Origin of the sequence: Streptomyces sp. CBMA29 (assembly GCF_014596445.1) — a bacterium.
GTDB lineage: Bacteria > Actinomycetota > Actinomycetes > Streptomycetales > Streptomycetaceae > Actinacidiphila.
In genome coordinates this window covers 1-100354 of the sequence record NZ_MECL01000007.1, presented here as the reverse complement: position 1 = coordinate 100354, position 100354 = coordinate 1, and the positions used below count along the sequence as shown (strand labels likewise).

At 71.2% G+C, this 100354-nt stretch carries 86 protein-coding genes and 1 pseudogene; 39 read left to right on the top strand and 48 right to left on the bottom strand.

What is annotated here, in order from left to right:
* Together BGM09_RS01815 and tuf are read right to left on the bottom strand one after the other, a co-directional pair.
* On the bottom strand, window positions 1–562 hold a 562-nt coding region (locus BGM09_RS01815; RefSeq protein WP_188279567.1), incomplete at its 3' end, for a spermidine synthase.
* A 326-nt stretch (window positions 563–888) separates the two neighbouring features.
* Window positions 889–2076 carry an elongation factor Tu gene (gene tuf / locus BGM09_RS01810; RefSeq protein ID WP_188279548.1) on the bottom strand — a complete coding sequence of 396 codons (1188 nt, stop codon included), beginning with the start codon at window positions 2074–2076 and terminating at the stop codon, window positions 889–891.
* Window positions 2077–2536: 460 nt separating this feature from the next.
* On the opposite strand from tuf, the gene BGM09_RS01805 reads away from it, so the two are divergent.
* Window positions 2537–3772 carry an MFS transporter gene (locus tag BGM09_RS01805; protein WP_188279547.1) on the top strand — a complete coding sequence of 412 codons (1236 nt, stop codon included), beginning with the start codon at window positions 2537–2539 and terminating at the stop codon, window positions 3770–3772.
* A gap of 186 nt (window positions 3773–3958) precedes the next feature.
* On the top strand, window positions 3959–4780 hold the full coding sequence (locus BGM09_RS01800; protein WP_188279546.1) for a TVP38/TMEM64 family protein: 822 nt from the start codon (window positions 3959–3961) through the stop codon (window positions 4778–4780).
* Here the strand turns inward: BGM09_RS01800 and BGM09_RS01795 are convergent.
* Together BGM09_RS01795 and BGM09_RS01790 are read right to left on the bottom strand one after the other, a co-directional pair.
* Entirely contained in the window at window positions 4737–5348 is a 612-nt protein-coding gene (locus BGM09_RS01795) for a flavin reductase family protein (protein WP_188279545.1), read from the bottom strand. The genes BGM09_RS01800 and BGM09_RS01795 overlap by 44 nt on opposite strands.
* A 290-nt stretch (window positions 5349–5638) precedes the next feature.
* Entirely contained in the window at window positions 5639–5938 is a 300-nt protein-coding gene (locus BGM09_RS01790; RefSeq protein WP_188279544.1) for a hypothetical protein, read from the bottom strand.
* 401 nt (window positions 5939–6339) lie between these two features.
* Between BGM09_RS01790 and BGM09_RS01785 the strand changes: the two genes are divergently transcribed.
* The gene (locus BGM09_RS01785) at window positions 6340–7080 is read left to right on the top strand and encodes a dienelactone hydrolase family protein (RefSeq protein ID WP_188279543.1); all 741 of its coding nucleotides are present in this window, start codon (window positions 6340–6342) and stop codon (window positions 7078–7080) included.
* A gap of 145 nt (window positions 7081–7225) precedes the next feature.
* Entirely contained in the window at window positions 7226–8125 is a 900-nt protein-coding gene (locus BGM09_RS01780; RefSeq protein ID WP_188279542.1) for a helix-turn-helix domain-containing GNAT family N-acetyltransferase, read from the top strand.
* A gap of 58 nt (window positions 8126–8183) precedes the next feature.
* Here BGM09_RS01780 and BGM09_RS01775 read toward each other — a convergent pair whose 3' ends face one another.
* Window positions 8184–8570 (bottom strand): DoxX family protein, encoded by a 387-nt coding sequence (locus tag BGM09_RS01775; RefSeq protein ID WP_188279541.1) that lies wholly within the window; start codon window positions 8568–8570, stop codon window positions 8184–8186.
* A gap of 519 nt (window positions 8571–9089) precedes the next feature.
* Here BGM09_RS01775 and BGM09_RS01770 point away from each other — a divergent pair.
* Window positions 9090–9512 (top strand): hypothetical protein, encoded by a 423-nt coding sequence (locus tag BGM09_RS01770; RefSeq protein WP_188279540.1) that lies wholly within the window; start codon window positions 9090–9092, stop codon window positions 9510–9512.
* A 160-nt stretch (window positions 9513–9672) separates the two neighbouring features.
* Here the strand turns inward: BGM09_RS01770 and BGM09_RS01765 are convergent, their stop codons facing one another.
* Window positions 9673–10530 carry a LysR family transcriptional regulator gene (locus tag BGM09_RS01765; RefSeq protein WP_188279539.1) on the bottom strand — a complete coding sequence of 286 codons (858 nt, stop codon included), beginning with the start codon at window positions 10528–10530 and terminating at the stop codon, window positions 9673–9675.
* A gap of 69 nt (window positions 10531–10599) precedes the next feature.
* Between BGM09_RS01765 and BGM09_RS01760 the strand changes: the two genes are divergently transcribed.
* Window positions 10600–10917: a hypothetical protein gene (locus BGM09_RS01760; RefSeq protein WP_188279538.1), complete on the top strand. Its 318-nt coding sequence runs from the start codon at window positions 10600–10602 to the stop codon at window positions 10915–10917.
* 28 nt (window positions 10918–10945) lie between these two features.
* Here BGM09_RS01760 and BGM09_RS01755 read toward each other — a convergent pair whose 3' ends face one another.
* The gene (locus BGM09_RS01755) at window positions 10946–11338 is read right to left on the bottom strand and encodes a hypothetical protein (protein WP_188279537.1); all 393 of its coding nucleotides are present in this window, start codon (window positions 11336–11338) and stop codon (window positions 10946–10948) included.
* 3 nt (window positions 11339–11341) lie between these two features.
* Window positions 11342–11689 carry a hypothetical protein gene (locus BGM09_RS01750; RefSeq protein ID WP_188279536.1) on the bottom strand — a complete coding sequence of 116 codons (348 nt, stop codon included), beginning with the start codon at window positions 11687–11689 and terminating at the stop codon, window positions 11342–11344.
* Window positions 11690–11734: 45 nt separating this feature from the next.
* Here BGM09_RS01750 and BGM09_RS01745 point away from each other — a divergent pair, with 45 nt between their 5' ends.
* The 3 genes from BGM09_RS01745 (at window position 11735) to BGM09_RS01735 (ending at window position 14066) form a co-directional block, all read left to right on the top strand.
* Entirely contained in the window at window positions 11735–12040 is a 306-nt protein-coding gene (locus tag BGM09_RS01745; RefSeq protein ID WP_188279535.1) for a hypothetical protein, read from the top strand.
* Window positions 12041–12605: 565 nt separating this feature from the next.
* On the top strand, window positions 12606–13469 hold the full coding sequence (locus tag BGM09_RS37340) for a DUF4231 domain-containing protein (RefSeq protein WP_223186160.1): 864 nt from the start codon (window positions 12606–12608) through the stop codon (window positions 13467–13469).
* Window positions 13470–13733: 264 nt separating this feature from the next.
* The gene (locus tag BGM09_RS01735) at window positions 13734–14066 is read left to right on the top strand and encodes a hypothetical protein (protein ID WP_188279534.1); all 333 of its coding nucleotides are present in this window, start codon (window positions 13734–13736) and stop codon (window positions 14064–14066) included.
* Window positions 14067–14990: 924 nt separating this feature from the next.
* Here BGM09_RS01735 and BGM09_RS01730 read toward each other — a convergent pair.
* The gene (locus BGM09_RS01730; protein ID WP_188279533.1) at window positions 14991–15785 is read right to left on the bottom strand and encodes an SDR family oxidoreductase; all 795 of its coding nucleotides are present in this window, start codon (window positions 15783–15785) and stop codon (window positions 14991–14993) included.
* Between the two features lie 622 nt (window positions 15786–16407).
* Here BGM09_RS01730 and BGM09_RS01725 point away from each other — a divergent pair.
* Window positions 16408–17022 carry a hypothetical protein gene (locus tag BGM09_RS01725; RefSeq protein ID WP_188279532.1) on the top strand — a complete coding sequence of 205 codons (615 nt, stop codon included), beginning with the start codon at window positions 16408–16410 and terminating at the stop codon, window positions 17020–17022.
* Window positions 17023–17095: 73 nt separating this feature from the next.
* Window positions 17096–17689: a hypothetical protein gene (locus BGM09_RS01720; RefSeq protein ID WP_188279531.1), complete on the top strand. Its 594-nt coding sequence runs from the start codon at window positions 17096–17098 to the stop codon at window positions 17687–17689.
* 388 nt (window positions 17690–18077) lie between these two features.
* On the opposite strand, the gene BGM09_RS01715 is transcribed toward BGM09_RS01720, so the two are convergent.
* The 3 genes and pseudogenes from BGM09_RS01715 to BGM09_RS37330 all read right to left on the bottom strand — a co-directional run.
* A complete protein-coding gene (locus BGM09_RS01715) occupies window positions 18078–19226 on the bottom strand; it encodes a hypothetical protein (RefSeq protein ID WP_188279530.1) in 1149 nt (382 codons plus the stop codon).
* Window positions 19227–19398: 172 nt separating this feature from the next.
* Window positions 19399–20781, bottom strand: coding sequence for a LamG domain-containing protein (locus tag BGM09_RS37335; RefSeq protein WP_317452486.1), 1383 nt, complete (start codon window positions 20779–20781; stop codon window positions 19399–19401).
* 160 nt (window positions 20782–20941) lie between these two features.
* Window positions 20942–21313 (bottom strand): annotated as a pseudogene (locus BGM09_RS37330) (LamG-like jellyroll fold domain-containing protein); the annotation flags it as partial.
* Between the two features lie 55 nt (window positions 21314–21368).
* Here BGM09_RS37330 and BGM09_RS37325 point away from each other — a divergent pair.
* On the top strand, window positions 21369–21695 hold the full coding sequence (locus BGM09_RS37325) for a hypothetical protein (RefSeq protein ID WP_223186159.1): 327 nt from the start codon (window positions 21369–21371) through the stop codon (window positions 21693–21695).
* Window positions 21696–22067: 372 nt separating this feature from the next.
* On the opposite strand, the gene BGM09_RS01705 is transcribed toward BGM09_RS37325, so the two are convergent.
* The gene (locus BGM09_RS01705; RefSeq protein ID WP_188279529.1) at window positions 22068–22736 is read right to left on the bottom strand and encodes a hypothetical protein; all 669 of its coding nucleotides are present in this window, start codon (window positions 22734–22736) and stop codon (window positions 22068–22070) included.
* A gap of 122 nt (window positions 22737–22858) precedes the next feature.
* Here BGM09_RS01705 and BGM09_RS01700 point away from each other — a divergent pair, with 122 nt between their 5' ends.
* Window positions 22859–23656, top strand: a complete 798-nt coding sequence (locus tag BGM09_RS01700; RefSeq protein ID WP_188279528.1) for a hypothetical protein — start codon at window positions 22859–22861, stop codon at window positions 23654–23656.
* A gap of 402 nt (window positions 23657–24058) precedes the next feature.
* On the opposite strand, the gene BGM09_RS01695 is transcribed toward BGM09_RS01700, so the two are convergent.
* The 8 genes from BGM09_RS01695 to BGM09_RS01660 all read right to left on the bottom strand — a co-directional run bounded on the left by BGM09_RS01695 (window position 24059) and on the right by BGM09_RS01660 (window position 30904).
* The gene (locus BGM09_RS01695; RefSeq protein WP_317452485.1) at window positions 24059–25102 is read right to left on the bottom strand and encodes a LacI family DNA-binding transcriptional regulator; all 1044 of its coding nucleotides are present in this window, start codon (window positions 25100–25102) and stop codon (window positions 24059–24061) included.
* Window positions 25099–25350 carry a hypothetical protein gene (locus BGM09_RS38720; protein ID WP_188279527.1) on the bottom strand — a complete coding sequence of 84 codons (252 nt, stop codon included), beginning with the start codon at window positions 25348–25350 and terminating at the stop codon, window positions 25099–25101. The genes BGM09_RS01695 and BGM09_RS38720 overlap by 4 nt, the downstream gene beginning before the upstream one ends.
* Window positions 25351–25648: 298 nt before the next feature.
* Window positions 25649–26626 (bottom strand): acetylxylan esterase, encoded by a 978-nt coding sequence (locus BGM09_RS01685; RefSeq protein ID WP_188279526.1) that lies wholly within the window; start codon window positions 26624–26626, stop codon window positions 25649–25651.
* Between the two features lie 224 nt (window positions 26627–26850).
* Window positions 26851–27123, bottom strand: coding sequence for a hypothetical protein (locus tag BGM09_RS01680; RefSeq protein WP_188279525.1), 273 nt, complete (start codon window positions 27121–27123; stop codon window positions 26851–26853).
* Window positions 27124–27299: 176 nt separating this feature from the next.
* On the bottom strand, window positions 27300–28298 hold the full coding sequence (gap, locus tag BGM09_RS01675) for a type I glyceraldehyde-3-phosphate dehydrogenase (RefSeq protein ID WP_188279524.1): 999 nt from the start codon (window positions 28296–28298) through the stop codon (window positions 27300–27302).
* A 217-nt stretch (window positions 28299–28515) separates the two neighbouring features.
* A complete protein-coding gene (locus BGM09_RS01670) occupies window positions 28516–29466 on the bottom strand; it encodes a GlxA family transcriptional regulator (protein WP_188279523.1) in 951 nt (316 codons plus the stop codon).
* A gap of 217 nt (window positions 29467–29683) precedes the next feature.
* Window positions 29684–30643 (bottom strand): NAD(P)H-dependent flavin oxidoreductase, encoded by a 960-nt coding sequence (locus BGM09_RS01665; RefSeq protein WP_188279522.1) that lies wholly within the window; start codon window positions 30641–30643, stop codon window positions 29684–29686.
* Window positions 30644–30688: 45 nt separating this feature from the next.
* Window positions 30689–30904, bottom strand: a complete 216-nt coding sequence (locus BGM09_RS01660; protein ID WP_188279521.1) for a hypothetical protein — start codon at window positions 30902–30904, stop codon at window positions 30689–30691.
* 233 nt (window positions 30905–31137) lie between these two features.
* Here BGM09_RS01660 and BGM09_RS01655 point away from each other — a divergent pair, with 233 nt between their 5' ends.
* The 3 genes from BGM09_RS01655 to BGM09_RS01645 all read left to right on the top strand — a co-directional run bounded on the left by BGM09_RS01655 (window position 31138) and on the right by BGM09_RS01645 (window position 33962).
* Window positions 31138–31773 (top strand): TetR family transcriptional regulator, encoded by a 636-nt coding sequence (locus BGM09_RS01655; RefSeq protein ID WP_188279520.1) that lies wholly within the window; start codon window positions 31138–31140, stop codon window positions 31771–31773.
* Window positions 31774–31893: 120 nt separating this feature from the next.
* Window positions 31894–33612 carry an FAD-dependent monooxygenase gene (locus BGM09_RS01650; RefSeq protein WP_223186158.1) on the top strand — a complete coding sequence of 573 codons (1719 nt, stop codon included), beginning with the start codon at window positions 31894–31896 and terminating at the stop codon, window positions 33610–33612.
* A 98-nt stretch (window positions 33613–33710) separates the two neighbouring features.
* Window positions 33711–33962 carry a DUF6191 domain-containing protein gene (locus tag BGM09_RS01645; RefSeq protein ID WP_188279519.1) on the top strand — a complete coding sequence of 84 codons (252 nt, stop codon included), beginning with the start codon at window positions 33711–33713 and terminating at the stop codon, window positions 33960–33962.
* 146 nt (window positions 33963–34108) lie between these two features.
* Here BGM09_RS01645 and BGM09_RS01640 read toward each other — a convergent pair whose 3' ends face one another.
* The 7 genes from BGM09_RS01640 to BGM09_RS01610 all read right to left on the bottom strand — a co-directional run bounded on the left by BGM09_RS01640 (window position 34109) and on the right by BGM09_RS01610 (window position 44405).
* A complete protein-coding gene (locus BGM09_RS01640) occupies window positions 34109–34786 on the bottom strand; it encodes a hypothetical protein (RefSeq protein ID WP_188279518.1) in 678 nt (225 codons plus the stop codon).
* Entirely contained in the window at window positions 34783–36498 is a 1716-nt protein-coding gene (locus BGM09_RS01635; protein WP_188279517.1) for a PHP domain-containing protein, read from the bottom strand. Before BGM09_RS01635 ends, BGM09_RS01640 begins: the two co-directional genes overlap by 4 nt.
* A gap of 152 nt (window positions 36499–36650) precedes the next feature.
* Window positions 36651–37634, bottom strand: a complete 984-nt coding sequence (locus BGM09_RS01630) for a tellurite resistance/C4-dicarboxylate transporter family protein (protein WP_223186157.1) — start codon at window positions 37632–37634, stop codon at window positions 36651–36653.
* Window positions 37624–38349 carry a respiratory nitrate reductase subunit gamma gene (gene narI / locus BGM09_RS01625; protein ID WP_188279516.1) on the bottom strand — a complete coding sequence of 242 codons (726 nt, stop codon included), beginning with the start codon at window positions 38347–38349 and terminating at the stop codon, window positions 37624–37626. Before narI ends, BGM09_RS01630 begins: the two co-directional genes overlap by 11 nt.
* Window positions 38346–38930, bottom strand: coding sequence for a nitrate reductase molybdenum cofactor assembly chaperone (narJ, locus tag BGM09_RS01620; RefSeq protein WP_223186165.1), 585 nt, complete (start codon window positions 38928–38930; stop codon window positions 38346–38348). The genes narI and narJ overlap by 4 nt, the downstream gene beginning before the upstream one ends.
* 119 nt (window positions 38931–39049) lie before the next feature.
* Window positions 39050–40672 carry a nitrate reductase subunit beta gene (narH, locus tag BGM09_RS01615; RefSeq protein ID WP_223186156.1) on the bottom strand — a complete coding sequence of 541 codons (1623 nt, stop codon included), beginning with the start codon at window positions 40670–40672 and terminating at the stop codon, window positions 39050–39052.
* 1 nt (window position 40673) lies between these two features.
* Window positions 40674–44405, bottom strand: coding sequence for a nitrate reductase subunit alpha (locus tag BGM09_RS01610; protein WP_411158240.1), 3732 nt, complete (start codon window positions 44403–44405; stop codon window positions 40674–40676).
* A 591-nt stretch (window positions 44406–44996) separates the two neighbouring features.
* On the opposite strand from BGM09_RS01610, the gene BGM09_RS01605 reads away from it, so the two are divergent.
* Window positions 44997–48206 carry a TIM-barrel domain-containing protein gene (locus tag BGM09_RS01605; protein WP_188279558.1) on the top strand — a complete coding sequence of 1070 codons (3210 nt, stop codon included), beginning with the start codon at window positions 44997–44999 and terminating at the stop codon, window positions 48204–48206.
* A 59-nt stretch (window positions 48207–48265) separates the two neighbouring features.
* Here the strand turns inward: BGM09_RS01605 and BGM09_RS01600 are convergent, their stop codons facing one another.
* A complete protein-coding gene (locus BGM09_RS01600) occupies window positions 48266–49261 on the bottom strand; it encodes a pyridoxal-phosphate dependent enzyme (RefSeq protein ID WP_188279515.1) in 996 nt (331 codons plus the stop codon).
* Window positions 49262–49562: 301 nt separating this feature from the next.
* Here BGM09_RS01600 and BGM09_RS01595 point away from each other — a divergent pair, with 301 nt between their 5' ends.
* The 3 genes from BGM09_RS01595 to BGM09_RS01585 all read left to right on the top strand — a co-directional run bounded on the left by BGM09_RS01595 (window position 49563) and on the right by BGM09_RS01585 (window position 55469).
* Window positions 49563–51446 carry a LamG-like jellyroll fold domain-containing protein gene (locus BGM09_RS01595; RefSeq protein WP_188279514.1) on the top strand — a complete coding sequence of 628 codons (1884 nt, stop codon included), beginning with the start codon at window positions 49563–49565 and terminating at the stop codon, window positions 51444–51446.
* A gap of 128 nt (window positions 51447–51574) precedes the next feature.
* Entirely contained in the window at window positions 51575–52099 is a 525-nt protein-coding gene (locus BGM09_RS01590) for an AAA family ATPase (RefSeq protein ID WP_188279513.1), read from the top strand.
* A 196-nt stretch (window positions 52100–52295) separates the two neighbouring features.
* Window positions 52296–55469 (top strand): discoidin domain-containing protein, encoded by a 3174-nt coding sequence (locus BGM09_RS01585; protein ID WP_411158239.1) that lies wholly within the window; start codon window positions 52296–52298, stop codon window positions 55467–55469.
* Between the two features lie 227 nt (window positions 55470–55696).
* On the opposite strand, the gene BGM09_RS01580 is transcribed toward BGM09_RS01585, so the two are convergent.
* Window positions 55697–56905, bottom strand: coding sequence for a M20 family metallopeptidase (locus tag BGM09_RS01580; protein ID WP_188279511.1), 1209 nt, complete (start codon window positions 56903–56905; stop codon window positions 55697–55699).
* Window positions 56906–57201: 296 nt separating this feature from the next.
* On the opposite strand from BGM09_RS01580, the gene BGM09_RS01575 reads away from it, so the two are divergent.
* Window positions 57202–58095 (top strand): MurR/RpiR family transcriptional regulator, encoded by an 894-nt coding sequence (locus BGM09_RS01575; protein ID WP_317452484.1) that lies wholly within the window; start codon window positions 57202–57204, stop codon window positions 58093–58095.
* A 116-nt stretch (window positions 58096–58211) separates the two neighbouring features.
* On the opposite strand, the gene BGM09_RS01570 is transcribed toward BGM09_RS01575, so the two are convergent.
* Entirely contained in the window at window positions 58212–58727 is a 516-nt protein-coding gene (locus BGM09_RS01570) for a hypothetical protein (protein ID WP_188279510.1), read from the bottom strand.
* Window positions 58728–59052: 325 nt separating this feature from the next.
* On the opposite strand from BGM09_RS01570, the gene BGM09_RS01565 reads away from it, so the two are divergent.
* A complete protein-coding gene (locus tag BGM09_RS01565; RefSeq protein WP_188279509.1) occupies window positions 59053–60675 on the top strand; it encodes a hypothetical protein in 1623 nt (540 codons plus the stop codon).
* A 155-nt stretch (window positions 60676–60830) separates the two neighbouring features.
* A complete protein-coding gene (locus BGM09_RS01560) occupies window positions 60831–62828 on the top strand; it encodes a hypothetical protein (RefSeq protein ID WP_188279508.1) in 1998 nt (665 codons plus the stop codon).
* An 87-nt stretch (window positions 62829–62915) separates the two neighbouring features.
* Here the strand turns inward: BGM09_RS01560 and BGM09_RS01555 are convergent, their stop codons facing one another.
* Window positions 62916–63389, bottom strand: a complete 474-nt coding sequence (locus BGM09_RS01555; protein ID WP_188279507.1) for a hypothetical protein — start codon at window positions 63387–63389, stop codon at window positions 62916–62918.
* Window positions 63386–63871 (bottom strand): ATP-binding protein, encoded by a 486-nt coding sequence (locus tag BGM09_RS01550; RefSeq protein WP_223186155.1) that lies wholly within the window; start codon window positions 63869–63871, stop codon window positions 63386–63388. Before BGM09_RS01550 ends, BGM09_RS01555 begins: the two co-directional genes overlap by 4 nt.
* Window positions 63872–64194: 323 nt before the next feature.
* Between BGM09_RS01550 and BGM09_RS01545 the strand changes: the two genes are divergently transcribed.
* From BGM09_RS01545 to rpsN, 5 genes are all read left to right on the top strand, one after another.
* Window positions 64195–65076 (top strand): helix-turn-helix domain-containing protein, encoded by an 882-nt coding sequence (locus BGM09_RS01545; RefSeq protein WP_188279505.1) that lies wholly within the window; start codon window positions 64195–64197, stop codon window positions 65074–65076.
* 1 nt (window position 65077) lies between these two features.
* Entirely contained in the window at window positions 65078–65317 is a 240-nt protein-coding gene (locus BGM09_RS01540; RefSeq protein WP_317452483.1) for a DUF397 domain-containing protein, read from the top strand.
* Between the two features lie 56 nt (window positions 65318–65373).
* The gene (locus BGM09_RS01535) at window positions 65374–66189 is read left to right on the top strand and encodes an SAM-dependent methyltransferase (RefSeq protein ID WP_188279504.1); all 816 of its coding nucleotides are present in this window, start codon (window positions 65374–65376) and stop codon (window positions 66187–66189) included.
* A 221-nt stretch (window positions 66190–66410) separates the two neighbouring features.
* Complete coding sequence (gene rpmB, locus BGM09_RS01530; RefSeq protein WP_188279503.1) at window positions 66411–66647, top strand: 50S ribosomal protein L28; 237 nt, start codon at window positions 66411–66413, stop codon at window positions 66645–66647.
* A complete protein-coding gene (rpsN, locus tag BGM09_RS01525; protein WP_188279502.1) occupies window positions 66647–66952 on the top strand; it encodes a 30S ribosomal protein S14 in 306 nt (101 codons plus the stop codon). The genes rpmB and rpsN overlap by 1 nt, the downstream gene beginning before the upstream one ends.
* 22 nt (window positions 66953–66974) lie before the next feature.
* Here the strand turns inward: rpsN and BGM09_RS01520 are convergent, their stop codons facing one another.
* Together BGM09_RS01520 and BGM09_RS01515 are read right to left on the bottom strand one after the other, a co-directional pair.
* The gene (locus BGM09_RS01520) at window positions 66975–67412 is read right to left on the bottom strand and encodes an NUDIX domain-containing protein (protein WP_188279501.1); all 438 of its coding nucleotides are present in this window, start codon (window positions 67410–67412) and stop codon (window positions 66975–66977) included.
* A gap of 78 nt (window positions 67413–67490) precedes the next feature.
* Window positions 67491–68837 (bottom strand): MFS transporter, encoded by a 1347-nt coding sequence (locus BGM09_RS01515; RefSeq protein WP_188279500.1) that lies wholly within the window; start codon window positions 68835–68837, stop codon window positions 67491–67493.
* Window positions 68838–68931: 94 nt separating this feature from the next.
* Between BGM09_RS01515 and BGM09_RS01510 the strand changes: the two genes are divergently transcribed.
* On the top strand, window positions 68932–69444 hold the full coding sequence (locus BGM09_RS01510; RefSeq protein WP_223186154.1) for a MarR family winged helix-turn-helix transcriptional regulator: 513 nt from the start codon (window positions 68932–68934) through the stop codon (window positions 69442–69444).
* A gap of 24 nt (window positions 69445–69468) precedes the next feature.
* Here the strand turns inward: BGM09_RS01510 and BGM09_RS01505 are convergent, their stop codons facing one another.
* The 4 genes from BGM09_RS01505 to BGM09_RS01490 form a co-directional block, all read right to left on the bottom strand.
* The gene (locus tag BGM09_RS01505) at window positions 69469–71040 is read right to left on the bottom strand and encodes an oleate hydratase (protein WP_188279499.1); all 1572 of its coding nucleotides are present in this window, start codon (window positions 71038–71040) and stop codon (window positions 69469–69471) included.
* Between the two features lie 78 nt (window positions 71041–71118).
* Window positions 71119–71799, bottom strand: a complete 681-nt coding sequence (locus tag BGM09_RS01500) for a class F sortase (protein ID WP_317452482.1) — start codon at window positions 71797–71799, stop codon at window positions 71119–71121.
* Window positions 71800–71960: 161 nt separating this feature from the next.
* Window positions 71961–72401 (bottom strand): hypothetical protein, encoded by a 441-nt coding sequence (locus BGM09_RS01495; RefSeq protein WP_188279498.1) that lies wholly within the window; start codon window positions 72399–72401, stop codon window positions 71961–71963.
* Window positions 72402–72673: 272 nt separating this feature from the next.
* Complete coding sequence (locus BGM09_RS01490; RefSeq protein ID WP_188279497.1) at window positions 72674–73735, bottom strand: Bug family tripartite tricarboxylate transporter substrate binding protein; 1062 nt, start codon at window positions 73733–73735, stop codon at window positions 72674–72676.
* A 385-nt stretch (window positions 73736–74120) separates the two neighbouring features.
* On the opposite strand from BGM09_RS01490, the gene BGM09_RS01485 reads away from it, so the two are divergent.
* The 7 genes from BGM09_RS01485 to BGM09_RS01455 all read left to right on the top strand — a co-directional run bounded on the left by BGM09_RS01485 (window position 74121) and on the right by BGM09_RS01455 (window position 82183).
* Window positions 74121–75230, top strand: a complete 1110-nt coding sequence (locus BGM09_RS01485) for an ABC transporter substrate-binding protein (protein WP_188279496.1) — start codon at window positions 74121–74123, stop codon at window positions 75228–75230.
* A gap of 57 nt (window positions 75231–75287) precedes the next feature.
* Window positions 75288–76394: an ABC transporter substrate-binding protein gene (locus BGM09_RS01480; RefSeq protein ID WP_188279495.1), complete on the top strand. Its 1107-nt coding sequence runs from the start codon at window positions 75288–75290 to the stop codon at window positions 76392–76394.
* 6 nt (window positions 76395–76400) lie between these two features.
* Entirely contained in the window at window positions 76401–78194 is a 1794-nt protein-coding gene (locus BGM09_RS01475; RefSeq protein WP_188279494.1) for an ABC transporter permease, read from the top strand.
* 17 nt (window positions 78195–78211) lie between these two features.
* On the top strand, window positions 78212–79348 hold the full coding sequence (locus BGM09_RS01470; protein ID WP_188279493.1) for an ABC transporter ATP-binding protein: 1137 nt from the start codon (window positions 78212–78214) through the stop codon (window positions 79346–79348).
* 66 nt (window positions 79349–79414) lie between these two features.
* Window positions 79415–80482 carry a cupin domain-containing protein gene (locus tag BGM09_RS01465; RefSeq protein WP_188279492.1) on the top strand — a complete coding sequence of 356 codons (1068 nt, stop codon included), beginning with the start codon at window positions 79415–79417 and terminating at the stop codon, window positions 80480–80482.
* A 16-nt stretch (window positions 80483–80498) separates the two neighbouring features.
* Window positions 80499–81419, top strand: a complete 921-nt coding sequence (locus BGM09_RS01460; RefSeq protein WP_317452481.1) for an AAA family ATPase — start codon at window positions 80499–80501, stop codon at window positions 81417–81419.
* On the top strand, window positions 81416–82183 hold the full coding sequence (locus BGM09_RS01455; RefSeq protein ID WP_317452480.1) for a class II aldolase/adducin family protein: 768 nt from the start codon (window positions 81416–81418) through the stop codon (window positions 82181–82183). Before BGM09_RS01460 ends, BGM09_RS01455 begins: the two co-directional genes overlap by 4 nt.
* A gap of 92 nt (window positions 82184–82275) precedes the next feature.
* Here the strand turns inward: BGM09_RS01455 and BGM09_RS01450 are convergent, their stop codons facing one another.
* From BGM09_RS01450 to BGM09_RS01435, 4 genes are read right to left on the bottom strand one after another with little or no spacing between them, the layout of a single operon-like run.
* Window positions 82276–84735: a beta-glucosidase family protein gene (locus BGM09_RS01450; protein ID WP_411158238.1), complete on the bottom strand. Its 2460-nt coding sequence runs from the start codon at window positions 84733–84735 to the stop codon at window positions 82276–82278.
* Window positions 84732–85565, bottom strand: coding sequence for a carbohydrate ABC transporter permease (locus BGM09_RS01445; RefSeq protein ID WP_188279491.1), 834 nt, complete (start codon window positions 85563–85565; stop codon window positions 84732–84734). The genes BGM09_RS01450 and BGM09_RS01445 overlap by 4 nt, the downstream gene beginning before the upstream one ends.
* Window positions 85565–86509: a carbohydrate ABC transporter permease gene (locus BGM09_RS01440; RefSeq protein WP_188279490.1), complete on the bottom strand. Its 945-nt coding sequence runs from the start codon at window positions 86507–86509 to the stop codon at window positions 85565–85567. The genes BGM09_RS01445 and BGM09_RS01440 overlap by 1 nt, the downstream gene beginning before the upstream one ends.
* A gap of 16 nt (window positions 86510–86525) precedes the next feature.
* Entirely contained in the window at window positions 86526–87845 is a 1320-nt protein-coding gene (locus tag BGM09_RS01435; RefSeq protein ID WP_188279489.1) for an ABC transporter substrate-binding protein, read from the bottom strand.
* A gap of 409 nt (window positions 87846–88254) precedes the next feature.
* Between BGM09_RS01435 and BGM09_RS01430 the strand changes: the two genes are divergently transcribed.
* Complete coding sequence (locus tag BGM09_RS01430; protein ID WP_223186153.1) at window positions 88255–90846, top strand: alpha-L-rhamnosidase C-terminal domain-containing protein; 2592 nt, start codon at window positions 88255–88257, stop codon at window positions 90844–90846.
* Window positions 90847–90908: 62 nt separating this feature from the next.
* On the opposite strand, the gene BGM09_RS01425 is transcribed toward BGM09_RS01430, so the two are convergent.
* From BGM09_RS01425 to BGM09_RS01410, 4 genes are read right to left on the bottom strand one after another with little or no spacing between them, the layout of a single operon-like run.
* A complete protein-coding gene (locus tag BGM09_RS01425) occupies window positions 90909–92159 on the bottom strand; it encodes a type III PLP-dependent enzyme (protein ID WP_188279488.1) in 1251 nt (416 codons plus the stop codon).
* Window positions 92156–93952 (bottom strand): IucA/IucC family protein, encoded by a 1797-nt coding sequence (locus BGM09_RS01420; protein WP_188279487.1) that lies wholly within the window; start codon window positions 93950–93952, stop codon window positions 92156–92158. The genes BGM09_RS01425 and BGM09_RS01420 overlap by 4 nt, the downstream gene beginning before the upstream one ends.
* Entirely contained in the window at window positions 93952–95832 is a 1881-nt protein-coding gene (locus BGM09_RS01415; RefSeq protein ID WP_188279549.1) for an IucA/IucC family siderophore biosynthesis protein, read from the bottom strand. The genes BGM09_RS01420 and BGM09_RS01415 overlap by 1 nt, the downstream gene beginning before the upstream one ends.
* Before the next feature lie 2 nt (window positions 95833–95834).
* Entirely contained in the window at window positions 95835–97037 is a 1203-nt protein-coding gene (locus BGM09_RS01410) for an acetyl-CoA carboxylase biotin carboxylase subunit family protein (protein ID WP_188279486.1), read from the bottom strand.
* A gap of 473 nt (window positions 97038–97510) precedes the next feature.
* Here BGM09_RS01410 and BGM09_RS01405 point away from each other — a divergent pair, with 473 nt between their 5' ends.
* Both BGM09_RS01405 and BGM09_RS01400 read left to right on the top strand, forming a co-directional pair.
* On the top strand, window positions 97511–97711 hold the full coding sequence (locus tag BGM09_RS01405) for a hypothetical protein (protein WP_188279485.1): 201 nt from the start codon (window positions 97511–97513) through the stop codon (window positions 97709–97711).
* Window positions 97712–97908: 197 nt separating this feature from the next.
* Entirely contained in the window at window positions 97909–98820 is a 912-nt protein-coding gene (locus BGM09_RS01400; protein WP_188279484.1) for a hypothetical protein, read from the top strand.
* 84 nt (window positions 98821–98904) lie between these two features.
* Here BGM09_RS01400 and BGM09_RS01395 read toward each other — a convergent pair whose 3' ends face one another.
* Window positions 98905–100260: an alpha-glucosidase/alpha-galactosidase gene (locus tag BGM09_RS01395; RefSeq protein WP_188279483.1), complete on the bottom strand. Its 1356-nt coding sequence runs from the start codon at window positions 100258–100260 to the stop codon at window positions 98905–98907.
* Window positions 100261–100354: the final 94 nt, after the last annotated feature.

Genomic DNA, 100354 nt, shown 5'->3' with positions numbered 1-100354 from the left:
AGATCTCGGCGGGGGCGGGGAACACGGCGCGGACCGTGGCCAGTTGGGACCGCAGGAAGGCGAAGGGGGCCGCGTCGGCGACGTTCGCGACGTAGCAGCCGTCGGGGCGCAGGACGCGGCGCGCGGCGCGTACGAACTCCACCGACGTCAGGTGCGCGGGCACGCGCGCGCCGCCGAAGACGTCCGCCACGACCGCGTCCGCGCTCGCCTCGACCGCCGTGGCCAGCCACGCGCGCGCGTCCGCCGTGTGCACCGTCACCGACGCGGGGTCGGCCAGCGGCAGATGCTCGGCGACCAGCGCGGCCAGTCTCCGGTCGGCCTCGACGACCTCCTGCCGCGATCCGGGCCTGGCCCGCGCCAGCCACCGCGGCACCGTCATCCCGCCGCCCCCGAGGTGCACGGCCGCCACCGGCTCCCCCGGCGCGCTCCCGGCCTCCAGCGCGTACGCGATCCGCCGCACGTACTCGAACTCCAGGCACTCCGGATCGTCCAGGTCCACATACGACTGCGGTGCCCCGTCCACCGTCAGCAGCCAGCCCCGGGGCCGGTCCACGTCCGGCATCAGCCGGGCTTCCCCGAAGTCCACGGGGCGGATCACGGGTACCGCTTCGGGGGCGGGGGCCTCTTCTGGGGCGGTTGCCGGGTCGTCCGGGGTGCGGCTCACGGGGTCATTGTCCCAGGCGGGCGGTTTCCGTACGGGGGTGCGGGTTTCCGCCGCGGGCCGGGGGCCGCTGTCGTGGGACCGGGCCCCCGGCCGCGCGGGGGGGGTTGCCCACGACCCGGCCCCGCCGTCCCCTGATTGTTCGGGGTGCGACGGGGCCGGGCCTTGTTGTGGCCGGGCCTTGTCCGGCCGGGGCGCCGGGCGGGCGGAGTCGCCGGGTGGGCGGCTCAGCCCACTGCGGTAACGGTGCCCGCGCCGACCGTGCGCCCGCCTTCGCGGATCGCGAAGCCGAGACCCGGCTCCAGCGGGAGCGGGCGGCCCAGCTCGACGGTGATGTCGGCGGTGTCGCCGGGCAGCGCCATGCCGCCCGGCCCGCCGAAGTCGACGTCGCCGACCACGTCCGCGGTGCGGATGTAGAACTGCGGCCGGTAGCCGGTGGAGACCGGCGTGTGCCGGCCGCCCTCGGCCGCGGGCACCATGAAGACCGTCGCCGTGAACCGCGAGTGGGTGGCCACGCTGTCCGGCGCCGCGACGATGTCGCCGCGCCGCACCTGGGCGCGCTGCACACCGCGCAGCAGCAGCGCCACGTTGTCACCCGCCTGCGCGGACTCCATCGGCTTCCCGAAGGTCTCCAGACCGGTCACCACACTCACCAGCGGCCCGTCGCCGTGCCCCTCGCCGTACACCTCGACGCGGTCGCCCGGCCGTACGGTCCCCCGCTCGACCGCGCCCGTCACGACGGTGCCGCGCCCGGTGATGGTGAGCACGTTCTCCACCGACAGCAGGAACGGCGCCTCGGTGTAGCGCACCGGGACCGGCACGTGCGTGTCGACCGCGTCGAGCAGCGCCTCGATCGCGCCGGTCCACCGCGGGTCGCCGTCGAGCGCGCGCAGCCCGGAGACGCGTACGACGGGCAGCGTGTCGCCCGCGTACCCGTGGGCGGTGAGCAGCTCGCGCACCTCGAGCTCGACCAGGTCGGCCAGCTCCGGGTCCCCCGCGTCCGCCTTGTTCAGCGCGACGACGATGTGCCGGACACCGACCTGCTTGGCGAGCAGGACGTGCTCCGCGGTCTGCGGCATCACGCCGTCGAGCGCGGAGACGACCAGGATCGCGCCGTCGAGCTGCGCGGCGCCGGTGATCATGTTCTTCACGTAGTCGGCGTGCCCCGGCATGTCCACGTGCGCGTAGTGCCGGGTGTCGGTCTCGTACTCGACGTGCGCGATGGTGATGGTGATCCCGCGGGCCGCCTCCTCCGGGGCCCGGTCGATACGGTCGAACGGCACGAAGGTGCCGGTCCCGCGGTCGGCCAGGACCTTGGTGATGGCGGCGGTGAGGGTGGTCTTGCCGTGGTCGACATGACCCATGGTGCCGATGTTGAGGTGCGGCTTGGTGCGCACGTAATTCTGCTTGGACATGACGGACGTCGTCTCTTCTCTTCCTCTGACGGAGCTGTGCGACGCGGCCGGACCCCGTGAGCCGGACCGACCCTCCCCCTGCGGGGTCCGCCGGATGACTGTCCGGGGAGGGTCAGCGTCGTGCGCCGTCGAAGAAGGTGTCCCGTGCGCTCCGGGCAGCCTTCGTCGGCGCGACCGCTGCTGCGGTGGCGTCTGCGAGGAAGGTGAGCCGGAACATGCGGTGATCATCCCTGCCGGATCGGTGGTACGTCCAAAGGTTTTCCGTCGCCTTGCGAGAAGGGCGTGACGTGATGGTCGACACGACTTCACCCGGTGGTGACGTATGCGAAGCAACCGCGTGCGAGAATTTGTTCCGCAAAGGAACTTAGGAGGCGCCGGGCGCCGGGCGCTGTGCGACCCCGGACCCCGAACCCCGAACCCCGAACCCCGAACCCCGAACATCTGAGAAGGATGCTGCTCCATGCCCCTGGCCATACTCGCTCTGGCGGTGAGCGCCTTCGGCATCGGCACGACCGAGTTCGTGATGATGGGCCTGCTGCCCAACGTCGCTGACGACCTGGGCACATCGGTGCCCACCGCTGGCTATCTCGTCTCCGCCTACGCCCTCGGCGTCGTGCTCGGCGCGCCCCTGCTCACCGCGCTCGGCTCCCGCGTCCCGCGCAAGCGGATGCTCCTGCTCCTGATGGCGCTCTTCACGCTCGGCAACGCGGCCTCCGCCGTCGCCCCCGGCTACAGCACGCTGCTCGTGGGCCGCTTCCTGGCGGGCCTGCCGCACGGCGCCTTCTTCGGCGTCGGCGCCGTCGTCGCGGCGCGGATGGTGAGCGAGGACCGCAGGGCGCGGGCGGTGGCCGCGATGTTCCTCGGCCTGACGATCGCCAACATCGTCGGGGTACCGGCCGCGACCGCGCTCGGCCAGAGTCTCGGCTGGCGCGCGACCTTCCTCGTGGTGTCCGTGATCGGCCTGATCGCGCTGGGCTCGCTCGCGCTGCTGATCCCGCATCTGCCCACCGACGAACACGTGGGCGTGGCCCAGGAGTTCCGGGCCCTGCGTGAGCCGCAGGTGCTGCTCGGCCTGCTCACCGCCGTGTTCGGCTTCGCCGGGATCTTCGCCGTCTACAGCTATCTCGCGTCGATGATGACCGAGGTCACCGGCTTCGCCGACTCCTCCGTCACCTGGTTGCTCGCCCTCTTCGGCGTCGGCATGACGCTGGGCACGCTCGCCGCGGGCCCCCTGACCGACCGGGCCCTGCGGCCGACCCTGTACGTCTCGCTCGGCGCCCTGGCCGTCGTCCTCGTCGGCTTCCACTACGCGGCCGAGTCCAAGGTCGCCGCCCCGATCGCGGTGGTCGTGCTCGGCGCCGTCGGCTTCCTCACCACCACGCCGATCCAGATGCTGGTCATGAACAAGGCCCGCCAGGCCCCGACTCTGGCCTCCGCCTCCAACCACTCCGCCTTCAACCTCGCCAACGCCGGCGGCGCCTGGCTCGGCGGCGTCGCCATCTCCGTCGGCTGGGGCTGGACCTCCCCCGCCCTGGTCGGCGCGGTCCTCGCCGCCGCCGGACTCGGCATCGCCGTCACCGCCGGCGTCCTCGACCGCCGCTCGCCCCACGCCGCCTCCTCCGTCGTCACCGGCAGCGGCCCGCACCTCCAGAATGCCGAGGGCGACGGGGAGTTGACGGTGGCGGACACGGTGTGACGCGGGGTGGCCGCGCGGGGTGACGGTCTTCCGTAGGGCTCCGCCCTCGGCCCGTACGGGGTGCACCATGTCCCGTCCCCGTCCCCGTCCCCGGCCCCGGCCGTAGGGCGCCCCGCCCCGCCCCGCCAGCGCCGTGCGGCGTTCCGACAGGCGCCATCCGCCGCCCAACTCGATTACGCTGCCTGAATGCTCGACCGCTTCCCGCGTGTCCCGGTCTCCGCTCCGTACGGGGCGGCCGTCCGGTTCTCACGCGTGCTGCTCTCGCCGTGGGCGCGGTTCGCGCTGCTGATCCTGCTGTTGGCGGGCGCGGGGGCCGCCGTACTGGCGTGGCAGCCGCAGCATCTGCTGACACACGGCCTGCCGCGTACGTCGGGCACGACGGCGGTCGTCCTCTTCGCGCTCGCGTACGGAGTGTGCACTGTCGCGTTTGTCCCGCGACCGCTGCTCAACGCCGCCGCCGGGGCGCTCTACGGCATCCACGCCGGGCTGCCCGCCGCCATAGCCGGGACCGTGCTGGGCGCGGGTCTCGCGTTTCTGCTCGGGCGGCTGCTCGGCCGTGACGCCGTACGGCCCTTCCTGCGCGGGCGGATCGTGCTCTCGCTCGACCGGCAGCTCAGCAAGCACGGCTTCCGCAGCACGCTGGCGCTGCGGCTCTTCCCCGGGGTGCCCTTCGCCGCCGCCAACTACGCGGCGGCCGTCTCCCGTATCCGGCTGCTGCCCTTCCTCACCGCCACGGCGGCGGGCAGCGCGGCGAACACCGCCGCCTATGTGGTCGCGGGCAGTCGCGCCGCCTCCCCGACCTCGCCGGTCTTCCTGCTGGCCCTCGGATTCCTGGGCGTCACGGGTGTGGCGGCGGCCATGGTGGCCCGCCGCACCCGCTCGGCGCGTGCGGCCGACCCCGACTTCGCCGAGCCCGGCGAGGCTTCCGTCGCTTCCGTCGCCTCCGAGACGGTCACGGAAGCGGTCACATCCCCAGGCCGGACCAGTCCGCCAGCGGAATCCGCTTGATCTCCAGGACCTCGCCGAGCGTCCCCCACTCGTCCTTGCCCAACCGCGACAGCGGGCGCAGTTTCCGTACGTCCGGGTGCCCGTCGTCCAGCACGGCCTCCGACACGGCCGCGTGCACGACCCGCCCGAACACCACCGTCGAGTCCCCCAGCCGGACCGTGCTGTGCAGCTCGCACTCCAGCGCCACCGGCGAGGCCGCCACCCGGGGCGGCTTCACCCTCAGGCTCGGCTCCCGCGCGATCCCCACCGCGTCGAACTCACTCGTCCCGCGCGGGAAGTCCGTCGCCGTCGCGTTGATCTGCTCGAAAAGGTGCTCCGGCGCCAGGCTCACCACGAACTGCCCGGTCTCCTCGATGTTCCGCACCGAGTCCTTCCGCCCCACCGACGTGAACTGCACCACCGGCGGACTCACGCACGCCACCGTGAAGAAGCTGTGCGGTGCCAAATTGTCCGTCCCCGCCGCCGACGTCGTCGACACCCAGGCGATCGGCCGGGGTACGACGACCGAGGTCAGGAGCTTGTAGAAAACGTTCCGTTCAACCTGGCCGGGATCAATATCGATGCGCATGGTCTTCAGTATCCACGCGCGGCCCACCGATCCTCACGGCGGATCGCGGCGCCACCAAACCCCAACTTCTCCGGAAAGTACCCGGAGCTGAGCCCATTGAGCAGCACGCCTTCCCCTTGGGACACCTTCACGATCCCCCCGCAGGCGCGGGCCAGGGCGGTCACCCTCAACCTCTTCGACCAACTCTCCGCCTAACCACCGCATCGGCCCGGCGCATAAGCCCCACTCGGCCGAAGCCACCACAGCGATCGTGGCTCAGACCGGCGCCGACGCCACGAAGCCGCTACTGGTCAGACGGGATCGGTGAACGAGATCGGCTTGCCGGTGGCGTGGGCGTATGCGATCTCCCTGCGCGTGGACTCGCCGACATACCCGCCGGGGTTGACGACCAGCACGCGGTCAGCCAGGTCGATCTTGCGCAGGTGGAGGGCGTCCAACGCGGTCTTCTGCTCGCTGGTGATCAACTCGTCTGCCTCGCCCGGCGCGACGACGATGACACCCGCGAAGGTCAGGTCACGGTTCGCCGCCCGCATCTCGTCCACGAACCGGGTGGAGCCGCAGACGCAGACGATCTCAGGCCGGTCGGCCACGGCTCAGTCCTTCGGGTCGAACGGGAAACCGTCAGTGCGCGCGTGGACATCACAGACGGGCATGTGAGCCGACACTTTACGCGGCGAGTCGGTCAAAGCGCGGGCCCTGGACCGTACACATAGGTGACTCGAGGTCATCGCCTCACGCGTCGGAGGTGGACCGCGCCGTGTATGCCAGGTGTCTTTCAGCGCCGGCGGGACACGCACCTCCTGAAGCGTCGCGAAGAAAACCCGTTGGCGGACCATTCCCGGCCCTTGCTACTCTCTCGGAGGCCGTGCGAGAGAACGAGGAGGTGGTACCCGTGAGCGCAGTATCGACATGGGTGCTCCCCTCTGGGGCCACGGTCGGGCGATAGGTCGTCCGGGAGCGCCGTCAACGAGCACTCCCGAAAGGCACGACCATGCGATTCACTTCTGAGCAACGCCTCGACGAAGGCGTCCGCGAACGCGAATTCACCCTCGGCGAGATCCCCGGCATTCTGTGGACACCTGATGCGGCGTCCGCGACCGCACCGGCCCCGCTGATCCTGCTCGGCCACCCTCCCCTCGGGCTGCGCAAGATGTACCCCCGGCTGCTGGGCCGGGTCATGAGCTGCGCGGCGGAGGGTTTCGCCACCGCCACCATCGAACTCCCCGGAAGCGGCGACCGGCCTCGCCTGCCCGCCCTCGATGAGGCCCGCGCCGGCCTGCGCCGGGCGATGGAGACCGGCGAGCCGGTCGGCGACGAGATCGTCCACGCCCTCGTCCTCCCCCTGGTCGAGGCGGCCGTCCCGGAATGGCGGACCGCCCTGGACGCCCTTCTCGCACTTCCCGAGATCGACGGCCCGGTCGGGTACTCGGGAGGGGTGATCTCCATCGGCGTCCGGCTGGCGGTGGTCGAGCCGCGCGTCTCGGCCGCCGTTCTGTTCGCCGGGAGCCTCGTACCCCGCGCCATCTTCGAGGAGGCCGAGCAGGTCACCATTCCCCTGCACGTCCTCCTTCAGTGGGACGACGAAGGCAATGACCGGCAGGCGTCCCTGGACCTGTTCGACACCTTCGGCTCCAAGGAGAAGTCCCTGCACGCGCACCTCGGCGGACACGCCGGAGTCCCGCAGTCCGCGGGGGACGCCGCGGCCCAGTTCTTCACCCGCCACCTGAAGTAGGACCGGACCGGAGGAGCGCCATCACCGGCTTGGTGGCGCTCCTCCGCACTCCTACGAGCCTCCGCACGGGTCCTACGAGCGACCGGGGAGCGACGTGGGCCGGCCGACTCTGGCTCGAAGCGCATTATCTGACTAGAGTCAGAGAATGGACGCAGCGCAGATCGACCAGGTGCGGCGGTTCAACCGCACCGTCACCGAGCACGTGGGCGTGCTCCACGACCGCTACCTGGGCCGCGACCGGCCGGTCGGCGAGGCCCGGATCCTGTGGGAGGTCGGCGAACAGGGCCAGGACGTACGGCGGTTGCGTGAACGGCTCGGCCTCGACTCGGGTTACGTCAGCCGTCTGCTGCGCTCCCTGGAGACCGACGGGCTGGTGACGGTGGAGCCGCTGCCCCGCGACAGACGGGTGCGCACCGTCCGGCTCACCGACGCCGGCCGCGCCGAGCGCGCCGTGCTCGACGGCCGCAGCGACGAACTGGCGGGCTCCCTGCTGGAGCCGCTCAACGCCGTCCAGCGCTCCCGGCTGGTCGCCGCCATGGCCGAGGTCGACCGGCTGCTGACCGCCGCGACGGTCACGCTGGACGCCGTCGACCCGGACCACCCCGACGCCGAAGACTGCATGCGGTCCTACTTCGCGGAGTTGCGCGAACGCTTCGACACCGGTTTCGACCCCGCGCGGAGTCTGCTGCCCGACGCCGGTGAACTCCGGTCGCCGCACGGCCTTTTCCTGGTCGCCCGGTTGCACGGCGAGCCGGTCGGCTGCGCCGGTCTGAAGCTGCCGCCGGGCGCCCCGGCCGAGATCAAGCGCATGTGGGTCGCGCCCCGGGCCCGCAGGCTCGGCCTCGGCCGCCGCTTCCTGGCCGAACTGGAGCTGCGGGCCGCCCGGAACGGCCGCGACCTGCTGCGCCTCGACACCAACAAGGCGCTGAACGCCGCGATCAGCCTGTACCACTCCTGCGGTTTCGAGGAGGTCGCGGCCTTCAACGACGAGCCGTACGCCCACCACTGGTTCGAGAAGCGGATCATCACACCGCCGCCAGGATGAGCCCTCACCGCCGCCCGGATGAGCCCCCACCGCCGCGAGGACCGCGACCGCCGCGGCCTCAGCCGGTGAAGGGATGGGGGCCGAGGCGGCCCCAGGCGATGAACAGGGCCAGGCAGAGGTAGAAGAGGTTGAGGAGGACGAAGGGGGCTTCGGCCGGGCGGCGGGCGTGGGTGGTCATCGCGCCGACCATGAGGAGGCACCAGCAGATCGCGGTGACGGGGACGAAGAAGGGGGCGATGTCGAGAGCGGCGGGAAGGATGAGGCCGACAGCGGCGAGGAGTTCGAGGACGCCGAGGCTTTTGACGAAGGTGACACCGGCGTCGCCGGTCCAGCCGCCGCCGTGAGCGGCGGCCAGTTTGTCCTTGGGAATGAAGGCCTTGGAAACACCGCCGGTCAGTGCCACCGCGGCCAGCAGCCCGGTGACGATCCACAGCGCGAGGTTCATCGTCCGCTCCTTGATCGGGAATTGCCTGTGTCCCGTAGGACGAGACAGCCGTCGCGGCCTGTGACACGTCAGCGAAAACGGCACGGGACGACACGCCGGACCAGGCGCGGGACGCGGGCAGGACGCGGGCGGGACGGGGCGCGGCCAAATACGTCGAATTTGCGCATGCTTGAACCTTGCGCGGGCTGCTTTCACCCCTTTTAGTCTCCCCACGGAACCCGTGGGACCGAGAAGTCAACTCCCGCCACTGGCGTCCCCACACGTAACAAAGCGACCAATTGAACCCATGTGATGCAGGTCGGTCCAACCTGCTTACGGGGTGGGGCGACGTACCGCTATTCTCAGCCCCCGAGTGTTCGTAGAACGACGTCAGCAGGGAGACAAGTCACCATGTCGCACGATGTACCGCCGCCGGGCCCACCGACTCAGCCGCCGAGCGCGAGCGGCCCGTCCGGGGGTTCTTTCGACCCGGCTTCGGTCAACCGACTCGACTGGGCAATTCTCGGTATCGGGTTCATTGTGTTGATCTTCTCGTTCTTCAACTACTACTCCTGGGATTTCGGGAGCGGTTACGGCATCAACCTCGGCAGCGTGAGTTGGAGTGCCTGGCACTTCAGCCACGGGCTGTTCATAGCCTGGTTCGCGATGGTCATCACGGTGCTCAGCGCCGCGGCCCTCGCGGTCAGCCTCTTCGTGCCCACCGTCACGCTGCCCGCGCCCGACCGCATGCTGACCTTCGTCGGCTTCGCGGTGGGCTTCGTCCTGTACCTGATCGCGATCTTCGCGCACTCCGACTTCGGCCCGGCCGGTGGCCACGGCTTCAGCTTCTGGGTGAGCCTGATCCTCGCCGGTGTCGGCGCGGTCATCGCTCTCATGCGGGCCCAGCAGACGAACACCGTGCTGCCCGGCAAGCTCAACAGCCTCCCGCGCGTCGGCCGGTAGTCAGGCCGTACGCAGCACCACACGCACCACACGCAGCACCGGCCGGACCGCCGCCCCACCTCAGTACGGTGGAGGCGGCGGTCGGGCCCGCGGCGGTCCCGCGGCGGTGGGTGAACGGCGCGCCGCTCACCCACCGCCGCACACGCGGTACGCGGTACCGCTACGCCCTGCCCGCCGCTGCCACCGCCGCCCGTACGAACGAGGCGACAAGCGCCCGGTCGTCGCGCCGCGACCACGCCACGACCAGCCGACTCGTGGGCGCGTCGATCACCGGCACGCACACCAGGCCCGGATGCGCCGGCTCGGCCAGCGACCGCGGCAGCACCGCGACCATCCGCCCCAGCACGATCAGCTGGACCATCTGCGGCACGTCCGCGACCTCCGGCCCGCTCCCGTCGTCGGGCACGCCCGCCCAGCCCACGCCCTGCCAGCGCGGCAGCGTCTCGCCGTCCAGATCCGCGAGCCGCAGCTCCGTACGCCCGGCCAGCCGGTGGTCACGCGGCAGGATCGCCACCCGCCCCTCCACGAAAAGCGTCTGGGACGCGAGCCCGGTGAGGTCGTCGAACGGCGCGTACAGCAGCGCCACATCGGCCCTGCCGTCCCGCAGGTGGTCGGCCCGGTCGGTGGCGCCGCCGAACAGCACGTCCACCCGGCGCGCGTCCGGGCGTTCCGCGTACGCGGCGAGGATCCCGGACAGCAGATTGGCGTCGCCGCCCGGCTTGATCACCAGCCGCAGCTGGGCCCGCGCGTCACCGGCCCGGCGCGCGCTCTCGGCCGCCGCGCCGACCGCGTTGAGCGCGTGACGGCCGTGGTGCAGCAGCGCCTCCCCCGCCGGGGTGAGCGCCACATGGCGGCTCGTACGGGTCAGGAGCAGGACACCGAGGCGCGCCTCGACCCGCCGGATCGCCTTCGACAGCGCGGGCTGCGCGATGGACAGCCGCTCGGCGGCGCGGCCGAAGTGCAGTTCCTCGGCGACCGCGACGAAGTACTCCAGCTCGCGCGTCTCCAGGTCACTCATGCCCTCAGGTTATCGCCGATGATCCAGAAGGTCTTGGACTTGGCGGCCGGGCGACGGTTCCATGGACTCATGATCAGCCATACGATGATTGTCTCGTTCGACCCGTCGATTCCGGACGCGGACCTGGATCAATACCTCAAGGACATCGAAAGCCTGATGGTGGGCTCCGGGCACGTCCGCACTTTCTCCGCCCAGCGCCACATCCGTGTCCCGGCGGACGACCACAGCCCGGTGTTCACCGCCACCGCGATCGTCCACATCGGCGTCGCCGATCTCGACGCGCTCAACGCGGCCTTCGCCATCCCCGGCACCGAAGAGCTCATCAGCCGCTGGCAGGCCCGCTACCCGTACCAGGTCGTCTGGGCCAACCACGAGCCGCTGGCCTGACCGACCCGGCGGGCGGGCGACCGCGTGCTCAGTGCGCAGGCTTCCACCGCACCCACGCCACGACGAAGCCGACGGCGGGCAAGGGCAGGGCCAGGGCCGCGAAGAGCGCGGCCGGCACGAGGACGATCGCCGCCTTGCCCGCCGGGCTCTCGTCACTGACGCCGACGATCCGGACCGCGCAGGAAGCCGCCGCCCCGGCCACCGCGAGCGCGGCCACGGCGACGGCTTCCCGCCGGACGCCGAGGCGTCCGAGCAGGACGCCCAGCGGGATGCCCAGGACGCCGACGGCGGCAAAGGCGGCCAGCAGGGTGATCACCGTGGGGTCGACGGGCGAGGCCGCCCTCGACGCCCACGGAGTCGCCACCGCGGCGGCGATCCATGGGGCCGAGGACAGCCAGGCCCTGCGCGTCGTGCGTGTCATCCGTTAGTTGTTCTCCATGGCGTTCCGCAGATTGCGGGCCTGCTGCTGCCACTGCTGCTTGGCAGCGCCCATCTTGACCCCGGCCCACGCGAACCAGTTCGAGCCCGTCGTATAAGCCTTCTGCGTCAGGTATACGCCGTCCTTCCGGGACGAGATCGAGAACTTGATCTGCGAACCGGGGTCGTCGAAGTATCCCTTGTTGGTCACCGTGAAGGTGAACGAGGTCTTGTCCTTGAAGGACACCTTCACCTTGCCGGGTCCGCCCGCGATCCTGCCGAGGCCGTGCGCGATCGAGTCGCCCGGGTGCAGCGTGCACATCGCGCCCTGGGTGAAGGCGTCGCAGCCGGTCACCTTGATGGCGCAGCGATCCGGAGGCTCGCCCGCGAGCTGGCCGCGTTGGACGACCTCGAGCAGCGCCTCACCCGAGCGCCTGGATCACGGATCACCAGCGCGGTGGTGCGTACCGAGCGGATCTGGGCCGGGACCGAGGATCCCAACACACCCGCTCCCTTCCCGGCGGCATGGCCAGCCGCGCTGAGGGCGTGCCTGGCGGAGGACGTCCGGTTCCAGGCTGATCCCGACGTCGGCTCCGTACCGGATGAGGACTGGGAACGGCGGCGTCACGAGAGCGGGATTCTGCACCGTATGTTCGGCCTGCTGGTCCATGCCGCCAGTTCCGGGAACATCGACTTGGCGGACTAGCCGCGCCTCGCACAGTCCATCCGGCATCTGAACGCCAGTCACCAGGAGGCCATGGCTAGGCGGCGGTGAACGTGGGCGTGGGGCTGCGGGGAGACAGGGAAAGCCACACGGATCCGGATGCGGCCAGCTGCATCTGGGCGGTCCCGCTAATCGATGGCCCTGGGGTCCTCTGACCAGCCGATACTTCGGTCACACGATCACTCGGTTGCACGTCTCGGTCCGCCCGACGTTGATGTTCGCGGCCTGACCGGTCAGCGTGCGTACGGCACGCTGACGCTCTCGCCGACCGTAGGCGCCGCGATTGTGTGGCGCCTACTGCCCTGGCGGCGACGAAGTGTGGGTGCGGATGTCCCACCGACCGCTCCAAATCCGCGTCTGGACCATCCAGCAGCGGTTCGCCTTCGTCGACCAACTGCCCGGCGCAATACTTCCAGACCGAAGCCGTCAGCCGTCTTCGTCGTACGCCGGGGACGATCTTTCATTGATACGACTGAGCGACCTGTGCGACGGATAACTTAGGGTTATCGGATCTGTACGCACTCGGAGTTGACTATGGGGGCGAGTGTTGGCATCTGAGATCGCCAGGTTACGAACGGAAGTTGGGGAGCTGGAGCGAAAGGTCGCCTGGAAGCGGAGACGTGCGCGCTTTCTGGTCGCTTCCCTGCTCGTCACCCTCGTGAGCACCCCTTCGCTCATCGCGTGGAACGTTGCGTTCGCCGATACCCATGCAGCCCTTGTCGCTGGCAGAGGCTTCCTCGGAACCGCTCTGGCCGTTGGCGGCCTCACGGTCGCAGTGATCTGTGTGGATCACCTCGTCCAGGCGGACCCGCTCGATTTCCGCATTCACCACCAAGCACCGGACCGTTACAAGTACAGCCTCGCGCAACTACGGGACCGTCTCGCCATCGAGCGTGAAGAGCTGCGTATGAAGAGCCTGCGGGTACATCCGCCATTGGCGGATCGTCGCGGCCTGTACCGCGAGGACACAGCCGAGGTCATTGCCCAGCTCGGACGGGAGAGCCGCCACTACCGTCGTGTCCATAACAGCCTGCAGTCCCTGATCATCATCGGGTCGACCGCGATGACCACGCTCGCCGCCACCGGTCAACAGGACTGGGACTGGCAGACCCTGTCAGTCGTGGTTCTTGGATTCAGCGTCACCCTCGCATCCGCGTTCACCGGTTACTACAAGTACCGGGAGCGGAGCTACTTCCTACGGCAGACGGCTGACGCCATCGAGGAGGAACTGAATGCCGTGACGCTTGGCATCGGTGAGTACAGCCAGTACGGCGAGTCGCAAGAGGACGAGGCTCTCGCCAAATTCACCCAGCGTGTCGAGGCACTTCGCAACGAGCAGCGGCGTCGTGAGCAGCAGCTGGATCAGCCTGCCGACCAAGCCGCCCCTGCCGAGTCCCCACCGGCTGCATGACTGGCAGTCGTTACAGACCCGGGCCGGTGTTCGCATCGAACACCATAGTTTGGACAGAGACAGCGCTGGCGCGCTCCGCGGCGCGGCGGTGTCCGCGGCCACGGCTGCCATCGGGCCGGGTATGGAGTGACCGCAGAGCAGCGCGAGAGTCCTGGCAGGTGGCAGGCGCGGCTCACGCCGGATGGGCGGCTTGTGCCAGCGGCACGCTGTCGGCGGATCTGGTTGGATGTCGACCCACCTATCTCTACGCCGGAGAGAAGAAGAATGACCATCAGGATCGAGTTGCTCTGGGATGAGAAGACCACCGTGGGCGAGGTGGCGCAGTTCATCGCTCAGGCGAAGGCGGCGGGCGCGGGCCCGGCCGCAGTCATCAAGGACATCACGCATGATCAAGATCCTCAACTCATTCTCGGCTGGCGAGTCGAAGCGCCCGGCGATAGCACCCGCGTCGCTCCCGAGGTAGCCCTGCCGTACCACCTGATGTGGAATGTGCACGGCATGCTGAAGACGATCGCCACTGGTGACGGCGACGTCCGCGGTCTGCAGGAGGCGGTAGCCGAACTTGAGGGCAAGCTGTGGGAAGAGCTCATGAGCTAGAGCAGTCGAGCACGCGTAGCGGCAGCCCGAACAACTTCGACGCCACCTCACGGAACTCCGGATCCGCGCGTTGAACCGGCCGGCTGCAGATGATTCCGTCGATTCTGCGGCCGTGCCTTCCGACAGGTCTCCCTGACTCGCACCGACAGGTCACGCGCACCGCCGACGCCCGGCCCGACGGGCAGCACGGTCGCTCCGTAGGCAGCGCCGCCCACGAACTGCGGAAGACGTCACCAGTCACCCAACGAGCTGGTCAGGGGAGCGATACGCACTCGGGCGGGGGGCGTAGTTCCACTTCGAGGGCAGAGGCAGAGGCTGTGTCCATCCGGCCGCTGCTCCACGATTTCCAGGTCACTGCCCCCGCCGACCGACTGAGCAACTGACGTGAGGTGCTGCCTCTGTACTTGTTCGTGCCTGGTCCGCCACCGCAAGCGCATCGACAACCCGATCAGCAGACACACTCTGCCCGTGACGAGCGAGGCAACGGTCACCAGGACAGTCGTCGCGTCCAAGGCGGTCCCCCTCTATCTGCGTGAAAGCCAGGCCACCGTGACCCGCTACCTCTTGAGAGGCACGGGATGCCGTAACCGTGTAATCGGATCGACAGATTCTTTGAGGAGCCGCTCGCACCGCACACCGTCCAGGACCGGTTGCTGTCCAAGCCCGGGCAATGACCCGGCCCTCCCGCTTCTGACAGCACGGCCTACACAGGGCCCTGGTCCAGCGCGCTCGGGACGGACGTACGGCTGACATGTCGGCGCCCCGTCCCCGCAACTCGGCTGAGGCGATGGCTGTGTCGCTTTCCATGGATGTCATTTCGACGCGAGTTCGGGAGTCGCCTGCCGCGCAATTCCATGATCAACGTCAGTGAGAACTGATGTCGCTCAGTGGTTCGAGACCGATACCGGCTCGACCGGCTCTCCTTCAGAGAGCGGTGCGGAAGCCGCCGTTGCTGAAGAGGTGCTGGCCGTTGATCCACTGGCCTTGCGGGGAGCAGAGGAAAGCAACGAGATTGGCGGGCTCCTCGGGGCCCGCGATCCGTCCTGCGGGCGTTTGCTTGCTGCCGGAAGCACGGATCTCGTCCGTCATCCACCCGGTGTCGATGGGGCCGGGGTTGATGACATTGGCGCGGATGCCAAGCTGGGCGAACTCGTGGGCGGCGGCGAGGGTGATGCGGTCCAGGGCGCCTTTGCTGGCGCCGTAGGGAAGGTTGCCGACGACGTGGTCGCTGGTGAAGGCGATGATGCGCCCGGGGTCGGCATCGTCGGCCGTTCCTTGAAAGCGCCGCCCGAACTCGCGGATGAGCAGCCACGCGGCCCGGGCGTTGACCGCGAAGTGCCGGTCGAAGCTGTCCACGGTCGTGGTCCGGAGGTTCAGGTCACGCTGTTCGCAGTGGCACATCACCAGAGCCCTGACGGGCCCAAGGTCCCTCTCAGCGGAGTCGAAGACGGCTGCTGGGACGGCCGGGGCTGCGAGGTCTGCTTCCACGGCGGTGTGCCGGGCACCCAGGCTGCCCAACTGGCGACCGAGCGCCGTAGGCGCATCGGGCTCGGGCTCCCAGGGCTTCTCTTCGTCGTAGGGGCGCCAGTAGGTGAACGCGACGTCCCAGCCGGTCTCGGCGAGGCGGCGGGCCACGGCGGAGCCGATGTTCACGGTGCGCCCGCCCGCACCGGTGACGAGGGCGACGGAGCGAGGACTGGAGGGCGAGGTTTCCGGCATGAGACGGGATCATGACCCACCCTCGACTATCACCTCAACTGGATATCAGCCCCCCTGCCCAGACTTCCCCATGGGCCCCTGCGGTGGAAGCACACTCCACCGTCCCACCGCAAGAACCTGAGTGACGTCAAAACGAACCGACATCGCACACTCGGTCAGGAGGTGACTCCCACAGTCACCTCGAAACGACTCCCGCACTGAGATACAAAGCCAAGGCGACGGGGCGCTGAGGCGGGGCGGGGCTGTGGTCAGCCGCGGTGGGGTCCTCAGCGCCTGCTCGGTGCTCAGCGGCCGACGGGAGGCGTCGGCGAGCCGGTCGGCCCACCGACGCCTCCAGCCCATCGTCTGCTCCATAACGTCGGCGTGTGGTCTGCCCCGGGCCACGGCCTGCAGTTATGCCAGTCGGCGCAGACGTCACCTGAAGCGAAATATAAAATTCCGCTCGGACTGAAATATTCCTATTTCATTCGGAGTGCAATATTCCCCGATAATTTGAGTCATATGCAGTAAAGAATCAGCCAAGATGGCAATCTTGGTTTTCCTGGGCCGACGGCTCGACAAGAATCGTCTCTCCAAGTCGGGCGAATATTATTGTTCGACGCCATAGACCGAAGGAAGTCGCATGACTTTACGCTTTCGGATTTCGAAGCTCCTCAATGCGCTCACGATCGCATTCGCGGTGGTTCTCGCATGGAGTGGGCCGGCATCGGCCCATGCCTCGCCCGATGACTTTTCGTGGATCTCCTCCGTCAAGCTTGGAACCCACATCGACGGGAACCAGCAGGTGACGCTCACCCGTGTGCCGGGAGACTCGCCCTCTCTGCCCAAGCCGCCCCAGGGGACGCACTACCCGGAGTACGTCCTGGTCGGTCACGTCAAGGACCTCCCCGGTGTCTCTCAGGCGGCCGTCAAATCGTCGGTGTCGCCCAACAGCGCCAGCAAATGCAATCCAACAGGCAGCGCCTTCGCCACCTGCATCGAAGTCACCGGCTCCGGTCTCACAGTCAGCAACTGGACCACGGACGCCTATTTCTGTTCCTGCGCCGCCGGGACTGTGGGAGCCAGCTACATCGTCAATACGACCGTGCTGGAGGTCCTTTACCAGCCGTGGTACGGCGCTGGCCGTTACCAATCAAGGTTCGACGACTTGCCGCGTTCATGGAAGGACGGCACCAAACTGTGCAACTACTGGGGCGGCTCCGAGGGCGGAACACCCTGCATTACCGTCCATAGCTGAACTGGCGTGCGCGGTCTAGCCTGGTGGATTCGGCCCGCTTCCCCGGTACGGGGGAGCGGGCTACGGTTATCTCATGGTCTTCGCGAAGTGGGTACGACGCCGCCAGTTACAACAGGCAACGACCGGCAAGCCGTACTCGGATGAACCGGCCGTAGTCTATGGACTCGGGCCTGGCTTTAGCGGTCGACGCCACCTCAACCAGCGCGTACGAAGCCGCCGTGCGGGCGTTGTCCTCTGGAGGCATCTGACGCCTCCTTACGCGATCAGCCATACCGATGAGAGCGGCCGTCGGCTTGTCGTCGCCAGCCAGCCCCGCCAGTACATGACGGACCTTGCGATGTTCCGGCAACAGTCCCTGGAAAACACCGTGCGCCACCTCCTGATCGATACGCACGGAACATTTCCCGCCGGAGGCCTGACCACAGGCGGGGAGGATTTCGAGAGTGCCGTGGCGGCAGCGCTCACACAGACGCGTCCCGACGTCTGGACCACGCATGAGGTGACCGCCAGCTGGGGTCGGTACGAACTGGACGTCCATGACGTGACGCCTGAGGTATGGGTGGGCATCGCCCGGCTCGAGGACACCTGGTGCGTGCTCCGTAGCCACGGTCTCCCCGTGGAAGAGGCGACCTTGACTCCGGTACGGCTGACCGGAGCACAACGGTAGACCGGCGCCGGTTGCGCCGAGCGACAGCAGGCCTGGCCCCGCCTTCACCGCCTGGACGTGCCCGGCGAGCTCGGGTGCGGCCGCCGTGAGGATGGTCTCCCATCGGGCCAGGACGCTGCCGCTGGCGGCCGGGGCGACCAGGCCGCGCCCGTTATCATCATGTCGATCGCGGCCCCGAGCCCGAGCGGCTCGCGCCCGTCGCGCCGTACGGCCTGCCCGGTGCGCCTCAGCGGCTTCTTCCTGTAGGCGGCGCCGCTCTTCTTCGCCTGCTCCCAGGCCGCGGCCAGGGCCTGGCCCAGCGAGGTCGACCCCGCTGGGCTCGCCGGTCATGCCAACACCGCCGCGGCGTGTTCTGCCGTCTGCCCGCGCAGCTGCTCGAGCCGCTCGTTCAGCAGGAACTGCGCGGTCCGCTCCCGAGCCGCGTCAGATGCCTTGGCGGCCACGGCGAGGGCGTCCGCACCGTTCGGGTTGGCGCGAAACCAGCGGCGGCGCTGCGCGAGCGCGGCTCGGGCCGGGTCCGACTCCAGCTCGCCCGGCTCCACCAGGTCCAGGAACTCGCGCCAGCCGACGTCGATATCGGTGTCCAGCTCCGCCCGGACGTGGGCGACGACGGCCGCGACATCACCCGGGGCGTCCAGGGCCACCGACGGCCGACCTTCGGGGTGAAGCTGCCCGGCACGTCGGGGGCTGGCATGTCGTAGGACCAGGTGAAGGAGCCGGTGTTGGGCCCGACGTTCCAGTTCGAGGACGGGGACAGCGAGGTGGCGGTGTAGTCGCCGTGGTCGCTCGACGTGCCGGCGGTGGCCGCGAGGACGGTCGCGGTACCGGACGCGCCCGAGGACGCCAGGGTCAGCGCGTCGGCGGTCAGCGTGTGCGTGGCCGCGTCGTTCGTGGCGCGGACCGGGGTCCGCGTGGTGCAGGCGGCCTTGCCGGGGGTGGTCAGCGCGCACGCGGGCAGTGTCACCAGGCGCAGCCGGGCCGCGTAGGCGCCGCCGTACGCCTGGGCGTACGCGCTGGCGTCCACGCGGACGCCGACGGTGCCGCCCTCGGCGTCCGCCCGCGGTGCGACGGTGAACAGGAGGCCGTCCACGCCCGCGGCCCGCGTGGTCTCCCGGTCCAGGACGCGTACGGTCGCCGCGCCGCTCAACGGCGCGGCCGACGCCTTGGCCGAGCCGCGGGCCGTGGCGGACGTCGCCGCCGCCGGCACGGTGAGGGTCACCGGGAGCTTTCCGGCGCGCACCGCCGAGGGCTCGGCGTGCGCGGCGGGCAGCGTCACCGTGGCGGTTCCGGGCGCGGCCCAGGACTTCTCCGCGGCCCGGTCGTCGGCCCGGTGCGGCAGGCCGTCCTCGGCGCGGGGCGCCGTCGTGGTGCTGGAGTGTCCGGCCACGGGCACGCCCGGGGACGGTGTTCTCGGCATGTCGTCGGCCTGGGCCGCCGGCAGCGCGGCCACTTGCAGCAGGCCCGCCACCAGTGCTCCGCAGGCGAGCAGCGCGGCCTTGCCGCGCGCGCCGCCCGTTGATGTCCGTCTGTCGCTCACGCTTGTCCCGTCCCCATCCCTCACCGTGTGCGCCCCCGTCTTCCGACGTCGGCAGCACGAACCGCCGCCGGGCTCCGCCCGTGCGCACGTGTCTGATCTGTCACTTCGTCGAATGCCACGCGCCCGGGGCGGCGCGCGATGAACCGCGCGCCGCCCCGGTGGTGCTACCGGGTCAGGGCCCGGCGGTGGTGTCGAGATCCACGCCGCTGGCGAGCGCCGCGATCTGGGTGTCGGTCGCGACTCCGCCGAAGACCCACACGTCGTCGATCACGCCGGGCCAGTACTCGCCCCAGGTGGACGTGCCGGTCTTGAGCCGGCCCAGTTGCAGGCCCTTGGTCGCGTCGAACGGCAGCACCGAGGAGTTCCACGACACCGACTCCTTGCACGCCGGGTCGTCGGGGTTACCGTCGTCGTCATCGTCGGAGCAGAGCGACTGCTGCATCTGGCCGTTGATGTACAACCGCATCTGACCGGCCATCAGGTCGTAGACCACGGCGATGTGATCCCACGCGCCGTTGTCCTGGAAGCTGGTGTCGGCGGCGGTCGAGACGACGGCGCCGGTCCCGTCCGCGTTGGACGTCTGCAACTGCCAGGCGCCGGCGTGGGCCGGGTCGGCGGAGTCGGGTACGTAACGCACCGCGAAACCGTTGGTGTTCGTACCGGCCATGCTCAGCACCGTCACCGGTTTCGTCGGCCGCGCCGCGGTGGACACCCACGCGCCCACCGTGAAGCTGCTGTTGGTGTGGATCGGTGACGTGGTGGTCGACGCGTAGCCGGTGGCCGTGCCGTTGAGCACCAACGACCCGGTGCCGACCATGCTGTTGGCACCCGTGGCGTCGATCTGCGCGCCGCCGCCGAGGGTCAGCGGGTGCTGGTCGGCCGCGGTGGTCAGCGAGTCGGGCGAGACCTGGGGACTGCCGGACGCGCTGTCCAGCTTCCAACGCCCTTCGACCACGAGCTGGTTGTGGTACATCGACTCGGCTTCCGGCGCCGACAGGGCCCGGTCGTAGAACCGCACGTCGTCGATCTGACCGGGAAAGAAGCTGCTCGGTGCGCCGTCGTACGACCCGACGCCGATCTGGACGGGTCCCTTGCCGTAGAAGGGCGCGGCGAATTTCGTCGTGGCCACCCAGACGCCGTTGACGTACAGCCGCATGTCGTCGGTGTTCGCGTCGTACGAGCCCAGGAGATGGGTCCACACACCGGCCGGTGAACGGGTGGTGTCGCCCTGGGCGGCCCGCACGATCGTGGCGCTGTCGGAGTCCGCGGTGTAGGCGTCGAAGGACCACCCGAAGGTCGCCGAGTAGTACAGCTCGAAGCCCGGCCGGTAGGCGCCGGTCTGGGTGGCGATGATCGCCGCGTGGTCGGGTTTGGCGGACAGTTTCGCCCAGCCGACCACGGAGAAGCTCCGCTGGTTGTTGACCTGCGGGGAGCGGGTGGACGCGTAGCCGCTGGTGCCGTTGAGGGTCAGCGACGTGTCCTGCGCGCCCGCGCTTCCCGCGGTGACCCCGCCGTGGAAGACCGCGAGGTCCACGTCGGCCTGGCCGTGCACCACCGTGGTGGGGTTGCCGTCGTCCTGCGTGGCCGGTTCGTCCAGCGGGAAGACCGCGCTGGCCGGTCGGCCGGCCCCGAGCTGCTCCCCCCTTGTACAGGTGCGCCACGTCGGCGGCCACCAGGGGCTTGTCGTAGATCCGGACGTCGTCGACCGTGCCGGGGAAGAAGCTCCCCGGGGAGCCGGAGTAGTTCCCCGCGCCGATCTGGAGACCGCGCCGCGCGTCCCACGCGGTCGTGTAGCTCGTGGTCCCCGTCAGGGTCCCGTTGACGTACAGCGACAGCGTGTGGGCCGTCCCGTCGTACGTGCCGAGCAGGTGGTACCACTGTCCGGCCGTCACGCCGCCCGCCGTGGCGGACATCGCGCGGACCGGGGTGGCGGTGGCCGAGTCGGAGCTGTACTGGTTGAACACCCACCGGTCGTAGCCCTGCGAGTAGTACAGCTCGAAGCCCGGTGCGTTGTTGCCCGGCTGGGCGGCGACGACCGCCGCGGTGGTCGGCATCCGGTCGAGCTTCACCCAGGCGGCGACCGTCATGCCCTGGTCGGTGTGGACGGCCGGGATGTCGGACTGGAGGTAGGAGTCGGTGCCGTTGAAGTCGACGGCGGTGCCGGACTTGCCGGGCGCGCCGAGGGCCGGCGAGCCGACCGCGTTCAGGGTGCGGTCGCCGGCGGAACCGGCCGCCTGCGCGGCGCCCGCGTCGTCGTCGAGTCGCCACTGGGCGCGGGCGGGCTGGCCCTCCTTGACCCGGAACTCGTACACCTCAGGCTCACTGCCGTTGCCCGCGCTGTCGAACGCCTGCACGTTCAGGAAGTTGGTGCCCGCGCGGGTCGGCCGGAAGGTCACCGACTTCGCCGCGCCGCCCGAGGTGGCCACCGTGTGGGCCGTGTCGCACACCGCGTCCGCGTTGACGCCGTAGCAGTACTTCACGACGTCGGTGGAGGCCGACCGGAAGGTGAAGTCGCCGTCACGGCCGACACCGTCGTACGTCGGGTCGTTCGGGTTGTCGTCGTCGACCGCCGGGTAGTCGCCCGAGGTGATCACGGGTCCCGCCGGCACGGTGGTGTCGTACACCCAGTAGCAGTTGGTCGCGGAACCCGCGGACGACCACGGGGAGTAGCTGTAGTACTTGCCCTGGTCGTAGTCGACCGCACGGGCCTGCCAGGCGATCGTCTTGTTCTTCGGGACCGTCTTGCCGCCGAGCCTCGCGGTGAGCTTCGTGGAGAAGGTCGAGCCGGACTTCTTCGGGCCGATCTTCGCCGAAGTCCACTGCGTGACCAGGCCCTTGCCGTCACCTGCGTCCCACGCGACGGAGAACTGCACACTCACCTGGTCGCCGTCCGGGTCGGTGACATCGCTCGCGCTGATCGTCGGCAGGGTGCGGATCCGCACCGACACCGAAGGTGGTGGTCCCGGAGTTGTGGGCCGCGGCGTACTTCACCCCGGTGGTGGCGTTGAACTCGACGTCGGAGGCCGCGCCGCCGGAGTAGCCGTGCGCCTCGGTCTGGGTGTCGATGTGGTCGAGCCAGTGGTCGGCGGAGGAGTTCCAGGTCGTGCCCTTGGTGAAGCCGCTCGTGCGCCACAGCTCGATCGGCTTGGCGGTGCACGACGCCGACCACGTCTCGTGCGCGACGAAGGTGGCGTCCAGGATCGTCTTGCCCGCGAACTTCGACGTCGGGAAGGAGTAGAAGAGCCGTTTGACGTCCCTGGGCGCGCAGTAGGTCCAGTCGCAGTCGCCCACACCGGCGTCGTCGTCGCCGTTGAAGCGGTACTGCGGGCTGGACGCCCAGTAGCGCGAGACCATCGTCCAGTCCCCCGCCTTGGGGGTGTACGTCTGCGGGTCGATGTACAGCGGGAACGAGGTGTCCGCGCCGGTCAGCAGCGCGTGGTCGGGCGTCAGCGTCAGCGTCAGCGAGCCGGACGCGTCGGAGGTGTCGACGGCGACGGCGATCGGCGCCATCTGGGACGTACCGGTCGGCCTTCGCCGGGTCCTCCGGGCCGCCGTCCTCGGCGGTCGCGGTCTTCGCGCCCTTGGCGGTCCCGGCGCTCCTGGTTGCCGCCGCCGGGGTGTTCGTCCCCTGCGTGCCGGAGTCCCACATGATCGGCTGCGGCGCCGCGAAGACCTCACCGCCGGTCGTGGTGTCGGTGGCGGTCAGACCGCCGTCGGCGGTGCGCGCCACGTCGAGGCCGTCGGTCACCACCCCGAAGGTGAGCTGCGTGAGCGCCGGATTCCGCGCCGCGGCGGCGGTGTTGAGCACCAGCAGTTCGTGGAAGCCGTCGGTGTCCGCGCGCATCCGGAGGTCGACATCCGGCAGGACGTTCTTGTACGTGGCGGTGTCGCCGTCGAGCGTCGGCGCGGGCAGCGCCGACGGCCAGGTGTACGACAGTTTCCGCCCGGCCCTGTCCAGGGTCACCAGCGGCGCGGACCCGCCGCCCGACAGCTCCATGCCGACGGACGCGACCGCGGGCGCGACACTGCCGTCCGGCTGCCGCACCAGAGTGTTGTCGACCGTCTTCCACTCGCCGCCGACACGGGCCCGGACCGGACGCAGGTGCTGGTCCGTCTCCAGGCTGCCGGCCGGCAGCGCGTACGTCTCGTTGGACTCCGTCCGCAGCGAGGTGATCTCCACGCTCTGCCCGGCCTCGGCCGCCTCGGCGACCGCCGCGTCCCGCGTGAGCGCCGTGCGGTGCGAGACACCGGTGTCGGCCTTCGCCGGCTTCGAGGACCGTGTCGCCTTCGACATCGATGTCGACGTCGGCTCGGCGCCCGGAGCCGATGCCGGTGCCGCGGCGACCGCTACCGCCGCCGCGGGACCCACCGCGACGACCAGAGCGGACGCGAGCGTCACTATCAGCCACGAGACGCACGCACACGTCTGACCCCACCCAAATCCATAATCCCCCCATGAGACGCGCCGCCTTGTAGGCGTCTGTTAACAGTGCGCGAAAAATCGAGAACCGTAGATCAACGCCTTCACGACAGCAACACACTTCTCTTGAATATTCGCCCGCCCCCAGCGTTTCGTGACGTTCCGTCAATGTCCGTCGAATATTTCGCGTAGGCGCGGGTAGCGGACGGATGCCCGCGCCTGTGTGAATTCCGCTTAGCCGCTGGTGAGAGCCGCTGCCCGGCTTTGTCCGGCCCTGCTCGTACAACGGCCCTATGCGCCGTCTCGGCGTTATCGGCACGGTTGGCGAATACCACAATGCGGCCCGGACGGGCGGCGGGCATTCGGGCGCGCGGGCGGGCGTTCGGACGGTCTGCCGAGCAGTCGGTGACCGTCAGTGGCGGGGAGGAGCCAGGGTGGTGCCGGCGGCGATCGAGCAGGGGACGAGGAGGCTGTCGGCGCGGCGGCCGGGGTCGTCGAGCATCGCGATGAGCTGGTTCACGGCGGTCCGGCCGATCTCGACGCGCGGGATCTCCAGCGACACCCACCGGCCTTCCGGCTGCTCGGGCGCGCCTTCGAGCACGGCGACGGACAGGTAGTCCGGCACCCGCAGGCCGCGCTCGGCCAGCTTCGTCCGCAGCGTCTCGGCGAGCCGTACGCTCTCGGCGACGACGGCCGTCTCGGGTCCCGTGACCAGGTGGTCGAGCCACGCGTCGGACAGGCCGGTCTCGCCGCGGAAGCCGGGCGAGTCGTCGGTGAGACCGAATTCGCGGACGGCCCGTGCGTAACCCTCCCGGCGGTCGGTGTACGGCTCCATCTCCAGGGCCTCGCGCAGATAGCCGATTCTGCGGTGGCCGAGTGCGGCGAGCTTCTCCACGATGCCCGCCGCCGCGGTCTCGTAGTCGGGGATGACGCACGGGATCTCGGCGCCGGGCACCTCGCGGCGGCCGATGTGGATGAACGGGTAGCCCTCGTACCAGAGCCTGGCCAGTTCGCCGCGGTCGGTGGACACACCGAGCAGCACGCTGCCGTCGGCCAGGCGCAGCCGGTTGGTGCCGTCGCGGTAGATGTTTCGGCGGCCTCCGTCGCCGCTGCCGGTGGAGGTGAACAGCACCAGGTCGAAGCCGGTCTCCTCCGCGCGCTCCTCGATGCCCTGGAGGAATTCGAAGTAGAAGTCCTCGCGGGCGTGCGGGAAGACGGCCTCGAAGGTGTGCACCCCGAGCAGGTTGGTGCGCTTGTTGCGCATCGCGCGGGCGGCCGGGTTGGCGACGTACCCGAGTTCCCTGACCGCGTCGAAGACCCGCTTGCGGGTCTCCTCGGGGATCCTGGCGCGGACGGCGTCGCCGCTGATCACGCGGGAGACCGCCGACTGGGACACCCCGGCGAGACGGGCCACGTCGGCCTGGTTGGGGGCGCGGTCGCGGCGGCGGGCGGTCACGGTGTGCTCTCCTGTCGCAGGGGACTGTCCTTGTGCGTCACCGGCTCGCGCCGGGCCGGGCCGGTCCCCTGGCGGCGGCGCGCGGCTGCCGCGTGCGCGGTCCCGGCGAATCCGCCCGCCCGGCCCGGTCCTGACCCGGTCCGCGCGGGCGCGGCATGGCGCTCCACGGTGCGACGGGCTCGGCAGGCACGGCGGGCACGGCGCAGCGGATTCAACGAGCCGAGCGGGTCCGGAAAAATGAGCTGCACGTCAGCATGGTAGGCGCGGGCCGCCCGTCCGGCGCCGCGCACCGGCTGGATCTCGCCGCGGGCGTTCCGCTGGAAGAGGACCCGCCGTCCTGCCGCTGCCGGACTCGCCGACGACGACTGGCCGTCGCGCATCACGGCCCAGCGGCCATCCGATGTCCCGTCCGGTCCTCGTACCGAGGGCGCGTCAGCACCGCGTGCGGAACGTTTCCACGACGGCCCTACGCGGTCCCGGTCGGTCCTAGGCGGCCCTGGGCGACCCTGGGCGGCGGCCGTGGGCGGCCCTGGTGACCGGCGGCCGTTATCGCGGGTCGGCCTCCGCCAGGAACTCCCGCTGTGCCGCCCGCAGTCGGGCGTCCTCCTCGGCGGCGGCCGGGTAGTCGACGTGACCTGCCGTCAGGACGAACAGCTCCTTCGGGCCGCCCAGCGCGTTGTGCACGGCGAATTGTCCGGGCGGCGGCACCGCGGGGTCGAACACGGCGGCGCCGACGTGGACGGGGACGCGGACGCGGGTGGCGGCGACGGCCGCGTCGAAGTAGCCGAGCACTTCGGTGACTTCGGGGTGCCGGGCGTGGTGGGCGCGGACCGCCTCGCCGCTGCCCGTGCAGGGCAGGGTCAGCCGCAGCGGATGGTTGCCGAAGCTGGGCACGGTCAGCAGCCCGTGGTGGAACCGGTCGTCCCAGGGCAGCGCCAGGGCGCCGATCCCGCCGCCGAAACTGCCTCCCACCAGGGTGAGTTGGCGCGCCGCTCCCGGTACAAGCGCGAGCAGCGCGGAGGCCGCGCACCAGGTGTCGGCGACGCATCCGCCGTGCACGTAGGTCTCGCGCGAGGCGATGCCGTACACGACGTGTTCGGCCGCTGTCGCCGGAATCTCCGGGTCGAGGCTGCGCGTGGCCATTCCGCGCGCGCACGGCCAGATCGCGGCGGTGCCGGGCGGGGGCAGCGTCACATCGACGGCGTCCCTGCCGCCGTAGCCGTGCAGGACGACCATGCCGTGCGTGACGTGCCCGTCGGCGGGCAGCGTCAGCCAGCCGCCCACGCGGAAGCCGCCGACCGAGGTGTACGACACCGCGTGGACGCGTACGCCGTCCCGCTCCTCCTCCAGCGCTCCCACCCGCGGCGCGGTGTCGACCGCCAGCGCCTTGGCGTACGCGCCCTGCCAGAAGTCGCCGAAGTCGGCCGGCGCCTCGGGGCTACCGACCTGGAGCAGCCGGTCCAGGTCGTATCCGTACGTCGGGTCGAACGGGAAGTCGTGGGTCTCGATGGCCTCGGCCGTCACGGGCGGGGGTTCCTCTCGTCGGTCGTTCCGCCCGGTGCCGGAAGGCCCGGCGGGGGGCGGCGAATGCGCTGTCGGCGGCTGGACGAGACGTGGCGGCTTCTCGATCGTCCCGATCGCGCCGCGTCCGGGTCGAGTCCGGGTCGAGCCCGGGTCGAGCCCGGCGGCAGCCGCCGTTCACCGTCCTGGGCCGCCGGTGAGGCCCGGTACGGTTCCCGACGACCATGCTAGCGAGTGGTGTTCTCGCAGGTCACGGCCGGGCCCCTGATCCGGTACGCGTACCGCGTCTGCTGCGCCTCGGCGTTCGCGGTGGCGGTGCCGGCACCGGCACTGCCACGCCGCGCCCGCGGCATCACGTGATCCAGATCCGGCCACTCCCGAAACCTGCCCTCGGAGGCACGCTGACTGTCGAACCCGCCTTCACCGCCGACCGCGACGAACTGGACCGGATCATCGCCGCGGACTCGCTCGGTCTCGGTGTAGGCGTCGGGAACATCCACAGCGGACCGCCCGTGTCGAGGGCGTCGAGCACGGCGGATTCGTCGGGTTCCTCCGGCCGCGGACCACGCCCGCCGCCGCACCGGCCTGGCCACCGCCGTCTCTCACGCCTTCCGGCCCTGACGGACGGCTCGCCTTGACCGACGCCGAGCGGCGGTGGCCCGAGGCCGGGTGTCGGTCAGGAGTGGGCGAGGAGTTCGAGGGTGTCGATGACGCGGTTGGAGAAGCCCCATTCGTTGTCGTACCAGGCGACGACCTTGACGTGCTTGCCGTCGACGCGGGTGAGGGCGGAGTCGAAGATCGAGGAGGCGGGGCGGCCGGTGATGTCGCTGGAGACCAGGGGCTTGTCGGTGTATTCGAGGACGCCCTTGAGGGGGCCGTCGGCGGCGGCGCGATAGGCGGCGAGCACTTCGTCGCGGGTGACCTCGCGCGCGACGGTGGTGTTCAGCTCCACGATCGAGCCGACCGGGACCGGTACGCGGATGGAGTCGCCGGACAGCTTCCCGTCGAGGCCGGGCAGCACGCGGCCGATGGCCTTGGCGGCGCCGGTCGTGGTGGGGACGATGTTGACCCCGGCGGCGCGGGCCCGGCGCAGGTCGCGGTGCGGGCCGTCCTGGAGGTTCTGCTCCTGGGTGTAGGCGTGCACGGTGGTCATGAAGCCGTGCTCGATGCCGGCCAGGTCGTCCAGGACGGCGGCGAGCGGGGCCAGCGCGTTGGTGGTGCACGAGGCGTTCGAGACGATCACGTGCGAGGCGGGGTCGTAGTCGTCGGTGTTGACGCCGTACGCGAGCGTGACGTCGGCGCCGTCCGAGGGGGCGCTGACCAGGACGCGCTTGGCACCTGCGCGGATGTGGGCACGGGCGGCGTCCGCAGAGGTGAAGCGGCCGGTGGACTCCAGCACGATCTCGACGCCCAGCTCGGCCCACGGCAGCTTCTCGGGCTCGCGCTCGGCGAGCACCTTGATACGGCGGCCGTCGACCACCAGGTCGGTCCCGTCCACCTCGACGGAGGCGTCGAGGCGGCCGAGCGTGCTGTCGAACTCGAGCAGGTGGGCCAGCGCCTCGGGCGCGGTCAGGTCGTTGACGGCGACCACTTCGAGGTCGGTGTCGCGGGCGAGCAGGGCGCGGAGGGTGTTGCGACCGATACGGCCGAATCCGTTGACGGCGATGCGGGTCATGAGAGGGCTCCTTTCGTTACGTCTCCCATGGTCGGCAACCGCACGCCGGCCCGACAGTGGCTCGAATGACAGTGCCCGCAAGGATCTCGCCAGCCGGTCGTGACGGCGCGAGCGGCCCGGAACCGACCCGCCTCAGGTCCGGCGGCTCCGTACCGCTCCGGCCCTCGAAGCTCCGGCCCGGAAAGGCTCAGGCCGAAGACCCACACGGCGAGCACCCTCACGGCGAGAACGTGTGCCGGTACTCCGTCGGCGACGTGCCGAGAATCCGCTGGAAGTGCAGGCGCAGATTGGCGCCCGTGCCGAGCCCGACCCGGTCGGCGATCTGCTCCACGCCCAGGTCGGTGCGTTCCAGCAGCTCACGGGCCAGGTCTACGCGCGCCCGCAGCACCCACTGCATCGGCGTGTACCCGGTGTCCTGCACGAACCGCCGCGAGAAGGTCCGCGCCGAGACCCGCGCGTTGCGGGCCAGCTCCTCCAGCGTCAGCGGCTCGGCGAGGCGCGCCAGCACCCACTCCCGCGTGCTCGCGAAGACGTCGCCGAGCGGTTCCGGCACGCTCCGGGGCACGTACTGCGCCTGTCCCCCGCTGCGGTACGGCGCCGCGACCAGGCGTCTCGCCACGTGGTTGGAGAGTCCCACTCCGTGGTCACGCCGCACCAGGTGCAGGCACATGTCGATGCCGGAGGCCGCCCCCGCCGAGGTGAGCACGTCGCCCTCGTCCACGAACAGCACGTTCTCGTCCACCCGCACCAGCGGATGCCGGGTGGCCAGCGCCTTCGTGTAGTGCCAGTGCGTCGTCGCCCGCTTCCCGTCGAGCAGGCCGGTCGCCGCCAGCGCGAAGGCCCCCGTCGAGATCGCCGCGAGGCGCGTACCCCGCTCGTGGGCCGCCATGAGCGCGCTGACGACCGCCACCGGAGGCTCCGTGGTCGCGGGTTCGCGGTAGCCGGGGATGAAGATGGTGTCGGCGTGCTCGACCGCGTCGAGTCCCTCGGCCACGTGGTAGGAGAGGCCGTCACCGCCGGTCACGAGTCCTGGCGCGGCCCCGCACACCCGTACCTCGTACGGCATGCTCGGCCGGTTCGAGAACACCTGCGCGGGGATGCCGACGTCGAGCGGCTTCGCACCATCCAGTACGAGCACGGCGACGTGGTGCCGCATCCGGCTGCTCATCAGCTCTCCTCCGGTCGCTCAGGTCGCTCCGGTCGCTCCGGTGACTGCGCGCGCCTCGCGGCCTGCCACGGATGTCCGTCCGGGGCGTCGGTGGCCGCGATGGCACCTACCGCAAGCATCCTGCCAGCCGACGGCGTACGCCTGTCCGCGCCCGCGCCCGCTCCCGTACGGGCGGACGTCGGGGACGTCGGGGACGTCGGCCCGCGCGACGACGAGGTCAGCGCCGTACGGCCCGCGCCAGCGCCTCCTCCGCCTGGACGGCGAGTACGGCGACGAGGTCGGCGGCCTGCGGGACGTTGTGGACGAGGTCGACGGCCTCCCCCGCCCACACCGGAAGCGCCGGCACTTCGCCGCGTGCCACATCGGCCTGGTACTCCTGCCGTACGTGCGGGTCGGCGGCCAGTTCCGCCTCCCGGCCGCGCCAGCGGTCCAGGTAGGGGTGGCCGAGCGTACGAGCGGTGTACGCCCTCGGCCACCGGGAGCCGCGCGCGATGTCCAGGACGCTGTTGCGCTCGGTGTCCTCCCCGCTCCCGCCGACGATCGCCTCGGTGACCGAGGGCTCGACCCCGGCCTCGGCCGTCGCCTGGAAGCGGGTGCCGATGAGGGCACCGGCAGCGCCCAGCGCGAGCGCGGCGGCCACACCGCGGCCGTCGCCGATCCCACCGGCCGCGAGCACCGGCACCGGAGCCGCGAGATCGACCACCACCGGCACGAAAGGCAGCGTGGACCTGCCGTGGCGCGCGCCGTGCCCGCCGCTCTCGGTGCCCTGCGCCACGATGACGTCGGCCCCGAGGTCCAGCGCCCGCCGGGCCTCCTCCAGATCGGTGACCTGCACGATCAGCGGCACGCCCGCCTCCCGGACGCGTGCGGTCAAGGGCGCCGGGTCCCCGAAGGACAGCATCACCGCGGCGGGCCCGTGCTCCAGCGCCTGCTCGACGGCGCCGGCTTCGGCCGCCCAGCTCAGGAACCCGACTCCCCACGGCCGACCACACTCGGCCACCACCGGCAGCTCGCGGGCCAGCCACTCCCGGTCGCCGCTGCCGCCGCCGAGCAGTCCGAGGCCGCCGCCGCGCGACACGGCCGCCGCCAGCGCGCCGCCGGCGCAGCCGCCCATCGGTGCCAGCGCGATCGGGTGCCGCACACCGAACATCTCCGTGAACGCCGTCGCCAAAGTCATGCGCTCCATCATGGCCCCGGACGGGTCCGGGACGCGTGATCCCCGTCAGCGCGGCGGGAGTTGGTCGTAGGCCCTGAAGGTGTGGTACGCGCTCAGCCGCATCGCGTCGCCAGTGGCGGCGGGAAGTCCAAGGCGGTTGTCGACGGGGCGGTCGAGGGGGCCGCAGCCGGTGGCGCAACCGTGCGGCAGCAGGGGGCTGAGGGCGCGGAAGCGCCGGTCGCCGCGGACAAGGCTGCGGCGTTTGCTGATGGCGGATCGCATGGCTGTCACAGCCTGCCGTCGCGCACGGCGGTGCGGCCTTGGGGAGGCCCCTTGCCGTACCCGGAGAGGGCCCTGACGCGGCGTCAGGAAAGCAGCCCTCAGGCGCGACCCGAGGGCGGGAGGCACCGACACGGCCGTGCGCGGCCCCCGGAAGTGTCGCCGACTACCCCTTCAAGAAACTTGCCGCTACGGCAATCTTGCCATCACGGCAATATTTATCTACCGTCGTAGCCATGACACAGGACGAAGACGCCGCCCGCCTCGGCCTGCGGGAGCGCAAGAAGCGGGAGACGCGTGTCGCGCTGAGCCAGGCCACGATCCGGCTGTGCGTCCAGCGCGGCTGGGACGACGTCACCGTGGAGGACATCGCCGCCGCGGCCAACGTGTCCGTGCGCACCTTCCGCAACTACTTCTCCGGCAAGGCCGAGGCCATCGCCGCCAGCCATCTGGAGCGGATGCGCCGCGTCGCCGACGAACTGCGCGCGCGACCGGCCGACGAGCCCTTGTGGGAGTCGGTCGCGCACGCCGTGGAGGGCCAGTTCGCGCCGAAGGCCGGTCCGGGGCAGGGCTCGTCCGAGGACCGGCGGCGCTGGACGGACGGCGTGCGGCTGATGCTCGCGGAACCGGCCCTGCACGGCGAGATCGTCAAGGCGAACGCCGCCGCGCAGGAGGAGCTGGCCAGGGCAGTCGGCGAGCGCACCGGCACCGACGTCGCCCGCGATGTGTATCCCAAACTGGTCGCCGCGGTGGTCGGGGCGGGCAGCGCCGTGGCCGTCGAGCACTCCCTGAGCGCCGATCCGCCCGTGTCGCTCGCCGCGGTCCTGCGCGAGACGTTCGACGGGATCGTCGCGGGCCTACCCGCTCCCTGATCCGCCCGTGCCATAGGTGAGTTGACCCGGTCGGCCGCCGGGTCTATCCGGCCTGCCCTCATACGGCGCTCCCTCTTTTCCTTTCTTCCGTTCACGCAACGAGTCACTGAGGAGGACCAGTTGGTCACCACGGATGTCGTCATCGTCGGAGGCGGCCCGAACGGGCTGATGCTGGCGTGCGAGTTGGCCCTGGCCGGGGTACGGCCGACCGTGTTGGAGAGCCTGTCGGCGCCGAGCGAGGAGCCCAAGGCGAACGGGCTGGTCGGCCAGGTCGTACGGCTGGTCGACCGGCGGGGGCTGTACGAGGACATGAGCGGGATGCCGGGGCCGCCGCGCCCGAACTCCGCCTACTTCATGTTCGCCGCCCTGCCGCTGGACCTGAGCCTGCTGCCGGACAGCCCGGTGTACGGCGTCGCGGCGCCACAGCGGCACATCGTCGAGATCCTGGAGAAGCGGGCCGGCGAACTCGGCGTGGAGATCCGTCGCGGCCACCGGGTCACCGCCCTGGCCCAGGAATCACAGGACCCGCACCACCCGCGGGAGCCGTCGGACCCTGAAGCGGACGCACCGGGCGACGCCGTCACCGTGGACGTCACGGGACCGGACGGCGCGTATCGGCTGCGCGCCCGTTACGTCGTCGGCGCGGACGGCGCGCACAGCGTCACCCGCAAGCTGTCGGGTATCGGCTTCCCCGGTGTGAGTGAGGACCGCAGGACCAATCGGTCGGCGCACGCGACCGTACCGGCGCATTGGGTCGACCCCGCGACCGGCGCCCTCGATGTGCCCGGTTACGGCGCCGTCCGGCCGTTCCTGCCGCTCCGCACCGAGCGCGGCGGATTCTCGTACGCGCCGTTCCCCGGCCGCCCGGCGCTGGTCAGCACCACGGAGTGGGACCAGCCGGAGACCGGGGCGCCGATGAGCCTCGAAGAACTCGGCGCGAGCGTCCGGCGTGTGCTGGGCGCCGATCTGCCGCTGAACCCGCCGACCGGCGAAGGGCCGTACGTCCTCAGGCGGTTGACCGGGGGCAACACGCGGGTGGCCGAGCGCTTCCGGGACCGGCGGGTGTTCCTCGTCGGCGACGCCGCCCACATCTACACCGCGGGCGGCGGCCCCGGCCTGAACCTCGGCCTCCAGGACGCGGTCAACCTCGGCTGGAAACTGGCCGCCGCGATCCACGGCACCGCACCGGCCCACCTCCTCGACAGTTACGACGCCGAGCGGCGCGGGGCCGCCGGCCGTATGGTCGTCTACGCCCAGGCGCAGGCCGCGTTGACCGCGCCCGGTGACGACGTCACCGCGCTGCGTCAGCTCTTCACCGAGCTGCTCGCGCAGCCCGCGACCGTCCAGCACCTCGCCGACCTCACTGCGGGCACCGACGTCCGCTACGACATGGGCGGTCCCGAACCGCACCCGCTGGTGGGGCGGTTCGCGCCCGACCTGGACATCCCCACCCCGGACGGCACGGTCTCGCTGGCCGAACTGGCCAGATCGGCGCGGCCGTTGCTGCTCGACCTGACCGACGACGCGTCGGCCGGGGCGGCGCTCGGCCCTTGGATCGACCGCGTCACCGTCGTCACGGCGCACGCGCCGTCCCGGTCTCAGCAGCCGCCGTCGCAGCCGGACGACGCCCCCGCCACGACCGCCGTGCTGATCCGTCCCGACTCCTACGTGGCCTGGGCGTCGTCCGACCCGCGTCCCGGCGCGGCGGCCCTCGACGCGCTGCGGTCGGCCGCGCGGCACTGGTTCGGCGCCGGGGAAGCGGCCGGGCGTCCGGCCGGGGATCAGGCCGGGGGTCAGGCGGGGGGACAGGCGGGGGGCCAGGCCAGGGGCAGCGTCTAGCGAACCCCTCGTTGTCAAAAGCCGCCCTCACTCGTTCGGGGGACGCTCGGCGTAGCCTGAAGTGGTGCCGTGTCGAGCCGAGCCGAGAAGGAGCCGCGATGTTCAACTTCATGGATGAGCTCTTCGCGCCCGGCCGCAAGCACACGGAGGACGAGCGCAACCGCCTGGAGCTGTCCCGCGACGACGAGGGCAGCAGCGATCCGGCGCGCGGGGCGATAGACCTCGACTCCGGCTCGGTGGTCATCCGCCCGGCCCACGCCCACGTCACCGAGACGGCCCCGTCGGAGCCCGCCCCCGCCGGGGAACCGGCCGTGGACGCGGACCAGGAGCGGGGCGCCGACCAGGAGTAAGGCGCGGGCGCGCGTGAGGTACGGGCACACGTCATCCGCAGGTCACGAGCGGCCCGCGCGCCACGGCTGCTCGCAGTAGGGAGCGGTCCCGGGGCGGTCCCGGGGCGGTGCCGCCATCGTCGGAGCGGCCGGCGGCCGGTGCGGCTCTACGGGTGGTCGGCGCAGCAGGGAGTCGGGTTCGGCACCTCGAAGGGGGCCAGCGTGCCACCGGGCGCCGGGGTCAGGGCCAGCACGAGCCGCCCGTCGCGCCACTGCGGGCGTACGTGGTCGCGGGTCCGCACCGCGATGTGCGGATCGGGCCCGCCACCGTCCGTCGCGGGCGGCGCGCCGACCAGGACGACCTGGTCGATCGCGGTACGTGCGAGCAGGTCCGCGACCGTGACGGTGCCGGTCAGACCCTCGGCGCCCGGATAGAGCACCGCCCGGCCGCCGCTCCTGCGGGTGTGCTCCGCCGCCGCGGCGGTCGCCGAGTGCGCCTCTTCGGCCGGGCCGTGCGCATCAGCGCCGAGCGCGGCGCCCGCGCCGTCGAGTCCCGCATCGCCCGGTCCCGCGCCGCCCGGTCCCGCCGTGTCCTCGGGTGAGAGCCGGGCCAGCAGCCGGTCCCATGCCGCCGTCGCGGCCTCGGCGTCGGGCAGCGCGAAGGAGACGGCCGTACGCGGGCGGGCGGTGGAGCGTACGAGGTGCGTGCAGGCGACGGTGGCGGCCGGGAGGTCGAGCACGTCCGCGAGGTGCCGGATGAGGTGGTCGGCCTCGCGCAGATTCACCGACCCGGCGGCCACACCGATGACGGTGTGGCCGCCGGGCCCTTCGTGCGGGGTCGTCATGCGGGCAGGACCCACATCGGGTTGGAGTAGAACCACAGGTCCTTCCACGGGTCGGCGTCGCCGATCACGTCCATGGCGGGGCCGGCCGGGTCCACGGAGGCGCCGTTGACGCCGACGGCGGTGCGGTTGCCGTCGGTGCCGCGCAGCCGGACGTAGAGCGGCTTGTCGACCCGGCCCAGGGAGTAGGTCAGCCGGACCGTGCCGGTCGACTTGTCGACCTCGAAGGACTTCACGACCTTGGTGTTCGGCGCGGCGAGGGTGTCCTTGTCCCGCGCGGTGCCGGTCACATGGCCCTGGACGACGTCGACGCGGGCGAGCTTGGGGACGAACTGGGACCAGTTCGGGCCGCCCGCCAGGGCGACGGTGACGACCAGGTCGACCTTGCTGCCGCGGCGCACGTGCAGGACGCCGCCGAGCGTGACCGACCGGCTGCCGTCGCCGAGCCGCGCGTCGAGGCCGCTGATCAGACCGCCGTGGTCGACCCAGACACGTCCGGCGCGGATGCCGTCCATGACGGCCGCGTAGGAGAATCCGGCGGAGCCGACGTGCGTGCGGCTGTACTGGCCGGGCCAGAAGTCGGTGTCGGTGAGGTTGAGCGCGCCGCCGTAGACCGGGTCGTCGTACTTGCCGTTGGCGTTGAAGTCGCCGTTCGGGCCGCGCACCGAGTTGTCGGCGTAGACGTTGTGCGAGTCGGAGTTGGCGGTGATCCACCAGGGCTTGCCCTCGGCGAGGAGGCTGTCCCACAGGCCGCCGACGGTGGAGGTCATCCAGTCGAAGCCGCCCCAGGTGCGGTAGCTCTCCAGCGGGTAGCCGGGGAAGGAGTCGGCGCTCGGGCTGTTGTCGTAGATGCCGCGCCCCGACCCCGCGCCCTGCGGGGCGGGCAGGCCGCCCGCCTGGTGGCCGGGGGCGCCCTCCATGCCGACGGCGATCCCCGGCTGGGCGTCGCGCCAGGCGCGGATCTCGTGCGGGGAGTCGATGCCCTTGCGTGCCGGGTGGTTGGCCAGGAACAGCACGTCCTGGACCTTGCGCCGCCTGACCTGGTCGGCGAGGAAGTTCAGGCCGGAGATGGCCAGCGCCTCGTTGGCGGGCGTGCTGGCGCTCGCGCCCTTCACCGAACCGTCGAAGGAGTTCTCGAACTCCTTGAGGACCGCGACCTCGTTGCGGCCGGGGTGGACGAAGACGGTGCCGTGCTCGGCGGCCGGGATGTTCCACTCCAGACCCTGGAAGACCAGGGTGTCGGAGACCTTCGCGCGGGCCGCGACGATGTCCGGATTGACCTTCTCCACACCGATCTTGGCGTGCTGCTCGCTGCCGTGGTCGGTGATGACCATCCAGTCGAGGCCGTGCGCGTTGGCCTGCCGTACGTGGTCGATCACGCGGTACTTGGCGTCGCTGCTGTACTGGGTGTGGATGTGGTGGTCTCCCGCCAACCACAGCAGGCCGCCGGGGTGCGAACCGCCGGGGCCCGCGTGGCCGCCGGAGGAGTGCGCCGCCGCCTGGCCGGCTCCGGCCAGGACGCCCCCGGCCGCGAGTCCCGCGCCCAGCAGGCCCGTTCGGCGCAGCATGGAGCGCCGCGAGAGCTGACTGGGCGTCAACTCCTCGTCCGGTACCGAGGTGTCGAGGGCGGGAGGCAGCGAACCGCCGTCGGTGTGACCGCCGTGCGCGTGATCGTGGGGCCCGTGCTGGTGACCGTGGCTGTGGCCGTGGCTCATATTCAGCTCCCGCTGACGACAGGATGTACGCGTAGGACGCGGCGAGTCTGGGCAGCGCGGGTGAACGGCGGGAGGCCCCGTGGGGTGGCAAAGGCGAAGTAAAGCGTAAGCAAAGGCCCACGGCGTGCGCGTCGCGTCGTGAGGAACCCCCCTCAGACCCGGGCGTCGGCGGCGGTACGGGCGAGGACGCGTCCGAGGCCGAGCAGCGTGAGCAGCCAGGCGGCGGCGGAGATCCACAGCAGTACGGTGCCGGGTCCGTGCAGTCCGGGCAGGTGCGCGGCGGCCGAGGTGGACAGGGCCGCCACCGCCGTCATGCCCAGCGGGAAGACCGTCGACCAGCGGCGGATGTCGTAGCGCGGCCGGGGGCGGACGAATTCACAGACCACCAGGACCGCGTATCCGGCGAAGTCGAGGCCCAGCAGGATCAGGGTGGCGACCCGCAGCGCGCTGTGCGCACCGCCCGACCACAACGGGGAGGCGGTCAGTTTGGAACCGGCCAGCGCCGAGATCGCCAGCGCCCCCGCGGCGATCCACTGATCGCCCGCGCCGGTCAGCAGCTGCCGGAAGTCGAAGCGGATCAGCGCCTCGCCGTACAGCACGATTCCCAGGAGGAAGACGACGAGGGCGGCCCGGCCCAGCCAGTCGGGGCCGCCCGCCAGTTCGAGGGTGCCCGCGAGGACGGCGAGGCCCTGGGTGGCGACGCAGACCAGGAAGGCGGCGCCCGGCACCGGCCGTTTCCAGTGCCTCATGACCGACACCAGCAGCCAGGGCCATACGACGACGGCGACCGTCAGCAGTACGTATGCCGTGGTCCGGTAGCCCGACAGGGACAGCCGGGTGCCGAGCACGCAGGTCGCCGCGACGGCGGTGAGCGCCGGCGGGTTGGCCGACTGCGCCTGCCAACGCGCCCGGTCGCGCAGCAGCGTCACCGCGAAGGTCCCGGCCAGCCATACCCACACGGCCGCCGCGACGGCGAGCGTGATCGCGGAGAGCGTGGCGTAGCCGGTGAGGCGGAATCCCACCGAGATGATGCCGGTCGCCATGACGACGGCTCCGGCCGCCGGGGGGACGACGGGCCAGCCGGTGCCGGGCGCGTGCGGCGCGGGCCCCTTCCGCGTGGTCCGCTCAGTAGTCAACGCGTTCCCATCCGCGGCGCGGCGCGGCACCGGCCGGCTCCTCGGGGTCGCGGCTGCGGTAGACGATGTAGGGGCGGAAGAAGTACTGCACGGGCGCGCTGAACATGTGCACCAGGCGGGTGAAGGGGACCAGCGCGATGAGCACCATGCCGATCACCGCGTGGATCTCGTACGCCACCGGGACGCCGTCCCACAGGCCGGTCCTGGGGCGGAGCGTGAACAGGCTGCGGGCCCAGGGCGCGATGGTGGTGCGGTAGTCGTAGCCGCCGCTGAGGTCGGAGTGCATGAGTTTGGCGGTCAGGCCCATCACGATCGCGGCGAGCAGCACCACGTACATCAGCTTGTCGTTGCGGGTCGTGGCGCGGAAGACCGCGGCGTTGGTGCGACGGCGGTAGAGGAGCATGCCGATCCCGGCGACGGCGAGGAGCCCGGCGGCGCAGCCGCCGAACAGCGACAGCAGGTGGTAGGCGTGCTCCTTGATCCCGATGGCGTCGGTCCAGGACGCGGGGACGAACAGGCCCGTCAGATGGCCGACGAGGACGAAGAGGATGCCGTAGTGGAACACCGGCGAGGCGATGTTCAGCAGCCGCGACTCGTAGACCTCCGAGGAGCGCGTGGTCCAGCCGAACGCGTCGTAGCGGTGCCGCCAGACGAGTCCGGACACGAGCAGGACGAAGGCGACGTAGGGCAGGACGCCCCACAGGAAGGTGTTCATCGCTGGTCTCCGGTCAGGACGGGAAGCAGGCCGAGGTGCCCGTAGGCGGCGGCCTCCAGGCCGACCTCCTCGCGGGGCGGGCCGCCGCGGGCCAGCGCGTGGGCGGCGGCGCGGTCGGCGGGCGAGGCGCCGGGCAGGGTCGCGCAGACCGAGTCGAGGACCCGCGCGTACGGGGTGGCGCGTTCGGTGAGCGCGAGCCGCAACAGCTCCAGGGCGGGGCGGTGTTCGCGCAGCAGCGCGTCGGAGCCGGTGGCCGCGGCGAATTCCAGGACGGCGGGCAGGAAGTCCGGCAGGTCCTCGCCCGCGTGCTCCAGGCCGTGCGCGCGGTAGGCGTCCTTGAAGCGGAGCAGCGAGCGGCCGCGGCGCCGGGTGTCGCCGTCGGTCCACCAACTCAGGTGCAGGCTGTGCCGGTTGGTGAAGTCGAAGGTCTCGACGTAGTGGGCGGCCAGGGCCGCCGCGGACTCTCCCGCCGCGTACGCGGTGAAGTCCCGCAGAGGTACGGCGGCTTGGTGCCGTACCCCGTCGACCGCTCGGCGCAGCAGGGGCAGCGCGGTGCGGAAGTCGGCGTCGGGGTAGGCCAGGCAGTGGGCGGCGGCCTGGTGGAGGACGGCGGTGTCGGTGGCCGGCGACGGCTTGTCACTGGGGGCGGCGGCGGTTGTGGACGCGGCCCTCACGGGTTCGGTCTTCGCGTGTCCTGATCTCACGGCATCGGCTCTTCCTCGTCGGCGTTCTGCCTGCTGCGGGCGGCGTGGAAGCTCTCGATGGTGACCAGGGGCAGCGATGTCCGGCCGGAGTCGGCGCCGAAGGGGCCGTCCGCACCCATGCCGGGGCCGTCCTCGTAGTCGAGGCTGCAACCGTCGGGCAGCGCCGACTCCTCCAGCCGTCGCGCGTCGGCCTGGGCGGCGGTGGGGATGACGTACCGGTCCTCGTATTTGGCGACGGCCAGCAGATGGAACATCTCCTGGATCTGATCTCCCGTCATGCCGACCGCTTCGGCCGCCGAACCGTCCGGCGTACGGCCGAGGTTGATGTCGCGCATGTGGGAGCGCATCGCGGCCAGCTTGCCGAGCGACGCCTTGACGGGTGCGGTGTCACCCGCGGTGAACAGTTCGGCGAGGTACTCCAGCGGGATGCGCAGCGCGTCGATGGCGCCGAAGAGATTGCCCGCGTCCTCGCCGTCGTGGCCGCTGTCGCTGACGGCCTCGACGACGGGCGACAGCGGCGGGATGTACCAGACCATGGGCATGGTGCGGTACTCCGGGTGCAGCGGCAGCGCCACCTTGTAGGTGCTGATCAGGGCGTGCACCGGGGAGCGGCGGGCGGCCTCGATCCAGTCGTGGGCGATGCCGTCGCGCTCGGCGGCCCGCCGCACCTCGGGGTCCTCCGGGTCGAGGAAGAGACCCAACTGGGCCTCGTACAGGTCCTTGTCGTCCTTCACCGAGGCGGCGGCGGTGACCTTGTCCGCGTCGTAGAGGACCACCCCGAGATAGCGGAGGCGGCCGACGCAGGTCTCGGAGCAGACGGTGGGCAGGCCGACCTCGACGCGCGGGTAGCAGAAGGTGCACTTCTCGGCCTTGCCGGTGCGGTGGTTGAAGTAGATCTTCTTGTACGGGCAGCCGGTCACGCACTGCCGCCAGCCCCTGCACCGGTCCTGGTCGACCAGGACGATGCCGTCCTCGGCGCGCTTGTAGATCGCGCCGGACGGACAGGCCGCCGCGCAGGCCGGGTTGAGGCAGTGTTCGCAGATGCGCGGCAGGTAGAACATGAAGGTCTGCTCGAAGCTGAAGCGGATCCGCTCGCCGACCTCGGCGCGCATCTTCTCCACGTTGGGGTCGCGCGGGGCGAGCTCCGGGGCGCCGCCGAGGTCGTCGTCCCAGTTGGGCGACCATTCGATCTTCATGGGCTTGCCGGTGATGAGCGAGCGCGGTTCGGCCACCGGATAGTCCTCGCCCAGCGGGGCGTTGGTCAGATTGCGGTAGTCGTACGTCCAGGGCTCGTAGTAGTCCTTGATCACCGGCTGCACAGGGTTGGCGAAGATCGAGGCCATCTTGAACAGCCGCCCGCCCTGGCGGAGTTGGAGTCGGCCGCGCCGGTTGAGCTTCCAGCCGCCGCGCCATTTGTCCTGGTCCTCGAAGCGGCGCGGGTAGCCGAGTCCTGGCCGGGTCTCGACGTTGTTGAACCAGACGTATTCCATGCCGGAGCGGTTGGTCCAGGTCTGCTTGCAGGTGACGGAACAGGTGTGGCACCCGATGCACTTGTCGAGGTTCATCACCATGGCGATCTGCGCCATCACCCGGCCGGTTCCTGCTGTGCCACGGGGCATGTCAGTACTCCACCTTCTGCGAGCGGCGACGGATGACGGTGACCTCGTCCCGCTGATTGCCCGTGGGGCCGAGGTAGTTGAAGGCGAAGGAGAGCTGCGCGTAGCCGCCGATGAGGTGGGTCGGCTTGAGCAGGACGCGGGTCAGCGAGTTGTGGACACCGCCGCGGCGGCCGGTGGTCTCGGTCTTCGGGACGTTGACGGTACGCTCCTGCGCGTGGTGCATGTAGACGGTCCCGGCCGGCATGCGGTGGGAGACGATCGCCCGTGCCACGACGACGCCGTTGCGGTTGACGGCCTCGATCCAGTCGTTGTCCTTCACGCCGATGGCCGCGGCGTCCTCGACGGACATCCAGACGGCCTGACCGCCGCGGGACAGCGCCAGCATGAAGAGGTTGTCCTGGTACTCGGAGTGGATCGACCATTTGTTGTGCGGCGTCAGGTAGCGGACGGTCACGGCCTTCTGGCCGTCGGGGCCGATCACCGGTTCGCCGAAGAGCCGGTGCATGTCGAGCGGCGGCCGGTAGACGGGCAGCGCCTCGCCGAGTTCGTGCATCCAGTCGTGGTCCACGAAGAAGTGCTGACGCCCGGTCAGGGTGTGCCAGGGCTTGAGGTGTTCGGTGTTCTGCGTGAAGGGCGCGTAGCGTCGGCCGCCCGCCTCGCTGCCCGACCATTCCGGTGAGGTGATGACGGAGACCGGCGCGGCCTGGGTGTCGGCGTAGCTGATCCGCTTGCCCTCGTGCTCGGCGGCCAGGTGCGCCATGTCCTTGCCGGTGCGTTCCGCGAGGGTGCGGAAGCCCTGGGTGGCCAGCCGTCCGTTGGTGGTGCCCGACAGGGCGAGGATGGTGTTGGCCGCCTTGACCGCGGTGTCCATCGCCGGGCGGCCGTCGGCCGGGCCGCCGCGTACGACACCGTTGAGCGCCTTGAGGTCCTCGACCTCCTGGTCGGGGTGGAGCGCGATGCCCTTGACCGGCAGGCCCAGTTTCTCGGCGAGCGGGCCGAGGGCTGCCATCTTCGCGCCGATCGCGGTGTAGTCGCGCTCCACGACGGTCAGCGTCGGCAGGGTCTTGCCCGGGACGGGTTCGCAGTCGCCGCGCCGCCAGTCGGGCGCGACGCCGCCGGGCTGGGCGATCTCGCCGGGCGTGTCGTGCTGGAGCGCGGTGGCGACCAGGTCGTGCCGCGTGTCGAGATGGCCCTGGGCCAGTTCGCTGAACCGCCCGGCGACGGCGTGGAAGATGTCGTGGTCGGTGCGGGCCTGCCACGGCGGGTCGATCGCCGGGGCGAAGGCGTGTACGTACGGGTGCATGTCCGTGGACGACAGGTCGTGCTTCTCGTACCAGGTCGCGGCGGGCAGGACGACGTCGGAGAGCATCGTCGAGGACGTCATCCGGAAGTCCAGCGACAGCAGCAGGTCCAACTTGCCTTCCGGCGCGTGCTCGTGCCACCTCACATCGCGCGGGCGGACGTCCTCGGGGGCCTCCTCGGCGCGCAGGTCGGAGTGCGTGCCGAGCAGATGCTTGGTGAAGTATTCGGCGCCCTTGGCGGAGGAGCCAAGGAGATTGGCCCGCCACAGGGTCATCACACGCGGCCAGTTGGCGGGCGCGTCCGGGTCCTCGCAGGCGAAGTTCAGCCGCCCGGCCTTGAGTTCGTCCACGACATGCTGTTGCGGCTCCTTGCCGAGACCACGGGCCTCGTCGACCAGGTCCAGCGGATTGCGGTCGAAGGTCGGATACGACGGCATCCAGCCGGAGCGGGCCGACTGGGCGAGGAGGTCGACGCCGGTCATGCCCGCAAACCGGCCGTCGCCGAGCGGCGAGGCGAGGACGTCGGCGGCGAACCGGTCGTAACGCCACTGGTCGGTGTTGAGGAAGAAGTAGCCGGTGCCGATCATCTGGCGCTGCGGCCTGGCCCAGTCGCCCGCCGAGGCGACCGTGGACCAGCCGGTGAAGGGGCGGACCTTCTCCTGGCCGACGTAGTGCGCCCAGCCGCCGCCGTTGCGCCCCTGGCAGCCGGTCAGTTGGAGCAGCGCGAGGAAGGTCCGGTAGATCGTCTCGGAGTGGAACCAGTGGTTGGTGCCCGCGCCCATCAGGATCATGCAGCGGCCCCCGGACTCCTCGGCCGTCCGCGCGAACTCCCTCGCGATCTTCACGCACTTGGCGGCCGGGACCGAGGTGTGCGCCTCCTGCCAGGCCGGGGTGCCGGGTGTCTCCGCGTCGTCGTACGAGTCGGGCCACCGGCCCGGCAGCCCGTCGCGGCCGACCCCGTACTGCGCGAGCAGCAGGTCGTGGACGGTGGTCACCAGCGGTCCCTCCGGGCCGCCGAGCCGGGTCGCGGGCACACCGCGCCGTACGACATCGCCCCTGCCCTGCCCGTGAACGCCGCCCTCGGTGTCGAACCTCGGCAGCAGCACCTCGACGGGCGTCGCCACCTCGGCCCCGTACAGGGTGAGTCGGGGCCGGATGCCGTCCAGGTCGAGATTCCACTTGCCCTTGCCGGACTCCGTCCAGCGAAAGCCGAGCGAGCCGTTGGGGACGGCCGCGTGCCCGGTGGCCTCGTCCAGGACCACGGTCTTCCAGTCCGCGCCCTCGCCGGTGTCCCCCAGGTCGGCGGCGCGCAGGAACTTGGACGGTACGCGGGCCCCGTCCTTCTCGGTGAGGGTGACCAGGAACGGCAGGTCGGTGTACGTGCGGACGTAGTCGGTGAAGAACGGCACCTGCCGGTCGACGAAGAACTCCTTCAGCACGACATGGCCCATCGCGAAGGCGAGCGCGCCGTCGGTGCCGGGGTGCGGGTGCAGCCACTCGTCGGCGAATTTGACGTTGTCCGCGTAGTCGGGCGCCACCGCGACGACCTTCTGACCCCGGTAGCGGGCCTCGGCCATCCAGTGCGCGTCCGGCGTCCGCGTCACCGGGACGTTGGAGCCCCACATCATCAAATACGCCGCGTCCCACCAGTCGCCCGACTCCGGTACGTCCGTCTGGTCGCCGAAGACCTGCGGGGAGGCCACCGGCAGGTCGGCGTACCAGTCGTAGAAGGAGAGCATCGGCGCGCCGATCAGCGCGTGGAAGCGGGAGCCCGCCGCCTGGGAGACCATCGACATCGCGGGGATCGGCGAGAAACCGGCGATCCGGTCGGGTCCGTAGGTCTTGACGGTGTGCACATGCGCGGCGGCGACGATCTCGACGGCCTCGTCCCAGCCGGCGCGCACCAGGCCGCCCTTGCCGCGCGCCCGCTGGTAGCGGCTCCGCCGCTCGGGGTCGGCCTGGATGTCGGCCCAGGCGAGCACCGGGTCGCCGCCCGTGCGCCGCTTGGCCTCGCGGTACATCTCCAGCAGCACGCCCCTGACGTACGGGTAGCGCACGCGCGTCGGCGAGTAGGTGTACCAGGAGAAGGCGGCTCCGCGCGGGCAGCCGCGCGGCTCGTATTCGGGGCGGTCGGGGCCGACGGTCGGGTAGTCGGTGGCCTGGGTCTCCCAGGTGATGATGCCGTCCTTGACGTACACCTTCCAGCGGCACGAGCCGGTGCAGTTGACGCCGTGCGTGGAGTTGACGACCTTGTCGTGGCTCCATCGGTCCCGGTAGAAGGCGTCCCCTTCGCGGCCTCCGCTGATCTCGACGCTGTGCAGATCGTCGGCCGTTCTCCCCGGCCGGAAGTAGCGGCCGGTCCGTAGCAGCAGGGCTCCGGACTCGCTCGTCGACGGCTCCTGCATCACGGGCCTTCCGGCAGTGGCGGTCATGACATCTGAGCCACCATCAAAACCGGAGGTCCGGCCGGTGCCCCGGCGACGTGCGCACCGGCGGGGCGCAGGTACCCCGTTTGGCCCCCTCGGGGCGCGGGCCGCGAGCCGGTCGCCCGCATCGATCACGCCGGGCTCGCCGCGGCTCCAGGGCGGCGGGCGGCGGGCGGCGGGCGGCGGGCGGCGGGCGGCGGGCGGCGGCCCATGCGACACGGAAGACGCCAATTTCCAACGTTGACCGCCGCCTGTATGGACACCCGCCAGGCCCTGTGCTGTCATGCCACCGACATCATTTGCAACGATGGAAGACGTGAAGGGAAGTGCCCGCAAGACACGGGCGCCTCCTTTGTCCACCATTCCGCCAGGTCGAGCCGCCAGGACCCGCGACGCGTGACAGCGGGTTCTGACAACGCTGTCAAACGCCCACCGGCAAGGGCGAGCGCGCGGATCGGCCGACGGAGCCTCACGACGGGTCGACAAGGGGCCCGCCTCAGGACGGAGTTGTGCGTGAGAAGAAGACGAGCGTGGCGCACGATGCGGTACATGCGGCGGCGGGGAGCGGTCGTCGCCGTGACCGCCTGCGTGGCGGGGATGACGGTGGCCGGCGCGGGCCAGGCGTCCGCGGGGCCGGGGCACGGGGTGGGCCACCACGCCATCCCCTCGGTGACCTCGGGCGGCGCCCGCTTCCAGGTGCTGTCGCCGACGTTGATCCGTACCGAGTACGCGCAGGACGGGAAGTTCACCGACGCCGCGACGTACAACGCGATCGGCCGCGGCGACTTCGCGCCCGCCGCGTACACGACGAGCACGTCCAACGGCTGGCTGACGGTCGCGACCAGTGCGATGACGCTGCGGTATCAGGTGGGCTCCGGGCAGTTCAGCGCGCGGAATCTCTCGGTGAGGCTGACGGCCGGCTCCTCGGCGGTCACCGCGGCTCCGTGGCAGCAGATGACGTGCGCGGTCGGGGCGCTGTGCGAGGCGGAGAGCCTGCCGTACAGCGGGGTCGGCGTCGCCACGGACCACACCGGGTACACCGGCTCCGGCTTCCTGGCCGGCTTCCAGGGGACGGGCAGTTCGCTGTCGGCCGATGTCGAGGTCACGACGGCGGGCACGTACCAATTCGACGCGCGGTACGCCAACTCCGCGGCGGGCGACGGCCAGAACACCACCCGCACGCTCACCTTGGCGGTGGACGGCGGCGCGGCGCGGACGCTGAGCCTTCCGGTGACCGGCAGTTGGGACACCTGGAGTCTGGCGACCGCCGCGGTGCAGCTCGGCGCGGGCCGTCACACCGTCACGCTGTCCAAGGCCGCAGGAAATTCCGGCAATGTGAACATCGACAGCGTCGCGCTGGTCAACTCGGGCGGCGCGTTCCCCTCGGTCTCGGCGACCGCCATCACGGACTGTGCTTTCGGCGCGAGTTGTGAGGCCGAGGCGGACCGGATCACGGGTTCCGCGAAGGTGGCCACCGACCACGGCGGGTACGCGGGCAGCGGCTTCCTCGGGGAGCTGAACCAGGGGTCGAGCGTGACGGCCCATGTCGTCGGGGTGCCGTCCGACGGGACGTACTCGGTCCAGGTGCGCTACGCCAACTCCACGGGCGGCGACGGTCTGAACCAGACCCGTACGGCCACGGTGTCCTCCGGCGGTACGAGTGCGACGCTCTCGCTGCCGGTGACCGGCAACTGGGACACCTGGCAGACCGCCTCGGTGCCCGTGGCACTCAAGGCGGGCGCCGACGACATCACCGTCGGCTGCCCGAACGCGGCGAGTTGCCACATCAACCTCGACACGTTGTCGGTGACCGCGTCCGGCGCGGCGGCCCCGCAGCCGCACCTCGCGCTCGGCGGATACCGGCGCAGCCTGGACGGGCTCAACGGTGACAACGGCAATCCGACGACCACGCCCGGCCTGATGTACAAGGACGGCTGGTACCTGCTGGACGACACGACGTCCGCGCTGTACGACACCGCCGCCAAGAAGGTCACGCAGCGCCCCTCGCACAACGGGACGCCGTACCAGGACGGTTACCTCTTCGGGTACGGCCACGCCTACAAGCAGGCGCTGTCGGACCTGGCGACGCTGACCGGCCCGGCGGAGCTGCTGCCGCAGTGGGCGTACGGCGTCTGGTACTCGGAGTACATCGACAGGACCGCCGCGGACTACGAGAACAAGATCCTGCCCGCCTTCCGTTCCGAAGGCGTCCCGCTGGACGTCCTGGTGACCGACACGGACTTCAAGTCGCCCAACACGTGGAGCGGTTGGGAGATGAACACCGCCAAGTTCCCCGACCCGAAGGGCTTCTTCGACTGGTCGGCGGCGCAGGGGCTGCACAACACGCTCAACACCCACCCGAGCATCCTGGCCTCGGACCCGCAGTTCGCGCAGGCCCAGGCGACCGCCAAGGGCAAGCTGGTCAAGGGCGGTTGCGCGTCGGGGGCGAGCGCGGGAGGCGACTGCTACGTCTTCGACTTCGGCGACCCCGACCAGCTCAAGGCGTACATGGACCTGCACAAGACGATGGACCAGCAGGGCAACGACTTCTGGTGGTTCGACTGGTGCTGCGACAACTCCCAGTCCTCGCTCGCCGGTGTGACGCCCGACGCGTGGATCAACCAGGCATACGCGGCGGACTCCGCTCCGGCGATCGGCCGCGGCTTCGTCATCTCCCGCGCCTACGGCTCGCTCCAGGCCGGCGGGTACAGCGGCCAGCAGGGACTGCCCACCGGACCGTGGGCCGACAAGCGCACCACCGTGCACTTCACCGGTGACACGTCCTCGACCTGGGGCACGCTGCGGTCCGAAGTCGGTTACACACCCGGCGAGTCGGTCGCGACCGGCATGTCCGCGGTCAGTCACGACATCGGCGGCCACAACGACACGACGGGCCTGACCGGCTCCGAGACGTACACCGACGGCGGCGGCACCCACACCACGCACAAGCTGCCGGACGACCTGTACGCCCGGTGGGTGCAGCTCGGCGCCTTCCAGCCCGTCGACCGGCTGCACAGCAACCACAGCGACCGGCTGCCCTGGCAGTACGGCACGGCGGCGCGGCAGTCGGCGGACAAATTCCTCAACCTCCGCGAGAACCTGGTGCCTTACACGTACAGCCTCGCGCAGCAGGCGGCCACCACGGGCGTCCCGGTGGTCCGCGCCACGTATCTCGAATACCCGGACGAGCCGCAGGCGTACGCCACCGCGGGCAGTGAGTACTTCTACGGCTCGGACATGCTGGTCGCTCCCGTCACCACCCCGGGGACGACGGCCACGACGTCGGTGTGGTTCCCGCCCGGCCAGTGGACGGACTACTTCACCGGGCAGACCTACACCGGCGGCACCACGCAGAACATCACCACCGGCCTCGACCGTATGCCGGTGTTCGTCAAGGCGGGCGCGGTCATCCCGACCCGTACGAACAACGTGACCGCCAACGACAAGGCGCCGCTGACCAAGGTCACGCTGACCGTCGCCGCGGGCGCCTCCGGCTCGACCTCGCTGTACGAGGACAACGGCACCGTCGGCGGTCCCGGCCGCAGCGCCACCACGGCCGTCCGGTACCGCGAGAGCGGCGGGCGGCACACCGTCACCATCAGCCCGGCCAAGGGGTCCTTCGCCGGCCAGGTCAGGACCAGGCAGTGGACGGTGACGCTGCTCGGCGTCGCCGCGCCGAGCCACCTCACGGCGGCCGGCGAGGGGCTGTCGCCGGGCTCGTACCACTACGACAGCGCGACCCGCTCCCTCACCGTCACACTGCCTCCCCGCAGCGTGCGCACACCGGTCATCCTCAGCTACCGCTGACCGGCCGACCCCGTACGGGCCCGCGCGTACCCTCGCGCGGGCCCGTACCCATGACTCGGCTAGGGCGCGCCACCGCACAGTTCCGCGAAGCGCGCGGTGTCGATGTTGCCGCCGGACAGGATCAGGCCGACGCGGGGCGGAAGCGGGGTGACGCGGGCGGAGAGCAGGGCGGCCAGTGGCGTGGCGCCGCTGGGTTCGAGGACGATCTTGAGACGTTCGAAGGCGAAGCGCATCGCCTCGCGGATCGCGTCCTCGGTGACCAGGACGATGTCGTCCACCAGCCGCCGGTTGATGGCGAAGGTCAACTCGCCGGGAACGGAGGCCGCTTGCCCGTCGGCGATCGTGCGCGGGACGGGGATGGAGACGCGCTCGCCCGCCTCCAGCGAGCGCTTGGTGTCGTCGCCCGCCTCCGGTTCGACGCCGATCATCCGGATGGCGCTGTTCAGCCCCTTGACGGCGGTCGCGCTTCCCGCGAGGAGTCCCCCGCCGCCGACCGGCACCACGAGGGCGTCCAACGGCCCTGCCTCGGCCAGGAGTTCCAGCGCGGCGGTGCCCTGTCCCGCGATGACGTGCGGGTGGTCGTACGGCGGGATCAGGGTGAGGCCGCGGTCGGCGGCCAGCGCCTCGCCGATGGCGACCCGGTCGCCGGTATACCGGTCGTAGGTGACGACCTCAGCGCCGTAGCCCTCGGTGGCCTCCCGCTTGGAGCGCGGGGTGTCCTCGGGCATCACGATCACCGCGGTGCTGCCCAGCTCCCGCGCGGAGAGCGCGACGGCCTGCGCGTGGTTGCCCGAGGAGTACGCGGCGACGCCCTTGGCCAACTGCTCGGGCGTGAGCCGGGACGCGGCGTTGTACGCGCCGCGGAATTTGAACGCGCCGACGCGCTGGAAGTTCTCGCACTTGAGATGGACCTCGGCGCCGACGAGGTCGTCCAGGGTGCGCGAGCGCAGTACGGGCGTACGGTGCGCGACGCCGTCGATCCGGGCGGCGGCGTCGCGGACGTCGGCCAGGGTGACCGGCGCGGCGGCGGTCGGGGGGCGGTGGGGTGAGGTCACCACCGCACCCTACGCCGTGCTCCTCGCGGGCCTCGCGAGCGGCCGGACCTCGGACGTCACGGTCCCGGGACCGGCGCGGCGGCGGGGTACGGGCCGAGGGCGCGCCCGTAGTGGGTGATTCCGTCAAGGCGTTCATGTGCGCTTCGTCGCGCGTTGGCTGGGGCTGTCATCTCGGTCCGTAGCGTCGGCTTCTGCCGGCCGGACCTGCCCCGTCCACCTCACGGGGGCCCTCACGGGTTCCGCGCTGCCGCACGCCATGACCGATGAACCGAACAACAGCGCAGACGAATGAGAGACGCTCATGTGCAGTCCGCAGCACCAGCCCGAGGGACCCCTGCCCGGCGCGAGCCGCCGATCGCTGCTCGTGGGAGCCGGACTCGCCGGAGCCGCGGTGGCCGGTCTGTCGGCCGCGGGACCGGCGTCTGCCAGTACGCCGGGGACGGCCGGAACCGCCGGGCTTCCGGGGTTCGGCGGGCCGTGGCGGCCCGACACCGACGACCAGCGCTTCACCGTCGTGGTGATGCCGGACACGCAGTACATGTTCGACGGTGACGCCCTGTACCCGGCGCCGGTCGAGGCGGCCTTCCGCTATCTGCTGGCGAACGGCAAGGACGAGAACATCGTCTTCATGGCCCACCTGGGCGACCTCACCCAGAACGGCAAGGCGGGCGAATTCGCCTCCATCAGCAAGGCGTTCAAGATCCTGGACGACCACCAGGTGCCGTACAGCGTGCTGGCGGGCAACCACGACATCCCCGGCAAGGACGACCAGCGCGGGAACACCCCGTACCTCGACCACTTCGGGCCGCAGCGGTTCCGCAAGGCGCGCTCCTTCGGCGGCGCGAGCCCCGACGGCTACAACACCTTCCACACCTTCCGGGCCGCGGGCCGGGAGTGGCTGGTGCTCGCGCTCGACTGGCGGCCGTCGGCCGCGGGCGTCGCGTGGGCGAAGAAGGTCATCGCCGCGCACCCGAAGTCCCCGGTCATCCTCACCACGCACGAGATCGTCGGCGCCGACACGTACGGCGACGAGGCCGAACTGTCCGACTTCGGGCAGCAGTTGTGGGCCGACCTGATCGACGGCAACGACCAGATCTTCCTCACGCTCAACGGCCACTTCTGGCCGCCCGCGCGCACGGTGAAGAAGAACGCCGCCGGGCACGACACGCATCTGCACATCACCAACTACCAGGACCGGTACTACGGCGGCGCCGCGATGATCCGGCTCTACCGCTTCGACCTGGCGCGCGACACCATCGACGTCGAGACGATCTCGCCGTGGATTCTCGGCAAGGCCGCCGACAGCCTCAACGAGCTGGAGCGGCAGGAGATCGAACTGACGGGTCCGCAGGACCGGTTCTCGCTCGACATCGACTTCGAGCAGCGCTTCTCGGGCTTCGCCCCGGCCGCCCCGCGACCCGCACGCCCCGTCAACCGGATGCTCGTGCCCGGCACTCTGGCGTACTGGCGGTTCGACGGCTCGCACGGCACCGACCGGATCGTCGACCTGTCGGGGCGCGGCAACGACCTCACCAAGGTCGCGCTGCCCGGCGCCACGGACGCGGCGCTTAAGTGGTCGGCCGACCACCACCCGGACCAGCCCGGCCACGCCAGCCTCTACTTCGGCGGCGACAGGGACAGCGGCGGCCCGCACGGCGCCTACCTCCAGACCGTGGACAGGGCGCCGCTGAACGCGGCCACCTTCCGCTCGGCGTACACCTTCGAGGCGTTCTTCAAGCTGCCCGCCGACTGGGACGGCAACCGCAACGGCTGGTCGGCGCTGCTGAGCCGCTGGGGCACCAGCGGCCAGGCGGGCAAGACGGGTTACTCCGAGACCGAGCCGATCGTCACCCTCAGCCTGTCGGGCGGCGCCGAACTCCAGTGGAACGTCTACCCGTTGAACCTCACGACGTCGACCACCAACTGGGGCCACTACCTGCCGATCAACGTCTGGTGGCACGTCGCCGTCGTCAACAACGGCCGGCAGACCACGATGTACGTCGACGGCTGCCCGGTCGTCCGTAATCCGTCCACCCGCAACAACGGCCTGACCTCGCTCAATCTGCCGTGGATGATCGGCGGTCACGCGGACGGCGGCAAGCCGGACCAGGTCATGCGCGGCTGGATCGGTGACGTCCGGATCGCCGAACGGGCGCTGACCCCGCGCGAGTTCATGAACGCCTGACGGACACGGACCGCCGGGGGCGGGTCCCGACCCGACCGCACCCGGCGGCCGGACCCGGACCCGGACCCGTCGGCCGAACCGGACCCGGACCCGGACCCCACCGCCCGAGAAGCGGTTAGCCTCGGGCGGTGAAACGCATCCTCGTCGCAGGCATCACCGGGGCGGGCAAGACCACCATGGCGCGGGCCCTCGCCGAGCGGCTCCGCCTGCCCTTCCACGAGATGGACGTCCTGCGGTTCTCCGGTCCCGGCTGGGCCACCGACCCGGAGTTCGAACCGAAGGTCGCGGACCTCGCGGCCGGCCCCGAGTGGATCGTCGACTCCTTCGGCTACCCGGAGGTACGGGACCTGCTGTGGACGCGCGCGGACACGGTGGTCTGGCTCGACTACCCGCGAGCGGTGATCATGCCGCGTGTCCTGCGGCGGTCGCTGAGCAGGACGCTGCGCCGGGAGCGGGTCTTCGGCGGCAACGTGGAAACCCTGTCGGGCTGGTTCAGCGGCGAGCACCCGGCGTGGTGGGCCTGGTCCCAGCACGCCGCCCGGCGCGAGGACATCGCCGGGCGCGGCCAGGACCCCCGCTTCGCGCACCTCCAGGTGCTCCGTCTCCACTCGCCGCGTCAGGCCGAGGCGTGGCTGCGCACCGTGCACCCGTGACGCGGCGCGCGCACCCCGCAACCCGCACCCCGCAGCCCGCGCGCACCGCGACCCCCACCGGCCACAGTCCGTCCCCTCACCGGTCGCGGTCCGTCCGCTTTGCCGTCTCCCCAGACCTTGACGGCCGCGTCCAAGACCGCAAAGAATGGCCCGGCAGCCAATGACAACGTTGTCTAAATGCAAGAGGAGATCTGCCGTGACCCACGACCCCGCCGGACTGGGCAGACGGCGCTTCGCCCAGCTCGCCGCGCTCACCTCCCTGGCCGTCGCCACGCCGCTGTCGATCGGCGCCGCCTCCGCGGACGCCGCGCCCGCGGGCCACCACGGCGCCGGAGGGCACGGTCCCGGCCACGCTCCCGACGACGGTGTCGCCGCCGCCTACTACCAGGCGCTGCTGACCCACACCCGCTGGGCCGAGACCCAGTGGGACGCCTCGAAGGGCTACTACACGGGGACCGACTACAACTTCGTGGTCGTCCTCGGCAACGCGGTGCTGCTGACCCGCGGTACGTACGACGCCACGAGCGCGGGCATCGACAAGGAGACGCTGCGGTCGCACACGCTGGCCACGATCAAGCACTTCGCCGCGTCCAACCGCCTGACGGGCGGCACCGAGTGGGGCCGCACCCTCTTCTTCGACACGACCTTCCAGCTCTACTTCGTGCTCGCGGCGCACCTGCTCTGGGACCAGTTGGACGCGGTGACGCGAGGTCACGTCGACACGATCGTGCGCGAACAGGCCGCGTACACCACGGCGTTGGGCACCGCCAACGACCCGGCGTCCGGCAGTTGGACGACGAACGGTCTCAAGGGCGGTTTCGTCGGGGACACCAAACTGGAGGAGATGGGCGTCTACGCCCAGTCCCTCGCGCCGGGTCTGGCCTGGGCCAGCGACGATCCGCGGTATGCCGACTGGAGCGCCGCGTACGGCCGTTGGAGCCGGAACGAGACCGGGCTCCCGGCCGCCGACCTGGCCAACCCGACCGTGGTGGACGGCGTCGCGGTCAGCGCGAACACCGCGACGAATCTGTACGACTCCTTCATCGTGGAGAACCACGGCTCCTTCGGACCGCACTACCAGCAGGAGTTGTGGCGCACCTCGGGCCGTAACGCCGTGCACTTCATCACCGCGGGCCGTCCGCTGCCGCAGGTGCTCACAGAGCAGCCGAACGCCAAGCAGTTGTGGCGCACGCTGCTGATGGTGATGAGCGACGCGGGCGAGCCGCTGATGCCGATGGTCGCCGACCGCGAGCACCTCTACGGCCGTGACGTGATCCCGCTGGCGTTCCTCGCGCAGGTCGCCGGGGACCGTACGGCGGCGTGGGGCGAGGCCGCGATGGCGGCGCGGCTGGCGCCGTACCAGGCGTACGCGCCGCTGTACCGGCTGGCGAAGTTCTCCGGTGAGCCGAAGTACGAGCCCGAGGCGCGCGCCGAGGTGGCGATCAGCTATCTGCTGCACGAGTGGCGGGCCGCGCACGGCGGGGTCGTCAAGCCGCTGTCGGACGCGGAGCTGTTCGCGCGGGCCTCCGGCGTCAAGGACTTCGGCACCGGCCCCGGTCTGGTCGCGCAGCAGACCCCGGCGGCCTGGGCCGCGGCGGTCAGCAAGCCGGGCTTTGTGAAATTCGGCTGGCAACCCGCCCACGACGACTGGCTGTTCGCGCTCAGCGGTACGACGCCGATGTTCCTGCCCGCGACGGCGGCGAAGGTGCTCAAGCGGTCGGTGACGACGTACCGGGAGGTGCGCGACGGCTTCGACGCGACCGCGACCGTGCTGACCCTGGACTCGGGGACCGCCGGGTTCACCACTCTGCCGTCCGGCGCGGTGGTCTACGCGACCAGCGGTACGGCGTCGGGCGAGGGCTCGCTGCGGGTGCAGAATCTGACGATGCCCGGTGTCGCGGGGCTCGTCGGCAGCCGTACGTACACCGCGGCCGAGGGCAGCGCGAAGGTCGCCTCGCAGGACAGCGGCAACGCCGGTGTCGGCCCCGGGCCGCGGGTGGACGAGCTGAGCGTGCCCAGCGGTTCGTGGCGGTACGTGCGCATGCAGGGCGTCGCGGGCCACACCACGTACGGCTACTCGCTGTACGCCTTCGAGGTCCGGGACGGCGCGAGCGGTCCGGATCTGGCTCAGGGCAAGACGGCCACCGCGTCGTCCGCCGACTCCGGCAAGGGCGCGGCGCTGGCCGTGGACGGCAACGCGACGACCCGGTGGGCGGTCGCGGTCTCGGACCGCGGGCGCGCGGACAGTTGGCTGACCGTGGACCTCGGCGCCGCCAGTGCCTTCGACCGTGTGACGCTGCGCTGGGAGACGGCGGCGGCCCGCGCGTACCGCGTGCAGGGCTCGGCGGACGGGAAGACCTGGACGGATCTGATCCGCTTCCCGAACGCGGACCTGTCCAGCCGGGGCGGCTGGCTGTCGGTGGACGGCCGGGCGGGGCTGGTGGTGCGCGGCGCCGCCAACCCGCTGTCCGTGTACGGCGATCTGGTGGTGCTCTCCGACGGTCCCGCCGAGCCGTTGCTGGTGGAGGGTCTGCCGTCGGGCGACCCGCGTGCGGTGAAGGCCGCCGCCGCGCGGCCCGCGCCCCGGGCGCGCGACGCGGCGGTCAAGGCCAGTACGGCGGGCGGGCACTTGAGCCTGTTCAACCTCTCCGCCGGCTCCGTGGCCACCACGGTGTCGGTGCCGCAGAGCCGGTCCCGTCTCACGCTCTACGCGGGAACGCAGCACGTCACCTCGGACGGCACCGACTTCGCGGCCGAACTGACGGCCGCGAGCGCGGCGGTCGTCCCGGCCCGCTTCACCCTGACGTCGCGTGCGGGCGGTTCGGTCCCCACCGGTCTGCGGGTGGAGGTCGTCGACGCCTCCACCGTACGGGTGAGCGGTCCGCGCGCCCGTCTGCTGATCACGGCGCCGTCGGGCGCCTGCGCCCAGGTCGATGTCCAGCCGGGCAGGACCGCGCAGGTCACCGTGCGCGGCGCGAAGCCGTACCCGCTGGAGGACGTGGCGGTCGGCTGCGACACCTTCCCGACCGGTCCGCTGCCCGCGGGCATGTCGGATCCGGCCGCGGCCGTGGACGGCGACCCGGCGACGTCCTGGCGGCCCGGCTCCGCGCGCGGCCGCATGGTGGTCGATCTCGGCGCGGCGGTCGACGTCCGGGAGATCCGTACCGCCTGGACCGGCGGCCATGTGCCGTCCGCCGCCATCGAGTTCAGCGCGGACGGGCTGACGTACACCCCGGCGGGCGAGCTGCGGCGGCGCGGCCGTGCGGCGACGCTCGCGGCGCGTACGACGGCACGCTACGTGGCGCTCGCCGTGTCCGGCGGTCGCGACTCGGACGCGCGGCTGGTGAGCCTGGAGGTCGTTCCGGCCTGACCACGGCCGGACAAGAGCCCCGGTTCGGGGCGGCAGACCGGGTCAGGCCGGTCTGCCGCCCCGAACCGGCATTTCCACGAGGGACGCCGACGTCGAATCAGGTCGAGCGGATCCCGGCTCAGCGCACGGCGACGGCCACCGGCGGGACGCCGTCCGCGTAAGGCCCATGACGAGGCCAGCCCCCGCCCGCGCCCCTGGAAAGCGCCGAGAAGGGTGGGCGCGGGCCTTCAGGCCACGCCGGCCGCGAGGCGGCTGAGCAGAAAACCGGCCATGCCGCGGACGCCGAATCCCAGCGCCCGCTCGTCGGCCGCGAAGTCGGGTGCGTGCGGGGCGCCGTTCATCCCGGCGTCCGGGTTGGCGACGCCGAGGTAGAACATCGCGCCGGGCACGTCGTTCAGGAAGAGCGCGAAGTCCTCGCCGTTGAAGGGGAAGGAGGCGTGCAGCACCTCCACCGCGTCCGGACCGAGCGCGCCGCGCAGGTACCGCGCCGCGGTGTCGCTCAGTTCCGGCGAGCAGACCATCGCGGGGAACGGCTCGTCGGCGAAGACGGCCGTGGCGCCCGGCAGCGGTTCCACCGCGGCGCGTACCGTGTCGCGGATCTCGGCGTAACGGCTGTCGGGCCAGGCGCGCAGCGAGACGCGGACGAGCGGGCTGCCGTCGTCGAGGGCGGTCAACTCGGGCCAGGCGACGACGAATCGCGCCAGCGGCCCGTCGGGGTCGCGGAGGTCGGCCAGCAGACGGTCGTACTCCTCGGGGTTGCGCGGGAGGCGGACGGTGGACAGGCCGTCCACGAGTTCGAGAATCCGGCGCGCGTCGGACGCGGCGTCCCGGCCCGTCAACTCGACCTGGAAATGGTCCTGTCCCGGCAGTCCGTGACCGGGCATGACCGCGAAGGTGCCGACCGGAAACGGCCCGCAGTGCAGCGCGTAGACCTCGCGCGGGGGTGTGTGTTCCAGGGCGCCGTCCGCGATCATGGCCCGCGCTCCGGCCAGCGTCTCCTCGGCCGGCTGGAAGAGGAAGACGATCCGGCCGTGCCAGCGCTCGCGCAGCCGGGCGAGCACCTGGGCGACGCCGACCCCGACGGCCGTGTGCAGATCGTGGCCGCACAGGTGCGCGGTGCCGGGGACGCGGGAGGCGAAGTCGCTCTCGAACAGCTCGTCCAGCTCGTCGTCGTCCACCGCGTCCATGTCGGCGCGGTAGGCGAGGGTCGGTCCGGGTCCCGCGCCGTCGAGCACCGCGACCACGCCGTGGCCGCCGACGCCGGTGGTCACCGTGAGGCCCGCGGCCCGCAGCCGTTCGGCGACCAGCGCCGCCGTTCGCTCCTCGGCGCCGGCGGGCTCGGGGTGGCGGTGGATGTCGCGGCGCAGCAGCACCAGTTCGTTGTCGAACTCTTGCGCGACATTGCCGATCTCCTGGCTGTCCAGTGCTGATGGCATGCGTGGGAGGTTACCGGACGGCGGGCGCCGGAGTCCGGCGCGCCCGACAGCCTTGACCGTCGACACCGAGTCCGCCGACCCGGTCCGCGAGGGCCGCGGCGTCGGCCTCGCGGGGCTGCCGGTCGCCCCCGGCCACCACGACCTGCCGCGGGCCGCAGGACTCACCCCGGCCTGCGTCTGGCGGACCGTCCACCGATCCGTCCACCGATCCGTCCGCCGGTCGCGGAACGCTCACCCGCGCCGGGGCTCGCCGAGGCCACGTTGACCCCGACGATCACGGTGGATACGTTTCCCCCGTGTCAGCCGGTTCCGACAACGAGTCCCCCGAGGCGAGTCCCTTGGCGCGCGTCCGGTCGCTGCTGCCGGACCTCGCTCCGGCCGAGCGGCGGGTGGCGGCTGCCGTGCTGGCCAATCCGGCGCTCGCCGCGCGCAGCAGCATCACCGAACTCGCCGAGGCGGCGACGACGAGTGAGACCACCGTCATCCGCTTCTGCCGTTCCGTCGGCCTGCGCGGCTACCCGGAGCTGCGGATCGCGCTGGCCGCGGACGCCGCGCGCGCCGAGACCCGCGACGACCGGCATCTCGGCAGTGACATCACGCCGACCGACGACCTGTCGGAAGTCGTCGGCAAGGTCGCCTTCGCCGACGCGCGCGCCGTCGAGGAGACCGCTCGGCAGCTCGACGTCGACACGCTGCGCCGTGTCGTGGCGGCGGTCGCGGCGGCGGGCCGCGTCGACATCTACGGCGTCGGCGCCAACGCCCTGGTCGCCGCCGACCTCCAGCAGAAGCTGCACCGGATCGGACGGGTCAGCTTCGCGTGGAGCGACACCCACATCATGCTCACCTCGGCGGCGGTGCTCAGCCCCGGTGACGTGGCCATCGGCCTCTCCCACACCGGGGCGACCGCCGACACCGTCGAGGCGCTGCGGGTGGCGCGCGGGCACGGCGCGACGACCGTCGCCCTGACCAGCTTCCCGCGCTCACCGATCCGCGCGGTGAGCGATCACCTCCTGACCACCGTGGCCCCCGAGACCACCTTCCGCTCGGGCGCGACCGCCAGCCGTATCGCCCAGCTCACCGTGATCGACTGCCTGTTCATCGGTGTCGCCCAGCACCATCTGGACAGCGCCCGCAAGGCACTCAAGGAGACGTACGACGCGGTCGGCGACCACCGGCTGCCGGAGCCGTGACCCCGGCCTCGTACGGCCGTTGCGAGGACCCCGCTCCCCTGGTGGGGGGCGGGGTCCCGGCGTGTGTGCCGCGTGCTGGGTCGCGCCGGGCGCATCCCGTACGACGAGGTGAACCGCTACCAGGTGAACGCGGTGGACTGGGCGCTGGTGGCGATGCAGTAGACGGTGGTCACCGAGGGCGACGTGGTGACGATCTTGACCGACCAGTTGGTGGCGCTCGGCGTGCCGGACAGCACCCAGGAGTCGGTCTTGTCACCGGCCGCGAGCGTGCCGGTGGACTGCGGGAGCGGGCCGAGGGTGACGGCGCCGGTCATCGCGGGGTTCACGGTGCCGGAGAAGTCGACCTCGGTCGAGCCGTTCTGCTTGACCTTGATGGTCGTGGTGATGCTGTTCGGCGGCACCGTGGTGCCCGCCGGGACCGTGATCGTGGAGGAGCTCAGTTTCAGTTTCTTGACGCCGCCGGAGTCGGTGGCGGTCAGCGTGGCCGTCCCGCTGCCCCACGTACCGCAGTTGTAGCTGGCGGTGGCGGTGGCCGGGGTGACGGCGACCGCGTGCGGGGCGAGGGTCAGACCGGCGAACAGCGCGCCGCCGCTGAGGACGGCGATCGTCCCCATACGCTTGGATCTGGACATGGCAAAGCACTCCAATCAAGCAGGGTGAGGGTGCGCCGGGGGACGACCTCACACAGGCACCCTTGACATCCCGTTGTCGAGTGACTACCCGCTGTCCAGCCCGGCGCGCTGGTCGGGAGTGAAGCCCCATGACCTTGAAGAGTCAAGCGCCACGAGGCGACTTGACCCGCGGCCGACCTCGCCCGGGGCGATCGGTGGCCCAACACCGCGAGGTTACTGGCGGGTTCGCATTGACTTCTGCGTCCCGCGCTGTCGCAATGCCCTGGAACCAGCACCTGACGCACCGTCATATACACGTATGCGTCCCGGAGTCAGGAGGCACGCGTTGCATCATGCAGGGCAGATCTCTCTACGGCGCCTCGCGCGGGCGGCGGTGCCGGCTCTGGCCCTGGCCGCGGCCTGCACGCTGGCCGCCCCCGCGGCGCACGCGGACACGGTCACCCCGACCGTGCACTGCGTGCTGCCCGCTGGACAGGGTGAGAACACCGGGCCGCAGTCCGTCTCGGTGACCCTCACCCCGGCCACGGTCGCGCCGGGCGGCAAGGTGCACGCCGAGGTCACCCTCGGACCCTCGCCCGCGACCAGCCCGCTCGCACTGTCCGCCGTACCGACCACACCGAGCATCTACTTCACCATGTCGGGCGGGGCGACCGGGACGGTCTCGGTGACCGGCCCGACCGTTCCGGTGGACGTCCCGGCGGCGCCCGCGCCGATCGTCATCCCGCCCTACGGAGGGGACTTCTTCGTCCCCTCGGACGCGTCGGGACCGGTGACGTTCACGCCGTTGAAGATGAACACGCAGACGGTGGTACTGGGCAGCACCTTCCAGACGCCCTGTGACATCGTCTCGGGCAGCGGCAGCATCGGCACGGTCACCGTGCAGGGCGGCGGGGGTGGGGCCACCACGCTCACCGCGCCGGCCTCGGCCGTACGTCCCAGCACCTCGGTCGCGCTGAGCGGCAGCGGATTCACCGCGGGGGGCACCCCCGTGGTCTCGCTGTGCGACGCGCAGGAACTGGGCTGCGACCCGTCCCGCTTCACCGCCGACACCCTCGCGATCGACTCGTCCGGCGCCCTCTCGGGGAGCGCGACACTGGCCGCGTCGTCCGTGATCGCCGACGGCTCCTATCAGGTGCAGGTCAGCGACGGCACCAAGCACGCCACCGCCGGCCTCACCGTCAAGGCGTTCGCGCCCACGGGCGCCCGCAGCGTCACGCTCTCGCCCGACCACGGCCCGCTCGGCACCGTGGTGACCGTCAGCGGCGGCAACTTCCACCAGGACCAGTACATCAACGTCTGGGGTGTGGACGCCGACGGCAACCAGACCGCCGACGACGCCGTGTACCCGGTCAGCACACCCGACGGCACCTTCACCGCCGAGTTCACCGTCAACGATCCGGCCACCACCGCGATCCACACCGACGAGAGCGGTGCGGAGGGCTCCGACGTGAACGTGAAGTTCACCGTGGGCGACAGCGGCGGCGCGACGGCCACCCAGAAGATCAGCGCCACCGTCACCGCGGGCAATCTCCAGATGACCCAGTCCGGGGACACCATCGACTTCGGCACCATCCCCCTGACCGGACGGTCCCAGACCGCCACCAGCGCGCTCAACACCGTCACCGTCATCGACTCCCGCGGCGTCGACCTCGGCTGGTCACTGACCGGCACGCTCACCGACCTGACCTCGGGTCAGAACACCATCCCCGCCTCGGCCGTCAGTTGGACACCCGACTGCGTCCGTAGCTCGCAGAGCGTCGGCACGCCCGCACCGGGCACGCCGGGCTCGCTGGGCAGCACCGCGGCGACGCTGTGCCAACTCACCGCGGCCGGCGGCGAGAAGGTCGTCGGCGGCACCGTGAAGGTCAATGCCGACATGGACCTGCGGCTCCCCGCGGTGACGGCGCCCGGCGACTACAGCGCGATCCTCACACTCACCCTCACCTGAGCGCCACGTCCCTGTTCCGCACCAACCGACTCCGAACGTCCCTACTCCTCACCCATTCCCCGGGATCCCACCCGCGGGCCTTCTCCCTCTCCCCGGACCCCTCCCGTGCCCAGGCTCAGGGAGGGGTCTGCCATGCCCGAAAGGCGGCGCAGCAGATGTTCCCACCCTTCCACCGCAGGCCCGGACGGGGCTGGCGGGCGAGAATCGCCACGGGCGCCGTCGCGGTGCTCGCCCTCGTCGGCGCGGGTCTGACCTCCGCGACGACGGCCCAGGCCGCGACCATCAACCCGACCGTCCACTGCACGCTCCCGGCGGGTCAGGGTGACGCCACCGGGCCGCAGTCGATGACGGTGACCCTCACCCCGGCCGTCGTCACCCCCGGCGGCAAGGTGCACGTCACCGTCACTCTCGGCGCCAGTCCCGCCATCCCCGGCACCTCGCTGTCCAACGTGCCCACCACGCCCTCCATGGACCTGGCGATGTCCGGGGGCGCCACCGGCACCGTGACGGTCACCGGCCCCACGGTGAACATGAACTACCCCGCGGGGCAGCCCGTCGTCGTTCCCCCGTACGAGGGTGACGTCTACCTGCCCGCCAACGCCTCGGGCGCCATCACCTTCACGCCGACCCGTACCCTCACCAGCACCGTGGTCCTCGGCGGTACGTATCAGACGCCCTGTGTGATCACCGCGGGCGGCGGACCGGTCGGCACGGTCACCGCTCAGGGAGCGGGCAGCGCCGCCTCGCTGTCCGGGCCCACCGGGGTGGTGCGGCCGCACACCGCGATCGATCTCGCGGGCGGCGGCTGGACGGTCGGCGGCACTCCCACGGTGTCGCTGTGCGACGCCAACGGCGCGGGCTGCAACCCGGCCGACTTCACGTCCAACACCCTCACCATCGACAGTTCGGGCATCCTCACCGGCACCGCGACGCTCGCCGACGCCAACACCCTGGCCGACGGCTCGTATCAGATCCAGGTCAACGACGGCACGACCCATGCGAACGCGCCACTGACGGTCAAGGCGTTCGCGCCCACCGGGCCGAGAACGATGACGCTGTCCCAGAACAACGGCGTGGTCGGCACGGTGATCACCGTCGTCGGTCACAACTTCCGCCAGGACCAGTGGATCAACATCTGGGGACTCGACGCCGCCGGGAACGCGCTCGACGACGCGGTGTACGTACAGAGCCTGCCCGACGGCACGTTCACCACCGACTTCACCATCGACAGCGCCGACCTGGTGGCCGTCTACGCCGACGAGAGCGGCACGGCCGGGACCAGCGTCACCGTACCGTTCACCGTCACCACCACCGCCGTGACGCTCAGCGCCACCACCCCGACCGTCCTTCCCGGCCACGCGGCGACGCTCACCGGATCGGGCTGGCCCGCGGGCACCACACCGACCGCCGCGCTCTGCGCCGCGGACGGCACCGCGTGCTCGGCCGCGTCCATCTCGTCGAGCAGCCTGAGCATCGCCTCCAACGGGAAGCTCTCCGGCTCGGTCACCGTGGCGAAATCCGTCGCCACGGGCTCCTACCAGGTGCAGGTCACCGCGGGCTCGATCCACGTCCTCGCGCCGCTGTCCGTCGCCACGACGTTCATCACGCTGAGCCCTGCCTCCGGTCCCGTGCACACCAAGGTCACGGTCGTCGGCCAGGGCTGGGCGCCGGTCGCCACGGTGGAGATCGACGGGCTCAAGGCGGACGGCTCCCGCACCTCCGACAGCTACGCCACCAAGATCATCGGCCTGGACGGCACCTGGTCGCAGACCTTCACGGTCAACGACCCGGCCACGGTGGCGCTCTACGCGCACGAGTGGCTGATCAACGGGCACACCGCGACCGCCGCCTTCGCCGTCAACGGCAGCACGGCCCCGCCCGCTCCCGCCTACTCGCTCAGTCCGACCGCGGGACCGGTCGGCACCTCCGTCCTGGTCAGCGGGCGGAACTTCGCCCCCGTCGCCACGGTCGTCGTGTCCGGGCGCCGCGCCAACGGCGCCCAGAGCTCCGACTCCTCGGTGCTGCGCGTCATCGGCCTCGACGGCACGTTCGCGCTCAACTTCACGGTGCGTGACCCGAAGACCGTCGGCATCATGGCCGCCGAAGTGCTGGTGAACGGAAAGACCGTCCAACTCCCCTTCACAGTCCGCTGAGTTGTCACCCACGGCCTGCCCGGACCGCCCGCGCGGCGGCTCCGGGCAGGCCCCGTGCCGCTCCGGGCCGCCAGGCGGGACGCGCCGCTACTCGACGGTCATCGCGGGCTGCACCCCGGCGATGCAGCAGGCCGCGAAGTACAGCAGGATCGGGTGCGTGTACGGCACGGCCTGGTCCGGCAGGTGGATGACGTCATGGCCGCCGGACGCGTCGGGCAGCGTCTCGTACGCGGGTACGAGCACGGCCGCGTCGACCAGGTAGCGGGTGGAGGACGGCCACTCCACGTCGATGTCGGAGCCGGTCGGCACGATCCACGACCACTGCCGTCCGTTGGTGAGGACGCAGCCGGAGCTGGGCAGGCAGCCGAGGATCCGCATGCCGTGCTCCGCGGACGTCTCGACCACGTCGCAGGCCAGCCCCGGCGGGAAGTCGGCGGTGGTCGGGACATGGATACGTTCCCTGGCGGCCGCGGTCCCGTCGACGCGCGGGGCGAGCCAGTCGGGGCGGGCGCCCCGGGGCGCCAGGGCGGAACGACGGCCGGCCGGGGGAACGCGCTTCATCGGGAGTCCTCCGAGTACGTGGCCGACGCGTCGTCGGCCGGGGCGGCGGGCACGGTGAAGGTGGCCCAGGCCGTCCAACCGGCGCCGGGCGAGGGGACGTTGATCCCCCAGGTCGTACTCAGGGCCTCCACGACGACCAGCCCGCGGCCCCCTTCGTCCGGCGGCCGGGCGTCGTGCCGGGACGCGCTGCGACCCTCGGAGGCGACCTCGACGTAGACCTCGGGGCCGCCGCCGCGCAGATGGCAGGTCACGCTGTCACCGAGGCTGTGCACGATCGCGTTGGTGACCAGCTCGGAGACGACCAGCACGATGTCGTCGCGGACACCCTCGGGCAGGCCCCAGCGGTCGAGTTCCGCACGGGCCTCGCGGCGGGCGGCGCTCACGGAAGTGCGGTGGGCGGCGAGACGGAAGACGGCGTACACATCACCGCTCGGGCGCGATGACGTGATCGGTGGGGTTCGGAGACCCGTTAATGCTGCCATGGCCGTCACCTCTCGTGGGGGCCGCGTATGTGGGGTCGCGGTTGCGCGCTCGGCGGCATCGCTGCCGGGCTCGACCGTCGGCGTCATTGCCTTGTGTCGGTGCTTCCGCGATGACGACGGCTGAGAACGACCGGGCGCGTGGCGGTTCCTGACAACGTAGTCATCATGGTGATCGGCTACGCCGTCGACTCCAACTATGGTGCTGCTACCCTCAACTCGCAAGCCACAAAGTGCAATTCGCAGAATGAGCCAGGCTGGCGGGAGACTGCGGGGCAACATGGCACACTGCGGCGAGCACTGAACACACGCACGGGGAGGTAGCAATGGCGGCCACCGACAATGGGTGGGGCGGCGGCCCTCCTACGGTGCTGCGGATGATACTGGGACGCCAGTTGGAGGAGCTCAGATCCCGCGCCGGCGTCTCATTCGAGCAGGCCGGTGAGGTCATCGGGGTGAGCCATTCGACGATCCGCCGGATGGAACAGGCCAAGGTGGCGCGGCTGCGGCTGTCCGACGTCGAGAAGCTGCTGCGCACCTACGGCATCACGGAAACGGCCGAAATCGAGACCTTCCTCGAACTCGCCCGCGAGGCCAACAAACACGGCTGGTGGCACACCTACCGCGACGTGATGCCCGACTGGTTCGGCGCCTATCTCACCCTGGAGCAGGCGGCGGTCCACATCCGCGCGTACGAGGCGCAGTTCATCCCCGGTCTGCTCCAGACCGAGGAGTACGCGCACGCGCTGCTCACCGCGGGCGACCCGCAGGCGTCGGCCGAGGACATCGACCGCAGGGTCGCCCTTCGGCTGACCCGGCAGCAGATCCTGACCCGTACCCAACCCCCGCTGTTGTGGGCGGTGATGGACGAGACGGTGCTGCACTGGCCGGTCGGCGGACCGAAGGTGATGCGCGCTCAGATCGATCATCTGCTGGAGATCGGCGAACTGCCGAACGTACGGCTACAGATGATGCCCTTCGCCAACGGGCCGCACCCGGCGACCCGCGCGGGGGCCTTCCAGCTCTTCCGGTTCGAGGCCGCGGAACTGCCCGATGTCGTCTATCTCGGCGGCTTGATCGGGTCGACCTACCTCGACAAGCAGGACGAGGTCGCCGCGTACCGCGAGGCCATGGACCGGCTCGCCGCCCAGGCGGCGCAGGAGAAGAAGACCAAGGCACTGCTGGGTGCCCTACGCAAGGAGCTCTGACGTGGATCACATTCGCAACGGCATGAGTGCCGCCGACCTCGGGCCCCACGGCTGGCACAAGCCGTGGAGCGACGATGCCGGCGGAGCGTGCGTCGAGGCGATGAAGCTGCCCGACGGCCGGGTGGCGCTGCGCCAGTCCACCGATCCGGGTGGGCCCGCACTGATCTACAACCGCCGGGAGATCGAGAGTTTCATCCGGGGCACCAAGGCGGGCGACGCCGACTTCCTGCTCCAGCAGTGACGCCAGGCCGCGCGAGCGGCACCACCGCACATCGACAAGGAAATCCGGAGGACCGCGTGCCCGAGAACGGCTGGCCGGCCGACCGTATCGACACCAAGAACCCGCATCCGGCACGGGTGTACGACTACATCCTCGGCGGCAAGGACTACTATCCTCCCGACCGCGAGGCGGGCGACGCCATGGTGGAGGTGTGGCCGTCGATCGTGCCGCACATGCTGGAGAACCGGAAGTTCATGCACCGCGCCACGCGCTACCTGGCGCAGGAGGCGGGCATCCGGCAGTTCGTCGACATCGGCACCGGCATACCGACCCGGCCGAATGTGCACGAGGTCGCGCAGTCCATCGCCCCCGAGTCGCGGGTGGTGTACGTGGACAACGACCCGATCGTGCTCACGCTCTCGGCGGGCCTGTCCTCCAGCACCCCCGAGGGGCGGACCGAGTACATCGAGGCGGACATGCGGGACCCCGCCGCGATCCTCGGCTCGCCGCAGTTCCGCGAGACCATCGACCTCGGCAAGCCGGTGGGGCTGACGTTCATCGCGATCGTCCACCTGATCATGGACGAGGACGACCCGCTCGGCATCGTCCACCGCCTGCTGGACCCGCTGCCGTCCGGCAGCTACCTCGCGATGTCGATCGGCACCGACGACTTCGCGCCGGAGGAGGTCGGGCGCGTGAACGCCGAGTACACCGCGCGCGGCATGCCGATGCGGCTGCGCAATCTCAGCGAGGCGCAGGCGTACTTCGAGGGCCTGGAGCTGGTGGAGCCGGGCATCACACAGGTGCACCGCTGGCTGCCGGACGACTCCGTCGACCCGGCGGTGCGGGACGAGCAGATCGCGATGTACGGAGCGGTCGCCCGTAAGCCCTGATCGCCTCCCGTTCCCCTGTGGCCTGGTCTCCGGTGACGCCGGAGGCCGGGCCACGACGGGTTTCGGGGGGGCCGCCGCGCCTCGGGCAGGGGCACTCCGGCATTCTGGAGTAATGACATTCGTTTCCATTAAGGTACGGTGAGTCCGGTCCCGAGGGCATCGGCGGCGGTCGTCCTGTCCGTCGCGGGCCCTCGCGAGTCCGCGACCGCCCTGGAGGCACCGTGTCCGCCCACTGCCAGCTCACCGGGCGCAAGCCCGGTTTCGGCAACGCCATCTCCCACTCCCATCGGCGCACACCGCGCCGCTTCGACCCCAACATCCAGCGCAAGCGCTACTGGCTGGCCTCCGAGGGCCGCTTCGTCCGGCTGACGCTCAGCGCGAAGGGCGTCAAGACCGTCGACCGGATCGGCGTCGAGGCGGCCGTCGCCCGGCTGCGCGCCCGCGGGGAGAAGGTCTGATGGCCAAGAAGAGCAAGATCGCGAAGAACGAGCAACGACAGGCGGTCGTCGCCCGATACGCGGAGCGCCGGGCCGAGTTGAAGCGGATCATCGCCTCCCCCGCCACCACGCCCGGCGAACGGGCCTCCGCTCGGAGCGAGTTGGGCCGACAGCCCCGCGACGCCAGCTCCACCCGGGTCCGCAACCGGGACGCGGTGGACGGCCGCCCGCGCGGCTACTTCCGCACCTTCGGCATCTCACGGATCCGGCTGCGCGAGCAGGCGCACGCGGGGTTCCTGCCGGGCGTGCGCAAGTCGAGCTGGTAGCCGCCTCCCCGCGCGCCTCAGCTCAACTGCGGTGTGTCCAGGCGTAGACGGCGCGCTTGTAGGAGCTGGGCATGTTCAGCTCGGGGACGCGGTCGAGCGGGAAGAGCGCGGATTCCTTGTGCTCCCCGGCTGTCGGCGGCGGCTGGTCGGGCGGCAGCAGCGAGCAGCCGTACGTGACGACCAGGACGCGACGGCCGGGCGCGGTCTCGTGGATCCATACCCCGTCGTCGATGAGGCCGTCGGCCTCGACCAGCCAGCCGGTCCTCTCCAGCACCTGGCGTTCGACGGCGGATTCGGGGCTGTCGTCGGCCCGTCGTCCGGTCTCCTCGGCGCCCGACTCCAGCTGCCCGCCGGGGAGTTCCCACTCCTCGCGGTCGTTCTTCGACAGCAGGACACGGCCACGCGCGTCGAGCACCACGGCCTTGACGGACACCGGCCACACAGGCGGCTGATAGGGCATGGAAATCCTCATGGGGCGAAGGGACTTCGCGGGACCGTAGCACGCGGAGCGGCGGCTCTCGCTACCTCGCGACGGTTCTCACTCCTGGGCGCCGCGGGGTGCGCCCGGGGCGCCGAGGGTCCGGTCCTCGGTGAGCGCGACCTCGGCGAGTACCGCCTCCTCGGGGAGTGCGGGCGTGTCGCGTACGGCGGCCTCCGCGTCAGCGCGCTCGTGGGACGGACCCGCGTGCGACTCCTCCCGGTCGGCCTCCTCCAGTGCGCGGTGCACGGTGCTCAGGACCGCCGCGCCGGCCGCGACCACCACCGCGCCCAGGACGAACGGGACGTGCGCGTTGTAGTGCTCGACCAGCTTGCCCGCGACGAAGGGCGCCAGACCGCCGCCGATGAAACGGACGAATCCGTACGTGGCCGAGGCGACCGGGCGCGGCACCGGGGCGATGCTCATCACGGCGGTGGTGACCAGCGTGTTGTTGGTGCCGATGAAGACGCCGGAGACGATCGTCGCGCCGATGACCACGGCCCTGTGGTCGGGAAAGACACCGATGACCAGGGTGTCGACCGCCATCAGCAGCATGGTCGCGTAGAGCGTACGGGCGGTGCCGAAGCGGGACTTGAGCATCGGGGCGCCGAAGACGGCGAAGAGCGCGACCAGCACGCCCCAGGCGCAGAAGACGGCGCCCAGTTTCAGCGGCGACAGGTCCATCAGGAAGGGGGCGTAGCCGAGGATGGTGAAGAAGGCCCAGTTGTAGAGCAGGCCGGTGACGCTCGTGGTGGCCAGGGTGCGGTGGCGCAGGGCCTTGATCGGCTCGCTGATGGAGGACGGCCGGTCGGGCCGGGGCGTCGGGGGGACGAGCACGGCGGTGGCGATCAGGGCGATCAGCATCAGGACGGAGACGCCGAAGAAGGGTCCGCGCCAACTGATGTTGCCCAACAGGCCGCCCAGCAGCGGCCCGCAGGCGATGCCGACGCCGAGCGCGGTCTCGTACAGGACGATCGCACCGCTGAATCCGCCGCTGGCCGAGCCGACGATGACCGCGAGGGAGGTCGCGATGAACAGGGCGTTGCCCAGGCCCCAGCCGGCCCGGAAGCCGACGATCTCGCCGATGCTGCCGCTGGTCCCCGCGACGGCGGAGAACACCACGATCAGCACCAGTCCGATGATCAGTGTGCGTTTGGCGCCCAGGCGGCTGGAGACCCAGCCGGTGACCAGCATCGCGACCGCGGTGACCACCAGATAGCTGGTGAAGAGCAGTTCCACCTGGCTCGGGCTGGCCTCCAGCTTGGAGGCGAGCGACGGCAGGATCGGGTCGACGAGGCCGATGCCCATGAAGGAGATCACACAGGCGAACGCCACCGCCCAGACCGCCTTCGGCTGTTGGAACGGGCTGGGCGTCTCGACGGCTTTCGCGTGCGCGGTGTGCGTCATGGGCCTTCCTCTCACAAGAGGAGACCAACTGTATCGACCATCTATATAGACAGTCAATGGACGTACGTCCACAGCCGCGGCTATGCTGCGGCATATGAGCCGATCCACAGCCGTGACCAGCACGGATCACTCCGACGACGGCACGATCGGTCCTGCCGACGCGGTGTACGCGCTGGTGTCCACGCTCGTCCGGCACTCGCGCCGGGACGTGAGCCTGACATCGGCCTCGACGCTCGGCACCCTGCGGCGTACGGGCCCGCGCCGGATCACCGACCTGGCCGCGATCGAGGGGGTCACCCAGCCGTCGGTGACCGCGCTCGTCACCTCGCTGGAGCGGGCGGGCCTGGTCGAGCGGCGCAGCGACCCGGCCGACCGGCGGGTGGTGCTGGTCGCCCTCACCGACGCGGGCCTGGACTATCTGGCCGAACGGCGCCGGTCGAGTGTCGAGGTCTTCGCCCGGCTCATCGACCGGCTGCCGCCCGACGAGGCGGCGGCGCTGGCCGCCGCCGTCCCCGCGCTCGAACACCTCCGCGCCCTGGACGACGCGCAGCGCGAGCCCGGTCCCGCGCCCGCCGCGGGCACGGACCCGGCGGCCGGCCCCGCCTGACCGGCGTCAGCGGCGTCAGCGGCGTCAGCGGCGGTGGAGCGTCTGCACCGCCTCGATCAGCACCTTCGGGTCGTGCCCTCCCTTGTAGACCGGCGGGGGCTGCCGCTCGAGACCGAGCAGTCCCGCGACCGCGGTCCACGCGGTGCGCACCGAGTACTCCACGGTGAAGACGACGTCGTCGGGCACTTCCGCGTACTGCCCGATGAAGGCCAGGTTGGTGGAGCCCTCGGGGACGACCTGGGGGCGGTCGCCCGCGGAGCGGACCAGGAACTGACTGGTGATGTACGGCATCATCGCCGGGATCACGATCGAGTCGTCCAGGATGCGCGGGCGCTCGGCGAACCGCAGGTGCTGAAGGACCTCGTCCAGGATCTCGCGGCCCGTGCACCGCGCCATCGGCTTGCCGACGAAGTCGCCCTCCCGGTCGGGGAAGAGCGCGTAACCCCACCAGACGTACGTGTCCTCGGGCTGCTCGCGGAAGTGCGGCTGGTGGTTGAGGACGATGGTCAGCAGCCACGCGGAGTCCTTGAACGTGATCAGGCCGCCCTTGCCCGCCTCGCTGCCGCTGAACTCCTCCATCAGCTTGAAGAAGAGCGGGTCCTTGGTGGTGACCGTGAACGACTCCCAGGTGGAGTCCTTGACGGAGGAGTCGAACACCTTCGGATCGCCGAGCCCGCGGCGCTTGGCGGCCAGCGTCTCCCACAGCGCCCAGGACCCGGCGGCGGACGTGGTGTCCAGGGCGGGGACGGTGTCGGTGCCGCCGAGGGTGGAGTTCGCGGTCATCGAGCCGTTGGTGACCATCACCAGGTCGTCGGGGCCGATCGCCGTCTCCTCGGTCGCGCCGCCGCGCTCCCAGCTGATGGCCTCCACGGTGAGGTCGTCGCCCGGCGCCAGCCGCAGATCGGTGACGCGGGTGCCCAACTGCACGACGACGCCCTGGTCGGCGAGCCACTTCATCAGCGGGCGCACGATCGAGTCGAACTGGTTGAACCTCGTGCGGTAGATCCCCGACATGCTGTCGAAGGTCTTGAACAGGTGCACGAAGCGGTTCAGATAGCGGCGGAACTCGATCGCGCTGTGCCAGGGCTCGAAGGCGAAGGTGGTGCACCACATCGCCCAGAAGTTGGTGCGGAAGAACTCCTCGTGGAAGCAGTCCGCGATGCGCTTGCCGTCCAGCAGCTTCTCCGGGGTGGCCACGCACGCCACCAGCTCCAGCCGGTCGCGCTCGGAGAAGGTCATCGAGTGCGCGTCGATCACCTTCCCCTCGGCGTCCACCAGCCGGGCGTGGTCGTTCCAGGCGAAGTCCTCGTGGAAGGCGAAGGTGTCCTCGGTGACGGACTTGGTGGGGTCGTCGAGGGAGGGGACGCAGGACAGCAGGTCGTAGGTGCAGTCGAAGTGCACCTCGAACATCCGGCCGCCGCGCATGGTGTAGCCGCTCTCGGGCGTACCCGCCGCGTCCAGGCTGCCGCCCTCGCGGTCCTGCTCCTCCAGGATCACGATGTCGGAGCCCGTGAATCCGCCCTCGCGGATCAGGAACGCCGCCGCCGCGAGCGACGCGATTCCGCTTCCCACCAGATATGCCTTGGCCACAGCCACTCCTCGATCGGTGTCGTTCGGTACGTCGGATCGTTCGGTACGTCGGGGCCGGTACGTCACGGCCGGTACGTCACGGCCTCAGAGGCGGGCGCCGGTCAGGTGGGCGTAGACGACGACATTGCCCAGGTACTGCTGGCGCTTCTTGTCGAATCCGCCGCCGCAGGTGATCAGGCGCAGCTCAGGCCGGGACGCGGGGCCGTAGACCTTGTTGTTCGGGAAGTCCTTGGCCGCGTAGACCTCGATGGCGTCGATCGTGAACAGGGCGGTACGGCCGTCCTGGCGGTCCACCTCGACGGCGGCGCCCTTCTTGAGCGCGCCGAGGTCGTAGAAGACGGCGGAGCCCTGCTGGGTGTCGACGTGACCGGCGAGGATCGCGGTGCCGACGGCCCCGGGCGCCGTACCGCCCCGGTACCAGCCCGCCAGATTCCGGTCGTCGTCCGGCGGCGCGGCGAGGTGGCCGTCCTGTTGCAGGTCGAGGCCGGTCACCGGGGCGTCGAGGTGGATGGAGGGAATCCGGACCTTGGTCGGCGCCGAGGGCGGCAGCACCGTGATCGCCGGGACGCCGGGCCGCGTCGGCGTGGGGTTCGGCGTGTCGTCCCGCGCCGCGAACGCCTGGGCGGCGCCCGGCTGCGGCGGGGGCGTCTGCGACTGGGCGCCGTTGCTGATCAGGGTGATCCCGACGGACACCGCGACCGTCGTCAGCACGGTCAGCGCGATACGGCGGAGCAGGCCGCTGCCTGCGGGGGCGTTGTGGTCCACGGGGTATGCCTGTCTGACGTCACGTACGGGGGGCGGCTCGGGCCAGGCCGCGACGGCCCGTGACCAGGACTGCGTCAGGGCTGCGTCACGGCTGCGTCCGGGCTGCGCGGCCAGGGCCTGCCAGGCCCTGGCTGTGTCGGCGGCCTCGCGTCGGACCTACGTCAGACCTGGCCGCCGGCGCGCCGGCGGCGCAGCACGAGGGTGCCCGCGCCGACGACACCGAGCAGACCGGCGCCGAGCGCGATCTCGGTGGTGTTGCCGCCCTCGCTCGTGCTGCCGATGCCGGTGTGCACGGTGCCGGACGGGACCTTGGCGTCCGGGCAGACGCGCGAGGCGTCGGAGGCCGTGACGTTGACCTGGTTCTCCAGCGCGGAGAGGTTGTCCTGCTCGGCGGTGCCGGGGTGGCCACCGGCCGCGACCTGCTTCTTGTAGTCCGCCAGCGCGGCGTCGTAGTCGGCCTGCGCCTTGTCGGCGGCGGCCACCGCCTTGGTGCACTCGGCCGTGGTCTGCGGCAGCGCGGCGGCGGCGTGAGCGGCCGGAGCGGCCAGCGCGATGCTCGCGCCGAGAACGGCGGTGCCCAGAAGCGTGTTGATCGAACGCATGAGTGATCCTCCAGCGAGTCCGGACGCGGATGCCGGTGCACCGCGACGGGGAAATCCGTCCTCGCTTTTCCGAGGCAACCCGGCGACCAGGCTCCGCGCCTGCTGACAACCCGTCACTTCTGGCGGCATCCGGCAGCGTGTCGCGCTCGACATGCGGCAATGCCACAGGTCAGCGTGGTATGGCGGCTCCGCCCGACGCTCCGTCACTCTGATCGCCGAATGGGTGAGTCCGCGCGGGCACGGCGCGAGCAGGTGGGCACCGGCCCGTTCTGTCACTCGGTGGTGAGCAACTCCTTGAACAGGGCGCGCTGGGCGAGGGCCTTGTCGACCGTCGAGGCGAGGAAGGCGTCGGTCTCCGGCTCCAGATAGAGGCCCTCCTTCTTGACGGCGGCCTGGAAGCCGGGGTCCCGCATGGTCTTGCGGAAGGCGTCGCGCAGGGCAGCGAGGCGGTCCTGCGGCACTCCGGCGGGGGCGAAGAAGGCGTGGCCAAGGTCCATCACGTCGCTCAGCGCGTGCAGGGCGTCCAGCCGTCGGCCGGTGATGCCGCGCTTCTTCGCCTCCTGGATGACGGTCGGGACGTGCGGGAGTTCCGCGAAGGGCGCCTCCGACATGAGCAGCACGCTGTGGGCCCTGTGTCCGATCTCCACGGCGTCGGAGGCCGACAGGGACGCGGTGGCGCCCTTGCCCTTGAGGAAGGCTTCCTTCTCCTCGCTGCTGCCGGTGAACGTGGACGTCATCGTGAACGGGACCTTGAAGGCGTTGTAGACGATCACGGTCGCGTTGTAGTCGGCGCTGCCCTTGCCCGTCGCGAGCGCGGCGACCTTGCGGTCGCTGTCGGCGAGTGTGTCGAAGGTCGGATAGGGGCCGTCGGCGTGGGTGAGGATCAGGTGCGGGTCGCCGTCGGGCCGCCCGATCCAGTTGACCTCTCTCCAGTCCATGTTCAGGCCGAGGGTGTCGTTGATCTGGTTGAAGACGTCGCCGCCCGCGTTGGTGTCGCCGATGGTCAGCCCGTCGGGCTCCGCGTCGTAGATGGAGCTGGTGCCCAGCAGTCCCCCGCTGCCGAGCTTGTTGTCGATGTGCACGGTGGAGACCCCGAGGTACCTCTGCAGGTACGGGATCATGGCGCGCGCCCACAGGTCGTATCCGCCGCCGGGGCCGTAGGGGACGACGACCTGGAGGATCTTGCCCGCGTAGTAGTCGCGTCCGCTGTCGCCGGTCCCGGCCGAGCCGACGTCCTCCTTCCCGCAGGCGCCCAGGGCGGCCACCAAGAGGGCGACCGCCGACGCGCTCGCGACAGCGCGCTGGGGGCGAATCCGGCATCGGGACAGCGTCATTGGAGTCCTCACGGTCTGCGGGTGGCGCCCGGACAGGGCGCGAGAGCGGCGGGCGAAGGCCCGTCGGCGTTTCCGGCGCCGCCGCAGGACCGAAAAGGTTGGTCCATTCCTCCAATGCCACAACCGTGTTCACAGGAACTTCCCAGACCTCCACACGATCGCTCCGCGTTTTCCCGGCGCATCGCGCCATAGGGATACGAACCGGCCACGGGTAACGATGCGGTAACACTACTGTTCCATGGTTAGACCATAAGACCGATGGTCGTGTTTCATGCAGTCACCTTCATCGCGGCTATCCGGAAGGTGACACCCATGCGGGACAGCCACCGCTCCACTTCCGTCAGCCCTTGAGGATCCTGTCCGGTTCTCGCTTCAGGAGTGTGCGATGCGTCATGGTGCCCTCACCGCCGGTGTCCTGGCCGCCGGTCTCGTTCTCGTCGGCTGCGGTTCCTCGCCCGCCACGGGCGGCGGCTCCGCCAGGCCCACGTCCGACCCCTACTCCGCCTACGCCTCGCTCACCGGCAAGGAGCGCACCGACAAGCTGCTCGCCGATGCCAAGAGCCAGGGCAATGTGCTCGACCTCTACACCTCGAACACCGACATCCAGGACCTGGTCGACGGCTTCAAGACGGCCTACCCGGGCATCAAGGTCAACGCCTTCCGGGCCAACTCCGAGACCGTGCTGCAACGCATCCTCCAGGAGGACAAGGCGAACAAGACGCAGACCGACGTCGTCGACACCAACGACTCGGAACTGCGCTCGATGGACAAGCAGCAGGTGCTGACGCCGTACGACGGCCCGTCCAAAGCAGGTCTGCGCGCCTCCGCCACGACCTTCGGCGGCTGGACGGCCGAGCGGTTCAACGCCTTCGTCGTCGGCTGGAACACCGACGTGATCCCCGGCGGCAAACCCCCCGTGGACTTCACCGACCTCGCCGACCCCAAGTGGAAGGGCAAGCTCTCGGTCGAGGTCGGCGACTGGGACTGGGACTGGTACGCGTCGATGCACACGTATCTGACCGACGACAAGGGCATGAGCCCGGCCGACGTGGACGCGCTCTTCAAGAAGATCATCGCCAACAGCAAGGTCACCAAGGGCCATACGGTGCAGGGCGAACTGCTCAGTGCGGGACAGTTCGGCGTGGCCCTGTCGGTCTACAGCCACACGATCGACAAGGCGGCCAAGAAGGGCGCGCCCGTCGCGTGGCGGCCGACCGTGCAGCCGGTGATCCTGCGCCCCAACGGCGTCGGCATGCTCTCGCGCGCCCGGCACCCCGCCGCCGCGATGCTCTGGACCGACTGGGTGCTCAGCGACGGCCAGCGGCTCATCGCCAAATCCCTGCGGATTCCGGCGGCCGAGACCGTCGAGGGCTTCACCGACCCGATCCCGGCCGGCTCGACCACGTACAACGTCCCCGAGTCGGCCGAGAAAGACACAGCGAAGTGGAACGCGGCCTACGACGCCCTGCTGCGCGGCGTCGCGAAGACCGGCTGACCCCGGCTCGCTCCTCCTCCAGCCCTCCGCCCGACCACTTTCCAGGAGCACACCCTGATGACAACCACCCGTAACGCGACACTGGCCGTGTCCGGCCTGGTGGCCGCAGCTCTCGTCTCCGGTTGCGGCGGCGGCACGCCGGGCTCGTCCTCCGCGGGAGCGGATTCCGCCTACACGCTGATCAGCGCGCTGCCCAAGGCCCAACAGCGCGCCAAAGCGGAGGAACTGACGAAGAAGGAAGGCGGCGCGCTGTCGCTCTACACCTCCATGACCGCCGATGTGGCGACCCCGGTGGCGAAGGCGTTCGAGAAGAAGTACGGCATCAAGGTCAGCGTCTTCCGGGCCAACTCCGAGACGGTGCTCCAGCGGGTCTCGCAGGAGGTGGGGGCGGGCAAGGCCGGCGGCGACAGCGTCGAGACGGACTTCGTGGAGATGGCGGCCATGGAGAAGAACGGCTTCCTCACGGCGTACAGCGGCTCGGGCCTCGACAAGGTCGACCCGACGGGGAAGTTCGACAACTGGACGGCCAGCCGGTTCAACGTCTTCCAGCCCGCCTGGAACACCAATCTCATCAAGCCCGCCGACGAGCCGCACAGTTGGGAGGACCTCGCCTCGCCCGCGTACAAGGGCAAGCTCACCCTGGAGATCAGCGACAGCGACTGGTACGAGAACCTGACCAAGTACTGGCTGGACCACGGAAAGACGCAAGTCCAGGTGGACGCGTTGTGGAAGGCCATCGTCGGCAACTCCAAGACGGCCAAGGGCCATACGACGATGATGCAGTTCCTCAGCGCGGGCCAGAGCCCGATCGAGGCGATGAACTACACGTACATCACCGACCGGGCCGCCCAGAAGGGCGCCCCCGTCACCCACCTGCCCGCCGACGGCACCTCCACCATCCCGGCCTTCGCCCGGCCCAACGGCGTCGGCATGCTCAAGGGCGCCAAGCACCCGGCCGCCGCCTGGCTCTTCTACGACTGGCTGCTGACGGACGGTCAGCAGACCCTGGTCGACCTCGGCCTGACCCCGTCGACCAAGGTGGCGGGCGACAAGAGCCTCAAGGGCACCATGCTCGTCCCCTTCGACGTCGCGGGCCTGACCAAGGAAGGCGCCGACTGGGACAAGAAGTACGACCAGTTGCTGCGCTCCACGGCGGGGAAGTGACCGGCGATGGCCCTCGCACCCGCTCCCCCCGCGCCGCGCGGCGGCGACCCCATGCCGGAGGAGACCCCGGCCCCCGAGCGCGGTGAGACCGCGGCGCGCGCGGTACGGCTGCTGCGCCGGCTGCTGACCTTCCAGGGGCTGCTCGTCGGCGGCTCCGTCGTGATCGTCGGCTACCTCGCGCTCGTCCCGCTCGGCTACCTCTTCCACGACACGTTCCTCAGCGGCGGCGGTTTCTCCTTCGACGCGTTCTCGCGCGCCTACGGAGGTGACTCGCAGGCGGGCACGATGATGCTCAACTCGCTCTGGTTCGCCTTCGGTTCCGCCGCCCTCGCACTCGTCCTCGGCACCGGTCTCGCCTACGTCCAGGTCCGCACCGACACCCCGTTCAAGGGCCTGTTCTTCGCCGCTTCGCTGGTGCCGCTGATCATCCCCGGCATCCTGTACGCCACGTCGTGGATCTTCCTCGGCGACCCGAACATCGGGCTGCTCAACACCCTGGTGTTCAAGCCGCTGTTCGGCGCGACGCCGATCAACATCTTCAGCGTGTGGGGCATGATCTGGGTCCAGGGCCTGCACCTCGCCCCGGTGGCGTTCCTCCTGATGGTGGCCGCCTTCCGGGCGATGGACCCTTCGCTGGAGGAGTCGGCCGCCATGTCGGGCGCGGGCCGCGGCAGGATCCTGTGGCGGATCACGCTCCCCCTGGTCCGCCCCGCGATGATCTCCGCGGCGCTGCTGATGTTCGTGCAGTCCCTGGAGAGCTTCGAGGTGCCCGGCCTGCTGGGCCTCCAGAACGGCACCTACGTCTTCACCAGCCGGATCTACTTCGTGCTGCGCGCCTACCCCATCGACTACGGGTCGGCGGGCGCGTACGCCATCGGCCTGCTGGCCATCGCGGCGGCCGGTGTGCTGCTCTCCGCCTGGCTGCAACGCTCCTCGCGCAACTTCCAGACGGTGACGGGAAAGGCGTTCAGGCCGCGCCCGGTCGAACTGGGCCGGGCCAGGCCGCTGGCGGGCGCCGCGGTGATCGGCTACTTCCTGCTCACGGTGGTGCTGCCGATCGCCGTCCTCACCTACGCGTCGCTGCTGAAGTACTACGCGGTGCCGTCGCGCAAGGCGATCAGGACCATGTCGCTCGACAACTACCGCGAGGTGCTGCACACCCCGCTGGCGTTCACCGCGCTGAAGAACTCGCTGCTGCTCGGCGTGGGCGCGGCGACGGTGGTCATGCTGCTCACCGCGATCGTCTCCTGGGTCGTGCTGCGCACCAAGGCGCCGGGGCGGCGGGTGCTCGACCTGCTGGCCTTCACCCCGATCGTGATCCCCGGCCTGGTCCTGGGCCTCGCGCTGTCCTTCGTGTACCTGCGCAGCTCGCTGCCGATCTACGGGACGCTGCTGATCCTGCTGATCTCCTACTGCACGCGCTATCTGCCGTACGGCATGCGGTACTCCTCCGCCGCGATGTCGCAGATCTCGCCGGAGCTGGAGGAGTCGGCGGCGGTGTCCGGCGCCTCGTGGTTCCAGACCTTCCGGCGGGTGCTGCTGCCGCTGATGAGCGGCGGCTTCCTGGCCGGGTGGGTCTACATCCTCGTGGTGTCCTTCCGCGAGCTGTCCAGCACGATCCTGCTCTACAGCCCCGGCAAGGAGGTGCTGTCGGTGCTCATCTGGGAGCAGTTCGAGAACGGGCAGTTCACGACGCTGGCGGCGCTCGGTGTCTGCATGGTCGTGCTCCTCGTCGTGCTCGTCTCCGTCGCCTACCGCCTGGGAGCCCGCTTCGGGCTCCAGGGCGATTCCACGAACTAGTCGAAAGGGTGTCAGGGATGCTGACCGTCGAGTCCCTCGCCAAGAGCTACGAAGAGTCCTCGGGCCGCGGTTCCCGCCGCTCCGCCGAGAAGAGCACCCGTCACTTCGCCGTCGACGGGGTCGACTTCGAGGTCCACGACGGGGAACTGTTCACCCTGCTCGGCCCCTCCGGATGCGGGAAGACCACGACGCTGCGCTCGGTCGCGGGCCTGGAGCGCCCCACCAAGGGCCGGGTGACCCTCGGCGGCCGGGTGCTGTTCGACGCGGGCAAGGGCATCAATCTCAAGGCCAACAGCCGTGGTTTCGGGATGGTGTTCCAGTCCTACGCCATCTGGCCGCACCTGTCGGTCTTCAAGAACGTCTCCTTCCCGCTGGAGGTCATGCCGCGCGCCACCCGCCCCGGCCGCAAGGAGATCGAGGAGCGCGTCGAGCGGGTGCTGGACGTGATCGAGCTGGGCTCGTACGCGCGCAGGCCCGCCACCAAGCTCTCCGGCGGGCAGCAGCAGCGCCTGGCGCTGGCCCGCGCGCTGGTGACGCAGCCGGAACTGATGCTGCTCGACGAGCCGCTGTCCAATCTGGACGCCAAGCTGCGCGAGAACATGCGCTTCGAACTGAAGCGGTTGCAGAGGGAGTTGAACCTCACCGCGATCTACGTGACGCACGACCAGTCCGAGGCGCTGGTGATGTCCAGCCGGATCGCGGTGATGGACAAGGGCCGGATCGAGCAGATCGGCAAACCGCGGGAGATCTACACCAAACCCGCCACGCGCTTCGTCGCCGAGTTCATCGGCACGTCCAACTTCATCGACGCGACCGTGGTGTCGGTGGACGGCGACGAGGTCGTGGTCGAAGGACCGCAGGGGCGGCTGGTGGCCCGCCGTGTCGAGCGGGTGCCGGCGGTCGGCGACGCCGTACTGGTCTCGGTCCGGCCGGAGTCCGTCGACATCTCCACCACCCGGCACGGCGACGTGCCGACCGAGTGGACCGGGACCGTGACCACCCGCGCGTTCATGGGCGACGTCGTGGACCACATCGTGGCCGTCGGCAAGCAGGAGATCCGCTGCCGCTCCAACCCGACGGTGTCCATCCAGCCCGGCACCGAGGTCCATCTCAGCGTGGACCCCGCCAAGGTCACCCTCGTCCCCGCCGACTAGCACCGGGCGGGCCCACGCGATCGAGCGGCCGTACGGCCACCCGTCACCCCACCACCCGGAGGCAGCATGAGTACCCGTACCACGACCGAAGTCACCCACTACCACGTGCAAAAACGCCGTCGGGCCGAGTTCCTGGAGGGATGGCGGGACAACCACCGCACCGTCGTCGCGCTGGAGGACGTCACCATGCACCCCACGGCGCGGCGCAGCCGGATCGGGGTGTACGCGGGAGCGGACGGCGACCGGCCGACGCGGACGATGGACGCGCTGGCGCACGAGTACGACCCGGGCACGGCCACCACCGTGCACCGGCACTCCTGGGACGCCATGGTCTTCGTGGTCGCCGGGCGCGGCTGGACCGAGATCGACGGGCAGCGGATCGAGTGGGGTCCCGGCGACTCGCTGCATCTGCCCGCCTGGTCCTGGCACCGCGGCGGCAACGACGGTGACACCACGGCGCGTTGTCTGACCTTCTCCAGCCAGCCGATGCTGGAGACGATGGGCATGGCGGTCATCGAGGACGCGGGCGACACCCCGTTCGCCGAACTGCCGCCGCGCCCGCCGTTCTCGCCCGGCCCGGACGGCGCCGACCCGTACGCGGCGCGGCTGCGGCGGCTCGCGCGCGACCAGGAGGCCCGCCGGTCCGGCCGCCTGCACACCAGTTGGGACGAGCTGGAACTGCGCAACACCCCGCGCGGCACCCGTACCACCTTCCTGCTCGACCGGGCCATCGGCTACCAGGCGTCGGGCATCACGATGGCGATGTTCGAGATCGGTCCTGGGCGCGGCCAGTCGATGCACCGGCATCCCGGCGAGGCGTGGCTGTACGTGGTCGAGGGCTCCGGCGAGAGCTATCTGGGCACCGAGCCCGAGGGCGGCGAGCGCCACCCGTGGAAGAAGGGCGACCTCATCGTCGTCGACCACTTCCTGTGGCATCAGCACTTCAACACCGACCCGGAGCGCACGGCGAAGGTCGTCCGTATCCACATGTTCGACAGCCTGCTGGAGACCATGCGGGTGCTGTGCGATCCGCTGGTGCTCTTCGAGGAGCCGCCCGAGCACATCAGGGACGCGCAGGCCGGCGACCCGGCCACCGTCGCGTGGCCGGAGCTCGACCGTCCGACGTGGCCGTGAGCGGGGGCCGTCCGCAGTGACCGCGCCGCTGACGACCGCGCTGCCGCAGGGCGTGGCCGGCGTCCACGCCCTGCCCGCCGGCCACCACGACGGGCCGTGGGACGCCGTGATCGTGGACCCCGGTGTCAAGGAGCGGCTGCTCGCGACCGCCGTCCTCGTGCTCAGGCACGGGCGGCGGCTCGCGGGCTCCGCCGTGGCCCCGCACGGCCTGATCGTGCTGGCCGGGCCGCCTGGCACCGGCAAGACGACCCTCGCGCAGGGTCTGGCCCAGGCCGCCGCGCGCGCTCTCGCGCCGCACGGCGCGACAACGCTGGTGGAGGTCGATCCGCACGCCTTCCCCAGCGAGATGCTCGGGGAGAGCCAGCGGGCGGTGTCCCGGCTCTTCCGCGAGACGCTGCCGGAGCTGGCGGCCCGCCGCCCGCACACCGTGGTGCTGGTCGACGAGGTCGAGGCGCTGGCGGTACGGCGGCAGGCCGCGTCCTTCGACACCAACCCGGTGGATGTGCACCGGGCGACCGACGCGGTGCTCAGCGGTCTTGACGTCCTGCGCGCGCGACGCCCCGGCACGCTGCTGGTGGTCACGACGAATTTCGCCGAGGCCGTGGACGACGCCTTCCTGTCCCGCGCCGACCTCATCGTCCGCACCGAACTGCCCGACGCGTCGGTGGTTCCGCTCATCGTCGCCGACTCGCTGCGCGAACTGGCGGCGCAGTGGCCCGAGTTGGGAGGGCTCGCGGCGGACACGGCCGTGCACGAGCGGATGGGCGGCCTGCTCGCCGGGTTCGACGGCCGCCGCATCCGCAAGACCGTGCACGGCGCGCTGTCCCTGCGGCTGGCGACGGCGCGCGAGCCGTCGCTGCTGTCCGCGGACGACCTGCTCGCGGCGGCGCGGGAGGCCCGGCGCGAGGGAGCGTCGCCGTACGGGGAGGGCGGGTGACGGACGACGACGGCCGGGCGCTGCGGGAGCGGGTCGCCATGGCCTGCCGGGTGCTCGCCGTGACCGGGCTGGTCGAGCACATCCTCGGCCACGTCAGCGCCAGGGTCGGCACCGAGGCCCTGCTGGTGCGCGGGCGCGGTCCCAACGAGCGCGGGCTGGCCTTCACCGTCGCGGACGACGTCCAGCGGGTCGGTCTCGACGGCGCGGGGGACGTACCGCCGGGGTGGAAGGCGCCCATCGAACTGCCCATCCACACGGAGGTGTTGCGTGCCAGGCCCGAGGTGACCGCCGTCGTGCACGCCCATCCCCCGGCGGTGGTCGCCGCCTCCGTCGCCGGGCTGCCGTGGCTGCCGCTGGTGGGTGCGTACGACATACCGGCCGCGCGTCTCGCGCAGGGCGGCATCCCCGTGTGGCCGCGCTCGGCGCTGGTGCGCCGCCGTGACCTGGCCGAGCGGATGGTCGCCGCGCTGGGCGACCGCCCGGTCGTCGTCCTGCGCGGCCACGGACTGGTCGCCGTCGCCACCGGTGACCCCGCCGACGCCGTCGCCGCCGCGGTCACCGCCGCGCTGGCCGTCGACTCCCTCGCCCGGATGACGCTCGCCGTCGCCGCCACCGGGGCTCCACCGCGCCCGATACCCGCCGAGGAGCTGGCCGAACTCCCCGATCTGGGAGCGGCGTTCAACGTCTCGGCGATGTGGCGGCATCTGGAGGCGCGGGCGCTACGGGAGGGACCCGCCGCTCCCCCCTCGGCGCCGTTTCCGTAACGCCGACAGCCGCGCCCGCGCATCGGCGCAGGCGCGGCTGTCGGTGCGTCAGGTCATCCCGGCGGAAGCGGCGTTCAGGACGCTCGGGGCGCTCAGGAGACGGAGTCCCGCTCGCGATCCGTCGTGAAGTCGGCGTGCAACCGGCGGGTGTGGTCCACCGTACGGGCCGGGCCGCTCAGGGCGCAGACGACGGTGAGCCGCAGATCGGTGGAGGAGGCGCCGAGCCGCAGCTCCAACTCCCCCGGTTCCACGACGCGTCGGCCGTCGCGGCCGGTGAACGCGGCCAGGTCGGCGGGCACGGTGACCTCGACGCGGGCCGACTCGCCGGGCGCGAGGGCGACCCGGTGGTAGCCGACCAGCCGTTGCACGGGCTGCACGACCGAGGCGACGGGGTCGTGGAGGTAGAGCTGGACCACCTCGGTCCCGTCCCGACGACCGGTGTTGCGTACGGTGAAGGCGAGGGCGATCTCCCCGTCCGTCCCGGTGCGCAGGCGTGGCACGTCCAGGTCCGTCCACTGGAATCGGGTGTACGTCAGCCCGTGGCCGAAGGCGAAGGCCGCGGTGGGGTCGATGCTGGAGACCTCGCTGGCCTGGCCGAGCCGCGCCGCCAGATACGTGGACGGCTGGACGCCGGGGCGGCGCGGGACGCTGACGGGCAGCCGGCCGCAGGGCTCGACCCGGCCGCTGAGGATTCCGGCGACGGCGACGGTGCCCTCCTCGCCGGGAAAGAACGACTGCACGACGGCGGCGGCCTCGGTGGCGGCGCGGCCGAGCGCGTAGGGCCGCCCCGCCAGCAAGGTGACGATCAGCGGGGTGCCGGTGCCGGCGAGCGTGTCCAGCAGGGTGTCGAGGAGCTGCTGCTGCACGCCGGGCAGCGTCAGCGACTCCGCGTCGCAGCCCTCGCCGCTGGTGCCGCGTCCGAACAGGCCCGCCCGGTCGCCGAGGGCGAGGACGACGGCGTCCGCGCCGCGCGCCACCCGTACCGCCTCGGCGAAGCCGTCGCTGTCGGCGCCGTCGACGCTCGCGCCGAGTGCGGAGACGATCCGCGCGTCGGGGAATTCGGCGACCAACGCCTCGCGCAGGGTGGGCAGTTCGATGCCGAGCGGGGTGTCGGGGTGCTGTCCTCCGACGTGTACGGGGAAGGCGTAGCAGCCCAGGACGGCGGTCGGGGTGTGGGCGTTGGGGCCGATGACGGCGATGGTCGCGGGGCGGTTCAGCGGCAGGGTGTCGCCGTCGTTGCGCAGCAGGACGACGCTCTGCTCGGCGACCTGCCGGGCGATGGCACGGTTGGCGGGCGGATCGAGGTCGACCCGCCCGCGCAGCGCCTCGGTGTCGGTCTCGCTGTCGGTGTCGGTGTCGGTGTCGGTGAGGTCGGCCGTACGTTCGGCGGAGACCGCGCCAAGGCCCTTGAGGGCGGCGGGAGTCGGGTCCCAGTCGGCGTCGAGGAGTCCGAGCTGTGCCTTCTGGATCAGCACCCGGCGCACCGCGCGGTCGACGAGGGCTTCGGACACCTTCCCGTCGGCGACGGCCCTGAGCAGGGGTTCGCCGTACGCCTTCACCGTGGGCAGTTCGACGTCCACGCCGGCCGCGAGGGCGGCGCCCGCCGCTTCGCCGAGGGTGCCCGCCACCCCGTGCAGGTTCTTGAGGAAGGCGATGCCGAAGTAGTCGGCCACCACGGTGCCGGTGAACCCCCAGGTCTCCCGCAGGAGTCCGGTGAGCAGTTGTTCGTCGGCGGCGGAGGGGACGCCGTCGGTGTCGGTGTAGGCGTGCATGACGGAGCGCACCCCGCTCTCCCGGATCGCCATCTCGAACGGCGGCAGGATCACGTCGGCCCGCTCCCGTACGCCCATGCCGACCGGAGCGAGGTTGCGGCCCGCGGTGGAGGCGGAGTAGCCCGCGAAGTGCTTGAGGGTGGCGACGACTCCGGCGGACTCCAGGCCCTGGACGTAGGCGGTGCCGAGGGTGCCGACGAGGTACGGGTCCTCGCCGATGGTCTCCTCGACGCGGCCCCAGCGGGCGTCGCGCACCACGTCGAGGACCGGGGCCAGGCCCTGGTGCACGCCGACCGAACGCATGTCCTCGCCGATGGCGCGGGCCATGCGCCGGATCAGCGCGCGGTCGAAGGTGGCGCCCCAGGCCAGCGGTACGGGGTAGGCGGTGGCGCCCCAGGCGGCGAAACCGGCCAGGCACTCCTCGTGGGCGAGCGCGGGGATGCCGAAGCGGTTGGCCCCTGCGATGGCCCGCTGGGTGCGCAGCAGCGACAGCGCGCCGAGCGCGGGGTCGACCGGCGCGGTCCCGAACGACCGGGTGAGCTGCCCGAGTCCCTGCGGCAGCAGCGCCTCCAGGTCGACCGGCGCTTCCATCTCGTGCTGGTACGGGGCGACTTCGCCTCCGTCGTCGGACGCTCCGACCCAGACGCCGACGAGTTGCGCGGCCTTCTCCCGCAAGGTCATCGCGGAGATCAGCGCATCGGCCCGCAGTTCCGGGGCCAGGTCGGGGTCACGCCAGGGTTCGGTGACGGGTTCTGTCTCTTCGACCACGGTGTCGGTCACTTTCCTCCGACGCCCATGAGGCCCTGGACCAGGGCGCGCCGGGCGAACAGGTAGACGATGAAGATGGGCAGCATCGACAGCACCACCGCGGCCAGCAGGCCGGGGACGTCGATGCCGTGCTCTGTCTGGAAGTTGTAGAGGCCGAGGGTGATGACCTTGGACGAGTCGGACTGCGTCAGGACCAGCGGGAACAGGAAGCCGTTCCAGGACTGGAGCGCGGAGAAGACCACGATGGTGGACAGGCCGCCCTTGGACAGCGGCAGCACGAGCTGGAAGAAGACCCGCCAGGGCGCGGCGCCGTCCATCGCCATGGCCTCGTAGAGGTCGGGGGTGATGTCGCGCATGACGCCGGACAGGATCAGCGCGCACACCGGCATGGAGAACGCGGCGGTCGGCAGGATGACGCCGATGAGGTTGTCGTAGAGACCGGCCTTGGTGATGACGTAGAACATCGGCACGATCACGGCCTGCGCGGGGATGGCCAGGCCCAGCAGGAACACCCGGAAGACCCCGGTGGTGAGCCGCCCTCTGCCGCGGACGATCGCGTACGCCAGCGGCGGCACGAGCAGCAGCACGATGGCGACGACGGCGAGGGTGACCAGCAGGGTGTTGAGGAAGTACTGGCCGAAACCGTTGTGGAAGTCCTGGGTGTAGTTCTTCAGCGTGAAGTGCCGGGGGAAGCCCAGCGGGCCGCTCTTGAAGTAGTCGCTGCGGCTTTGGAGGGTCGCGGCGAGCATCACGTACAGCGGCAGGCCCACGAGGAAGAGCCAGACCAGGGAGCCGAGCCCGGCCAGGTAGTTGGGGCGGTGGCGGTTGGTTCGGCGTGTCATCACAGGCCCTCCGCCGAGCTGCGCATCTTGTCGTATCCGGAGACCTTGACGACGATCAGCGAGACGATCGTGGCGATCACGACCAGGACCAGGGCGATGGCGGAGCCGCCGCCGAAGTCGAAGCTCTTGAACGCTTTTTGGTACATGTAGTAGGCGCTGATGGTGGTGTCGGTGCCGGGGCCGCCCTGGGTGAGGATCAGCACGGTGTCGAAGGTGGTGAGGCCGCCGACCACCATCAGGACCATCGAGGTGATCATGGTGTTGCGCAGTTGCGGCAGGGTGATGTGCCAGAACTGCCGGATGGTTCCCGCGCCGTCGATGGCCGCCGCCTGGTAGAGCACGGGCGGGACGGCGCGCGCGGCGCCCTGGTAGATCAGGGTGTGGAACGGGGTGTACTGCCAGGCGCCGACGAAGACCAGCACCCCGATGGCGCCGGACTGCATGCCGAGCAGATTGCCGTCCCCGAAGAGCCATTTGGCCTGCGCGGGCACACCGAAGTTGGGGTCGAGCATCGCCCGCCACAGGACCGAGATCGCGGTGGCCGACAGCAGCAGCGGGATGAAGTAGACCGCCGAGAGGATCGCGCGGTTGCGCTGGTGGCCCGCGGCCCAGACGCCGAGCAGCAGGCTCAGCGGTGTCTGGATCACGACGCCGAGCACCGTGATCAGCGCACTGAGCCACAGGCTCTGGATCATGGTGTGGTCGTGGATCAGCGCTTTCCAGTTGGCCACGCCCGCCCACCGGGGTGAGCCGAGGCCGTCCCAGCTCGTGAAGGACAGCACGGCGACCAGCAGCAGCGGGACGACGGCGAAGCAGACGAAGAACAAGGTGGCGGGAACCGCCCAGGCCAGACCTGGGCGGGTCACCGCGGAGCCGGAGCGGCGGCCAGGACCGGCCCGGTGGGCCGTGCCGCTCCGTGCCGCAGGGGGCGATGTGGTGATCATGTGGAGGGTTCCCTGGTCAGGACGACGGCAGGGCCTGCATGGCCTTGATGAACCCGTCGGCGTCGAGCTTGCCGTCGAAGAACTGCTGGACCGCCGTGTGCATCGCGGTGCTCGCCGACTGCGGGTACGCCTGGTCCCAGGAGAGCTGGAAGGACTTCGCGTCCTTGACCAGGTTGTACTGGTACTTCGAGTAGGTGGGATCGGCCGAGGTGTCGAGGAACTTCTCGGTGTTCCTCGTCGTCGGCAGATTTCCGATGCCGAGCTGCGCCTGCACGAATTGGTCGCTGTACTGGAGCTTGAGGAATTCGGCTATCGCGTCCGGGTACTTGGTCTTCTTCAGCACCGAGTAGAAGTTGTTGGTGTTGCCCACCACATCGGTCGGGTCGCCGACGCCGCCGGTCACGGTCGGGAAGGTGCTGAAGCCGAGGTCGTTCTTGGCGAAGTCGGCGTTGGCGTCCTGCTGGGTGGAGTAGTACCAGGAGCCCATCAGCTCGAACCCGGCCTTGCCGGTGGCGACCAGGGCCGCGGAGCCGTTGTCGGTGAACTTCACCGAGTCGTAGTTGGTGCCGAAGGCGCCGGCGTCGACCAGTTCCTTGAGCATCGACAGCGCCTTCTTGCTGTCGGCGCTGGCCCAGGCGCTCTTGTCGCCGGCGAGCGCCTTCTCGAACAGGCCGGGGCCCGCGACGCGGTCGTAGACGTACTCGTACCACATCAGGGTCGGCCACTGGTCGCCGCCGCCGAGCGCGATCGGGGTGATGTGCTTGGACTTGAGGACCTTGACCGCGTTGAGCAGGTCGTCCCAGGTCTTGGGCTCGGTCAGGCCCGCGTCGGCCAGCACCTTCTTGTTGTTGAAGAGCAGGACGGGCTGGGTGCCGCGCATCGGGATGCCGTAGGGCTTGCCGTCCACCTTGGCGCTGTCGAACACCGACGTCAGGAAGTTGTTCTTGAGCCCCGGGTCCTTGGCGATCATCTCGTCCAGCGGCAGCAGAAGCCCTTCCTTGACGAAGGGGGCGATGCTGCCGCCACCCCAGTTGAAGAAGACGTCGGGCGCCTGCTTGGTGCTGATGAGCGTCTGCAACTTCTGCTGGTAGTCCGCGCCGGGGATGGTGTCGAGGACCGCCTTGACCTTGGACGTCTTGTTGAACGTCTCGACGATCTGCTTCTCGACCTTGTTGGTCGCGTCCCCGTAGACCAGCACGTGGAACGAGCCGGCGCCGCCCGAGTCGCCGCCGCTGCTGCCGCCGCAGGCGGCCAGGGACATTCCGAGCACGAGCGCCACGCCGCCGGCCAGGGCTCTGGCGGTCGCGGCGCGGGAGAGCAATGCGCGCTTCTTCATCGGTCCAGCCTTTCGAAAGATTCGGCATCCTCGCCGAAATTTGCTGCGCGCTGTGACGGTAAAGTGCGCCTGGAGAAGGGGTCAAGGCTCGCGCAACGGGTTACCAAAGCGTGACCCAACACCCGATCGGGCCACCGAACTGACGCGGTGTCGGCTTCGACAGTTTCGAGAAAGATGTCGGAACACCGGACGAGACCGGCGAGCGGGACCGGCGGCGGGGCGGACATCGGGGCAGCTCCGCCGCACCGTTTCAATGACGTTTCAATTCGGCGTCGTGAAAATGCGAAGCCTTGGCCGACGGATGTATTGACCCCCAGCTCAATCGCACCATAGGTTCAGCGGCGCCGAATTGAATCGTTCTTAGTGGTACGGGCTGCGGGACGCGGCTCGTGGAACACCTGGAGCCCTCTTGTCCGCTGCGCATCCCCTCCGTGGCACGCTCTCCCGACGGTCGGTCCGCATCGCGCAGGCCGTCGCCGTCGTCGGCGCGCTCACCGCGACCATGGCCCTGTCGGGGCCGGCCTCCGCCAACTCCCCCCACTCCGCCTCCTGGCGGAAGTACGTGCGGGCACCGTCGAGCCGCGATGTGCGGCCGGTCGCCGTAACGGCCACCACCGGCGATGTGACCCACCCTCAGGGCGTCCTCGGCAAGGGCACCGCCACCCTCGACAGGCCCGCACCCAAGCCCAAGCCGACGTGGCCGGCCGGCACCACGGCCACCGCCTCCTCGTACCACGACGGCAACAACGGAAACGACGGCAAGCCCCGTACCTACGTCCCCGGCAACGCGGTCGACGGCGACACCGACACGTTCTGGAACGACGCGAACGCGGCCACGTATCCCGCCTGGCTGGAGATCACCAGCCCGGCCCCGGTCGCGCTCCCCGGCATCACGGTGCTGTCCAACAGCGACGGCGTCCCGCAGGACTTCACCGTCCAGACCTGGGACGGTTCGGCCTGGACCACCCGCGCCACCGTCACCGGCAACTCCGACGTGCGGCGCGCGGTCGCCTTCTCCTCGTCCGTGACCACCGCGCGGGTGCGGATCACCGTGACCAAGGACCAGTCCTCGGGCAAGGGCGAGTACACCAGGATCAACGAGGTGTGGCCGGGACTGGTCGCCGCCGAGCCGGTGCCCAGCGTCACGCTCGACTTCGGCAAGGTCGTCTCCGGCTACCCCCGGATCAGCTTCGCGGGCGCCTCGGACAACAGCCCCGGCGTGCGGGTCGCCTTCTCCGAGACGCTCGACTACCTCACCGACCGCTCCGACTACACGCGCTCCGACGTCTCCGGCGGCCCCGGCACCGATCAGTACGCGGTCCCGCGGCAGGGCGGCATCTGGACCGATCACAAGAGCTGCCTGAGCGGTACGAAGGTCTGCGCCGACGGCCTGCACGGCTTCCGTTACATGAAGATCAGCCTGGACGCGCTGCCCTCCGACGCGCCGCTCGCGCAGCCGTCGGGCACCGTGCGGATCGACGGTGTCTCACTCGACTTCACACCGTTCCTCGGCACGCCGGACTCCTACACCGGCTGGTTCGAGTCCTCGGACGCCAAGCTGAACCAGTACTGGTACGACGCCTCGTACACCAACGAGCTGGTCACCGACACCTTCCGGTCGGACGACGTCGACCCGCGCAACGCCGACAGCCCGACGCTCGACGGCAAGCTCGTGCTGCACGACGGCGCCAAGCGCGACCGCGACCCGTACGTGGGCGATGTCGCGGTCTCCGGCCGCACCACGTATCTGACCCATGACGCGGCGGTCGCCGCCAGGAACGTGCTGGCCGACCTCGCCGACCACCAGCGCGGCGACGGCTGGATACCGCCCGCCTCCATCAACAACTACACGCTCCCGCTGTTCGACTACCCGCTGTGGTGGGTGACCAGTAGCTGGGACTACGTGCTGTACACCGGCGACACCGCCTACGCCCGCGACTACTACACCAACCTGGTCAAGACGCTGGACAGTTGGTACCCGAGCGTCACCGACGCCAACGGCCTGCTGTCCAAGGGCCTGAACGGCACCGGCGGTTACGGCGACTACGCCTTCCTGCCCCGCGGCGGCGAGGTCACCTACTACAACACCCTCTACGTCCAGGCGCTCAAGGACGCGGCGGCGCTGGCGACGTCGCTGGGCCACGGCGCGGACGCCGACCGCTGGCACAAGCGCGCCGACGCCGTGAGCACCGCGATCAACACGCATCTGTGGGACAGCGCCGCGGGCGCCTATCTCGACTCGGCGACGGGCGCTGTACGGCACGGGCAGGACGGCAACAGCCTGGCCGTGGTCGCCGGGGTCGCCGACCCGACGCGCGCCGCATCCGCGCTCGACCACCTGTCCAAGACCACCGCCCAGCCCTACGGCAACGCCTTCATGGACAACGACACCCTGGTCTCCGACGGCTCCGAGCGGGTCTACGCCTTCACCTCGTACCCCGAGATCCAGGCCCGCTTCCTGACAGGCAAGGCCGACTCCGCCATCGACGAGATCAAGCGGCTGTACGGCTGGATGGCCGGGCACGGCCCTGGCATCACCGATTGGGAGGGCATAGGCCCTGGCGGTTCGATGTACGAGGGCGGCTTCACCTCGGCAGCCCACGGCTGGTCGACCGGGGTGGTCCCGGCACTGACCAACGACCTGCTCGGCGCGACGCCCGTCACTCCCGGATTCGCCACTTGGAGCGTCGCACCGCACCCGGGCTCCGTCACCTGGGCGCGCGGCCAACTTCCCACGCCGCACGGTCCGTTGACCGTCGACTGGAAGCGCGGCAGCGGTGACCGGCAGTTCACGCTCGACCTGACGGCGCCCAAGGGGACCTCCGGCGTCGTCGATGTGCCCGCGACGGGCACGCGGGTCACCGTCAAGGTCGACGGCCGGGTCGCCTGGGACGGCTCGGGGGCGCACGCCTTCCAGGCCGCGCTCAAGGACGGCCGGGTGACGCTGCGCGGCATCCCGGCGGGCAGCCACACGATCACCGTGACCGGCAAGGCTTCCTGAGCCGTGTCCCGCACACGCTCTCTCCCGGACCTGCGCGGCAGCCGGTCCGGGAGAGGGCGGTCTCAGGAACGGTCCGTGGAATCCGGAACGTCCCTGGAATCGACGTAGTGGACGGTCGGCCGGGGGTGCATCAGGAAGTCGTGGTGCGAGATGTTCCAGGCGTACGCCCCGGCCAGCGCGAACAGCACCCGGTCGCCCGCCCGGAGTCCCGCCGCCGGGACCCGCCGGGCGAGCACGTCCTTGGGCGTGCACAACTGGCCTGCCAGCGTGACCAGTTCACCGTCGGCCGCCGAGCGCGGCCACGGGTGGGGCCAGTCGTCGACCGGCAGCAGCGCGCAGGGCTGGTCGTGGCCCTTGGCCGCCGGGGTCCGCAGATGGTGGGTGCCGCCGCGCAGCACCGCGAACTCCTCGCCGTGGCTGGGCTTCACGTCCAGCACGTCGGTGGCGTACCAGCCGCAGTACGCGGTCAGGGCGCGGCCCGGTTCGATGCGCAGCAGCGGTCCGGGGTGGGCGTCGAGCAACCGGGCGAGCCCGGCGCCGTACACGGCCCAGTCGAAGCGGTCCGCCGGGCGGGTGTAGCCGACGGCCATGCCGCCGCCGACGTTGACCTCCCGGAGCGGGACGCCGTGCCGCGCCGCGAGGTCCGTCGCCCAGGCGACCACGGACTCGGCGACGGCGAGCAACCGCGGCGCCGGTAGGCCGCTGGCCAAATGCGCGTGCACACCGCGCAGTTCGAGGTGCGGATGGCTGCCGTCGGTCAGCGCGCGGACGGCCGCGTCGGCCTGCGCCGGATCGAGACCGAAGGGCGAGGGACCGCCGCCCATGGCCAGCACTCCCGTCGCCAACTCCCCCGGTGAGACGGCGAGGTTGAAGCGCAGCAGCACGCCGACGCGGGTCCGCCGTGCGGCCACGAGATGCGAGAGCATGCGCAGTTCGTACGCGCTCTCCACGTGGAAGCGGTTCACGCCGAGGTCGAGCGCGGCCGTGATCTCGGCGGGGGTCTTCCCCGGTCCGCCGAAGGCCAGCGGGCGGCCCGGCACCGCCGCCGCCACATGGGCGGCCTCGCCGCCGGACGAGACCTCGTAGCCGGTCACGTACGGGCCGAGCGCCGCCAGGATCTCCGGCTCCGGATTGGCCTTCGCCGCGTAGTACAGCTCCGCTCGCTCGGGCAGGACCGCCCGCACGGCCGCCGCGTGCGCGCGCAGCGCCGCCAGGTCGTAGACGTAGGCGGGCAGTTGGGCGGTCGGCAGGGCCAGAGCCGTGGCCCGTACGGAGTCGGGGACGGCGACAGGTGCGGGTGCGGGTGCGGTCATGACTGCGTCCTCGCGTCGTCGGGCCCACGGTCGGCGCCGCGCACGGGGTGTCCAGGTCGGCCGTCCGGCGTCGGCAGGACGTCCTCGGCGAGGGGCGACGGCAGGCGTACGTATCCCGCGAACCGGTCGGCGGCGCGTTCCCAGCGGGTGAGGAGATTGGCCTTGGCGGGCAGCGGCGCTCCGGCGAGCAGGGCGTCGAGCCGGGGGTGGTGGCCGTGCTCGTCCGCGTGGTCGCGGATGGTGCGGCGGACCTCGGCCCACAGGGCGGGTTCGGTGTCCGGGTGCAGATCGGCGAGCGCGGCCAGCATTTCGGCGACGTGGTTGACCAGCAGGCAGTAGACCACCCGGTCCCAGCCGCGGTCGGCGTCGTAGCGCAGTGGCTCCGCGACCTCGGGCGGCAGCGCGGCGAGGGCGTCGGCGCTGGGGCCCGAGAGCAGTTCGGGGACCAGTTTGGCGCCCTCCAGGTCGCGGAAGAGCACCTGGACGGGGTCGCCGTCGGTGTCGACGCAGACCAGCACGTTCTGGAGGTGGGGTTCGAGCACCACGCCGTGGTCGAAGTAGGCGGCCAGCACCGGGGGTACGAGCAGCCGCAGGTAGGCGCGCCACCAGCGAAGGGCCGCCGCGGGACCGCCGTCCGCGACCAGCCGGGAGATGTGTCCCGGGCCTGTCGGGTACTCGTCCGCGACGGCGGCGGCCAGCAGCGCGGTGCCGCCGGGCCCGAGCCGCCGGTCGAGCCCTTCCCTGACGATCACGCCGAAGCCTTCGAGCAGCGACTGGTCGGGGCGGCCGTCGCGGCCGGGCAGGGCCAGACTGCGGTAGGCGGGCTCGCGCAGGACGTCGGCGCCGGGGAAGCGGGCGGCGAGGTCGGCGAAGGCGGGCCGCAGCATCCGGGTCAGCGCGACGGCCCCGGCCAGTTCGTAACTGGCGTTTTTGCGGAGGCAGTTGGTGATCCGCACATTGAGGCTGAATTTGAGGAAGGTGTCGCCGTCGTAGAGGGTGCGGACGGAGGCGGTGGCGGCGAAGCGGGTCCTGCCGGGGCCAAGGTCCAGCACGTCACGGCGGTCCAGGGCCGCGCGCAGCACGGGGTGGCGGTGCAGCAGGTCGTACTGCCAGGGGTGCGCGGGCAGCAGCCGGTAGCCCGTGGGCACGGCCGCGAGCCGGTCCAGCGGGTCGGTGGCGCCGGGCTCGGCGCACTCCTGGACGGTCAGGCCCTCGCGTACGGCGAGCAGCCGCAGCGGGAAGGACGCCGAGGTCTCCGGTGCGTACGCGGCCCATGAACCGGGGTCGCCGCCACGGGACTTGGGGGCGGGGTGGAAGCGGTGGCCGTAGACGAGCGACTGTTCGGAGGCGAGGTACCCGGCGAGCGGGAGTCCGGCCGCGACCGGGCGCGGGGCGCGCAGCGCGGTGGCGACTCCGTGGTGGCTGGACTCCACCTGGCCGAGGAATTCGTCGTTGGGCACGCCGGTGAGGGCGGACAGTTCGGCGTGGGTGTGTTCGGCCAGCCGTCGCCAGTCGATCTCGGTCCAGTCGTCGTGGCCGGTCTGTTCCGTGACCGGTCCCGCGAAGCGGTGCGCGCCGAGCAGTGAGGTGCGGCGCAGCGCGACCCGCAGCCGAACTCCGGTGCGGGGCAGCCGTACCAGCAGGCGGCCGTCGATGACGGCGGTCTGGTGCTCGGGGCCCGACACCTCGCGGAGCAGGCAGTTCAGCAGGGTGTGGGCCACGGCGCGGTCCGCGTCGGGCAGTCCCGCGTGCCGGGCGCAGTCGGCGGGTCCGGTGATGGTGGGCAGCGTCATCAACGGCTCCGCAGAAGGTAGTTGGGTCCGGTGGTGTAGTGCTTGTTGATGTCGGTGGCTCCTGAGCGGTCCTTGGTGAGCAGCGTGCCCGCGCTCACCATCGCTTTGACGGGCAGGCGCGGCGCGTCGAGCACCCGCGCGCGCAGGGTCTCGCCCGCTTCGCCCGGCCCGGTGCCGAGCCGCCGCGCGGCCCGGTCGAGCAGGTCGCGTACGCGGTCGAGCAGGTCTTCCAGCGGGGCGCGGCCGAGCCGCGCGAGGGCGAACGCGTAGGCGCCCGCGCACAGATGGACGGTGATGGTGGTGAAGAGGTCGGCCACCGGGCCGTCGTCGTCCACGAGGATGCGCGGATCGTCGAAGGCGGCGCGCTCCGGCGCGTCGGGGCCGAGGGCCGCGCGCAGCCGGACCCGGTTGACCCGCAGGCCGTCGTCGTCCTTGAGGAGCAGGCGGAGCCGGGTGCGGCCGGCGGGGTCGTCCAGCAGCAGCGAGATGTTCTGCTGGTGGGATTCCAGGGCGATGCCGTATCCGAAGAGCGTGGTCTGCCAGTCGAGCAACAGGGTGAGGACCGCGTCGAACAGGGCGAGCGGGTCGCCGCCGTAGTAACGGTCGGCGAGGTGGTCGACGACCGGCCGGCCGTCGGGGGCCTCGGCGAGCAGCGCGGCCATGGGCAGCACGGCGCAGCCGTCGAGGCCGGGCGGGTGGCGGCGGACGAGCACGGCGAGGAGTTCGTGGCCCGCGTGCGCGAACCGGGTCTCGTCGGCGTGCAGCACGCTGTCGCGGAAGCGCGGTTCGCGTGCGGTCACCGTCTCCAGCAGCCGCTGCCCGGCCGCGCCGTCGATCAGACTGCCCGGCTTGATCGTGCGCCGGTTGAGCAGCCCCAACGTCGAGGTGGCCAGGGGCAGTTTGAGGTGGGTTCCGGGGTCGGCGAGGACCGCGACGGTGCGGGTCGACAGCGTGGGAGCCACGTCCAGGTACGTACGGTCGGCCAGTACGGACCTGCCGTCGAGGCCGGTGGCGCGCAGCGCGTCCCGCAGCGGGCCGTCCGCCGTGAGGGGGTGGACGGGAAAGGCGACGTGGGTCCCGTCCAGCTCCTGCGGCAGGCCGAGGGCGAGGGCGGACGGCCGCAGTTCGCCGAGGCCGAGGCCGTCTGGTGCCCGATCGCCGTCCGCGCCGTGCACGGTGACGGCCTCCCTGGGCAGGGCCAGCCAGCGCAGGGCGAAGCGCGGCGCGAATTCGGGCGCGTACGCGCGGAGCTGAGTGCCCGTCAGCCCACTCCGGGCGGCGGAGGTCGGGTGCACCGGGTGGCCGTGCCGGGCGGCCAGGGTGTCGTACGCGAGGGCGCCGGTGAGCCCGGTCCACCCGGCGGGGTCGCCGCCGTGGCGTGCGGTGAGCCGGGCCACGGTGTCGGCGCGGGTCGCGGTCCGCAGCCGCAGGGCGGTCAGCGCGTCCCGGTACTCGTCCGCGAAGGCGGTGAAGCCCGCGCGGTCCTCGGGCGCCGCGAGAGCGCGCAGCGCCGCCAGTACGTCCTCGCCGGTCGTCAGCTCCCGCCCGCCGGGCTCCTGGAGCAGCAGCGGGAGCCGGGCGGCGTACTCACTCTGGAAGCCGTCCGCCGTGACCGGCAGCAGGAGCGCCGGCGCCTCCCTGCCCGAGTCGGTCACGGGCCGCGGCAGCACGTCCGCATCGGCCTCGGCTACCGGCTGCCGCAGCGCGGCCGTTCCCCGGCCCGAGTCGGCCCCGGGGACCGGCAGTCGCAGCCAGTCGCCGTCGGGGCGGCGTACGAGGACGCTGCCGGTGCGCAGGCGGACGACGTCTTCGCGCAGCAGCGTGCTCAACACGTCGAGCAGCAGGGCGCGTTCTTCGTCTCCGGCGGCCCGGCCGGTCACCGTCACGGCGTGATCTCCCAGCGGTGCTCGGCGAGGAAGCCGGTGACGGCCCGCTCCACGGCGTCCTCGTCGGGTCCGATGGCCCGGACGACGCCCAGCAGATCGCGGTTGGTGCGGTGCAGCGGATGGCGTTCGCCGACCGCCCGCAGCGGCCGGTACGTCAGGCGCACGCCGTCGGCCGTCAGGTCGGCCGGGCCGGGGGCGGCGGTGAGGGTGCCCGCCTGTCGCGCGTACGGGTAGTCGAGCCGGGCCGCGCGGCCGGTCGCGGTGCGCAGCTCGGGCGGGAGGGGTTCACCCAGATGGGTGCGGAGGATGTGCTCGAAGAGCGGCAGGCCGAGCAGTTCGGCCAGCAGGAGGTCGCACTGGTCGCCGATGGCGCGGTAGTTGACCTCGATCAGGCGCGCGCGCCCTTCGTGCAGCACGAATTCGGTGTGGCAGGCGCCGAATCCGACGCCGAGGGCGTCGAGTTGGGCGAGGACCTGGTCGACGACGGGCGCGGGGTGCGCGGGGACGAAGGTCAGCCGCTCCTCGATGAAATACGGCGGCGGGGACAGCGTGGTGCGGAAGCCGCCCAGCACATGGCGGGTCCTACCGTCGCCGAGGGTTTCCAGGGTCAGCAGTTCGCCGGGCAGGAATTCCTCCACGACCAGTGCGGCGCCAGGCCGGCCGGCCTGGATCAGCCGCACGCGGCGCTCCAGGTCCGCCGGGTCCTCGGCGCGTACGACGTCCTCGCTCGCCACGCCCTCGCGCGGTTTGACGACGCAGGGGTACGGCACGTCGAGTCCGGCGAGGCAGGCCGCCGGGTCCCGGCCCGCGGGCAACTCCGCCGACCACACCGTGTCGACGCCCGAGGCGGCCAGGGTCCGGCGCGTCTCGGCCTTGTCCTTGGTGCGCAGCGCGGCCTGCCAGCTCTTGGCGGGCAGGCCGAAGTAGCCTGCGGCCAGGGCGGCTTGGACCTGGAGGTGGTCGCTGTTGGTGAAGACCGCGTCCGGTGGCCGATAGGTGGAGACGCGGGTGATGACCGCGCGGAAGTCGCGTACGTCGCACTCCAGGATGTCGACCGCCGGATCGTCGCCGTACGCGGCCCGGTGCGCGGCGGGCTGGTCGGTGAGGACCGTGACGTCCAGGCCGAGGCGGCGGGCGGCCGGGAGGAATCCCTCGGTGACCGAGTCGGTCGGGTTCAGAGCCAGCACATAGAGCCGCATGGGGGTCCACTTCCGGGCGCGCAGTCGTTCGGGTCGACGGTCGTGGGACGACCGGTGACCAGGGGCGCGACGAGCCTAGGTTAGGCATGCCTAACTCTGTCAATTCGCCCCGGCGCGGCGCCGGTTGACGTCCGTGGACACCGGCGCGTCGGTGCGATTCTCATGCTGTCCACTGATCCGATCATGTACACCGACCGGCGCGGGCGACACCGATTTCCGCCGTGGCCACCGGTCCGCCGCCGCCCCGGTTCGCACGCCGTCCGTCCACCGTCCGACCTGTGCGCGGACGGGCGGTGGACGGACCTTGGACAGCGGGTGAAACGGGCCGAACCGCCTTACGCCATACGGGGGTTCGGGTGGCGCCGGGCCGCGGCGGCGTCGTTAGCATGTCCGGAGATCCGCGATCTCCCTTAGCTCTCCGTGCGAACGGGGCCGGGGTGGAGGGCGGCCGATGACGTCGGATGGAGGTCCGGGTGGACGGTTTCGCCGAGGCGATGCTGGAGCGGGTGCGCGTGGCTCGGGAGGCGGTGGCCGCCGCCGGGCGGGCGGGGGACGCGTACGCGTTGGCCGTGGCCTGCGACGAGTTGGACGACGCGCTCCGGATCGCCCGCGCGAACGGGGTCGAGGCGGATCTCCCGGAGGATGAGGGCGGCGGCGCGGAGAGCGGCGGCTGACCGCGGCCGGACGGCCGGCCCGCACTCGTCGGGCACCTCACGCGTCGCGCCCTCACCCCGCCGCCCCCGGGTCCACCCTCTGGCGCGAACCCGCCTGTTACCCGGCGCTGCCCACGGGCAGCCTGGGAGCAGGGGGTCCCGATGAGGCGTCCGCCCCGCCGTACGATGGCGGGCACACCGCGACGAGGGGATTCGGCATGATCACCGAGCCGGAGATGGTCGAGGAGCCGGAGCCCGACCGCCCCGCCCCCGACATCCTGAGCGGCGCGGGTCACGCGCCGCCGTCGCTGCGCTCCGCGCTCTCCCGGCTGCGCGCCCGCCTCCCGTCGCCGCGCTCCGCCGCGGACCCGTACCGCGTCCGCGACACGGGCGGCGGTCACGGCGGCGAGGACAGGGGGCCCACCCTCAAGCCGTGGCGGCCACGGCCCGAGGGGCGCAGGGTCCGCGTGCTGTGGGCGCTCGGGGGCGTCGTCACGGCGTCGGCGGTCTGGCTGGCGGTCCTCCAGTTCACCGGTTACGACGGCCCGCGGCCGGACCTGCACGGCTATCACCTCGCCGACAATCCGTGCACCAGCGACAATCTCCAGCCGCTGTCCGACGCCTTCGGCACCGAATTCCTCCAGGGCATCCCCGTGATCACCAAGGGTCCCGCCCTCGATCACGCCGCCTGCACCCTGACCACGTCGGTGACCGGGAGCGGCGACTGGGAGACCACGTACACGGTCACCGTCACCGTCGACCTGCACAAGAAGTCCGACGTCCACGCCGAATTCGCGGACATCTCGCATGTGATCGTCCCCGACCCCACGACCGCGGGCTCCGGCGACTTCCTGTTCATGACCGACTCACCCGAGGTCACCAAGGCGCTGCGCGGCCTCGGCGACCAGGCGTTCACGATCTACGGCACCGCGCGGCAGGCCGTCACCGTCCGGCACGGCGGCGCCGTCCTCTCGCTCAGCGTGGACGGCATCAAGCAGTGGAACGGTGTGGCCGCCCGCCCGCTGAACGCCGACGGCTCCCCCATCGAGGCGACCCCGGCCGACACCATCGCGCTGCGCCCGGCGCTCATCCGGGCCATGCGCCACCTGATGAGCGCCCTCGCGCACTGAGCTGAGCTGAACTGAACTGAGCCCAGTCGAAGCGAGCCGAGCCGCGCCGGGTCAGCCCACCGACCCGGCGCGCGGCCCGCCGCCTCATGAGCCCAGGACGGCCCGCAACTCCGGCTGGAGCGCGTCACCGTGGGCGCGCACCATGTCGTCGCACAGCTCCCAGATCCGTTCGACGGGGAGCGAGGCGGCGGTGGCCGGATCGGTCATGGCGGCGTGCCGGATGTGACGGGGGTCGCCCTCGATCGCGGCGCGGACGACGAGGTCGGTGGTGCTGAGGTAGGTGCGGTTCAGCGCGGCGCACTGCGGCGGGAGCGCGCCGACCCGGGTGGGCTGGACGCCCAGCGCGTCGACCAGGCACGGCACTTCGACCGTGCCGGCGGCCGGGAGGTCGTCGATGAGGCCGTGGTTGGGCACATTGCCGTAGATGGTGCGCGGGGTGCCGGTGGTGATGCTGTGGATCACCTGCGGCGCGTACTCCATCGTGCCCTCGACCGGCAGCGGGAGCCCGGCGGCGAGCGCCGCGCGGGTCTTCTCGTACGCGGCGACGTTCTCGTCCACGATGCCGAGGTACGCGCCGACGGGCAGCCGCAGCCGCTCGATCTCGCTGTCGTGGTGCAGGTACCAGGGCACGTACTCGGAGGAGTGCTCGCTGGTCTCGGTCGGGTAGTAGCCGAGCCGCCGGTACATGTCGACGCGGACCCTGCGGCGCAGTTGCGGGTCCTGCGCGATGAGCGCGTCGAGCCGCGGGTAGACGTCCTCGCCCTGGTACTCGAAGCGCAGCACCCACGCCTGGTGGTTGACGCCCGCCGCGTGGTAGGTGACCTCTTCGAGCGGGATGCGCAGCAGTTCCGCGAGGTCGTGCATCGTCCAGTAGACCGAGTGGCAGAGGCCGACGACCCGGGTGAGTCCGGTGGCCTGGGCGAGGTACTGCACGTTCATCGCCATCGGGTTGGTGTAGTTGAGCAGCCAGGCGTCGGGGCAGACCTCCGCGATGTCCCGGCCGAGTTCCCGCAGGACGGGGAAGGTGCGCAGCGCGCGGAAGACGCCGCCGACGCCGAGGGTGTCGCCGATGGTCTGGCGCAGGCCGTAGCGGGCGGGGACGTCGAAGTCGGTACGGGTCGCCTCGCCCATGCCGACCTGGATGATGTTGATGACGAAGTCGGCGCCTTCCAGGGCCGCGCGGCGCTCGGCGTGCGCGGTGATCAGCGGCGCGGCGCCGCGCTCGGCCGCGATGTGCCGTGCGGCGCCGTCGGCGGTGGCCAGCCGCTCGGCGTCGATGTCGTGCAGCGCGATGTGCACGTCCTTGAGCTCGGGGAAGGCGAAGAGGTCGGCGAGCAGGCCCTGGGTGAAGACGACGCTTCCGGCACCGATGAAGGCGATCTTGGTCGTACGGGTGGCGCCGCTGGTCGTCGTGCGGGGTGTGGTGCTGGCTGTGCTCATGACGGGTTCTTTCCGTTGCGGGTGGTGGCGGCGCGGGAGGCGCCGAGCGCCTCGTCCCAGGTGGGTTGGGCGGTGGTGCCGCCGTGCGCTCGGG

What these genes read in the sequence shown, in the direction of transcription:
- BGM09_RS01545 (WP_188279505.1), top strand. Translation starts at nt 64,195, where the DNA reads ATGGCGGCCACCGACAATGGGTGGGGCGGCGGCCCTCCTACGGTGCTG.
- narH (WP_223186156.1), bottom strand. Translation starts at nt 40,672, where the DNA reads ATGCCCCGTGGCACAGCAGGAACCGGCCGGGTGATGGCGCAGATCGCC.
- BGM09_RS01635 (WP_188279517.1), bottom strand. Translation starts at nt 36,498, where the DNA reads ATGAGCCACGGCCACAGCCACGGTCACCAGCACGGGCCCCACGATCAC.
- BGM09_RS01795 (WP_188279545.1), bottom strand. Translation starts at nt 5,348, where the DNA reads ATGCGCATCGATATTGATCCCGGCCAGGTTGAACGGAACGTTTTCTAC.
- BGM09_RS01490 (WP_188279497.1), bottom strand. Translation starts at nt 73,735, where the DNA reads ATGACGCTGTCCCGATGCCGGATTCGCCCCCAGCGCGCTGTCGCGAGC.
- BGM09_RS01725 (WP_188279532.1), top strand. Translation starts at nt 16,408, where the DNA reads ATGACTTTACGCTTTCGGATTTCGAAGCTCCTCAATGCGCTCACGATC.
- BGM09_RS01665 (WP_188279522.1), bottom strand. Translation starts at nt 30,643, where the DNA reads ATGACTTTGGCGACGGCGTTCACGGAGATGTTCGGTGTGCGGCACCCG.
- BGM09_RS01395 (WP_188279483.1), bottom strand. Translation starts at nt 100,260, where the DNA reads ATGAGCACAGCCAGCACCACACCCCGCACGACGACCAGCGGCGCCACC.
- BGM09_RS01465 (WP_188279492.1), top strand. Translation starts at nt 79,415, where the DNA reads ATGAGTACCCGTACCACGACCGAAGTCACCCACTACCACGTGCAAAAA.
- BGM09_RS01660 (WP_188279521.1), bottom strand. Translation starts at nt 30,904, where the DNA reads ATGCGATCCGCCATCAGCAAACGCCGCAGCCTTGTCCGCGGCGACCGG.
- BGM09_RS01550 (WP_223186155.1), bottom strand. Translation starts at nt 63,871, where the DNA reads ATGGCAGCATTAACGGGTCTCCGAACCCCACCGATCACGTCATCGCGC.
- BGM09_RS01655 (WP_188279520.1), top strand. Translation starts at nt 31,138, where the DNA reads ATGACACAGGACGAAGACGCCGCCCGCCTCGGCCTGCGGGAGCGCAAG.
- BGM09_RS01570 (WP_188279510.1), bottom strand. Translation starts at nt 58,727, where the DNA reads ATGTCCAGATCCAAGCGTATGGGGACGATCGCCGTCCTCAGCGGCGGC.
- BGM09_RS01410 (WP_188279486.1), bottom strand. Translation starts at nt 97,037, where the DNA reads ATGCGGCTCTATGTGCTGGCTCTGAACCCGACCGACTCGGTCACCGAG.
- BGM09_RS01605 (WP_188279558.1), top strand. Translation starts at nt 44,997, where the DNA reads ATGACGGTGGCCGGCGCGGGCCAGGCGTCCGCGGGGCCGGGGCACGGG.
- BGM09_RS01775 (WP_188279541.1), bottom strand. Translation starts at nt 8,570, where the DNA reads ATGAACCTCGCGCTGTGGATCGTCACCGGGCTGCTGGCCGCGGTGGCA.
- BGM09_RS01760 (WP_188279538.1), top strand. Translation starts at nt 10,600, where the DNA reads ATGATCAGCCATACGATGATTGTCTCGTTCGACCCGTCGATTCCGGAC.
- BGM09_RS01480 (WP_188279495.1), top strand. Translation starts at nt 75,288, where the DNA reads ATGACAACCACCCGTAACGCGACACTGGCCGTGTCCGGCCTGGTGGCC.
- BGM09_RS01560 (WP_188279508.1), top strand. Translation starts at nt 60,831, where the DNA reads ATGTTCCCACCCTTCCACCGCAGGCCCGGACGGGGCTGGCGGGCGAGA.
- tuf (WP_188279548.1), bottom strand. Translation starts at nt 2,076, where the DNA reads ATGTCCAAGCAGAATTACGTGCGCACCAAGCCGCACCTCAACATCGGC.
- rpsN (WP_188279502.1), top strand. Translation starts at nt 66,647, where the DNA reads ATGGCCAAGAAGAGCAAGATCGCGAAGAACGAGCAACGACAGGCGGTC.
- BGM09_RS01555 (WP_188279507.1), bottom strand. Translation starts at nt 63,389, where the DNA reads ATGAAGCGCGTTCCCCCGGCCGGCCGTCGTTCCGCCCTGGCGCCCCGG.
- BGM09_RS01485 (WP_188279496.1), top strand. Translation starts at nt 74,121, where the DNA reads ATGCGTCATGGTGCCCTCACCGCCGGTGTCCTGGCCGCCGGTCTCGTT.
- BGM09_RS01610 (WP_411158240.1), bottom strand. Translation starts at nt 44,405, where the DNA reads ATGACCGCCACTGCCGGAAGGCCCGTGATGCAGGAGCCGTCGACGAGC.
- BGM09_RS01420 (WP_188279487.1), bottom strand. Translation starts at nt 93,952, where the DNA reads ATGACGCTGCCCACCATCACCGGACCCGCCGACTGCGCCCGGCACGCG.
- BGM09_RS01705 (WP_188279529.1), bottom strand. Translation starts at nt 22,736, where the DNA reads ATGGCGCCGATCGCCGTCGCCGTCGACACCTCCGACGCGTCCGGCTCG.
- BGM09_RS01805 (WP_188279547.1), top strand. Translation starts at nt 2,537, where the DNA reads ATGCCCCTGGCCATACTCGCTCTGGCGGTGAGCGCCTTCGGCATCGGC.
- BGM09_RS01445 (WP_188279491.1), bottom strand. Translation starts at nt 85,565, where the DNA reads ATGACACGCCGAACCAACCGCCACCGCCCCAACTACCTGGCCGGGCTC.
- BGM09_RS01510 (WP_223186154.1), top strand. Translation starts at nt 68,932, where the DNA reads ATGAGCCGATCCACAGCCGTGACCAGCACGGATCACTCCGACGACGGC.
- narI (WP_188279516.1), bottom strand. Translation starts at nt 38,349, where the DNA reads ATGAACACCTTCCTGTGGGGCGTCCTGCCCTACGTCGCCTTCGTCCTG.
- BGM09_RS01730 (WP_188279533.1), bottom strand. Translation starts at nt 15,785, where the DNA reads ATGCCGGAAACCTCGCCCTCCAGTCCTCGCTCCGTCGCCCTCGTCACC.
- BGM09_RS01670 (WP_188279523.1), bottom strand. Translation starts at nt 29,466, where the DNA reads ATGAGCAGCCGGATGCGGCACCACGTCGCCGTGCTCGTACTGGATGGT.
- BGM09_RS01595 (WP_188279514.1), top strand. Translation starts at nt 49,563, where the DNA reads ATGTGCAGTCCGCAGCACCAGCCCGAGGGACCCCTGCCCGGCGCGAGC.
- BGM09_RS01515 (WP_188279500.1), bottom strand. Translation starts at nt 68,837, where the DNA reads ATGACGCACACCGCGCACGCGAAAGCCGTCGAGACGCCCAGCCCGTTC.
- BGM09_RS01475 (WP_188279494.1), top strand. Translation starts at nt 76,401, where the DNA reads ATGGCCCTCGCACCCGCTCCCCCCGCGCCGCGCGGCGGCGACCCCATG.
- BGM09_RS01735 (WP_188279534.1), top strand. Translation starts at nt 13,734, where the DNA reads ATGACCATCAGGATCGAGTTGCTCTGGGATGAGAAGACCACCGTGGGC.
- BGM09_RS01640 (WP_188279518.1), bottom strand. Translation starts at nt 34,786, where the DNA reads ATGACGACCCCGCACGAAGGGCCCGGCGGCCACACCGTCATCGGTGTG.
- BGM09_RS01520 (WP_188279501.1), bottom strand. Translation starts at nt 67,412, where the DNA reads ATGCCCTATCAGCCGCCTGTGTGGCCGGTGTCCGTCAAGGCCGTGGTG.
- BGM09_RS01435 (WP_188279489.1), bottom strand. Translation starts at nt 87,845, where the DNA reads ATGAAGAAGCGCGCATTGCTCTCCCGCGCCGCGACCGCCAGAGCCCTG.
- BGM09_RS01470 (WP_188279493.1), top strand. Translation starts at nt 78,212, where the DNA reads ATGCTGACCGTCGAGTCCCTCGCCAAGAGCTACGAAGAGTCCTCGGGC.
- BGM09_RS01400 (WP_188279484.1), top strand. Translation starts at nt 97,909, where the DNA reads ATGATCACCGAGCCGGAGATGGTCGAGGAGCCGGAGCCCGACCGCCCC.
- BGM09_RS01800 (WP_188279546.1), top strand. Translation starts at nt 3,959, where the DNA reads ATGCTCGACCGCTTCCCGCGTGTCCCGGTCTCCGCTCCGTACGGGGCG.
- BGM09_RS01580 (WP_188279511.1), bottom strand. Translation starts at nt 56,905, where the DNA reads ATGCCATCAGCACTGGACAGCCAGGAGATCGGCAATGTCGCGCAAGAG.
- BGM09_RS01780 (WP_188279542.1), top strand. Translation starts at nt 7,226, where the DNA reads ATGGACGCAGCGCAGATCGACCAGGTGCGGCGGTTCAACCGCACCGTC.
- gap (WP_188279524.1), bottom strand. Translation starts at nt 28,298, where the DNA reads ATGACCCGCATCGCCGTCAACGGATTCGGCCGTATCGGTCGCAACACC.
- BGM09_RS01425 (WP_188279488.1), bottom strand. Translation starts at nt 92,159, where the DNA reads ATGACCGCACCCGCACCCGCACCTGTCGCCGTCCCCGACTCCGTACGG.
- BGM09_RS01755 (WP_188279537.1), bottom strand. Translation starts at nt 11,338, where the DNA reads ATGACACGCACGACGCGCAGGGCCTGGCTGTCCTCGGCCCCATGGATC.
- BGM09_RS01645 (WP_188279519.1), top strand. Translation starts at nt 33,711, where the DNA reads ATGTTCAACTTCATGGATGAGCTCTTCGCGCCCGGCCGCAAGCACACG.
- BGM09_RS01785 (WP_188279543.1), top strand. Translation starts at nt 6,340, where the DNA reads ATGCGATTCACTTCTGAGCAACGCCTCGACGAAGGCGTCCGCGAACGC.
- BGM09_RS01765 (WP_188279539.1), bottom strand. Translation starts at nt 10,530, where the DNA reads ATGAGTGACCTGGAGACGCGCGAGCTGGAGTACTTCGTCGCGGTCGCC.
- BGM09_RS01440 (WP_188279490.1), bottom strand. Translation starts at nt 86,509, where the DNA reads ATGATCACCACATCGCCCCCTGCGGCACGGAGCGGCACGGCCCACCGG.
- BGM09_RS01495 (WP_188279498.1), bottom strand. Translation starts at nt 72,401, where the DNA reads ATGCGTTCGATCAACACGCTTCTGGGCACCGCCGTTCTCGGCGCGAGC.
- BGM09_RS01720 (WP_188279531.1), top strand. Translation starts at nt 17,096, where the DNA reads ATGGTCTTCGCGAAGTGGGTACGACGCCGCCAGTTACAACAGGCAACG.